Origin of the sequence: Rhodanobacter glycinis (genome assembly GCF_900114325.1) — a bacterium.
GTDB lineage: Bacteria > Pseudomonadota > Gammaproteobacteria > Xanthomonadales > Rhodanobacteraceae > Rhodanobacter_A > Rhodanobacter_A glycinis.
The window spans coordinates 1-109,719 of sequence record NZ_FOSR01000010.1 but is presented as its reverse complement, the minus strand read 5'-3'; the positions used below and the strand labels follow the sequence as shown (position 1 = coordinate 109,719).

Annotated in this window: 87 protein-coding genes, 1 rRNA gene, 1 other RNA gene, 1 pseudogene and 3 riboswitches; of the genes and pseudogenes, 40 read left to right on the top strand and 50 right to left on the bottom strand. The window is 65.9% G+C overall.

What is annotated here, in order from left to right:
* Both BMY90_RS17240 and BMY90_RS12025 read right to left on the bottom strand, forming a co-directional pair.
* On the bottom strand, positions 1-929 hold a 929-nt coding region (locus BMY90_RS17240; protein ID WP_217638573.1), incomplete at its 3' end, for an ESPR domain-containing protein.
* 515 nt (positions 930-1,444) lie between these two features.
* The gene (locus tag BMY90_RS12025; RefSeq protein ID WP_092704207.1) at positions 1,445-2,440 is read right to left on the bottom strand and encodes an AraC family transcriptional regulator; all 996 of its coding nucleotides are present in this window, start codon (positions 2,438-2,440) and stop codon (positions 1,445-1,447) included.
* A 624-nt stretch (positions 2,441-3,064) separates the two neighbouring features.
* On the opposite strand from BMY90_RS12025, the gene BMY90_RS12020 reads away from it, so the two are divergent.
* The 14 genes from BMY90_RS12020 to BMY90_RS11955 all read left to right on the top strand — a co-directional run bounded on the left by BMY90_RS12020 (position 3,065) and on the right by BMY90_RS11955 (position 16,994).
* On the top strand, positions 3,065-3,247 hold the full coding sequence (locus BMY90_RS12020; RefSeq protein ID WP_092704205.1) for a Flp family type IVb pilin: 183 nt from the start codon (positions 3,065-3,067) through the stop codon (positions 3,245-3,247).
* A 70-nt stretch (positions 3,248-3,317) separates the two neighbouring features.
* Positions 3,318-3,830 carry an A24 family peptidase gene (locus tag BMY90_RS12015; protein ID WP_281244054.1) on the top strand — a complete coding sequence of 171 codons (513 nt, stop codon included), beginning with the start codon at positions 3,318-3,320 and terminating at the stop codon, positions 3,828-3,830.
* Positions 3,831-3,835: 5 nt separating this feature from the next.
* Positions 3,836-4,396, top strand: coding sequence for a TadE/TadG family type IV pilus assembly protein (locus BMY90_RS12010; protein WP_175481561.1), 561 nt, complete (start codon positions 3,836-3,838; stop codon positions 4,394-4,396).
* Positions 4,397-4,427: 31 nt separating this feature from the next.
* Positions 4,428-5,417: a Flp pilus assembly protein CpaB gene (cpaB, locus tag BMY90_RS12005; protein ID WP_092704199.1), complete on the top strand. Its 990-nt coding sequence runs from the start codon at positions 4,428-4,430 to the stop codon at positions 5,415-5,417.
* A 17-nt stretch (positions 5,418-5,434) separates the two neighbouring features.
* Positions 5,435-6,784, top strand: coding sequence for a type II and III secretion system protein family protein (locus BMY90_RS12000; RefSeq protein WP_092704197.1), 1,350 nt, complete (start codon positions 5,435-5,437; stop codon positions 6,782-6,784).
* Between the two features lie 9 nt (positions 6,785-6,793).
* Positions 6,794-8,113 carry a CpaE/TadZ family protein gene (locus BMY90_RS11995; RefSeq protein ID WP_092704195.1) on the top strand — a complete coding sequence of 440 codons (1,320 nt, stop codon included), beginning with the start codon at positions 6,794-6,796 and terminating at the stop codon, positions 8,111-8,113.
* A complete protein-coding gene (locus BMY90_RS11990; RefSeq protein WP_425438660.1) occupies positions 8,110-9,465 on the top strand; it encodes a TadA family conjugal transfer-associated ATPase in 1,356 nt (451 codons plus the stop codon). Before BMY90_RS11995 ends, BMY90_RS11990 begins: the two co-directional genes overlap by 4 nt.
* Complete coding sequence (locus tag BMY90_RS11985; RefSeq protein WP_092704191.1) at positions 9,462-10,382, top strand: type II secretion system F family protein; 921 nt, start codon at positions 9,462-9,464, stop codon at positions 10,380-10,382. Before BMY90_RS11990 ends, BMY90_RS11985 begins: the two co-directional genes overlap by 4 nt.
* An 8-nt stretch (positions 10,383-10,390) precedes the next feature.
* Entirely contained in the window at positions 10,391-11,329 is a 939-nt protein-coding gene (locus BMY90_RS11980) for a type II secretion system F family protein (RefSeq protein WP_245735030.1), read from the top strand.
* Positions 11,330-11,672: 343 nt separating this feature from the next.
* The gene (locus BMY90_RS11975) at positions 11,673-12,431 is read left to right on the top strand and encodes a tetratricopeptide repeat protein (RefSeq protein WP_092704189.1); all 759 of its coding nucleotides are present in this window, start codon (positions 11,673-11,675) and stop codon (positions 12,429-12,431) included.
* Positions 12,428-12,904, top strand: a complete 477-nt coding sequence (locus tag BMY90_RS11970) for a DUF3613 domain-containing protein (protein WP_092704187.1) — start codon at positions 12,428-12,430, stop codon at positions 12,902-12,904. The genes BMY90_RS11975 and BMY90_RS11970 overlap by 4 nt, the downstream gene beginning before the upstream one ends.
* 3 nt (positions 12,905-12,907) lie before the next feature.
* Entirely contained in the window at positions 12,908-14,716 is a 1,809-nt protein-coding gene (locus BMY90_RS11965) for a pilus assembly protein TadG-related protein (protein ID WP_092704185.1), read from the top strand.
* 138 nt (positions 14,717-14,854) lie between these two features.
* Positions 14,855-15,649, top strand: a complete 795-nt coding sequence (locus tag BMY90_RS11960) for a DUF2968 domain-containing protein (protein WP_092704183.1) — start codon at positions 14,855-14,857, stop codon at positions 15,647-15,649.
* A gap of 478 nt (positions 15,650-16,127) precedes the next feature.
* Positions 16,128-16,994 carry an AraC family transcriptional regulator gene (locus tag BMY90_RS11955; protein ID WP_092704181.1) on the top strand — a complete coding sequence of 289 codons (867 nt, stop codon included), beginning with the start codon at positions 16,128-16,130 and terminating at the stop codon, positions 16,992-16,994.
* A gap of 83 nt (positions 16,995-17,077) precedes the next feature.
* Here BMY90_RS11955 and ssb read toward each other — a convergent pair whose 3' ends face one another.
* Together ssb and BMY90_RS11945 are read right to left on the bottom strand one after the other, a co-directional pair.
* Positions 17,078-17,581 (bottom strand): single-stranded DNA-binding protein, encoded by a 504-nt coding sequence (gene ssb, locus BMY90_RS11950; protein WP_092704179.1) that lies wholly within the window; start codon positions 17,579-17,581, stop codon positions 17,078-17,080.
* A 253-nt stretch (positions 17,582-17,834) separates the two neighbouring features.
* Positions 17,835-19,031, bottom strand: a complete 1,197-nt coding sequence (locus BMY90_RS11945) for an MFS transporter (protein WP_092704177.1) — start codon at positions 19,029-19,031, stop codon at positions 17,835-17,837.
* Between the two features lie 183 nt (positions 19,032-19,214).
* On the opposite strand from BMY90_RS11945, the gene BMY90_RS11940 reads away from it, so the two are divergent.
* Positions 19,215-20,219 carry a polyprenyl synthetase family protein gene (locus tag BMY90_RS11940; RefSeq protein ID WP_425438659.1) on the top strand — a complete coding sequence of 335 codons (1,005 nt, stop codon included), beginning with the start codon at positions 19,215-19,217 and terminating at the stop codon, positions 20,217-20,219.
* A gap of 216 nt (positions 20,220-20,435) precedes the next feature.
* On the opposite strand, the gene BMY90_RS11935 is transcribed toward BMY90_RS11940, so the two are convergent.
* From BMY90_RS11935 to ubiH, 3 genes are all read right to left on the bottom strand, one after another.
* A complete protein-coding gene (locus BMY90_RS11935) occupies positions 20,436-21,224 on the bottom strand; it encodes a dienelactone hydrolase family protein (protein WP_092704172.1) in 789 nt (262 codons plus the stop codon).
* A gap of 136 nt (positions 21,225-21,360) precedes the next feature.
* Positions 21,361-22,587 carry a UbiH/UbiF/VisC/COQ6 family ubiquinone biosynthesis hydroxylase gene (locus BMY90_RS11930; protein ID WP_092704170.1) on the bottom strand — a complete coding sequence of 409 codons (1,227 nt, stop codon included), beginning with the start codon at positions 22,585-22,587 and terminating at the stop codon, positions 21,361-21,363.
* Complete coding sequence (ubiH, locus tag BMY90_RS11925) at positions 22,584-23,810, bottom strand: 2-octaprenyl-6-methoxyphenyl hydroxylase (protein WP_092704284.1); 1,227 nt, start codon at positions 23,808-23,810, stop codon at positions 22,584-22,586. Before ubiH ends, BMY90_RS11930 begins: the two co-directional genes overlap by 4 nt.
* A gap of 103 nt (positions 23,811-23,913) precedes the next feature.
* Between ubiH and BMY90_RS11920 the strand changes: the two genes are divergently transcribed.
* From BMY90_RS11920 to BMY90_RS11910, 3 genes are read left to right on the top strand one after another with little or no spacing between them, the layout of a single operon-like run.
* Entirely contained in the window at positions 23,914-24,504 is a 591-nt protein-coding gene (locus BMY90_RS11920; protein ID WP_008216140.1) for a hypothetical protein, read from the top strand.
* 1 nt (position 24,505) lies between these two features.
* Complete coding sequence (locus BMY90_RS11915) at positions 24,506-25,072, top strand: cob(I)yrinic acid a,c-diamide adenosyltransferase (protein ID WP_008216138.1); 567 nt, start codon at positions 24,506-24,508, stop codon at positions 25,070-25,072.
* A gap of 11 nt (positions 25,073-25,083) precedes the next feature.
* A complete protein-coding gene (locus BMY90_RS11910; protein ID WP_092704282.1) occupies positions 25,084-26,004 on the top strand; it encodes a histone deacetylase family protein in 921 nt (306 codons plus the stop codon).
* A gap of 149 nt (positions 26,005-26,153) precedes the next feature.
* On the opposite strand, the gene msrB is transcribed toward BMY90_RS11910, so the two are convergent.
* Positions 26,154-26,576 (bottom strand): peptide-methionine (R)-S-oxide reductase MsrB, encoded by a 423-nt coding sequence (msrB, locus tag BMY90_RS11905; protein ID WP_008216134.1) that lies wholly within the window; start codon positions 26,574-26,576, stop codon positions 26,154-26,156.
* Positions 26,577-26,669: 93 nt separating this feature from the next.
* On the opposite strand from msrB, the gene BMY90_RS11900 reads away from it, so the two are divergent.
* The 7 genes from BMY90_RS11900 (at position 26,670) to BMY90_RS11870 (ending at position 34,746) form a co-directional block, all read left to right on the top strand.
* A complete protein-coding gene (locus tag BMY90_RS11900) occupies positions 26,670-29,090 on the top strand; it encodes an LPS-assembly protein LptD (protein ID WP_342741513.1) in 2,421 nt (806 codons plus the stop codon).
* Positions 29,091-29,127: 37 nt separating this feature from the next.
* A complete protein-coding gene (locus BMY90_RS11895; RefSeq protein ID WP_008216129.1) occupies positions 29,128-30,492 on the top strand; it encodes a peptidylprolyl isomerase in 1,365 nt (454 codons plus the stop codon).
* 25 nt (positions 30,493-30,517) lie between these two features.
* Positions 30,518-31,528, top strand: a complete 1,011-nt coding sequence (gene pdxA, locus BMY90_RS11890; RefSeq protein WP_175481560.1) for a 4-hydroxythreonine-4-phosphate dehydrogenase PdxA — start codon at positions 30,518-30,520, stop codon at positions 31,526-31,528.
* 58 nt (positions 31,529-31,586) lie between these two features.
* Complete coding sequence (gene rsmA, locus BMY90_RS11885) at positions 31,587-32,375, top strand: 16S rRNA (adenine(1518)-N(6)/adenine(1519)-N(6))-dimethyltransferase RsmA (RefSeq protein WP_092704166.1); 789 nt, start codon at positions 31,587-31,589, stop codon at positions 32,373-32,375.
* A gap of 65 nt (positions 32,376-32,440) precedes the next feature.
* A complete protein-coding gene (gene apaG, locus BMY90_RS11880) occupies positions 32,441-32,824 on the top strand; it encodes a Co2+/Mg2+ efflux protein ApaG (RefSeq protein ID WP_037098583.1) in 384 nt (127 codons plus the stop codon).
* Between the two features lie 15 nt (positions 32,825-32,839).
* Positions 32,840-33,691, top strand: coding sequence for a symmetrical bis(5'-nucleosyl)-tetraphosphatase (locus BMY90_RS11875; RefSeq protein WP_008208825.1), 852 nt, complete (start codon positions 32,840-32,842; stop codon positions 33,689-33,691).
* A gap of 275 nt (positions 33,692-33,966) precedes the next feature.
* Positions 33,967-34,746, top strand: coding sequence for a class I SAM-dependent methyltransferase (locus BMY90_RS11870; RefSeq protein WP_092704164.1), 780 nt, complete (start codon positions 33,967-33,969; stop codon positions 34,744-34,746).
* Positions 34,747-34,908: 162 nt separating this feature from the next.
* On the opposite strand, the gene secA is transcribed toward BMY90_RS11870, so the two are convergent.
* Together secA and BMY90_RS11860 are read right to left on the bottom strand one after the other, a co-directional pair.
* A complete protein-coding gene (gene secA, locus BMY90_RS11865) occupies positions 34,909-37,635 on the bottom strand; it encodes a preprotein translocase subunit SecA (protein WP_092704162.1) in 2,727 nt (908 codons plus the stop codon).
* A 349-nt stretch (positions 37,636-37,984) separates the two neighbouring features.
* Complete coding sequence (locus tag BMY90_RS11860; protein WP_008212087.1) at positions 37,985-38,917, bottom strand: peptidoglycan DD-metalloendopeptidase family protein; 933 nt, start codon at positions 38,915-38,917, stop codon at positions 37,985-37,987.
* Positions 38,918-38,945: 28 nt separating this feature from the next.
* Between BMY90_RS11860 and BMY90_RS11855 the strand changes: the two genes are divergently transcribed.
* Positions 38,946-39,404, top strand: a complete 459-nt coding sequence (locus tag BMY90_RS11855; protein WP_092704160.1) for a DciA family protein — start codon at positions 38,946-38,948, stop codon at positions 39,402-39,404.
* 228 nt (positions 39,405-39,632) lie between these two features.
* Here BMY90_RS11855 and lpxC read toward each other — a convergent pair whose 3' ends face one another.
* The 17 genes from lpxC to rsmI all read right to left on the bottom strand — a co-directional run bounded on the left by lpxC (position 39,633) and on the right by rsmI (position 58,094).
* Positions 39,633-40,547 (bottom strand): UDP-3-O-acyl-N-acetylglucosamine deacetylase, encoded by a 915-nt coding sequence (gene lpxC, locus BMY90_RS11850; RefSeq protein ID WP_008212083.1) that lies wholly within the window; start codon positions 40,545-40,547, stop codon positions 39,633-39,635.
* Between the two features lie 482 nt (positions 40,548-41,029).
* Positions 41,030-42,214, bottom strand: coding sequence for a cell division protein FtsZ (gene ftsZ, locus BMY90_RS11845; RefSeq protein ID WP_008212081.1), 1,185 nt, complete (start codon positions 42,212-42,214; stop codon positions 41,030-41,032).
* A 144-nt stretch (positions 42,215-42,358) separates the two neighbouring features.
* Complete coding sequence (gene ftsA, locus BMY90_RS11840) at positions 42,359-43,591, bottom strand: cell division protein FtsA (RefSeq protein WP_008212079.1); 1,233 nt, start codon at positions 43,589-43,591, stop codon at positions 42,359-42,361.
* 14 nt (positions 43,592-43,605) lie between these two features.
* Positions 43,606-44,337, bottom strand: coding sequence for a cell division protein FtsQ/DivIB (locus BMY90_RS11835; protein WP_092704158.1), 732 nt, complete (start codon positions 44,335-44,337; stop codon positions 43,606-43,608).
* Entirely contained in the window at positions 44,334-45,275 is a 942-nt protein-coding gene (locus BMY90_RS11830) for a D-alanine--D-alanine ligase (protein ID WP_008212074.1), read from the bottom strand. Before BMY90_RS11830 ends, BMY90_RS11835 begins: the two co-directional genes overlap by 4 nt.
* Positions 45,272-46,708, bottom strand: a complete 1,437-nt coding sequence (gene murC, locus BMY90_RS11825) for a UDP-N-acetylmuramate--L-alanine ligase (protein WP_092704156.1) — start codon at positions 46,706-46,708, stop codon at positions 45,272-45,274. The genes BMY90_RS11830 and murC overlap by 4 nt, the downstream gene beginning before the upstream one ends.
* Positions 46,705-47,817 carry an undecaprenyldiphospho-muramoylpentapeptide beta-N-acetylglucosaminyltransferase gene (murG, locus tag BMY90_RS11820; protein WP_245735029.1) on the bottom strand — a complete coding sequence of 371 codons (1,113 nt, stop codon included), beginning with the start codon at positions 47,815-47,817 and terminating at the stop codon, positions 46,705-46,707. The genes murC and murG overlap by 4 nt, the downstream gene beginning before the upstream one ends.
* Positions 47,817-49,061 carry a putative lipid II flippase FtsW gene (ftsW, locus tag BMY90_RS11815; RefSeq protein WP_092704152.1) on the bottom strand — a complete coding sequence of 415 codons (1,245 nt, stop codon included), beginning with the start codon at positions 49,059-49,061 and terminating at the stop codon, positions 47,817-47,819. The genes murG and ftsW overlap by 1 nt, the downstream gene beginning before the upstream one ends.
* Positions 49,061-50,143: a phospho-N-acetylmuramoyl-pentapeptide-transferase gene (gene mraY, locus BMY90_RS11810; RefSeq protein ID WP_092704150.1), complete on the bottom strand. Its 1,083-nt coding sequence runs from the start codon at positions 50,141-50,143 to the stop codon at positions 49,061-49,063. Before mraY ends, ftsW begins: the two co-directional genes overlap by 1 nt.
* The gene (locus BMY90_RS11805) at positions 50,133-51,503 is read right to left on the bottom strand and encodes a UDP-N-acetylmuramoyl-tripeptide--D-alanyl-D-alanine ligase (RefSeq protein ID WP_092704148.1); all 1,371 of its coding nucleotides are present in this window, start codon (positions 51,501-51,503) and stop codon (positions 50,133-50,135) included. The genes mraY and BMY90_RS11805 overlap by 11 nt, the downstream gene beginning before the upstream one ends.
* Complete coding sequence (locus tag BMY90_RS11800) at positions 51,500-52,990, bottom strand: UDP-N-acetylmuramoyl-L-alanyl-D-glutamate--2,6-diaminopimelate ligase (protein WP_092704146.1); 1,491 nt, start codon at positions 52,988-52,990, stop codon at positions 51,500-51,502. Before BMY90_RS11800 ends, BMY90_RS11805 begins: the two co-directional genes overlap by 4 nt.
* Positions 52,987-54,807 carry a peptidoglycan D,D-transpeptidase FtsI family protein gene (locus tag BMY90_RS11795; RefSeq protein WP_092704144.1) on the bottom strand — a complete coding sequence of 607 codons (1,821 nt, stop codon included), beginning with the start codon at positions 54,805-54,807 and terminating at the stop codon, positions 52,987-52,989. The genes BMY90_RS11800 and BMY90_RS11795 overlap by 4 nt, the downstream gene beginning before the upstream one ends.
* Complete coding sequence (gene ftsL, locus BMY90_RS11790) at positions 54,804-55,076, bottom strand: cell division protein FtsL (protein WP_008215947.1); 273 nt, start codon at positions 55,074-55,076, stop codon at positions 54,804-54,806. Before ftsL ends, BMY90_RS11795 begins: the two co-directional genes overlap by 4 nt.
* Positions 55,073-56,008, bottom strand: a complete 936-nt coding sequence (gene rsmH / locus BMY90_RS11785; protein ID WP_092704142.1) for a 16S rRNA (cytosine(1402)-N(4))-methyltransferase RsmH — start codon at positions 56,006-56,008, stop codon at positions 55,073-55,075. The genes ftsL and rsmH overlap by 4 nt, the downstream gene beginning before the upstream one ends.
* A 47-nt stretch (positions 56,009-56,055) precedes the next feature.
* A complete protein-coding gene (gene mraZ / locus BMY90_RS11780; protein WP_008212597.1) occupies positions 56,056-56,502 on the bottom strand; it encodes a division/cell wall cluster transcriptional repressor MraZ in 447 nt (148 codons plus the stop codon).
* Positions 56,503-56,802: 300 nt separating this feature from the next.
* An RNA gene (gene rnpB, locus BMY90_RS11775) (RNase P RNA component class A) lies at positions 56,803-57,167 on the bottom strand.
* A 96-nt stretch (positions 57,168-57,263) separates the two neighbouring features.
* Positions 57,264-58,094: a 16S rRNA (cytidine(1402)-2'-O)-methyltransferase gene (rsmI, locus tag BMY90_RS11770; protein ID WP_092704278.1), complete on the bottom strand. Its 831-nt coding sequence runs from the start codon at positions 58,092-58,094 to the stop codon at positions 57,264-57,266.
* Between the two features lie 88 nt (positions 58,095-58,182).
* Here rsmI and BMY90_RS11765 point away from each other — a divergent pair, with 88 nt between their 5' ends.
* From BMY90_RS11765 to BMY90_RS11750, 4 genes are all read left to right on the top strand, one after another.
* Entirely contained in the window at positions 58,183-60,135 is a 1,953-nt protein-coding gene (locus BMY90_RS11765) for a penicillin-binding protein activator (protein ID WP_092704276.1), read from the top strand.
* Entirely contained in the window at positions 60,135-60,491 is a 357-nt protein-coding gene (locus tag BMY90_RS11760) for a YraN family protein (RefSeq protein WP_092704141.1), read from the top strand. The genes BMY90_RS11765 and BMY90_RS11760 overlap by 1 nt, the downstream gene beginning before the upstream one ends.
* Positions 60,492-60,627: 136 nt before the next feature.
* Entirely contained in the window at positions 60,628-61,233 is a 606-nt protein-coding gene (locus BMY90_RS11755) for a uracil-DNA glycosylase family protein (RefSeq protein ID WP_092704139.1), read from the top strand.
* Between the two features lie 112 nt (positions 61,234-61,345).
* Positions 61,346-62,626, top strand: coding sequence for a nucleoside permease (locus BMY90_RS11750; RefSeq protein WP_092704138.1), 1,281 nt, complete (start codon positions 61,346-61,348; stop codon positions 62,624-62,626).
* A gap of 14 nt (positions 62,627-62,640) precedes the next feature.
* Here the strand turns inward: BMY90_RS11750 and BMY90_RS11745 are convergent, their stop codons facing one another.
* Positions 62,641-64,416 (bottom strand): GGDEF domain-containing protein, encoded by a 1,776-nt coding sequence (locus BMY90_RS11745; RefSeq protein WP_175481559.1) that lies wholly within the window; start codon positions 64,414-64,416, stop codon positions 62,641-62,643.
* Between the two features lie 107 nt (positions 64,417-64,523).
* Between BMY90_RS11745 and dusB the strand changes: the two genes are divergently transcribed.
* The gene (gene dusB / locus BMY90_RS11740) at positions 64,524-65,510 is read left to right on the top strand and encodes a tRNA dihydrouridine synthase DusB (RefSeq protein WP_092704134.1); all 987 of its coding nucleotides are present in this window, start codon (positions 64,524-64,526) and stop codon (positions 65,508-65,510) included.
* A gap of 16 nt (positions 65,511-65,526) precedes the next feature.
* On the opposite strand, the gene BMY90_RS11735 is transcribed toward dusB, so the two are convergent.
* The 3 genes and pseudogenes from BMY90_RS11735 to olsF all read right to left on the bottom strand — a co-directional run bounded on the left by BMY90_RS11735 (position 65,527) and on the right by olsF (position 68,834).
* Positions 65,527-66,240, bottom strand: a complete 714-nt coding sequence (locus BMY90_RS11735; protein WP_092704132.1) for an SGNH/GDSL hydrolase family protein — start codon at positions 66,238-66,240, stop codon at positions 65,527-65,529.
* A gap of 68 nt (positions 66,241-66,308) precedes the next feature.
* Positions 66,309-67,131 (bottom strand): annotated as a pseudogene (locus tag BMY90_RS11730) (UDP-2,3-diacylglucosamine diphosphatase).
* Complete coding sequence (gene olsF / locus BMY90_RS11725) at positions 67,128-68,834, bottom strand: bifunctional ornithine lipid synthase OlsF (protein ID WP_092704131.1); 1,707 nt, start codon at positions 68,832-68,834, stop codon at positions 67,128-67,130. Before olsF ends, BMY90_RS11730 begins: the two are co-directional and overlap by 4 nt.
* A 167-nt stretch (positions 68,835-69,001) precedes the next feature.
* Positions 69,002-69,227: riboswitch (cobalamin riboswitch) on the top strand.
* Positions 69,228-69,404: 177 nt separating this feature from the next.
* On the opposite strand from olsF, the gene metE reads away from it, so the two are divergent.
* Both metE and metK read left to right on the top strand, forming a co-directional pair.
* A complete protein-coding gene (gene metE, locus BMY90_RS11720; RefSeq protein ID WP_092704129.1) occupies positions 69,405-71,681 on the top strand; it encodes a 5-methyltetrahydropteroyltriglutamate--homocysteine S-methyltransferase in 2,277 nt (758 codons plus the stop codon).
* A gap of 179 nt (positions 71,682-71,860) precedes the next feature.
* Complete coding sequence (gene metK / locus BMY90_RS11715; protein WP_008212563.1) at positions 71,861-73,060, top strand: methionine adenosyltransferase; 1,200 nt, start codon at positions 71,861-71,863, stop codon at positions 73,058-73,060.
* A gap of 83 nt (positions 73,061-73,143) precedes the next feature.
* Here the strand turns inward: metK and BMY90_RS11710 are convergent, their stop codons facing one another.
* Positions 73,144-74,295 (bottom strand): D-alanyl-D-alanine carboxypeptidase family protein, encoded by a 1,152-nt coding sequence (locus BMY90_RS11710; RefSeq protein WP_245735028.1) that lies wholly within the window; start codon positions 74,293-74,295, stop codon positions 73,144-73,146.
* A 195-nt stretch (positions 74,296-74,490) separates the two neighbouring features.
* Between BMY90_RS11710 and BMY90_RS11705 the strand changes: the two genes are divergently transcribed.
* On the top strand, positions 74,491-76,359 hold the full coding sequence (locus BMY90_RS11705) for an ATP-binding cassette domain-containing protein (RefSeq protein ID WP_092704127.1): 1,869 nt from the start codon (positions 74,491-74,493) through the stop codon (positions 76,357-76,359).
* Between the two features lie 148 nt (positions 76,360-76,507).
* Here BMY90_RS11705 and BMY90_RS11700 read toward each other — a convergent pair whose 3' ends face one another.
* Positions 76,508-78,445, bottom strand: coding sequence for a M20/M25/M40 family metallo-hydrolase (locus BMY90_RS11700; protein WP_245735027.1), 1,938 nt, complete (start codon positions 78,443-78,445; stop codon positions 76,508-76,510).
* 308 nt (positions 78,446-78,753) lie between these two features.
* Between BMY90_RS11700 and BMY90_RS11695 the strand changes: the two genes are divergently transcribed.
* Positions 78,754-79,383: a glutathione S-transferase family protein gene (locus BMY90_RS11695; RefSeq protein WP_092704272.1), complete on the top strand. Its 630-nt coding sequence runs from the start codon at positions 78,754-78,756 to the stop codon at positions 79,381-79,383.
* Positions 79,384-79,393: 10 nt separating this feature from the next.
* The gene (locus tag BMY90_RS11690) at positions 79,394-79,681 is read left to right on the top strand and encodes a GIY-YIG nuclease family protein (protein WP_092704123.1); all 288 of its coding nucleotides are present in this window, start codon (positions 79,394-79,396) and stop codon (positions 79,679-79,681) included.
* Here the strand turns inward: BMY90_RS11690 and BMY90_RS11685 are convergent.
* The 8 genes from BMY90_RS11685 to BMY90_RS11650 form a co-directional block, all read right to left on the bottom strand.
* The gene (locus BMY90_RS11685; RefSeq protein WP_092704121.1) at positions 79,661-81,010 is read right to left on the bottom strand and encodes a sensor histidine kinase; all 1,350 of its coding nucleotides are present in this window, start codon (positions 81,008-81,010) and stop codon (positions 79,661-79,663) included. The genes BMY90_RS11690 and BMY90_RS11685 overlap by 21 nt on opposite strands.
* Positions 80,994-82,385 carry a sigma-54-dependent transcriptional regulator gene (locus BMY90_RS11680; RefSeq protein WP_092704119.1) on the bottom strand — a complete coding sequence of 464 codons (1,392 nt, stop codon included), beginning with the start codon at positions 82,383-82,385 and terminating at the stop codon, positions 80,994-80,996. The genes BMY90_RS11685 and BMY90_RS11680 overlap by 17 nt, the downstream gene beginning before the upstream one ends.
* 249 nt (positions 82,386-82,634) lie before the next feature.
* Entirely contained in the window at positions 82,635-83,369 is a 735-nt protein-coding gene (locus BMY90_RS11675; RefSeq protein ID WP_092704117.1) for a hypothetical protein, read from the bottom strand.
* A gap of 56 nt (positions 83,370-83,425) precedes the next feature.
* Complete coding sequence (locus BMY90_RS11670; protein ID WP_092704115.1) at positions 83,426-85,834, bottom strand: ADOP family duplicated permease; 2,409 nt, start codon at positions 85,832-85,834, stop codon at positions 83,426-83,428.
* Positions 85,834-88,284 (bottom strand): ADOP family duplicated permease, encoded by a 2,451-nt coding sequence (locus tag BMY90_RS11665; protein ID WP_092704113.1) that lies wholly within the window; start codon positions 88,282-88,284, stop codon positions 85,834-85,836. Before BMY90_RS11665 ends, BMY90_RS11670 begins: the two co-directional genes overlap by 1 nt.
* A 3-nt stretch (positions 88,285-88,287) precedes the next feature.
* A complete protein-coding gene (locus tag BMY90_RS11660) occupies positions 88,288-90,735 on the bottom strand; it encodes an ADOP family duplicated permease (RefSeq protein WP_092704111.1) in 2,448 nt (815 codons plus the stop codon).
* A complete protein-coding gene (locus BMY90_RS11655) occupies positions 90,732-91,496 on the bottom strand; it encodes an ABC transporter ATP-binding protein (RefSeq protein WP_037098027.1) in 765 nt (254 codons plus the stop codon). The genes BMY90_RS11660 and BMY90_RS11655 overlap by 4 nt, the downstream gene beginning before the upstream one ends.
* Positions 91,497-91,650: 154 nt before the next feature.
* Positions 91,651-92,931: an efflux RND transporter periplasmic adaptor subunit gene (locus BMY90_RS11650; RefSeq protein WP_245735026.1), complete on the bottom strand. Its 1,281-nt coding sequence runs from the start codon at positions 92,929-92,931 to the stop codon at positions 91,651-91,653.
* A gap of 202 nt (positions 92,932-93,133) precedes the next feature.
* Here BMY90_RS11650 and BMY90_RS11645 point away from each other — a divergent pair, with 202 nt between their 5' ends.
* Positions 93,134-93,961, top strand: coding sequence for an aldo/keto reductase (locus BMY90_RS11645; RefSeq protein ID WP_092704268.1), 828 nt, complete (start codon positions 93,134-93,136; stop codon positions 93,959-93,961).
* A 19-nt stretch (positions 93,962-93,980) separates the two neighbouring features.
* Here BMY90_RS11645 and ppc read toward each other — a convergent pair whose 3' ends face one another.
* Positions 93,981-96,716, bottom strand: coding sequence for a phosphoenolpyruvate carboxylase (gene ppc / locus BMY90_RS11640; protein WP_092704109.1), 2,736 nt, complete (start codon positions 96,714-96,716; stop codon positions 93,981-93,983).
* Positions 96,717-97,202: 486 nt separating this feature from the next.
* Positions 97,203-97,282: riboswitch (S-adenosyl-L-homocysteine riboswitch) on the top strand.
* 35 nt (positions 97,283-97,317) lie between these two features.
* Here ppc and ahcY point away from each other — a divergent pair.
* Entirely contained in the window at positions 97,318-98,751 is a 1,434-nt protein-coding gene (gene ahcY / locus BMY90_RS11635; protein WP_092704107.1) for an adenosylhomocysteinase, read from the top strand.
* 129 nt (positions 98,752-98,880) lie between these two features.
* Here ahcY and BMY90_RS11630 read toward each other — a convergent pair whose 3' ends face one another.
* From BMY90_RS11630 to metF, 4 genes are all read right to left on the bottom strand, one after another.
* The gene (locus tag BMY90_RS11630; RefSeq protein WP_092704105.1) at positions 98,881-99,666 is read right to left on the bottom strand and encodes a glutathione S-transferase family protein; all 786 of its coding nucleotides are present in this window, start codon (positions 99,664-99,666) and stop codon (positions 98,881-98,883) included.
* A gap of 340 nt (positions 99,667-100,006) precedes the next feature.
* A complete protein-coding gene (locus BMY90_RS11625; RefSeq protein ID WP_008213988.1) occupies positions 100,007-100,924 on the bottom strand; it encodes a branched-chain amino acid transaminase in 918 nt (305 codons plus the stop codon).
* Between the two features lie 52 nt (positions 100,925-100,976).
* Positions 100,977-101,561, bottom strand: a complete 585-nt coding sequence (locus tag BMY90_RS11620; RefSeq protein ID WP_092704103.1) for a DUF4124 domain-containing protein — start codon at positions 101,559-101,561, stop codon at positions 100,977-100,979.
* Positions 101,562-101,592: 31 nt separating this feature from the next.
* Complete coding sequence (gene metF / locus BMY90_RS11615; RefSeq protein WP_092704101.1) at positions 101,593-102,417, bottom strand: methylenetetrahydrofolate reductase [NAD(P)H]; 825 nt, start codon at positions 102,415-102,417, stop codon at positions 101,593-101,595.
* A gap of 232 nt (positions 102,418-102,649) precedes the next feature.
* Between metF and BMY90_RS11610 the strand changes: the two genes are divergently transcribed.
* Positions 102,650-104,314, top strand: coding sequence for an APC family permease (locus tag BMY90_RS11610; RefSeq protein ID WP_092704100.1), 1,665 nt, complete (start codon positions 102,650-102,652; stop codon positions 104,312-104,314).
* 81 nt (positions 104,315-104,395) lie between these two features.
* Here BMY90_RS11610 and BMY90_RS11605 read toward each other — a convergent pair whose 3' ends face one another.
* From BMY90_RS11605 to metX, 3 genes are read right to left on the bottom strand one after another with little or no spacing between them, the layout of a single operon-like run.
* Positions 104,396-105,502 carry a homoserine dehydrogenase family protein gene (locus BMY90_RS11605; protein ID WP_245735025.1) on the bottom strand — a complete coding sequence of 369 codons (1,107 nt, stop codon included), beginning with the start codon at positions 105,500-105,502 and terminating at the stop codon, positions 104,396-104,398.
* Positions 105,499-106,701: a cystathionine gamma-synthase gene (gene metB / locus BMY90_RS11600; RefSeq protein WP_092704098.1), complete on the bottom strand. Its 1,203-nt coding sequence runs from the start codon at positions 106,699-106,701 to the stop codon at positions 105,499-105,501. The genes BMY90_RS11605 and metB overlap by 4 nt, the downstream gene beginning before the upstream one ends.
* Positions 106,702-106,705: 4 nt before the next feature.
* Positions 106,706-107,749, bottom strand: coding sequence for a homoserine O-succinyltransferase MetX (metX, locus tag BMY90_RS11595; protein WP_092704096.1), 1,044 nt, complete (start codon positions 107,747-107,749; stop codon positions 106,706-106,708).
* An 83-nt stretch (positions 107,750-107,832) separates the two neighbouring features.
* A riboswitch (SAM riboswitch) is annotated at positions 107,833-107,947 on the bottom strand.
* A 205-nt stretch (positions 107,948-108,152) separates the two neighbouring features.
* Here metX and BMY90_RS11590 point away from each other — a divergent pair.
* The gene (locus BMY90_RS11590) at positions 108,153-109,169 is read left to right on the top strand and encodes a cysteine synthase A (protein ID WP_092704266.1); all 1,017 of its coding nucleotides are present in this window, start codon (positions 108,153-108,155) and stop codon (positions 109,167-109,169) included.
* 264 nt (positions 109,170-109,433) lie between these two features.
* Here the strand turns inward: BMY90_RS11590 and rrf are convergent.
* A 5S ribosomal RNA gene (gene rrf / locus BMY90_RS11585) occupies positions 109,434-109,547 on the bottom strand.
* Between the last annotated feature and the right edge of the window lie 172 nt (positions 109,548-109,719).

Below are 109,719 nucleotides of genomic sequence, written 5' to 3'. Positions count from 1 at the left end.
ACCGGAATCTGCGAGGTCGCACCCGTCACCGTGCCGACCACGTTACCCAGCGCACCCGCGGGATTGCCGGCGCCCGATGCCACGGACGTCAATGCACCGCCCACCTGACCCACGATCGGACCCACCACCGGGACTTTCGCCACGTTGGCGACCACGCCGTCGATGACCTGGGTCGGCAGGCCGCCGCCATTGCCATCGGCGATACCCAGCGCACGCGCCTGACTGGAAACATGGGAGTCATAGCGCTGGCGATCCGCCACCATCGGCTCCGTCGCCGAAGGCGCACCCACCGTCACGCCAACACCCAGATGCAACGGCGGAACCGCCGCTGCCACCGTGTTCACCACACCACCCACACCGGACAGCACTTTTCCGGCCACCGGCAAACCGGAAGCCTGGTTCGTTACGCTGGCAACTGCGCTGGCCAGCGAGCTGGTATGTACACCGGCCCCGATGGCCACGCCGTGATGATTGATCCTTACGCCCGCATGCACATGGGCAACAGGCGTCGACAGATGAGCACCGGCATGCACCGGCGGCACCGAAGCCAGCGTCGACTTCACCACCTGCCCAACCTGCCCGAGCGTGCTGCCCACAGGCAAACTGGAAAGCGTCTGCTTCACCACCGTCACCGGTGCGCCGACAACCGCCTGCACGGTGCCGCTGGAAGTCGCACCGACCAGCGGCGCGTCGTACTTGCTCACCAGCGACTGCAGGTCATCCAGCTTGGCGTTGCCCGTGGACTGCGCGAATGCGCCGGTTGCATAGATGAAGCCACCCATGCCCAACAGCGCGATCGACAGCAGCTTCGCGGTCTTGCCGCTGCGCGACGAGGCGGAAACGCCTCCATGTTGCCGCGACGACAGCTCCGAGGCGACCACCAGGGCATTGAGGGACTTGCACCAGACAAGGCGATAGATGTGGTTCATGGTTGTTACCCCCTTGGCCTGCTACCGGCATCTGCTGATGCCTCACTGCAGGTCAACACTCGAACGGACGTAAATGCATCTGCGCTCTATGCAGGTGCTCCGGGGATCATTAGACCCGGACGTCCATACGGCCAATACGCTGAACCGGCATGCCCCTATGCGAATACGGCAAGACATGGCGCGAATCCGGCAAGTACATGCACAAAAGCGGCAAATACGGGGAAATCAGGCTCATTCATGCCAACAGGCGCACAGACTGATACATATATAAGTGTCAGCCACCTCACTTTGTCGGTGCTGCGCGCCACAAGGGCATCTCAGGAAGCGGAAGCCTGCATGGACTCCATGCCCAGCGCACATCAACAGCCGAAACGGGCGCCCCGCTCTCGCAGGAGCCCGCTCGCGGACGATGCCTTATCGCCCTTCCGCGAAAAGCATCGCCCGCGAGCGGGCTCCTACCAAAACATCGACCACACGGGGGAAGGCATACTGCCGGGAGAGCCTTGCGCTGGCGCTCAGGAAGCGGTGGCCTGCGCGGATTCCATGCTCGGCGCACGCATCAGCGTGTCGCGCGGCAATTCGCCGAAGACGCGGCGATAGTGATCGGCAAAGCGCGACAGATCCCACAAGCCGCAACTCAACGCCACGGACTTCACCGAGCGCCGGCTGGCGTCGGACAGCGACAGGCTGCGGCAGGCCGTGCACAGCCGCAGCATCGATAGATAACGGTTCGGCGACAACCCCAGCAAGTCGTCGAACGCGTAACGCAATGCACGCTCGCTCACGCCGGCCGCATTGCACATCTCGGTGATGTAAATATCCTGGCGCATGTTCGCGCGCATGAATTGCTCGGCACGCTGCACGATCAGGTAATGCGTGCGCCGTCCGCGCGTGCATTGCGGGCGATCCTCCGCGCGTGCCGACAGGCCCGCCAGCAGGTGTCGTTCCACCAGCGCATCCAGGTCCTGGCCCTGCATGGCCTCACCGTCGGAAGCCTCGCGGCGACCGATCAACCGCTCGCGGATATGGGTGAACTGCTGACGCAATTCCGACGCCGCCAACGTATCGTTCAGATGAAACAGTGACAGCAGCCGCGAAGGAATCTCGCCCTGCAGCGGCTCCATTTCCGCGAACTTGCGTCGCAACTGCTCCAGTGGCACCAACACTACGCTGAGCTGGCTGCCCGCGCGCAACATGAATTCGCTGATGCCCTCGGGCATCACCGTGAACGACATGCCGGAACGCAGCTCGGTGCCGTGACACCAACTGCCCTCGGGCGTGTGATGGATATGCCCGAGCAGGCACCAGTCGACCGGCAGCACGAAGCGGCCACGGAAAGGGAAATCGGTTTCGCCGCTGCAATAGATCGCCTCGTTGGCCACCCGCGAATCCACGGTGGCATGCGGCCCTCGCGCATCCAGCAGCACCATCTCCATATCGCACACACGCAAGGCGCCGCTCAGGGAAACCAGATCGCACGATGGTGTGTCTTCCCCGCTTCCGACTGCCATGATCCGTGAAACTCCCCCTGTGACGACGACATGCCATGGGAAGTCCACCCATGACCGCGATCCTGCCGCTGCTTCCATTAGAGCCTGTATGCACGCATCACATATGCACGTTTTCGGCATCTAGCATACACAGACCGCCATGCGTACCCAACACCCGGGGTCAAAATGTGACGCAACGCGCGTTTTCCACATGGAAACCGTGCCGTTTTTGTGCAGCACGTCGCTATTCCGTAGGAGACACTGTGGTCGAGACCCACCGCGGCACTGAGTGGCCAAGGTGATCAGGGGGAAACACGATGGAAGCGACACACACCACGGCCTGCGCGCCGATCAAGGGACTTCCGGCATCGCGCGGCAACGCGACGATGCCTTCGGCTGGAAGTCATTCAGCCGTCCAGAACCTCCACACAAACACTGCTTCGCATGCGCTTGCATTTCGGCATGCGTTATGCATCACCCTGTTCGGATCTCACGTATCCGGTGGCGTCGTTCACGCGACACCATCCCGGCCCGGGCGGGCCATTCCGCGATAAGCCATCGCGGACAAACCGTGCAGTCATCCATGAAGGATGGCAACGGATATATCAACTGTGTGGAGTCACGGGGCTCCAAGGAGATACAAAAATGAACATGTCCATTCGCAAGTTCCTGACCGAGGAAGATGGGGTTACGGCGTTGGAGTACGGGGTTTTGGCGGCGATTGTTGCAGTGATTATCGTCGCAGTCTTTACAAACTCGTCAACAGGCTTGGGATCAATTCTGACAAGCCTGCTCAGCAAGGTATCCGCTGCAGTTACCCCCGCCTGACGCCGTCAACTTTCAACTCGGCAACACGGATGCAAACAGAGGCTCTCGATTGTCTAACCTTCTACCGGCAGTGGCTGTAGCCCTAAGCGTATTGGTTATCGTCAGTGACCTTTATGCTCGGCGCGTGCCAAACGTGGGGTTAATCGCAGCACTGATATTCGGGGCAGGGTTGATCGTCATGATCTGGATGCAGGGCAAGGGCGGACCTCCATGGCCCGCCCTGTTCGGATTGTTGATAGGCCTAGCAGTTCTTTTGCCTATTCATCTATTTGGGTGGATGGGAGCTGGCGACGTAAAATTTTTCGCCGTGCTGGGTTTTTTACTGGGCGCAAAAGCACTTCTACCAATCTGGATCATCGCTAGCGTTATTGCAGGAATTCACACCGTTGCCATCCTGCTATCGCGGCACCTGCTGAGTCGAACCGCTCCCGGCTGGAACATCGTACAAACATGGATTGCCGCGTCACCTGTGGGGCAACATCTCGGCAAAACTCGGCAAGGTCGCAAAGGATTGCCCTACGCCGCATGGCTCGGCGTAGGCGCACTCATCACCGTATTCAATCCGGAACTGATGCACTGGTGAACACCATGAACACCACAACCGTCATGTCTTCTCCGCTTCCGTTGCGCCATATGTCTTGCCGCAATCGACAGGGGCAGCGTGGCGTAGTGGCGATCGAGTTCGCGCTGGTGTTCCTGTTCGGCCTATTGCCACTGCTTCTGCTCACGTTTTCCGGCGTACTGGTTTTTGCCGCCAAACAATCGCTGACGTTGGCCGCCGCCGATGGCGCGCGCGCCGCCCTGCATTACAACTCGAGTGCAAGCAACGGCAACCTGACAGACGCTTGCAGCGCCGCACTGAACGACATGAATTGGATCTTCGAAGTGGCGAACTCCGGTGGTACACCTACGCCATCATCGTGTGCATCGAGCAGCATCAGCTCGAACAGCGCAACGGCAACAATCACCGCCGATAACTCCTCCTGCACTGTTGCTACTGGAGCCACCTCCTGCGTGATGGTGACAACCACGTACAACTACGAAAACAGTCCGTTGGTTCTTGGAACAGGAACTCTCTACGGATGGTTTACAAAAGGGAAACTTGAGAGCTCGGCCACCATCCAGATCTACAACAACCAGGGGAGCTGAAGGCCAACGCCTTTAGCAAAGGAGATTCACGATGCAGAAATTCACCCGCATCGCCGCACTGTTGCTGGTCGTGGTTGCCGTGGTGCTTGCCATCGCAGCGTTCACGCTCGGCCGCCACGCTTCGCGGTCGACCGTTGCGCAAGCCAATGGCAATGCTGCGGCCACGACTCACAGCGATGCCGCGCAAGTGGCCATGGCCTCGGTCGTGGCGGCGAATAGCGCACTGCCAGCCGGTCAGCCGATCGCGGCATCAGCCCTGCATCTGGTTTCCGTGCCGCAAACCCAGGTGCCGCCGGACAGTTACACCTCCGTCGATGCGGTGGCCGGTGACATCCCGCTGGTGGACATTCCCGCCAACATATCGATCACCGCCAACCTGCTCGCACATGGTGTGGCGATGGAACTGAAACCCGGCGAACGCGCGCTGGCCGTGCCGGTGGACGAGCTCACTGCTGCCGGCAATCGCGTGTTGCCAGGCGACTACGTGGACGTCTTCCTCAGCCTGAAGCCGAACGCCGCCGGCGGTTATGGCGAGAAGAAGGAAACCACGCAGACGCGCCTGCTGCTGTCGCGCCTGCGCGTGCTGGCCTACGGCAGCCACAACCTGCCGCAGCCGAAGACGGCCGCGGATACCGCCAGCGCCAGCGACAAGGCCAAGACCACCGGCAATCCGCCACCACCGCCGCACACCGCCGTATTGGCCGTGCCGGTGAATGAAGTGGACCAGCTGCTGCTGGGCACGCAGGACGGCAAGCTGTCGTTGGCACTGCGCCACCCCGAAGACACCGGCAAGCCGGACAGCTCGCTGTTCCCGCCGCCGCGTCGCGTACTGGCGGCGGCAGCCAGGCTTACGCCCGAGCAGCGCCATGCGCTGGACGACCCGGAAAACCAGGCCTACGCCGGCATCGATGGCGCCGGGCTCGCCGGCCGTGCCCATGCCACGCCGCCGCGCGAGGTACACGCCGTGCGGCGCGCCCCGCGCATTGAAATCATCCGCGGCACACAGGCCCATTCGCTATGACGCAACGGACACTCACCATGGCTTTCCTGGCACGGCGGCTTCCGCGCTTGCGCATTCTCGTTGGTGCGGCCGCACTGACGGCCCTGCTCGCACCCATCGCTGCCGCCGCACCTGCCGCAGACGTGATTCTGCAGACGCACGAACAGCGCCCATGGAATCTGCCGAGCAACCTGGAGCGCATTGCCATCGCCGATCCGTCGGTGGTGGACCTGGTGCGTATCAAGGGGCGACGCGAAGCCTTGCTGGTAGGCAAGCATGCCGGCGAAACCACGCTGCTGCTGTGGCGTCGTGGCGACAGCTCACCGCAACGCCTGACCATCCTCGTCCGCGGCGCACTGCAACAGCAATTGCAGGACGGCACCGGTACGCATATCGCCGCACAAGGCGGCAGCGCCCTGCTCAGTGGCAGCACGCCGACCCTGCTGGATCACGAACAGGCCCGCGTTGCCGCAGCGGATGCGGCCGGCGCCAAGGGCGCGGTAACCGACACCTCCACCGTGGCCAGCGGCGGTGTGGTGCAGGTGGACGTGAAGATCGTGGAACTCGACAAGACCGCGATGGATCAGGTTGGCCTGAACTTCTCCGCGACCAACAACGGCTTCAGCTACGGCTTCAGCGGACCCAGCTCGTCCAGTGGCAGCAGCTCGTCCAGCGGCAGCAGCAGCGATTCCGGCAGCGCGATTTCGTCGGCCTTCGGCCTGGTGCTGGGCCACAAGAGCGCCAACGGCCTGCACTCGTGGAGCAGCAAGATCAACCTGCTCAAGGGTGACGGCATGGCCCGCATATTGGCCGAACCGACGCTGACGGCCTTGTCCGGTCAAAGCGCCAGCTTCCTCGCCGGTGGCGAGCTGCCGATTCCCGAACCGCAAGGACTGGGCACTACCACCATTACCTACAAGCAGTTCGGCATCGGCCTGACCGTGACGCCTACGGTGCTTGGCCCCAACCGTATTGCGCTGAAGGTGGCGCCGGAAGCCAGCGATCTGGACTACACCAACGCGCTGCAACTCGACGGCGTGAGCGTGCCGGCCATTACCACCCGCCGCGCCGACACCACGGTGGAACTGGGCGACGGTGAAACCTTCGTCATCGGCGGACTGATCAGCCAGAACATCACCTCGCAGGTGAACAAGATTCCGCTGCTGGGCGACATTCCCATCATCGGTGCGTTCTTCCGTGACCTGCGCTACAGCCGCCAGGACAAGGAATTGGTGATCATGGTGACGCCGCACCTGGTGCAGCCGATCGCCCGCGGCACGAAGCTGCCGTTGCCGGGCGAACGCGAGACGGCGAACGATCCATCGGTATGGGGCAAGTGGCTGCTCGATCCGGACCATCCGGACGGGCTGCCCGGGTTCTCGCGCTGAGCCACCGACATGAATGCATTAGCCGCCATCCTTCCCATCAGCAAGCTGGAGCCCGGCGTGGACGTGCTGTTTTATTCACCGGACGAAAAGCGCGCGCAACGCCTGACGGCCCGTTTGCGCGATCTGGCCCATGTGCAGTGGGAAGACAGCCGCACGTTTTCGCCCGAGCGCTGGGAAAGCCGGCGCGGCACCCAGCACCTGATCCTGCTGGACTACAGCACTGACAGCGCCAACGCCTCTACCGCGCTGGCACGGCAACTGACCGCGCTGGCGCCCGGCCTGCCGCTGTTTGGCGTGGGCTCCACCGCCTCCGACCAGGCCGCCGGCGTACTGGCCGCGTTACGCGCCGGGGTGCTGGATTTCTTCGACATGGACGCCAGCGACCACGAAATCCGCACGTTGCTGGAGCATGCGCTGCATCTGCCCGCCACGCCGGCCGCACCAGCCGCACCAGCGCCGCGCAAGCGCGGCCAACTGGTGTTGCTGCTGGGCGTTCGCCCCGGTGTCGGCGCCAGCACGCTGGCTGCCCACCTGGGCGTGCTGGCCACGCCACAGCCCCCCGAGAAAAGCCCACGCCGACTCGACAGCGACAAGCAAGGCCCGGCCACTGACACCGCAACGCCCAAGACCTTGCTGCTGGACCTGGGGCAACCGGCCGGCGACGCCGAGCTTTACCTCGGCATCGGCAGCGATTTCCACTATGCCGATGCCTTGCGCAGCGCCAGCCGCATCGACGCCACCCTGATCCGCACCGCCCTGCCGCACCATGCCAGTCACCTGGCCGTGCTGGCGCAAGGCAGCGAAATGCCCTTGCCGCCACCCGATGCCCCCGAGGCAGCGATCCTGGTGGAGCGCTTGCTCGAACACGTGGAAATGCTGCTGTGCGATCTGGGCGGCCTGCCGACCCGGCTGGTGCCCGCCGCCCTGCTCCGCGCGGCCGACGAAATCTGGCTGGTCGCCGACCAGGGCATTGCCTCGGTGGTTTCGCTGGATGCCTGCCTGCGCGAACTGGAGCGGATCGGCGTGCGCGACCATCGGCTGTCGCTGGTGATCAACCGCCACGATGCCGATTGCGGCATCGGCGCCGAGCAGATCGCCAAACGTTTCAACCTGCCGCTGCTGGCCACCTTGCCCGACCGTTCGCGCGCCTTGCGCGCCAGCGCCAACCAGGGGCTGCTGCTGCACCAGGTCGCCCCGCGCGACATCTATGTGCGGGCACTTGCACCGCTGCTGGCGAAGTTGCACACCGGCGCATCGCAAGCCGCCGCTGCACCCCGCTGGAAGAAACTGTTCACGCGTGGGGGAGGCCCCCGATGGAAGACACCATGAACCCGCCTGGCGCTCGCCTTTCCGCCGCCTTGCGACAAGTCGAAGCCACACCCCGCGACGATGCCCCGAACACACCGTTCGAGCAGACCCGGCAATTCCAGGATGTGCTGTCGGCGGCCCACGAATTCCTGCTCAATCGCATCGAGGACCAGCGCCTCGACATCGCCTCGTGGGCACAGGACACCGTGGTCAAGTACATCGACGCGGAAACCGCCAACTTCGTGCAGGAGTGGCGCATCCCGGTCAACGAAGCGGAGATGCGCAAGGTTTCCGGCGCGTTGGTGAAGGAACTGACCGGCTTCGGTCCGCTGGACGATTTGCTCACCGATGCCGCGGTCGAGGACATCCTGATCAACGGCTGCGAGGACGTCTACGTCTCGCGCGGCGGCGTGCTGCAACGCGAGCCGGGCGTGCGCTTCAGCGACAACCGCCACCTGCTGCGCATCGTGCGCCGCATCCTGGCGCCGCTGGGCCGGCGACTGGATGAATCCAACCCGATGGTCGACGCGCGCCTGCCCAACGGCGGCCGCCTCAACGCGATCATCGAGCCGCTGTCGGTCACCGGGCCCAGCGTCTCCATCCGCAAGTTCCGCAAGGACCCGTTCACCCCCGACGAACTGCTCGAACGCGGCACCTTCGACAAGGCTGTGCATGCCCTGCTGCAGGCTTCCGTGCTGGGCCGCTGCAACATCATGATTTCGGGCGGCACCAGTTCGGGCAAGACCTCGCTGCTGAATGCGCTGGCCGCCTTCATCCCGGCCAACGAACGCGTCATCACCATCGAGGACACCGCCGAGCTGTCGCTCAACCATCCGCACGTGGTGCGCCTGGAAAGCCGCCTGGGCGGCTTCGACGGCAGCGGCGCGGTGAACATCCGCGAGCTGGTGCGCAACAGCCTGCGCATGCGCCCGGACCGCATCATCGTCGGCGAGGTGCGCGGTGCCGAGGTGCTGGAAATGCTGCAGGCGATGAACACCGGCCACGATGGCTCGATGTCCACCATCCATGCCAACTCGCCACGCGACGCGCTGTACCGGCTGGAGATGCTGTCCGGTTTCGCCGGCTTCCAGGGCAGCGAAACCAGCCTGCGCCGGCAGATTGCCAGCGCCATCGATTTCATCATCCAGATCGCGCGCCTAAGTAATGGCCGGCGCGTGATCTCGTCGATTACCGAAGTCACCGGCGTGGGTGACAACATCGTCACCACGCAGGAAATGTACCGCCACGAGACCTTCGTGGACATGGACGGCAAGGAACACGATCGCTGGCCCGGCCTGGGCTTCCACCCGCACACGCACAAGCTGGAAGCGTTCCGCCAGTTCCTGCGCGACGCCGGCGGGGCGTTGCCATGATCCAGGCGCTGGCCCTGCTGAGCCTGGTGCTGCTGGCGCTGGCCGCTGCCATCGAACTGTGGTGGGGCAGCGCGGCGCGCGAACAGCAGCGCAAGAGCCTGGCGCATGTCGAGCAAAGCCTGGTCGGCATGCCGCAAGCCGCTTCACCCATGCCCGCTGCAGGTCCTGCGCGCGTGCACGACATGCTGCCGACCGACGGCGTGTGCCTGCGCGCCGGCCTGCCTGCGGGCGTACGCGTGCCATTGCTGGTGGTCGTGACGGGCGTGGTGCTTTCCCTGCTGGGTTGGTGGCGAATTGGCAGTGCCTGGGCGCTGCCGCTGCTGTTGGGCTTGTACGCAGCCATCGTCTGGCTGTGGCTGCGCGCGCGCATCGAGAAGCAACAAAAGCAGATCCTGCGCCAGTTGCCCGATTTCCTCGACGGCATGGTGCGCCTGTCCAGCATCGGCAACAGCCTGCCGATGGCGTTCCAGGTCACCGCCGCCACCGTGCAAATGCCGCTGCGGGCGATTCTCGACCGCACCATGCAGTTGGTGCGCACCGGCAACGATCTGGACCGCGCCCTGCAAATCGCCTCGCGCCCGTACCGCCTGCAATCGCTGGAATTGCTGCACGTGGTGCTGGGCACCGGCATGCGCATGGGCGGCCGCGCCGACCAGATCCTGCAGCGCATGAGCGACTTCATGCGCGACCTCGACCACGCCCAGCAGGAACTGCGCGCGATCACCTCGGAAATACGCATGTCGGCGTGGGTACTGGGCCTGCTGCCGGTGATCGTGGCCACCTTCATGACGCTGGTGAATCCCGCGTTCTTTACCCCGATGTTCCACCAGGCACTGGGGCACAAGATCCTGCTGATCGCGCTGGCACTGGAACTGCTCGGTGGCTTCCTGCTGTATCGCCTGGCCAAGTCGCTATGAGCGCCGCCATGCTGCTCACCTTCGCCGTCATCGTGTTCGTGCTTGGCGTGCTGCTGTTCGCGTTCGCCGCCTTGATGCGCTACCGCAGCGAGCACCAGCAAGCGCGCGTGATCGAGCGCGCGCTGCAACATCAGCCACTGGCCAGTGGCAGCGACGAACGCGATTCGCGCAGCCTGTGGCGTCGTACGCTCGACGCCCTGCAAAGCCTCGGCCATCGCTTCGAGGGCGGCGGCCTGGGCAAGGCCTTGCTCGCGCCGGAAGATCGCCTGCTCCTTGACCAGGCCAATCGCAACACCTCTGCAGGGCGCGCAACCTATATCGGCCTGCGCATCGTGCTGGCCTTGCTGTTGCCGGTGATCGTGGCGCTATGGCTGCGTCCCACCGGCGTCAAGGGTCTGTTCGAACTGCTGGCCGCGCTGGCCTTCGGCGTGTTGCTGCCCAAGTTCGTGCTGCATTCCTGGGCCGAGCGCCTGCGCCGGCAAGCCATCGACGAACTGCCACTGCTGATCGACCTGCTGCGCCTGCTGCAAGGTGTGGGTTTCAGCATGGACCAGAGTCTGCAGACCATTGCCGAACGCTTTCCCACCGTGCTGCCGGTGCTGGGCCGCGAGTTGCGCGACGCCAACACCGCTTATATGCATGGCCGCCCACGCGCGCAATCACTGCGCCGGCTGGCCGAATCCTTCGACAACGACGACCTGAAAAGCCTGGTGCAGATCATCGTGCAGGTGCACGAGCACGGCGGCGCCGTGCAGGAACCGCTACGCCAGTTCGCCGAGCGCCTGCGCGAGCAACGCAAGATGGTGATGAAGGAAAAGACCGGCAAGCTGTCGGTGAAGATGACCGTGGTGATGATGCTCACCCTGCTGCCCGCGCTGATGCTGGTACTCGCCGGCCCGGCGGTGGTCTCGCTGATCGGCACCATGTCGAAACTCGGGGGGCACTGAGATGCGTACACGCCTGCCGCACACGTCCTTTCCCACTCTCCCTTTCGAGAGGAAAAGCCAACCCTACTTTCTCCCTCTCCCCTCCGGGGAGAGGGCTGGGGTGAGGGGCCAACCTCGCGAAAAGCCATCAACAAGGCAGTTATCGCTGCTGGTAACGCCTTCGCGAGCACCCACCCCTCACCTCAATCCTCTCCCCGGTGGGGAGAGGAAGCCAAGGCAAAAGCCGCCGGCGCGTGCAGCCACTGTTTTATCCTGGAGTCTCCCGCTGTTTGCAGCCGCCCTGCAGCTCACCGGCTGCGGCGTCCACAGCGGCTACCCCAACCATGCGCCCGCGCCCAGCCTGGTGGAACCGGGCACCTCGCCGCACGACAACCAGCAGGTCTACCTGCAGCTGATCCGCAAGATGCAGCAACAGGGCGCGTACTACGCTTCACTGGCGCACATCGACGCCTACCGGCTGCAATACGGCAACCCGCCGGAGCTACGCCGCCTGCAGGCCGATGCCTTGCGCGAAACCGGCCAGGGCAGCGCCGCCGTGCCGATTTATCGCGGCCTGCTGCGCGGCGACCAAAGCGCCGCCGCATGGCACGGACTAGGACTGATCGCCGCCAGCAGCGGGCAGAACGAAGAGGCCGTGCAGGATCTGCAGAAAGCCGTCGACATCGAGCCGATCAACGCCGCCTACCTCAGCGACCTGGGCTTCGCCCGCATGCGCGCCCATCAGATCGCCGCGGCGCGCGAACCGCTGGCCAAGGCAGCCCAACTTTCGCCCAGTGACGCCAAGGCCGTGTCCAACCTCGCGCTGTGGTCACTGCTGAACGGCAATGCCCAGCAGGCCGACGCCATCATGCAGCAGGCCAAGTTGCCGCAAGCCACGCGCGACGCAGTGCTCCACATGGCCGTGCAAATGCGCAAGGCACCCGCTCCGGCAGCGAAAACAACCACCACGAGCGCGTCGACCACTGCCGTTGCAACGACGACCAAACCCGTGTCGCCCGGCATGCCGCATCAGGTGCCCGTGCCGCCCGAATTTTCCGGCATTCCCGGCGGCGTGCTCGACCGCTTCGGCAACACCACCTCGACCCATGAGGCCAACCCATGAACACGCCCCTTCCCGCCGCGCGCCCTGTCGCCCTCGCCGCGCTGTGCCTCGCGCTGGCCAGCCCCGCCTTCGCCCAGCAACAACCGATCACCGGTCAGATGATGGATGGCCGCACCCAAGCCAGCGTGGCAGCGCCCGCACCATCGGCGCCCCCGGCAACGGCCCCCGTCGCGGCCCCGGCGCCACAGGCATTGCCGCCCCCTGCGCAAGCTCCCATGGCCATGTCTCGGGACGACATGACGCCCCCACCGCCGCCTGCCTATGAAAGAGGCATCGACAGCGCCGGCATCGGCTCCACCACCCGTGAACTGCTGCACATGCAAGTCAGCGGCAGCCACGCCGGCCCGCGCCTGCCCATGCTCGGCGATGAAGCCAGCGCCAGCTACAAGCGCTATATCCAGAGCTTCAACCACCCCATTCCCGAATTCTTCGAGAGCAAGGTCGGCAAGGACAGCAACAGCAGCGGGAGATAAGCCATGCAGGCCCCAACGCCCCATCCGGGTTCCATCCAGCCCGGAGCGACATCCATTCGCCGCCAGCACGGCTCCATGGCCATTGCCATGATGCTGATGCTGCTGGGCCTGATCAGCATCCTCGGCATCGTGGAAGTGGGGTATTTGTACTGGGCCCACCGCGACGCGCAGAAGGTGGCGGATCTGGCGGCGTTGTCGGGGGCGCAGCAGCTTTCGGGGCCTGCCTGCACGACGGACTCGGACGCATACAAGGCTGCACTGGGAAATGCAGCAGACAACGGTGCAACAGGCAAGGATGGCAAGCCTGCAAACGGCTACACCAGCATCGATATCACCTGCGGTCGGCAACCTGCCAACGGATCAAGCATCCTTGCACCAGCCTCCGCGAGCAGCGTCGCCGCCATCAAGGTGGTGGCCAGCCGCGGTGTAAACCCTCTCTTCGGCAAGGGTATGGCCTGGCAGTCGACATTTCCAATCAAGGCGGAGGCAGTGGCCATCAATAGCCAGCCGATTGCCTCGTTTTCAGTGGGATCGAGTCTGGCCAAGATCGACCCAACTTTACTGAACACCACATTGGGAACATCCTTAGGTTTGCAATTGCTCAGCCACAATGGCATCGCCAATACAAATATTTCATTGCTCGGGCTGGTCAAGGCTTCGCCAATCGATGTCGGTACCGTCAGCGGTGTCCTCAATGCACCGATCACCGTAGGTGATTTCCTCACCGCTTACGTGCAGGCACTTCAACAAAGCTCCAACGCAGCCAATATCGACATGAGCATCGTGAATGCTGGCGTCGCCAGCATCGAGGCACAGCTTGGCAATACCAGCATCGATCTCGGCAGCATCCTCAACGTCAACGCCAACACAGATGACCCCAACGTCGCACTGAACACCGATGTCAGCGCGCTCGACATCCTCAATGCCGTGGTGCTCGCCGCCGACAGCAAGAACGCCGTGGCATTGCCGGCAACCAGCATCGATGTACCCGGCGTGGCCACTGTCGATTTGTCCCTGTCCATCATCGAGCCTCCACAGATTGGCATAGGCGGTGTAGGCACAACAGCTCACACTGCCGAAATCCGCTTAAGTCTATCCGTGTCAGTGCTCAATAATCCAACAATGCCTGAAAATCAATCGCTTTTGTCCATACCGCTTTATTTGGAAATAGCACCGACTGACGCCTCAATCAAAAGCATTCAATGCCACGTGCCTATAGATAACGGAGGTATAGGCAATATCGTAACCATTGAGGCCGACCCAGGCTTGCTCAATGCCTTTCTTGGAAAACTTAATGCAAGTAGTGCATTTACAAACACCCAAAGCGATTGGGCCACCATTGTTGCAGATGGAGACTTTGCCTCGCTTGTCAACGTTAGCGCAAACGTTCTTGGCATTGTCATACCCGTTGCTGAACTACAGGCAAAATCCGATCTAAGTCTGAAAACATACACCCCTCCAGCACCAAGCCACCCTTTCACCGAAAGTCCAGCGCAACCGCTACCTCAAGAATGGTCAACCCCCGCTAACAATATAGACCTGGGTACCGTTATCGACGGATTGCTTACATCCAAGACCCTACACGTACAACCCAAGCTTCTTGGCATCTCATTATCTGGCTTGGACTCCTTGTTGAGCGGTCTACTTAACGGCTTGAGTACGCTCTTACGTCCAATCCTTGATCCTGTCTTTCGCTCGGTAGATGAGCTACTTATCCACCCTTTGTTGCAAACCTTGGGTATTAGTATCGACTCCGCCGACGTCAGGCTCATTTCAGTCAACTGCAACTCCGGCGCCCAACTTGTCTACTGATATGCCCCACCCATCACGACTTCGCCCCTTGACCCCGGGGCTGGTGCCTTTAGACTTCAGGGGGTTGCGTCGTGGCCAGGGAGGCGCCGCTGGACGCAGGGCAGTTCGGACCGCAGGCAAATCAAGGGGATGCAGGGGATGAATCGAACGACTCGCAGCGCGAGCCCACGGCGCCAGATGGCATCGATGATCGCGATGGCCCTGGTGTGCGTGACCCTGTCGGCATGCGCCTCCTTCCCGTTCAGCAGCAAGGCTTCGGCGCCCACGCCCGCGCCGGGCCCTGCCGCCGCGTCATCGAGCGAAGCTTCCGCCGCGCCGTCCTCGCCGATGCCGGCCTCGGACGACAGCGAGGCGCCGAGCAGCGCCACGGTGGCGAACTTGCAGCGCCTGATCGACAGCAACCAGCTGACCGAACTGCGCACTACCTACAACGCCACCTACGGCGCCAGCCTGCTGTTCCAGACCAGCAAGCTGAGCTATTACGTGGCGCTGTTCCACGGCAAGCAGTTCTGGCGCGTAATCCAGACCGATTCCTACGAGACGGCCGAAAGCATCTACCGCAGCTTTGCCGAGCAGACCCACCAACTGGCCCAGGTGGATATCGACACCACCCGCCTGCACGCTGGGAACGCCTACGCCGAGCACCTGATCGCGCTGAACAAGGAACACCTGCAAAATCTGCAGCAGGACGCCAGCTACCAGCAGCAACAGGCGCAACAGGTGGCGACCGCCCAGCAACAGGCGAAGCAGCAGGCGGTCACGCTCAGCGCCGACTTGAACAGCACCAGCAGCCAGCTGGATGCCATGAAGCAGCGCATCCGCGAACTGGAAAAGCAGCAGACCGACCCCGCCTTGATCTTGCCCGCGCCCAGCACCAATGCGACGCCGGCACCGACGAGCAGCACGCCAGCTTCAGGCACGCCGTCGCCCTAACGCTTTTCTCCCTCTCGCCGATGGGGAGAGGCTGGACGCTTTTCTCCCTCTCCCCCGCGGGGAGAGGGCTGGGGTGAGGGGCCGTTCTTGCAACGACCTTTCCCTCTTGCCGCGTTTTCGCGAGCACCCGCCCCTCACCTCGATCCTCTCCCCAGCGGGGAGAGGAAGCAGAGCCGCGCTTTAAGCCTTTTCTCCCTCTCATCCGCGGGGAGAGGGCTGGGGTGAGGGGCCGTTCTTGCGGCGACCTTTCCCTCTTGCCGCGTTTTCGCGAGCACCCGCCCCTCACCTCGATCCTCTCCCCAGCGGGGAGAGGAAGCAGAGCCGCGCCTCAAGCCGTCTCTCTCACCCGCAGGGAGAGCGCTGGATGCCTTTCTCCCTCTCCCCGCAGGGGAGAGGAAGCAGAGCTGCGCTCGTCGGTGTTTTTCGCGCCGCCCTTCGGTGACAATCGAGCCTTACCGCCGCAAGCCGGGCTTCCGTCATGGCGCTTCCCCATCTTGATCGTCCCATCTGCGAACCGGTGGAGTTGCAACCGGGGTCGCCGGTGCGCGTGGAGCGCATACGGCAAGGCCGCGAAGCGAATGCCAGTGATCCCTTTGTGCATTTCCACGACGTGCACGAGCTGGTGCTGTTCGGCCGGGTCGGCGGGCATTTCGATGCCGATGGCCGGCGCTATGCATTGACCCCGCATGCCATCGTCTTCGTGCCATCGATGCACCAGCACGATTTCGCGCTGGACGCCGGGCCACGCGACTGGACCTTGCTGCAAGTGGAGGCGGATGTGGGCGAGGTGCTGGCGCACAAACCGGGCATGGAACGCCTGCGCCATTCCTTCTGCGCACGACCCGACCGCGCCTTGCGCCAACGTCTGGAATCGCTCGCCGACTGGCTGCTGGCACTGGAGGCCACCGATCCGCTGGCGCTGCCGTTGGCCGAGCTGTTGCTGTGCGCCATCGTCCGCGCGCCGGACATCGAAGGCGAAAAGCTCGCCGCCGACGTCCATGGCCTGCAACGCCTGCGTCCGGCCATCGACCAGTTGCGCCGGCATCCCGCCGAGGCACCCGGCGCGGAGCAGGCCGCGGCGTTGTGTGCGTTGTCGCCCGCCTACTTCAGCCGCCGCTTCAAGCAGCAGGTCGGCATGAGCTGGAGCGACTACGTGCGCACCCACCGCCTGCACCTGGCCAGCCGCCGCCTGCTGGAAACCACGCAAAGCATCGCCACCATTGCCGACGCACTGGGTTTCGCCACGCCGTCGCACTTCGGCGAGCTGTTCCACCGCCGCTTCGGCATCACCCCGGGAGACTATCGCCAGGCCGGCCGCGCGCGCCCGACCTCCCGGCAGCAATGACTACGCCGAGCCCATGAAACAGAAAGCCCCGTAAAGACGGGGCTTCCTCTGACTTTTTCTCAACGGTATCTGTTAGGTGTGTCTCAGAACGGAATGTCGTCGTCCTCGAAGCCGCCGTTGTCGGCCGGAGACGGGGCTGACTGGCGCTGCGGGGCACCGCCGCCATAGTTGCCGCCACCGCTACCCTGGCGCGAAGCGCCGCCCTGCGGACGTTCACGCTGGAAACCGCCGCTACCACCGCCTTCGCCGCCGCCACCACCGAGCATCTGCATCTCGTTGGCCACGATGTCGGTGGAGTACTTTTCCACGCCGTCCTTGTCGGTGTACTTGTCGGTGCGCAGCGAGCCTTCGATATAGACCTGGCGGCCCTTCTTCAGGTATTCGCCGGCGATCTCGGCCAGCTTGCCGAACAGTTTCACCCGGTGCCACTCGGTGCGCTCCTGGCGCTCGCCGCTCTGCTTGTCCATCCACGACTCGGAGGTCGCGATGCGCAGGCTGGTGATAGCGGTGCCGCCGGCGCTGTAGCGGGTTTCGGGGTCGGCGCCGAGGTTGCCGACGAGGATGACCTTGTTGATGCCACGTGCCATGGAATCGCCCTTCGTGAAATGCCAGAAATACGGAGGTGGATGCTAGCACGGCCCCGGGTATCGGGGCGCACGGACCATGCCTTGGGGCGGTGTAGGCAAATGCCGACCGAAGAGGCCCGCGGAATTGTCCACCATCACCCGCAACCCGGCCTTTCCTCGGTAGGAGCGCACCCTGTGCGCGAGCGCTCTGGCGTTTGACCGAAGCCAAGAGCATTCGCGCACAGGGTGCGCTCCTGCCGGATGGACGGGTGTTTCAGGCGGCTACCGGGGTGCCGGCGGCGATGACGCGGCAGCGACCCCACCACAGTAGCGGCAGCCAGATCACCAGCAGCACGGCGGCCACGGCAAACACCGCGGACAGACCCAGGTGCTGCAGCACCACGCCGCCCATCACGCCGCCGATGCCGGCACCGAGGAACTGGCTGGTGGCATAGGCGCCCAACGCTGCGCCACGCATGTGCTGCGGTGCCAGTCGCGACACCAGGCTGGGCAGGCTGGCTTCGAGCAGATTGAAGGCACTGAAGAACACGATTGCCGCCACCCACAGCAGGACATGGCCGTGCCCGGCGGCGCTGAAGCCGACCAGGGCCAGCCCCAGGCCCAGTGCGCACAGCAGGATCAGGCGCATGCTGCCGGCCACCGAAGTCACCCGGCGCAGCACGCCGCCCATCACCACCGCGGAGATCAGCATCACCGGCAGGTACAACTCCCACTGGCGATCCAGCGTGATGCCGGTGTTGCGCGCCAGCATCAACGGCAACGCCACGAAAGCGGCGGTGAGCATGGTGTGCATCATGAATATCGAGGCGTTGAGCACCAGCAACTGCGGCTTCACCAGCATGCGCAGCACTTCCCCGCCGTGAGCCGCCGCCGGTGCGCGGCGCTGTTCGGGCCGCGGCACCACGATCCACAGCAACACGATGGCGCCCAGTGCCAGCACGGCGGTCAGCCCGAACAGACCCGGCAGTCCGGCGATGGCCGCCAACGGTGCGCTGAGGATGATCGCCAGGATGAAGGCCAGCCCGATGCTGACACCGATGATGCCCATCACCTTGCTGCGGTTGTCGTCGCGCGAATGGTCGGCCGCCAGCGCCTGGCTGGCACCGGACACCGCGCCCATGCCTTGCAGCACGCGTCCGACGATGATGCCGTTGATGCCATGCGCCATGGCCGCCACCACACTGCCGACGACGAAGACCAGCAGGCCCACGGTAATCGTCAGATGGCGACCGATGCGATCGGAGATCAGCCCCACCGGCACCTGCAGCAGCGCCTGCGCAAAACCGTAGATGCCGATCGCCAGGCCCACCAGCAGCGGGGTCGCCCCCGGTATGTGCAGCGCGTAAGCCGTGAACACCGGCATGATCAGGAACAACCCGAACATGCGCAGCCCGACGACGCTGGACAAGGCAAGGGAGGTGTTCAGTTCGCGCTTGCTGAGCTTGCTCACGTGGGCGGGTGTCCGGCGATGGCTTGGAAGTCCGATTATAGGCATGTGCCCCGATCGTCCCTATGTGACACAACGCCACGAGGCCCGCAGACCGCGACATTGTTCGCATCGTGGCTCCGTCAGGCCGCATACAGCCAAGGCTGAACCCCCTATAATCGCGCTTCAACTCCTTGCAGGCCGTCCATGAGCTCGTCCGCCGAACACGTTCCCGGATCAATGCGCGACTTCGCCGACGTACGCGAACTCGCCGCCGCCGACATGCGCGACGTCGATGCGCTGATTCGCCAGCGGCTGTCCTCCGATGTGGTGCTGATCAACCAGATCGCCGACCACATCATCGCCGGTGGCGGCAAGCGGCTGCGCCCGATGCTGCACGTGCTGGCGGCCGGCGCCGCGGGTTACACGGGCGAGCAGCACATCAAGCTGGCCGCGGTCATCGAGTTCATCCACACATCCACCCTGCTGCACGACGACGTGGTCGACGAATCGGACCTGCGCCGCGGCCGCAAGACCGCCAACGCACTGTGGGGCAACGCCGCCAGCGTGCTGGTCGGCGACTTCCTCTACTCGCGCTCGTTCCAGCTGATGGTGGAACTGAACGACATGCGCATCATGCGCATCCTCGCCGACACCACCAACACCATCGCCGAGGGCGAGGTGCTGCAGTTGCTCAACATCGGCAACGCCGACGTGAACGAGACCGCATACCTGGCGGTGATCGAGCGCAAGACTGCGGTGCTGTTCGCCGCTGCCACCGAACTGGGCGGTCTGCTCGGCGGCTTGCCGACGGACCAGGTGGCCGCCCTGCGCCGCTACGGCATGGAACTGGGCTACGCCTTCCAGATCGCCGACGACCTGCTGGATTACGTCAGCGACGCCGGCACCCTGGGCAAGAACATCGGCGACGACCTGGCCGAAGGCAAACCCACGCTGCCGCTGATCTACGCGCTGGAAACCGCCGACGCCAAGCAGGTGCAATCGCTGCGCCACGCGATCGAACACGGCGGCCTGGATTCACTGGATCACATCATCGCCGCCATCCGCGACTCCGGCGCGCTGGAACGCACCCGCGAACGCGCCGTGGCGCATGCCAAGGCTGCATGCGAGGCCCTGGCCAGCCTGCCCGCTTCCACGCATCGTGATGCTCTGGCTGCGCTGGCTGATTATTCGGTGCAGCGCACGTCCTGAGGTTCCTTGCTGGAGCTTTCAACGCTATCGCGAAGCTGCTCGCCTGCGGCGGGTTTTCGGGAACCTCGAAACCCCGCTCCCCCGATGAAGGTTTGGAGGGGTGCCCCGAAAGCCTTGTAGGAGCGCACCCTGTGCGCGAATGCTCTTGGCCTCGGTCAGACGCCCGAGCATTCGCGCACAGGGTGCGCTCCTACAAAAACGGTTATTCGAGGTGCCCTATGGACTGCCGGCAAACGCCGACTTCAGCCACTGGTGCATCAAGCGATAACTGCGCGCCGCGGCCTTGGCGTCGTACTTGCAGCCCGGTTCGTTCTCGCCCACTTCGGTAAAACAATGCACGGCGTGGCCGAGCACCACGAACTGCCAGTCGGCGGGACTTTGGCGCATCTCGTCGAGAAACTTGTCCGCGGCCGGCATCGTCCAGGTGTCGTCGGCGCCGTTCATCGCCAGCACGCGCGCCTTGATGTGTTTCGCCTGCGCCGGGTCACCGCCGGAGAGGTCACCGTGGAACGACACCACCGCGGCGACGTCCGCTCCGCTGCGTGCCAGATCCAGCACGGCTGCGCCGCCAAAGCAGAAGCCGATGGCGGCGAGTTTCGAGGTATCGATCGGCGCCGAAGCCGCCTGCGCCCGCAGCTGCGCCAGCGCCTCGTTGACCCGTTTGCGCATCAGCGAACGATCCGCATACAGCGGCTTCACCGCCGCCTGCGCCTGATCGGTATTCGTCGGGCGCACACCGGCACCGTACATGTCGGTGAGCAGGATCACGTAGCGCTTGCCGGCGATCATCTCGGCTTTCTTTACCGCCGCCGCATTCACGCCGAACCAGTTCGGCACCATCACCAGACCCGGACGTTTCGCGGCGATCGCGTCGTCATAGACCAGCACGCTGTGAAAATGCGTACTTCCCAGCGTCCAGTCCACGGTGCGATGAACCATCTTCGCCTGCGCGGCGAAGGCGAGCACGGAAAGCAACAGCACGCTGCAGCAACGGGCGAGACGCATGACGAATCCTCCGGCCAGGTTGGTTTGCTCCCTCCCCTGCGACGCAGGGGAGAGTTGGGGAGGGGGCTTCTCGGAGAACGCGAAAAGCTTTACCCCCTCCCAGCCTCCCCCTGCCTTGCAGGAGGAGGCGAAAAGCTCACAGCCCGGCGGCGTGCGCGGCGATACGACGCTTCAGCGGCGCCAGTCGATCGAGCAGGCGTACGCCCAGGCCACGCGCCGCAATCAACGGCGGCGACTGCCAGGCGTAGATGCGTGCCAGCGCGTCGAAACCGCGCGCATCGAGCGTATCGGCGCTACGGCGGCGACGTGCGTAGCGACGCAATACATGTTCGGCACCGATGTCACGCCCGGCATCGCGTGCGGCACGCAGCGTATCGCGCAATTCGGCGACATCGCGCAGCCCCAGGTTCACACCCTGCCCGGCCAGGGGATGGACCGCATGCGCGGCATCACCGAGCAGCACGAAGCGATCGGACTGGTAGGTTTCGGCCAACTGCAACTTGAGCGGGAACGCCGCGCGCCGCGTGGTGCCCAGCACACGACCCAAGCGGAAATCGCTGGCGATGCCGAGCGCATCCATGAAGGCCGCGTCGTCCAGCGCCAACACGCGTTGCGCTTCGTCCTCGGGCAGCGACCACACCACCGAGCTGCGACCGTCAGCCAGCGGCAGCAGCGCCAACGGCCCCGTGGGCAGGAAGCGCTGCCATGCGGTGGCTTCATGCGGCCGCTCGGTGACGACATGCGCCACCACTGCACGTTGCGCGTAGTCGCGACCACGGGTAGCGATGCCGGCCATGTCGCGCAATGGCGAAGCGGCGCCGTCAGCGGCCACCAGCAGACGCGCGGCCAGACTTTCGCCATCAGCCAGTTCCAGCACCACGCGATCCTCCCGCGCCTCGAAACCCCGCACCTCGGCCGGGCACAGGCGACGGACGCCGCCCGTGGCTGTGCCGGAGCGGCCGCCGGCCGCCTCCAGCGCCTGCCACAGCGTCCACTGCACCAGATTGTTCTCGACGATATGGCCGAGCAGGTCGCGCCCATCGTCCGCGGCAGAAAAGTCGATGGCGGCGCCGCTTTCGCTGTCCCATACATGCATGTGCGCATAAGGACTGGATCGCGCATCACGAATGGACGTCCAGACGCCCAAGCCATCCAGCAACTCGATGGACGACGGCGCGAGCCCGACCACGCGCAAATCGACTTCGTCGCCCGCGCGCCATGGTGTCGGCTCGCGCGCTTCCAGCAAGGCGGTGGAAAAGCCGGCCTTCGCCAACGCCAGCGCAGCAGCGGCGCCGACCATGCCGCCACCGACCACGGCGATATCCAGTGCCGGCGCGCGGCGACGTTCGGGAAGCGTGTTCATGGCAGGCGCTCCAGCACGGCGTGCGGCGGCTCGCCACGGAAGCCCATGCCGTGTCGTGCCAGCAGGTGTTGCAGCGGCGACACGCGGTCGTAGGCCAGCAGCGCCAGCGAGCGCAGCGGCGCCAGCAACGGCTGTTCCAGGCAGGCCAGCCGCACCAGTCCGTGGCTCATCGCCATGGTGCCTTCGCGGTCCGGTGCACGACGCGCGGCATAGCGTTGCAGCAGGTCAGCCGCGCCGGGATCTTCCGCCGCAGCAACCAGTTCCGACAAGGTCAGCGCATCGCGCAAGCCGAGGTTGAAACCTTGCGCACCGATCGGGTGGACGGTCTGCGCGGCGTTGCCGACCAGCACCGCGCGCGGGCCGATCAACTGCCGTGCGACCACGCGGCGGATCGCGTAGGGGTGTCGCTTGCCCGGGCGCGTCAGCCGGCCCAGCTTCCAGCCGAAACGTTGCTGCGCCAGCGCGATGAAGTCGTCATCGCCCAGCGCCGCCACCGCTTCCGCCTGCTCGCCCGGCACGGTAAGCACCAGTCCGCAGCGACGTTCGGCCAGCGGCAACAGCGCCACCGGGCCCGCGTCGGAGAAGCGCTCGAAGGCGCGGTTCGCGTGATCGTGCTCGGGAGTGACGGCGGCGACAAACAAGGTCTGCTCGTAATCGAGCCGCTCGGCGTCGATGCCGAGCTGGCTGCGCACGAAGGATTCGGTGCCGTCGGCGCCGACCAGCAGCGCCGCATCGACCGTGCGCTCGCCGTCGGCGGTGCGGATACGCGCGCGCCAGCCGGCCGGGTGCGATTCCAGCGCCTCCAGTGTCGCCGGCGCCAGCCGGGTCAGCCGGGTGCAGGCATCCAGCCGGCGCAACAAGGCTTCGCCCAGTTCACGCGCTGGCAGCGTCCAGCCCAGGGCATCGACGCCCTGCTTCGCCGCGTCGATGCGCGCGCTGCCGAATTCGCCCGCGCGGCTGACCCGGATATGCCGGATCGGCGTGGCATTCGCCGCGGCGTGCGTCCACACGCCGATGGCGTCCAGGCCATTGACCGTGGCGCGCGCCAGCGCCAGGTTGCGTTCGTCGTAGCTCGGCTGGGCACCGGCGCGCGGGGCGGCCGCCTCGACCAGGGTGGCGGCGATGCCGGCGGCATCCAGCGCAATGGCCAGACTGGCGCCAACCAGGCCGCCACCGACGATCAGCACACCGGTTCGGGAAGTGGAGGTTTGCTCGGGACTCATGCCGTCGATGATACGCGCGAGCGCACGGCGGCTGCATCGACGACGGCGCATTGGGCTAAACTGGGTGCCTGATTCCCCGCATGCATTCCCACGGAGCCCTGCCATGGACAAGCCGTACATCCAACGCGTGAGTATTTTCATCGCCCTGGCCCTGGCGATGGCGGTCACCCGCATCCATCACTTCGACGTGCTGCCCGATGCGTCGTGGGCCATATTCTTCCTCGCCGGTTTCTGGCTGCGCGGCTCGGCACGCTGGGCTTTCCCGCTGCTGATGGCCGAAGCCGTGCTGGTCGATTTCGTGGTGATCACGCAGCAAGGCATGAACTTCTGGAGCCAATACTGCGTGTCGCCGGCCTACTGGTTCCTGATTGCCGCCTACGGCGCGCTGTGGCTGGGCGGCAGCTGGCTGGCCCGGCACCAGCTTGGCCTGCGCATGCCCACGCTCGGCCTGGCCGTGCTGGCGCTGCTGGTCAGCGAGGCCGTGTGCTACCTGATTTCCAACGGCAGCTTCTACTGGATCAGCGCCAACGTGCCGGCGCCGCGCAGCTTCGGCGCATGGTTCGTCAACCTGGGCGACTGGTACCTGCCGTTCCTCGAAGTCACCGCGTTGTACGTGGGCCTGGGGGCCGTGCTGCACGTGCTGGTGACCCAGCTGTCGCGCACGCTGCAGCACACCGGCCACACGCAGCACTGACGTGGGCAACCGCCTTTCGAAAATCTACACGCGCACCGGCGACGACGGCAGCACCGGCCTCGGCGACGGCTCGCGGGTAGCCAAGGATTCGCTGCGCGTCAGCGCCTACGGCACCGTCGACGAGCTCAACAGCACGATCGGCATGGTGCTGGCCTGCAATGGCGTGGACGCTGCCGTGCGCGAAGCGCTGACCCAGATCCAGCACGAGCTGTTCGACCTCGGCGGCGAGCTGTGCATCCCGGGCATGGCGATGATCGACGACGCCGACATCACGCGCCTGGAAACCGTGCTGGACGGCTTCAACGAGCCACTGCCATCGCTGAAGGAATTCATCCTGCCCGGTGGCGGCATGGCCGCATCGTGCTGCCACCTGGCGCGCACCGTCTGTCGCCGCGCCGAGCGTGAAGTGACGGCGCTGGCGCGCGAGGAAGACGTGCGGCCGCAACCGCAGCGCTATCTCAACCGCCTGTCCGACCTGCTGTTCGTGTTGTGCCGCGTACTGGCCCGGGCCGATGGCCACGGCGAGGTGCTGTGGCAGCACGAGCGCCGGCGCAAGCCGACGGCCTGACCGGTAACCGCATGCTGCGGCTCTATACCCATCCATCCTGCCTGCAGCACGATACCGGCCCCGGCCATCCCGAATCGCCGGCACGGCTCGCGGCGGTGCTGCACGCACTGGATCACGACCGCTTCGCCGCGCTGGATCGCATCGAAGCCCCGCGCGCCACGCGCGAGCAGCTGTTGCGCGTGCATCGGGCCGGTCACGTCGAGCGCATCCTGGACGCGGCTCCTTCCGAGGGGCTGCTGCAGCTGGACGAGGACACCCTGATGTCGCCCGGCTCGGCCGAGGCGGCGCTGCGTGCGGCCGGTGCGATGGTGGCTGCGGTGGACGCGGTGATCGGCGGCGAATGTCGCCATGCGTTCTGCGCCGTTCGCCCCCCTGGCCACCACGCCACACCCGACCATGCGATGGGCTTCTGCCTGTTCAACAACGTGGCCGTGGCGGCGGCCCACGCGCTGGCGGCCCACGGCCTCAAGCGCGTGGCGATCGCCGATTTCGACGTGCACCACGGCAATGGCACGCAGGCCATCTTCGAACGCGAACCGCGCGTGCTGTTCGCTTCCAGCCACGAGTCGCCGCTGTACCCCAATACCGGCCGCGAAGACGAGCGTGGCGTCGGCAATATCGTCAATGGCTGCCTGTCGGCCGGCGACGGTTCGTGGGCCTTCCGCGAATTGTGGGACGGCCTGCTGCTGCCGCGATTGCACGCGTTCAAACCGCAGCTGGTGCTGGTTTCGGCCGGTTTCGACGCCCATCGCGACGATCCACTGGCCGGGCTGCAACTGGGCAGCGAAGACTACGCCTGGATCACCGCGAAGCTGGTCGAACTTGCCCGCGCGCATGCCGGCGGACGGCTCGTCTCGACGCTGGAAGGCGGCTACGCGCCGACGGCACTGGCGGCCAGCGCCGCCGCGCATGTCGAAGAGCTGATGGAATGATGCCGCCGGCCCGGGATCGGGTGGCAAGCCGATTCGGTCAAAGCCGGCTTTGACCTTCGCGACCTGAGGATGTTCTGATTTTGCCCGTCATCCCAGCGGCTCTCAACAGCCGAAGGAATGACGGGAAAAGCAGATTGATCAGGCCATCCCTAAAGCGGCAGGAAATCCAGCGCCACGGAATTGACGCAGTAGCGCAGGCCGGTCGGCCGCGGACCGTCGCTGAACATGTGCCCCAGGTGCGAATCACAATTGGCGCAGCGCAGCTCCACCCGATGCCGACCCTGGCTTTCATCCCGGCGCAGGCTCACTGCCGAGGGCGCCATCGGCCGGAAGAAACTCGGCCAGCCCGAGCCGGAATCGAATTTGGCCTCGGAGGCGAACAGCTTTGCCCGGCACGCCACGCAGACGTAGATACCCGCCTCGCGGTGGCGATACCAGCGCCCGCTGAACGGTGGTTCGGTAGCCGAACAGCGACACACGGCGTACTGTTCTGGCGTCAGATCGACCTGCCATTGCGAGTCGGTCTTGTGTACCGGAACGGGATTCGGAAGCGGATTGGAAGTCGTATTCATGCCTCGTCCCCACACGAAACAGATAGCGCGCGCCTGCCGCAGGCAGGCCCTTTCTGTTAGCTTACTGCGTCTTCCCGTCGACAGATTGCCATCGTGACGCGCACGCTACGCCAACTGCCTCCCCGTCGCCTGCTGGCGGTTGCCGCCGCCATGGCCCTGATCAGTGCCCAAGCCGATGCCAGTGGCGGAAAGGGCCTGAAACACCCCAAGTCCACGCTTGACGGCACCGAGACCGTCTGCCCGCTGGGCACCTTCATCTGCCCGCCGCGGCCGGACAACTTCGCGTTGTGCCGCCCCAATGCAATGCTGGAATTCTACGACCCCAGCCTGCCGCAGAACACCGACCTGCGCCCGACCGCGAAGACCTACGTCCAGGCCGAGCATGTGGACAGCTCGAACCAGACCGTCTACCACCTCTCCGGCCGGGTGAAGATGGATCGCGCCGACCAGCAGGTGCAGGCCGACCGCATCGACTACAACGACGAGACCACCGATTACGACGCCCGCGGCGACGTGCGCTACCAGGAAGCCGGCGAGCTGCTGTCCGCCGACCACATGCAGGGCAACACCAACGCCAACCGTGGCATCGCCGACGGCAACCTGCGCTTCCAGATGCTGCTGTCGCACGGCAACGGCACGGCGGATCAGGCGCACATGCTGGACGCCCAGCACAGCCGCTACCACCGGGTGGCCTATTCCACCTGCGACATCGGCCACCACCTGTGGGAAATCCGCGCCAAGAAACTCACCATCAACAAGGAAACCGGCCGTGGCGTGGCGCGCGACGCCACCATGCGACTGGGGCACGTGCCATTCCTGTATCTGCCCTACATGAGCTTTCCCGTCGACAACCGGCGCATGAGCGGTTTCCTGTATCCGACCTTCAGCCACACCACGCGTGGCGGCTACACGTTCAGCATTCCGTACTACCTGAACCTGGCGCCGAACTACGACGCCACGCTGGAGCCGCGCCTGTACTCGCTGCGCGGCCCGATGCTGGCCGGCCAGGCACGCTACCTGTTCCCGGGAACGAGTGGCCAGCTCGACTTCGAGTACCTGGCCAAGGACCGCTTCGACGACACCACGCTGTCGCCCACCGCCACGGACACCCTGGGCCGTGATCGCTGGCTGATGAAATACACCGACAGCACCGCGTTGTGGCCGGGCTGGTCGTTCGGCACCAGCATCAACCGCGCGTCGGACCGCAACTACCTGCGCGACTTCGGCAGCGACCTGTACACCATCTCCACCGGCACGCTGGCGTCCAATGCCTACATCAACGGTTCGGGCAACTGGTGGAGCGCCTCATTCGGCGCCGATTACTACCAGAACGTCGATCCGTCGCTGCCGGACAGCGTGGTGCAGTACAAGCGCTGGCCGCGTGCCACGTTCAACCTCGACATCCCGCTCAACCGCTGGCTCGAAGCCGGCCTGAGCAGCGAGGCGGTGGCGTTCCGCAAGCAGGACGTGGTCGAAGGCGATCGGTTGGACCTGTACCCGTTCATCGGCGCCGATTTCCAGGGCGCCGCGTGGTTCGTGCGCCCGAAGGTGGCCTGGCGCTATACCGCCTACCAGCTCAGCAACGGTTATCAGAATTACGGCTTCTACGGCCCGCTTGCCGCCGGCCAGGCTTCGCCGTTCACCGATCGCACACCCAGTCGTTCGCTGCCCATCGCCAGCCTCGACAGCGGACTGATCTTCGAGCGCGACACCTCGCTGTTCGGCAGCAACTACACGCAGACGCTGGAACCGCGCCTGTACTACCTGTACGCGCCGTACCGCGACCAGAGCAACCTGCCGCTGTTCGATACCACCTTGATGTCGTTCGACTACTGGCAGTTGTTCTCGCCCAGCCAGTACTCCGGCGCCGATCGCCAGATGAACGCCAACAACCTGACGGCAGCGGTGACCACCCGCCTGCTCGACGAGAGCGGCGTAGAGCGGTTGTCGCTCAGCTTCGGCCAGATCCGCTACTTCACCCCGCAAAAGGTGCCGCTCACCGGCACCACCGCCACCGACTTCGCCGGCTCGGACTACGTGGTGGAACTGGGCAGCCAGCTCAGCGACGACTGGCGCCTGAACGGCTCCTACCAGTGGAACCCGCACAGCCGCCAGACCGACATGGGCACGGTGGAACTGCAGCGCCGCATCGGCCTGGACGGCGTGCTGAACTTCTCCTACCGCTTCCGGCGCAGCCTGCTGGAACAATACGACGCTTCCGTGGTCTATCCCGTCTCGGATCGCTGGCGCCTGCTCGGTCACTGGACCTATTCGGTGATGGACAAGCGCACGGTGGAAGCCATGGCCGGCATCCAGTACGAAAGCTGCTGCGTGAAACTGAGCCTGCTGGGCCGTCACTACGTGAACGGCTACGACGGTCTGGTTCCCACCACGACCACCGCGAACCCGGGAACCAACAACGCGATCATGTTCGAGCTGGAATTCAAGGGCATGGGCGCATTCAACGGCCAGACCGAGACCTACCTGCGCCGTGGTATTCTTGGCTATCAATAAACTCCTGTCGCCACTGGCGATTGAAGGCCCCCGACTGATGAAGCAGACCTTCGCGTTACTCCTGCTGGCGATCGCCTTTGCGATCCCGCCACTCGCCCATGCCCAGTTGCTGCCGCAGGCCGCAGCCGGACAGGGCACCACCAGCCAGGAGCAACCGCTCGACCGCATCGTTGCGGTCGTCGAGGAAAACGTGATCCTGGAAAGCGAGTTGGACCAGGCCGTGCAAGCCGTGCAGCAGCAATATGCACAGCACCCCGAACAGTTGCCGCCCACCGACGTGTTGCGCCGGCAGGTGCTTGATCGCCTGATCCTGATGAAGCTGCAATTGCAGCGTGCCGACGAACAGGGCATCCAGGTCTCCGACCAGGAAGTCGACCAGGCCGTGGCCAACGTGGCCCAGCAGAACAAGATGACGACCGACCAGCTGCGCGCCGCCGTGCAGCAGACCGGGCAGAGCTACGCCGCGTTCCGCCAGCAATTGCACGACCAGCTGGTGGTGCAGCGCCTGCACCAGAGCGTGGTGCACGATTCCGTCTCGGTCACCGACAGCGAAGTCGACAACCTGCTCAACAGCCCGACCTACAAGGCCGGCGAAGTGCACCTGGCGCACATCGACATCAACATTCCCAGCGGTGCCAGCGCCACCGATATCCAGGTTGCCGCGGCCAAGGCCAAGGCCGCGCTGGACGCGATCAAGGGCGGCATGGACTTCAATGCCGCCGCCATCCGCTACTCCGACGCCTCCGACGCGCTCGACGGCGGCGACCTCGGCTGGCGCCGCATGGACGCCATCCCGCCGGCCTTCGTCGACACCATCACCAACATGAAGCCCGGCGACGTCAGCCCGGCCCTGCGCGGTCCCACCGGCTTCCACATCATCAAGCTGGTCGGCGAGCGCCAGCCGCCCAAGCAGATCGCCACCGAATTCCACGCCCTGCACATCCTGATCAAGCCCAGCGCCGTGGTGTCCATGCAGCAGGCCGAGCAGAAGGCCCAGTCGCTGTACAACCGCCTCGTCAACAAGCATGCCTCCTTCGCCACCCTGGCCAAGGAAGACTCCGACGACGACACCACCGCCAACAACGGCGGCGACATGGGCTGGTTCCAGCAGAACGCCTGGGGCTCGGCCATCGGCCAGCAGATCGCGCAGCTCAAGGACGGCGAGGTCTCCAAGCCGTTCCAGACCGCCGAAGGCTGGCATCTGGTGAAGCGCCTGGGCGAACGCCAGACCGACGTCACCGAGAAGGCCGCGCGCGAGCAGGCCCGCCAGGCCATCGGCAACCGCAAGGCCGAGCAGGCCTACGACGATTACCTGCGCCAGCTGCGTTCCAGCTCGTACGTGAAGATCCTGGTCCCCGCACTGGCCAAGCCCGACGAAGGCAACGCCAAGGCGTCCTCGTGACCCCGGCGGCAGCCGCACCGCGGTCGTGAGCACGCAGGCGCTGCCCCGGCTCGCCGTCACCGCGGGCGAGCCCGCGGGTGTCGGCCCCGAACTGCTGATCCGATTGGCCGCCAGCGAAGTGGCGGCCAATCTCGTTGCGGTCACCGACCGGGAGTTGCTCGAACGCGCCGCCTCGCGTTGCGGCGCGGCCATCGAGCTGCGCGACGACGACGGCAGCGATATCGCAGTGCGCCCGCCCGGCACATTGCGTGTCCATCACGTGCCATTGGGTGTTCCCGAAGTCCCGGGCCAACCCGACCCGCGCAACGCCCGGCACGTGCTCGCCACCCTCGCCGAGGCCGCCGACGGCTGCATGCAGGGACGCTACGCCGCCGTGGTTACCGCACCGTTGCAGAAGGCCTCGATCAACGAGGCCGGCATCCGCTTCAGCGGCCACACCGAATTCTTCGCCGAACGCGCCCACGCCGACGTGGTGATGATGCTGGCCAGTCCCGAGCTGCGCGTGGCACTGGCCACCACCCACCTGCCGCTGGCCGCGGTGCCGGCCGCGATCACCCGCGCCACGCTGGAACGCGTGCTGCGCATCGTGCACGGCGAACTGCGCACGAAATTCGGGCTGGCCGACCCGCGCATCGCCGTACTCGGCCTCAATCCGCATGCCGGCGAAGGCGGCCATCTCGGTCGCGAGGAACTGGACACCGTCATCCCGCTGCTGGACACGCTGCGTGCCGAAGGCATGCAGTTGCTTGGCCCGCTGCCTGCCGACACCGCCTTCGTTCCCGCCCAGCGAACACGCTACGACGCGGTACTGGCGATGTACCACGATCAGGCCTTGCCGGTACTGAAGAGCGAGGCCTTCGACCGCACCGTCAACCTCACCCTCGGCCTGCCCTTCATCCGCACCTCGGTCGATCACGGCACCGCGCTGGATCTGGCCGGCAGTGGTACGGCCGATCCGGCCAGCCTGATTGCCGCCGCCAAGCTCGCCTTGACCCTGGCCAAGAGCGAGAAGAGAGTGAAGAGGAGTGAGAAGTGAGTAGAAGCCACCCACTCGCCACTCTCACTCCACACTCCTCTCCACTCACTCTTGCCCCATGAACGCCCGCCCCAAGAAAAGCTTCGGCCAACACTTCCTGCACGAACGGCGTTACATCGAACGCATCGTCAGCTCGATCTCGCCACGCGCCGACGACTTCGTGGTCGAGATCGGTCCAGGCGAAGGCGCGCTCACCCTGCCCCTGCTGGCTGCCGCCGGCAAACTCACCGCGATCGAGCTGGACACCGACCTGATCCCGGGGCTGCAGGAGCGCGCCGCAGCCGTCGGCGAACTGGCCATCATCCATGCCGACGTGCTGAAGGTGGATTTCACTGCGCTGGCGCATCGCCATGGGGTGCCGCGCCTGCGCATCGCCGGCAACCTGCCCTATTACATTTCCAGTCCGATCCTGTTCCATTGCGTCGAGCACGCGGCCGCGATCCAGGACATGCACTTCATGCTGCAGAAGGAAGTGGTCGATCGCATGGCCGCCGAACCGGGCAGCAAGGTCTACGGCCGCCTGTCGGTGATGCTGCAACTGGCCTGCCGGGTCGAACCGCTGTTCAACGTGCCGCCCGGCGCGTTCCGGCCGCCGCCGAAGGTGGATTCGGCGGTGGTGCGGCTGATCCCGCTCACGCCCGAGCAGCGCCATGATGCGGACCCGGAACGGCTGTACGCCGTGGTCAGGGCCGCCTTTGCACAGCGACGCAAGACGCTGGGCAACGCCTTGCGCCAGCTGCTGGATGCCGACGCCATCCGCCGCGCCGACGTCGACCCCAAGGCGCGTGCCGAAACCCTGTCGCCAGCCGACTTCGTTCGACTGGCCAAGGTGGACACCTCCATCTGAACGCCATGCGCGCCGGCGGCTTCCATTCGCTGCCCATGCACATCGGCAACCCGTACAATCCAGCCATGACCGAGAAATCTTCCTACACGATCGACGTGCAGGTCGTAAGCCGCTTCGTGCCCGACCAGTCGCGCCCCGGCGACAACCGCTACGTGTTCGCCTACACCATCACCCTGCGCAACGCCGGCAACGTGCCCGCGCAGTTGCTCACGCGGCATTGGCTGATCACCGACGCCAACGGCAAGGTGGAAGAAGTGCGTGGCGACGGCGTGGTCGGCGAACAGCCGTGGATGCGTCCCGGCGACGATTTCGAATACACCTCCGGCGCGGTGCTGGAAACCCCGGTCGGCATCATGGGCGGCAGCTACCAGATGCTGGCCGACGACGGCACCCGCTTCGAGGCACCGATTCCGGAATTCACCTTGTCCATCCCGCGCACGCTGCACTGACGGAAGCGGACTGACATGGCCACCTACGCGATCGGAGACGTCCAGGGCTGCTACCCGGAACTGCAGCGCCTGCTGGAAAAGCTGCGCTTCGACCCCGCAGCCGATCGCCTGTGGTTCTGCGGCGACCTGATCAATCGTGGCGGCCGCTCGCTGGATACTTTGCGACTGATCCACGAGCTGCGCGAATCCAGCGTGGTGACTCTGGGCAACCACGACCTCAGCCTGCTCGCCATCGCCGAACGCAAGCCCGACGCACAAGCCCGGGTGAACCCGGAGCTGCGCGAAGTGCTGTTCGCCGAGGACGCGCCAGTGCTGTTCGACTGGCTGCGCAGCCAGAAGCTGCTGCACCACGACGAGACGCTGGGCTGGACGATGATCCACGCCGGCCTCGCGCCCATCTGGACGCTCAAGCAGGCGCAACGCTGCGCGCTGGAAGTGGAGCGCGAGCTGTCCAGCCCGCGCCGGGGCCGTCTGCTGAAAAACCTGTTCGGCAACCGCCCCGCCGCGTGGAACAACCGCCTGCAGGGCATCGAGCGCCTGCGCGCCACCATCAACACGCTCACCCGCATGCGCTACTGCGACGTCAACGGCCGCATCGACTTCGAGGGCAAGGGCACACCGGGCACGCAAAAGCCCGGCATGTATCCGTGGTTCGAGGTGCCCGGCATGCGTCGACGCGACACCCGCATCGTCTGCGGCCACTGGTCGGCACTGGGCCGCTTCGCCGGTCTGGGCGTGCATGCGATCGACACCGGTTGCGTCTGGGGCGGCAAGCTGACGGCACTGCGCCTGGACGGCGAGGAACCGCAATACATCACCGTCGACGCCGAGCCCCACCGCAAGCGTCCGCCGGGTGGCGGTGACTGAGCGGGCTTTTCCGGCACGCCCCGATCGCGGCGTGGCAACGGCGGCGGCGGCGGCGGCGTAGGAGCGCACCCTGTGCGCGAATGCTCTGGCGCTTGACCGGAGCGAAAAGCATTCGCGCACAGGGTGCGCTCCTACACGGCTTCGGCGAAGCTGCGGGTAGGTGCGCTCGCTACGGAAGAACCTCGGCCAGGCTCTTATGACATTTCTTCCGGCGTTGAGGCGTGCCGCCACCGCCATGCTAGGTTGATCGCTCCCCACCCGAGGAGCCTCCCACGATGGAACACCAAGGCACGGTCGCGCAGCAGTTTGGCGCGCAGGCACAGGCTTACCTGACCAGCACGGTCCATGCGCAAGGCAAGGACCTGCAGCAGCTCGGCGACATGGCCGAACGGTTTGCCGCCGGCGCGACCGTCCTCGATCTCGGCTGCGGTGCCGGTCACGCCAGCTTCGCCATGGCGCCGTATGTCACCGAACTGGTGGCCTACGACCTGTCCACGGACATGCTCGACGTGGTCGCCGCGGCGGCCGCCACGCGAGGGCTGGGCTCGATCCGCACCCGCCAGGGACCGGCCGAACGGTTGCCGTTCGCCGATGCCAGCTTCGCGTTGGTCGCCAGCCGCTACAGCGCCCACCACTGGACCGATCCGGCGACAGCCCTGCGAGAAATTGCACGCGTACTCAAGCCGGGCGGCCAGCTTTGCATGATCGATGTCGTGGGTCCGCAAGGCGTGGGATCGGCATTGCTCGACACCCACCTGCAATCACTGGAAGTGTTGCGCGACGTCTCGCACGTACGCGACTACAGCCGGGCCGAGTGGCGCGACATGCTGACCACCGCCGGTTTCGAGCTCACCGACGAGCAGGATTGGCGACTGGACATCGACGTCAACAGCTGGCTGGCGCGCATGCGCACGCCGCCGGTACTGGAAGCCGCGGCGCGACATCTACTCGCGAATGCCCCGGATGAAGTGAAGCAGTACTACGCCGTCGATCCGGCCACGCTGGACTTCAAACTGGAGTCAGCGATGTTCACCGCACGCAAGAGCGGGGAGTGAAGATTGAGGAGCGAGAAGTGAGAGAAAGCGCCGCTTCGCTCTCACTCTTCATGATCGGAGCGAGTGGGCGGGATTGAGGAAAACGCCTGCACGTTCGTGCTCTCTCTCACTCCTCACTTCTCTCCACTCACTCCTGCTTTATCGCTCTACTCACGCTTGACGTCAGGCCAACTGGCCGTGGCAGTGCTTGTACTTCTTGCCGGAGCCGCACGGGCACGGATCGTTGCGCCCCACCTTGGGGCCGCTGGCAACGGCCGGTGGCGCCATCGATGACGCAGCCTGCATCCCGGCATCGGCACCCAGCGCACCGACCGGTGCACCGCCGCCACTGGCTTGCATCTGGCGCTGCAGGCGTTCGGCCATGCGCTGCTGCTCGGCTTCCATCGCGGCGACTTCTTCCTCGCTGCGAATGCGGATGCGCGCCAGCATCTGGATCAGCTCATGCTTGATGCGGTCGAGCATCTGCGCGAACAGTTCGAACGACTCGCTCTTGAACGCCTGCTTCGGGTCCACCTGGGCGTAACCGCGCAGGTAGATGCCCTGGCGCAGGTAATCCATGCTCGCCAGGTGTTCCTTCCAGGCGTTGTCGACCACGCTCAGCATGATGTGCTTCTCGAGCTGGCGCATGCTTTCGGCGCCGATCTGCTCTTCCTTGGCGCGGAACAAGTCGTCCATCAGACCGCGCACGTGCTCGAGGATGCCGTCCGCATCGATCTCGGAGTGCTGCTCGATCCAGTGCTTCAGATCGGCGGTGATGCCGTACTCGCTCTCCAGTTCGCGGTCCAGCCCGGCAATGTCCCACTGGTCGTCAATGCTGTCGGCGGGCACATGGCCACGCACCAGCTGGGTCACCACGTCCTCGCGGATATCCGCGACGGTGGCCGAGACGTCGTCCTCTTCCAGCAGTTCATCGCGCTGGTTGTAGATGACCTTGCGCTGGTCGTTGGCAACGTCGTCGTATTCGAGCAGGTTCTTGCGGATGTCGAAGTTGTGCTGTTCGACCTTGCGCTGCGCCTTCTCGATCTGACGGCTGATCATCTTGTCTTCCAGCGCGTCGTCTTCCTTCATGCCGAAGCGCTTCATCCAGCGCACCAGCCCTTCGCCGCCGAAGATGCGCAGCAGGTTGTCCTGCAGCGACAGGTAGAAGCGCGAGGAGCCCGGATCGCCCTGGCGACCGGAACGTCCGCGCAACTGATTGTCGATACGCCGCGACTCGTGCCGCTCGGTGCCCACGATATGCAGGCCGCCGGCAGCCAGCACCTGTTCGTGCAGCTTCTTCCATTCGGCCTTGACGCGGGCGCGGTCGACGTCGCTGGCATCTTCCGGCAGCGCCGCCAACGCCGCTTCCAGGCTGCCGCCGAGCACGATGTCGGTACCGCGACCGGCCATGTTGGTGGCGATGGTGACCGCGCCGGGCGCGCCGGCCTGGGCCACGATCTGCGCCTCGCGCTCATGCTGCTTGGCGTTCAGCACCTCGTGCGGCACCTTTGCCTTGGTCAGCAGCTCGGCCAGCAATTCGGAGACGTCGATCGAGGCGGTACCCACCAGCACCGGCTGGCCGCGCTTGTGGCAATCCTGGATGTCGGCGATCACCGCCTTGTACTTCTGCTCCTGGCCGAGGAACACCATGTCCGGGTTGTCCTTGCGGATCATCGGCTTGTGGGTGGGAATCACCACCACTTCCAGGCCGTAGATGCTCTGGAACTCGAACGCCTCGGTGTCGGCCGTGCCGGTCATGCCGGACAGCTTCTTGTACATGCGGAACAGGTTCTGGAACGTCACCGTGGCCAGGGTCTGGTTCTCGCGCTGGATCGATACGCCTTCCTTCGCCTCGACCGCCTGGTGCAGGCCATCGGACCAGCGTCGACCCGCCAGCGTGCGGCCGGTGAATTCGTCGACGATGATGACCTCGCCGTCGCGCACGATGTAGTCCACGTCGCGCTGGTAGATCGCGTTGGCACGCAGCGCGGCATTCAGGTGGTGGACGATGGCAAGGTTCTTCGAGTCGTACAGGCCGCTGTCGACGTCGATCACCTTCGCTTCGCGCAACAGCTCATCAGCATGCTGCATGCCCTCTTCGGACAGATGCACCTGCTTCTGCTTTTCGTCGACCCAGTAGTCGCCGGCGCCGTCCTCTTCCTGCTGACGCACCAGGCGGGGCACCACCTTGTTCACCGCCAGGTAAAGCTGCGGCGAATCCTCGGCCGGCCCGGAGATGATCAGCGGCGTGCGCGCCTCGTCGATCAGGATCGAGTCCACCTCGTCGACGATGGCGTAGTGCAGCCCGCGCTGGTAGCGCTGGTCCTTGGAGAGCGCCATGTTGTCGCGCAGGTAATCGAAGCCGAATTCGTTGTTGGTGCCGTAGGTGATGTCGGCGGCGTAGGCAGCATGCTTGTCGGCGTGATCCATGCCCGGCCACACCACGTCCACGGTCAGGCCGAGGAAGTTGTACAGCTTGCCCATCTGCGCCGAGTCGCGGCGGGCCAGGTAGTCGTTCACGGTGACCACGTGCACGCCCTTGCCTTCCAGCGCATTCAGGTACACCGGCAGCGTACCGACCAGGGTCTTGCCCTCGCCGGTGCGCATCTCGGCGATCTTGCCCTGGTGCAGCACCATGCCGCCGATCATCTGCACGTCGTAGTGGCGCATGCCCAGCACGCGCTTGGCGCCCTCGCGCACCACCGCAAACGCTTCCGGCAGGACCTTGTTCAACGACTCGCCACCGGCGATGCGCTGCTTGAATTCCTCGGTCTTGCCGCGTAGCTCGTCGTCGCTGAGTTTCTCGAACTCGGGTTCGAGCGCATTGATGCGCGCGACAGTCTTGGAGAGCTGGCGCAGCACACGTTCGTTGCGGCTACCAAAAACGCTCGTCAGGGCACGATTGAACATCGATCTTCCGGATCAGGAGACAGGAGTGACCCGCCGGGAAAATCCCGACTGGACAAAGGGGTGATGATACTAGGGTCGGTCGGCTATCCCAAACGAGGGATCCGCGACGACGCCCCCACACCATCGCCCGACCTGACTTGGAGTGGCGACGCACCGGCGAAGTTTCAAGGCCGGGAGCGAGGATGGTCGAACCATTCGAGGCGAAAAGCCTGCCATGCGCGGGCGAATTATCGACGGTTCGCCGCCCCATGGCAGTTCCACGGGGCAGGCAGCGGCGGAAACATGTGTTGCGCGGCAGGCTTCGCAGACCGGATGAGTGCTACCGCCCGCGTTCCAAGGCGGCATCTGCTCAGCGATGGCTGCGCACATAGGCCAGCGGATTGACCACGCGACCCTTGTACCAGACCTCGAAATGCACGTGCGGACCGGTCGAGCGCCCGGTGGAGCCAGCCCTGGAGATCGCCTGCCCCACCCGCACCCGCTCGCCCGGATGCACCAGCAGCTTGCTGTTGTGAGCGTAACGGGTCATGTAGCCATTGCCGTGGTCGATTTCCACCACGTTGCCGTAGCCGCGACGCACCCCGGCAAAGGTCACCATGCCTTCGGCCACCGCATGCACCGGCGTGCCGTAGGGCACCGCGATGTCCAGCCCGGAATGCAGCGAGACGCGGCCATTGAACGGGTCCGGCCGCATGCCGAAATAGGATGAAATGTAGCCGCCGGAGACCGGCATGCCGGTGGGTTTCAGATCGGAATCGATGCGCGCGTTGAGCAGCAGGCTCTGCAGCGCGGAAAGCTGCGCCTGCTGGGTATCGAACTGGGTGGCCAGCTGGTCGATGCTCGATCCCAGCGCCTGCGGCAGCATGTAGCCGCCTCCCGTCACGTCCTCGACACCGCCGACCGGCGGCGCCTGGTCGAAATTGAACTCGCCGTTGTCGAGCTTGCCGACCTGGGCCAGTCGCTCGCCCAGCGCATTGAGCCGGGTCGATTGCGCCTGCAGCTGGCCCAGTTTCACGGCCAGCGCATCAAGTTGACGCTGGGCGTCCTTGCGCATGTCGCCCAGTTGGCTGTCCTGCTGTTTCACCTGCTGGCGCAGGTGCTTGATCTGCGCCAGCGCCTGGCCACGCGGACTGGCCACGGCCAGCGCCACGCCAGCGCCCAGGCTGGCACAGCCCAGCACCGCTGCCGCCGCCATGCCCAACAGCCGCCAACGCAGCCGTCGATCGGCCAGATCCAGTGTTTTCGGCACCTTCCTGGCACGTGAGACGAGTATGATTTGCATATCTTTCCACATCGATTTGTCTGCCCCCATGCAGCGCAACGAACCCAATGCTTCCCGCCGCACCGGCGATGGGCTCAAGCCCATCACCGAGTGTGGTCCGTTCGCTGCACTGGCCCGAAAAGCCGGTGAGCTGGATGCATTGGACCGCGCCCTGCGCCAGACGTTGCCGTCACCTTTGCGCGAACAGGTCAGATTCGCGCAAAGGCGTGACGACCGCCTTGTTTTCCTGGCGACCTCGCCGGCCTGGGCGTCGCGTCTGCGCCTGCAACAGACGCAAATCCTCGCCACGGCCCACGCCATTGGCGTGCATGCCGGCTCGATCGTCGTGAAAGTGGCCCCCCTTCCTCCGGCTGCCATTGAACCGGAACAATCAAAACCGCTTTCGGCCGCAGCCGGACTTCACTTGAAGGCCGCCGCGGCATCGATCCCAGACCCCGAACTGCGGGCACTGTTCCTGGAACTGGCGTCCGTCGCCGAAACCGCTTAGATCCTGGCCCGATACGCCGTCCTGACCGCGGAAGGTGCGTCGGGGTGACTGTTTCGAGGGCACCTGCCGTCGAAACCGACCCCGGGTTTATACCATGGACCTGTCGGAGCGCCCGCCCTGGCCGTGTTCACAGCGTGAACACCCATGCAGACCAAATGTGACGCCCATCACAAAACGAAAGAGCCGCACCCTGCGGCGCGGCTCTTTGTCATAACCCGGGCGGAAGATTCAGATCGCTTGGGCCGGATGGGCATAGGAGATCGGCGCGGTGGCCGGATCGTCCTGGTAGCTGACTTCTTCCCACGCCGTGGCATCGGCCATCAGCGTGCGCAGCAGCTTGTTGTTGAGCTCGTGGCCGGACTTGTGCGCGTTGTAGGCGCCGATCAGGCTGTGGCCCAGCAGGTAGAGATCGCCGATCGCATCGAGGATCTTGTGCTTGACGAACTCGTCCTCGTAACGCAGGCCGTCCTCGTTGAGCACGCGGTAGTCGTCCAGCACCACGGCGTTGTCCATTGAGCCGCCCAGCGCCAGGTTGTGTTCGCGCAGCATCTCGATGTCACGCATGAAACCGAAGGTACGCGCGCGACTCACTTCCTTGACGAAGGAGGTGGTGGAGAAATCGATCTCGGCACGCGAGGTGCGCTTGGAGATGATCGGGTGGTTGAACTCGATCGAGAAGCCGACCTTGAAGCCCTCGAACGGCTCGAAGCTGGCCCACTTGTCGCCTTCCTGCACTTTCACCGGCTTCTTGATGCGGATGAAGCGCTTGGCCACCGGCTGTTCCTCGATGCCGGCGGACTGAAGCAGGAACACGAAGGGGCCCGCGCTGCCATCCATGATCGGCACTTCCGGCGCCGACAGGTCGACGTAGGCATTGTCGATGCCCAGACCCGCCATCGCCGAGAGCAGATGCTCGACCGTGGAGACGCGCACATCGCCGTTGCTCAACGTGGTGGACAAACGCGTATCGCCCACGTTGTCCGGACGCGCGTAGATGTCGACCGGCGGGTTGAGGTCCGTGCGTCGAAACACGATGCCCGTGTTCGGTGCGGCCGGACGCAGGGTCATGTAAACCTTGTCGCCGGTATGCAGACCGACGCCGGTGGCCCGGATGATGTTCTTGAGCGTACGCTGCTTGATCATTGTTGTTGGTACCTATTAGAGAGGCAGCAGCCAATCAGGGGACGGATGCTAACACAGTCTTAACCTGTGAGAAAGCAAACCGTACCGTACAGTCTGTTGAAGCCTTCATCTTCCTTTCATCGAATAACGCGATTCATTCGCATTTCGATCCGGGCAAGTACGTCAGTCCGACCAAGCACTTGCGAATCGACGCGAGGACTCCGGGCCAGGACGGGATGCCGGCCGCGGAGTCCTCGGACGGATCGGAGACCACATCCCTGGCCCGATCCCCCTGTCTTGCGCCATCCCGGCGCACCGTCTACTCGCATTCACACAAATTTCGCGGGCTCGCCCGCAAAGCCATCCGCCGGTCAGGGTCGTACATGCCACGCCACCGGTACACGATGGCGTCGAATCCATCCCGGGCTCATCGCCCCGGAGTCATCGCACTGGGTTGTAGAGACCGACCACTCCGGCTTTCGTTCAATAAATGTGTTCTCCGTTCAGTCAGCCTGACGACGCAGGAACGCCGGAATGTCCAGGTAGTCGAAGCCCGGGTCGGCGCTCTTGGCCGGTGCCTCGGTCCGCGGACTGCTGGCCACCACTTCGGGCTGCGCGTAATCCACGACCTCGTTGCCGGTACCCGTACGCAGCACCATCGGGCGCGGACGCGCACGCATGGTGACTTCCTGTGCCTGCGTGCTCACCGGACGCACCGGCTGACGCACCGCGGCCCGGTTGAGGCCCGTGGCCACCACGGTGACGCGCACATCGTCCTTCAGTTCCGGATCCAGCGAGGTGCCGATCACCACGGTGGCGTCTTCGCTGGCGAAGTCGTGGATGACCCGGCCGATCTCGTCGAACTCGCGCATGGTGAGGTTCGGACCGGCAGTGACGTTGACCAGGATGCCGCACGCGCCATTCAGGTTGACGTCTTCCAGCAGCGGGTTGTTGATCGCCGCCTCGGCCGCGGCCTGGGCACGGTCGTCACCGCGGGCGGTGCCGGAACCCATCATCGACAGGCCCATCTCGCTCATGACCGTGCGCACGTCGGCGAAGTCGACGTTGATCAGGCCCGGGGCCGTGATCAGGTCGGCGATGCCCTGCACCGCGCCTTGCAGCACATCGTTGGCGGCCTTGAAGGCGTTCAGCAGGGTGACTTCGCGGCCGAGCACGCTCAGCAGCTTCTCGTTTGGCACGGTGATCAGCGAATCGACGTGCTGGGACAGGTCCTCGATGCCCTTCAGTGCCACCTGCATGCGCCGGCGACCCTCGAACGGGAACGGCTTGGTGACCACGGCCACGGTGAGGATGCCCTTTTCCTTGGCCAGCTGGGCCACCACCGGCGCCGCGCCGGTACCGGTACCACCACCCATGCCGCAGGTGATGAACACCATGTCGGCGCCTTCCAGCATTTCCTCGATGCGCTCGCGATCTTCCAGCGCGGCCTGGCGGCCGACCTCCGGGTTGGCGCCGGCACCGAGACCCTTGGTGACATTCGCACCCAGTTGCAGGTGCATGCGGTTGCCGCAGCCTTTCATGGCCTGCGCGTCGGTGTTGGCGACGATGAATTCGACGCCTTCGATATTGGCATTCAGCATGTGCGCCACGGCGTTGCCGCCGCCACCACCCACGCCGATGACCTTGATGTTTGCATTGGGTGCCATTGACTCGATCAGTTCAAACATTTCCCGTCCTCCGTAGAGCTTTCGTTGTCGTTTTATCCGCGGAACGACTCCTGTCGACCCGCAGTGGTGGGTGAACTCCCTTCACCCGTGGCGATGCGTCCTGCACCGCCAGATGCAACAACCGGTGGGGCGTCGCCCCCTCGGTCAGAAATTCCGCGTGATCCAGTCGCGCCAGCGGCCGACCAGGCCGCCCATGCTGCCGACCATCGGCACGCTGGTACGCATGCCGCCGGAACGCGCGCCATGCAGCAGCAGGCCCACGCCGGTGGAATGCAGCGGACTGCTCACCACCTCGCCCAGCCCGCTCACGTGTTGCGGCACGCCCAGGCGCACCATCTTGTGGAAGATTTCCTCGGCCAGTTCCAGCGCGCCTTCCATGCGGGCGGCGCCGCCGGTAAGCACGATGCCGGCGGCGATCAGGCTGTCGTAACCGGAACGGCGCAGTTCGTCCTGCACCATCTCGAAGATTTCCTCGTAGCGCGCCTGCACGCTCTGCGCCAGCGACTGCCGCGCCAGCCGGCGCGGCGGGCGATCGCCCACGCTGGGCACCTGGATGGTTTCCTCGGCGTGCGCGAGTTGGGCCAGCGCGCAGGCGTACTTGATCTTGATCTCCTCGGCGTGCGCGGTCGGCGTGTGCACGCCATAGGCGATGTCATTGGTGACCTGATCGCCGCCGACCGGCAAGGTCTTGGTGTGGCGGATCGATCCCTGCGTGTAGATCGCGATGTCGGTGGTGCCAGCGCCGATGTCGACCAGGCACACGCCCAGCTCGCGCTCGTCGTCGGTCAATACCGACTTGCTGCTGGCAATCGCCGAGGGCACCAGTTCGTCCACCGACAGGCCGCAGCGCTGGATGCACTTGCTGATGTTCTGCACTGCCGCCGCCGCGCCGGTGACCAGGTGCACGGTGGCCTCCAGGCGCACGCCGCTCATGCCCACCGGCGAACGGATGCCGTCCTGGCCATCGATGCGGTATTCCTGCGATTCCTTGTAGAGCACCTTGCGATCGGCCGGGATGGCCACGGCGCTGGCCGCCTCCAGCACCTGCTCCAGGTCGCCGGGGGTCACTTCGCGGTCGCGGATGGCCGCGGTGCCGTGCGAGTTGCGGGTTTCCAGATGGCTGCCGGAGATCGAGGCATAAACCGAACGGATGTCGCAGCCGGCCATCAGCTCGGCTTCCTCCACCGCGCGCTGGATCGAGTGCACGGTCGATTCGATGTCCACCACCGAACCGCGCTTGAGGCCGCGCGAAATGTGCGTGCCGATGCCGATCACCTCGATCGGTTCGCCCGGCTCGTACTCGCCCACGATCGCCACCACCTTCGAGGTGCCGATGTCGAGGCCTACCACCAGTTGTTTGTCGTTGCGCGATTTCATAGGTCTTCAGGTCCTCACGTGCGCGCGGCGGTCTTGGCGGCTGCGGCCGGCTCTGGCCAGCGCACGGCGAAGCCGTTGGTGTAGCGAAGGTCGGCGTAGATGAAGTGATCGGTGTGACCGGCCACCACCTGCGGATAGGCGTCGATGAAGCGGCGCAGGCGCGCACCGGCCAGAGCGCGGTCGCCAAGCACGATCTGCGCGCCGTCGGCGGTGGCAAGCGTCCAGCTGCCCCGGTCCGTGAGGGTGACTCCGGCGATCTTCAGCCCGGTGCCGGCGAACGCCTTCAACGCATCGGCGTAGAAACCCACCACGTCGGACATCTGGTCGTCCGGGCCGCGCAAGTCCGGCAGCGCGGTATAGGACGCCGCCTCCGGCACGCTGAACACCACGCCCTGGCGACTGATCAACTGTTTCTCGTTCCAGCGCGCGAACGGTTTGCGTTCGTACACCCGCAACAGCAAGGTATCGGGCCAGCGTTTGCTGGCCTCCGCCGAGGCGACCCACGGCAACGCTGCCACGGCCTTCTGCACTTCGCCCAGGTCCAGCGCGAAGAAGCCCTTGCCGAGGTGTGGCAGTATCGCCGCGCGAATCTGCTGCGCGTCGACATGCTTGAACGAGGCCTGCATGGTCAGCTTGGTCACCGGCCAGCGGCTGGCGGCGAACCAGCCATTGAGCACACCGACGATCGGCAGCGCCACCAGCGCGACGACCACGCACCAGACGGCAAGGCGGACATGGCCCTTCATGCGCCCTCCCGGAAACTGGTTTCCAGCACGCGCCAGCACAGCGCCTGGTAATCGACGCCGGCGACCGCGGCCGCCTTCGGCACCAGCGAGTGTGAGGTCATGCCCGGCGCGGTGTTCACTTCCAGCAGCCAGTTGCGACCGGCGCGATCACGCATCACGTCGACGCGGCCCCAGCCGGAGCAGCCCAGCGCATCGAACGCACGCAGCGCCAGGCCACGCAGCTCCGCCTCGGCCTCGCCTTCCTGGCCGGGGCACAGATACAACGTGTCCTCGGCCACGTACTTGGCGTTGTAATCGTAGAACGCGCCCTTGGGCACGATATGGATGGACGGCAGCACCTCGCGACCCAGGATGCCGACGGTCAGCTCGTCGCCCTCGATCAGCGTTTCCATCAGCAGGTCGCCGGGGTAGCGGGCCGCCAGTTCGACGGCGGCATCCAGATCCTTCTCGGCGAACACGCGGGTTACGCCCACGCTGGAGCCTTCGCAGGCCGGCTTCACGATCAGCGGAAAACCCACCTGGGCTGCAGCCGCGTGCACGTCGGCGCCGCGCGGCAAGGCCACGAACTTCGGCGTCGGCAGGCCCAGCGATTGCCACACGCGCTTGGAACGCGTCTTGTCCATCGACAGTGCCGAGCCGAGCACGCCCGAACCGGTATACGGCACGTGGAGCGACTCCAGCGCGCCTTGCAGCACGCCATCCTCGCCACCGCCGTGCTGGCCGTGCAGGATGTTGAACACGCGCGCGAAATGCCCCGCACGCAGCGCGTCGAGCAAGGCGGGAATGCCGTCGATGGCATGCGCATCCACGCCGCGCGCCTTGAGCGCCGCCAGCACGTTGCGGCCGGAATCCAGCGACACCTCGCGCTCGGTCGAGCTGCCGCCCATGACCACGGCGACACGGCCAAACTGTGCGGGATCGGTGATCGTCCGGTTCATGGCTTGCTCGTCCTCAGTTCGCCGGCCTTGGCCAGCTCCACGGCGGCGGCGCCGATGTCGCCGGCGCCCAGCAACAACAGCAGATCGCCGTCGCGCAACAGCGCCGGCAAGGTGTCTTTCAGGTCGCGCGGATGCTCTACCAGCACCGGGTCGACCTTGCCGCGCGCGCGCACGGCGCGCGCCAGCGCGCGGCCGTCGGCACCGGCGATCGGCGCTTCGCCGGCCGGATAAACGTCGGTGAGCACCAGCACGTCGGCCTCGGCCAGCACGTTGGCGAAGTCGTCCATCAGGTCGCGGGTGCGGCTATAGCGATGCGGCTGGAAGCCCACCACCATGCGCCGGCCCGGCCAACCGCCACGCACCGCGGCGAAGACGGCCGCCAGCTCGCTGGGATGGTGGCCGTAATCGTCCACCAGCAGCACGTGGCCCTGGTCCAGCGCCAGCTCGCCGCGACGATGGAAACGGCGGCCCACGCCCTCGAAACTTGCCAGCGCATGCGCGATCGCCTCGGGCTGCACGCCGAGCTGCCAGCCGATGCTGGCGGCGGCCAGCGCGTTCAGCACGTTATGGCGGCCGGGCAGGTTCAGCGTCACCGGCAAGGTTTCCTCGCGACCGGGCAATTGCAGGTCGAAATGCATCTCGAAGCCGGACTGGCGCAGGTTCAGCGCGCGCACGTCGGCATCGGTCGATTCGATGCCGTAGGTCATCACCCGGCGCGTGGTGTCCCGCGCCAGCCGGGCCACTTCCGCGTCGTCGATGCACAGCACGGCCAGGCCGTAGAACGGCAGCCGGTGCAGGAAATCGGCGAAGGCTTTCTTCACCTCGGCGAAGTCGCCGTGGTAGTTCTCCAGGTGATCCGCGTCGATGTTGGTGATCGCGGCGATCACCGGCGACAGCAGCAGGAACGAGCCATCGGACTCGTCCGCCTCGGCCACCAGGTACTGCCCGGTGCCCAGCCGTGCATTGGCGCCGGCCGCGTTGAGCTGGCCGCCGATGACAAACGTGGGATCGTAATTCGCCTCGGCCAGCACGCTGGCGACCAGGCTGGTCGTGGTGGTCTTGCCGTGGGTGCCGGCGATGGCGATGCCGCGACGGAAGCGCATCAGCTCGCCGAGCATTTCCGCGCGCGGAATCACCGGGATGCGCGCGTCGCGCGCCGCCATCAACTCGGGGTTGTCGGCCTTGATCGCGCTGGACGTGACGACCACCTCGGCGCCTGCCACGTGCGCCGCTTCATGGCCGATGCGAACGTCGATGCCCAGGCCCGCCAGTCGCTGCGCGGTCGGCGAATTCGCCTTGTCCGAACCGGACACGGCATAACCCAGGTTGTGCAGCACTTCGGCGATGCCGCTCATGCCCACGCCACCGATGCCGATGAAATGCACCCGACTGAAGGTGGTCATCAGGTCTTCGTGCGCCAGCAACCTCTTCATGCGGCGGCCTCCAGGCAGGCGTCGGCGATGGTCGCCGCCGCGTGGGGCTTGGCCAGCGTGCGCGCCGCTTTCGCCATGGCGCGCAGCTGCGCGCGATCGTGCAGCAACGCAGCAAGGCGCTGCGCCAGTTGTTCGATGTTCAAATCACGTTCCTGGATCAATTCGGCCGCACCGGCAGCCACCAGTGCCTCGGCATTGCGGGTCTGGTGGTCGTCCACCGCATGCGGAAACGGCACCAGCACGGCGCCGAGGCCGGCCGCAGCCAGCTCCGCGATGGTCAATGCGCCGGCGCGGCACACGGCCAGGTCCGCCCAGCCGTAGGTGGCCGCCATGTCCTCGACAAACGGCACCACCTGCGCCACGACGCCGGCCTTCGCATAGGCCTCGCGCGCCTCGTCGAGGCCGCGGTTGCCGCACTGGTGCAGGACTTCCGGGCGAGCTGCCAGTGGAAGTTTTGCCAGCGCCGCCGGCACGGCGAGATTCAGCGCGCGCGCGCCGAGACTGCCGCCGAGCACCAGCAGGCGCGGGGCTCCGTGCCGATCGGCCATGCGCTCGTCCGGCGGCGGCAATGCGGCGATGGTCTCGCGCACCGGATTGCCCACCCACTCGGCCTGCGGCAACGCCTCGGCAAAACCGGCCAACACGCGCTTCGCATGCGCGGCCAGCTTGCGATTGGTATAGCCGGCCACGCAATTCTGTTCGTGCACCAGCAACGGGCGACCGAGCAGGCGCGCCGCCACGCCACCGGGACCGGCCACATAGCCGCCCATCGACAGCACGCTGCGCGGCTTCACCTTGCGCAGCACGGCCAGCGAGGCCAGCAGCGCACGCGCCAGCATCAGCGGCGCCAGCAAACGGGTTTTCCAGCCTTTGCCCCGCAAGCCGCCTACCACGACGGTGTGCAAGGCGATGCCGTGCGCCGGCACCACGTTCGTTTCCATGCCACCGGCTGCACCCAGCCACGCCACCGGCACGCCACGCGCGCGCAAGGTGTCGGCCACGGCCAGGCCGGGGAAGATGTGGCCACCGGTGCCGCCGGCCATGATCAGCACGGGGCGACCGTCCGCCATGCGGGGCGTGGTCGTATCAGCCATGCGTTCGGCCGTCATCACGCGGCCTCCGCTTCGTGTTCGGGCAGCGCGGCGGCAGCCACATCATCCGTGGCCGTGGTGGCCACGGCCACGCGATGCGAACCCTGCCGCGCGTCCAGCGCGCGATTGATCTCGTAGGTGGCGCGCAACAGCACGCCGGCCATCGCACACGTCAGCACCATCGAGGAACCGCCGTAGCTGATCAGCGGCAAGGTCAGGCCCTTGGTCGGCAGTGCGCCCAGGTTCACACCAATCGACACGATCGCCTGCAGGCCAATCATCAACGAGATACCGAAGGCCACGTAGCCCGCAAAGCGCTGGCCCACGTCCACGCCTTTCAGTCCGAGATACAGACCACGCCCGACCACCAGCGCAAACAGGGCCATCACGGCAAGAACTCCGGCCAGGCCCAACTCTTCGCCGATCACCGCGAAGATGAAATCGGTGTGCGCCTCGGGCAGGTAGGACAACTTCAACACGCTGGAACCCAGGCCCACGCCGGTCCACTCGCCGCGACCGATCGCCATCAGCGACTGGGTCAGCTGGAAGCCGTCGTTGAACGGGTCTTTCCACGGATCGAGGAACGAGGTGAGCCGCTTCATGCGATAGCTTTCGCTGGTCGCCGCGATCACCAGCGCCGGCATCAGCGGCAGCCCCATCAGGAACAGGAAGATCGGTCGCGCGCCGCCCAGCCACACCATGGCAATGGTCACCGCGATCACCAGCATGGCCGAGCCGAAGTCCGGCTGCAGCAGCAGCAGGCCGACGATGCCACCGGCCACGATCAGCGGCTTGATCAGGCCCAGGAAGCGGGTCTCCACGCTCTCGCGATGGCGCACCAGGTAGCTGCCCATGTAGATCACCAGCACCAGCTTCACCGCCTCCACCGGCTGGAAGCTGGTGATGCCCATGTTCAACCAGCGACTGGCGCCATTGATGCGCATGCCCAGGTGCGGAATGAACACCAGCAACAGCAGCGCGAAGGCCAGCGCCAGCAGCGGGAAGGCAAACTTCTCCAGCAGCTTGAGCTCGGTCTTCATCGCCACGCCGGCGGCCACCAGCCCCAGCGTGAGGAACAGCAGGTGCTTCTTCAGGAAGTAGAACTCGCCGATGTGCTGGCTGTCGGCCACCGCGATCGAACTGGACGCCACCATCACCACGCCGACACACGCCAGCCCGATCAGCGCGACCAGCAACAGCAAGTCGTACTGCCCGCGCGGACCTTGCCGGCGTTTTGCCTGGGTGGTGTCGAAGATCGCCATCAGCGCACCTTCAGCGTCGCAAGGCCGATAAGCACTAGCACCACGCTGATGATCCAGAAGCGCACGATCACCCGGGGTTCGGGCCAGCCCTTCAATTCGAAGTGATGGTGGATCGGTGCCATGCGGAACACGCGCTTGCCGGTGAGCTTGAAGCTGCCTACCTGCAGCATCACCGAGACGGTTTCCAGCACGAACACGCCGCCCATCACGATCAGCACGATTTCCTGCCGCACGATCACCGCGATGGCGGCCAGCGCCGCACCGATCGCCAGCGCGCCCACGTCGCCCATGAACACCTGCGCCGGATACGTGTTGAACCACAGGAAACCCAGCCCCGCGCCGCTCAACGCGCCACACACGATCGACAACTCGCCCGCGCCGGGAATCGACGGGATGCCGAGGTATTCGGAAAACACCTTGTTGCCGGCCAGGTAGGCGAACACCCCCAGCGCACCGGACACCAGCACCGTCGGCATGATCGCCAGGCCGTCGAGGCCGTCGGTGAGGTTCACCGCGTTGGAGAAGCCCACAATCATGAAGTAGGCGATCACCACGAAGAACAGCCCGAGCGGGATCGCCACATGCTTGAACAGCGGCACGTACAGCGCGGTTTCCGCCGGCAGTATCGCGGCGTGGTAAAGGAACACCGCCGCCACCACGCCGAACACGGACTGCCAGAAATATTTCCAGCGCGAGGCCAGCCCGCGGCTGTCCTTCAACACCAGCTTCTTGTAGTCGTCGTAGAAACCGATCGCGCCGAACGCCAGCAGCACCGCCAGCACCGTCCATACATAGCGATTGTGCAAATCGCCCCACAACAGCGTGGAGACCACCACCGCCAGCAGGATCATCACGCCACCCATGGTCGGCGTGCCCGCCTTGACCAGGTGCGTCTGCGGACCATCGCTGCGCACCACCTGGCCCGCCTTCAGCGCGGCCAGTTTGCGGATCAGCGTGGGGCCCAGCAGCAGCGACATCGCCAGCGCGGTCAGCGCGGCCATGATCGTGCGGAAGGTGATGTACTGGAACAGGTGCAGCGCGGTGAAGTGCCGTGCCATCCAGTCCGCCAGTTCAAGCAGCATCGGTGGCGCCCTCCCCGTTTGTGCGCTGGCCCAGTTCGGCCACCACCTGTTCCATGCCCGCCGAGTGCGAGCCCTTGACCAGACAGGTCACGCCTGCATGCAGGCGTGACCGCAATGCAGCGATCAGCGACGGCTTGTCGGCGAAGTGTTCGCCGTTCGCCCCGAATGCCTCGACCGCCGCCGCGCTCAAGGCGCCCACTGCGAACAGGTGCTGGATGCCGTGTTCGCGCGCCTGCGTACCCACGCCGGCATGCAAGGCACGCGCGTCGGCACCCAGTTCGGCCATGTCGCCCAGCACCAGCCAGCGTTCGCCCGCGGCCAGGGCCAGCGTGTCGATCGCCGCGGCCATCGAGCTGGGGTTGGCGTTGTAGCTGTCGTCGATCAGGACCCAGCCACCGGGCATGTCGATCCGGCGCAACCGCCCCACCACCGGCGCGGCCTGCTCCAGCCCCGCCACGATGGTGTCCAGTGGCACATCCAGCGCCAGCGCGATCGAAGCCGCCGCCAGCGCATTGGCCACGTTGTGCCGACCCGGCAGCGACAGGTTCACTTCAGCGTCGCCGTGCGGCGTACTCAACACGAACAGCGAACCATCCGCGCGCTGCTCGACGATGTCGGCGCCCACGTCGGCCTTGTGCTCCAGGCCGAAGCGCAGCGTCCGGCGCGAACCGGCCAGCCCGGCAAAGAAGCCGGCAAACGCGTCGTCTGCATTGATGATCGCCACGCCGTCCGCAGGCAACGCCTGGTACAGCGCGCCCTTGGTTTCGGCCACGCCTTCCACGCTGCCCATGCGCTCAAGATGCGCCGGCGCGATGAGATTCACGAGGCCGATATCGGGCCGTGCGATGGCAGCGAGATAAGCGATGTCGCCCGGCTTGCCCGCGCCCATCTCCAGCACCGCGTACTCGGCGTCCACCGGCATCGACAACAGGGTCAGCGGCAGGCCGATCTCGTTGTTGAAGCTGCCGCTGTTGACGTGGGTGCGACCATGCCGCGACAGGATCGCCGCCGTCAGCGTCTTTACCGTGGTCTTGCCGTTGGAACCGGTAATGCCGATCACCCGCGCACTGCGCTGCGCGCGCACTGCACTGGCCAGATCGCCCAATGCCGCCTCCATGTCGCCCACCAATACCTGCGGCAACGAGTTGTCGACCTTGCGCGTGACCAGCGCCGCCGATGCGCCGCGGCGTGCCGCTTCGTCCAGGTAATCGTGGCCATCCACGTGCTCGCCCTTGAACGCGGCGAACAGGTCGCCGGGTTGGAGCTTGCGCGTGTCGATGGCAACCACGCCGTCGACGTCGGCATCGGCGCCAAGCAGCTGGCCGTGCGTCCACAGGGCGATGGCGCTCAGGCGCATCATGCGTGCCGCTCCATGTTGAAATGTTCCAGCGCCTCGCGGGCCACTGCGAGATCGTCGAACGGCCGCTTGCCGGCCGCGCCTTCCTGGTAGGTCTCGTGGCCCTTGCCGGCGATCAGCACCACGTCGCCGCGGCGCGCCATGCCCAGCGCCGCATGGATCGCCACAGCGCGATCGCGCTCGACGCGCACCTGCTGCGGGTGCGCCAGCCCGGCCACGATCTGCGCCACGATGACGTCGCCATCTTCGCCGCGCGGGTTGTCGTCGGTGACGATCGCCACGTCGGCCAGGCGTTCGGCGATCGCCCCCATCTGCGGCCGCTTGCCCGCGTCGCGCTCGCCACCGCAACCGAACACGCAGATCAATCGTCCGTCGCAATGCGCGCGCAAGGCGGTCAGCGCCTGCTCCAGCGCATCCGGGGTGTGTGCGTAATCGACCACCGCCAACGGCAGCCCATCATGCCCGCCGAGGCGATTCATCCGGCCGTTGATCGGCTGCAGCGATTCCAGCGCTGCCACGACCCGTGCAAACGGTTCGCCCAGCGCACCGAGGCAGGCCGCCACGGCGAGCAGGTTGTCCACGTTGAAGCGACCGAGCAGCGAGCTGCGAACCGCCTGCGCACCCCATGGCGTGCGCAGCGCGAAGGCGATGCCTTCGGCCGAGGTGACCACCTGCTCGGCGACCACGTCGGCCGTCGCATCACCAGCCGCGCTCAGGCGCAGTGCACGCACGCCTTCAGGCAAGTGCGCCGCCAGTTGGCGACCGAACGCGTCGTCGATATTGATCGCCGCCGCCTGCAGCCCCGGCCACGCGAACAGCTTCGCCTTGGCCGCGCCGTAGGCTTCCATGCTGCCGTGGTAATCGAGATGGTCGCGGGTGAGGTTGGTGAAGGCTGCCACCTCGAAACCCACGCCCGCCACGCGGCCCTGGTCCAGCGCGTGCGAGGACACCTCCATCGCCACGTGGCTGGCGCCGGCATCGCGGAAGTCGGCCAGCAGGCCCTGCACGCTGATCGCGTCCGGCGTGGTGCGCTCGCCCTCGCGCAACTGGCCGTGCAGGCCGGCGCCAAGCGTGCCGATGGTGGCTGCGCGATGACCCAGGAAAGCCAGTGCCTGCGCCAGCAATTGCACGGTGGACGTCTTGCCGTTGGTGCCGGTGACGCCGATCACGCGCAGCTTCGACGAGGGATGATCGTAGAAACGCGCGGCGATCTCGCCAACCCACACATGCAGGTTTTCGATCCACAACACCGGCACGCCCGCGACCGCGTGATCGCGTGCCGGCGCTTCGGCCAGCACGACGCGCGCGCCGCGCGCCACCGCGCCGGCGGCAAATGCGATGCCGTGTTCGCGCGTGCCATGCAAGGCGAAGAACGCATCACCTTCGCGCACGCGGCGTGAATCCAGGTTCAGGCCGGTCACGGCGAGATCGCCATGCTTGCCCACATCGGCGATGCCGTGCAGCAACTGGTCGATGCGCTGCGCGTTCACAGCGCAACCCCTTCGCGCATGGCCGCGGCATCGCCGGCCGGATCACGCGGCGGCGCATTGCCGACCAGGCTGCCGTTGCTCATCTTCGGGCCGCCGACATACCAGCGGCCGATGTTGTCCGGCGGCACGTCGAGCAGGCGCAGCGCGCCGCTCATCACCTTCTGGAACACCGGCGCGGAGACCAGGCCACCGAAGTAACCGCCAACGCGCGGATTCTTGATCACCACCACGCCGACCAGGCGCGGATGGGTGGCCGGCACGATGCCGGCGAACAACGCGTTGTAGGCGTTCTTCGCATAGCCGCCGGCGGTCGCCTGGTGCGCGGTACCTGTCTTGCCGGCCACGCTGTAGTTGGCGATCTGCGCGCGCGTGGCCGTGCCGCCGGGCTCGGTGACGGTCTCCAGCATCTTCACGATTTCGTCGGCCACCTGCGGCGCCACGATCTGCCGGGCCGGGTTGTCGTCGCCCTTGATGAAGGTGGGCGAGTGCATCACGCCGTGATCGGCCAGCGTGGCATAGCCATTGGCCAGTTGCAGCGGGGTCAGGTTGAGGCCGTAACCGAAGGCCATCGTCGCCTGCTCGAACGGGCGCCAGTCGCGCCCGATCTTCAGGTAGCCGGACGATTCACCGGGAAAGCCGCTCTCGGTGCTGTTGCCGAAACCGAAGGCCCGATAAGTCTCGTAGACGAACTTGGTATCCAGCGACAGCGAGATCTTGGCCGCGCCGATGTTGCTGGACTTGGTCAGCACGCCGGTCGGCGTGAGCATGCCGTTGGCAGTGTCGTCGCGAATCTTGTGGCCCTGGAAGTACCAGACGCCCTTGCCGGTGTCGATCAAGGGCGTGGTCGGGGTGTACTTGCCGCTGGACAGGCCCGCCGCCATGGTGAACGGCTTCATCGTCGAACCCGGCTCGACCACGTCGGTGACGGCGCGGTTGCGGCGCTCGGCGGGCGTGCTGTCGTTCACCGCGTTCGGATTGAAGGTGGGCAGGCTGACCATGGCCAGGATCTCGCCGGTGGCCACGTCGAGGATCACCATCGAGCCGGAATCGGCCTGGCTTTTCTCGATTTGGCTCTTCAGCTCGCTGTAGGCGAGGAACTGGATGCGGCGGTCGATGCTGAGCGTGAGGCTCTTGCCCGGCTGCGGTGCGCGCACCTGTTCCACGTCTTCCACGGTGTGACCCATGCGGTCGCGGATCACCCGCTTGGCGCCCGGCTTGCCGGCTAGCCAGCCGTCGAACGCCAGCTCCAGCCCTTCCTGGCCGTGGTCGTCGATATTGGTGAAACCGAGCACGTGCGCAGTAACGTCGCCCGACGGGTAGTAGCGCTTGTATTCGCGCTGGCCGTTGATGCCCGGGATATCCAGCGCCAGCACGGCCTTGGCCGCCTCCGGGCTCATCTGCCGGCGCAGGTAGGCGAACTCGCGGGTGGAGCGGCGTTCGAGATACTGCTTGAGCTGGTCCGGGTCGATGCCCAGGGTTTGCGCCAGCGCCGGGATGCGGTCGGCGTTGTCCAGCACCTCGCCGGGCACGGCGGTGATCGACACCATTGGCGTGGACACCGCCAGCGGCTCGCCATTGCGATCGAAAATGGTGCCGCGCGAGACCGGGATCTTCACTTCACGCAGGAAGCGTGCATCGGCCTGGTTCTGATAGAACTGCTTCTGCACCACCTGCAGGTCGAACGCGCGCGCCACCAGCCCCGTCGAGGCCAGCACCAGCAAACCCACGACCAGCGGCATGCGACGACGCGCGCTGGGGCCCGTGCTGTGGCGACGGCCACCAGCGGACTTGGCGGGAGTGCGCTCGCGCCGCTTCATTGGCTCACCAGTCGGATGTCCTGCGGGCGTGGCGCCAGCATGCCCAGCCGACTGCGCGCCTCGCTGTCGATGCGGCGCGGTTCGGCCCAGGTGGCCTGCTCCAGTTCGAGCCGGCCATATTCGATATTCAATGCGTCGCGCTGGTTTTGCAGTTGGGTCAGCTGCACGAACTGCGCGCGGCTCTGGTGCCGCGTCCACACCACGCCAATCGCGCTGAACAGCACGGCGCCGAGCAGGAGCAGCAGCAAAGCCGTGCCGACCAGCCTCATGCGACACCGCCTGCGGACAACCGCTCCGCCACCCGCAACACCGCCGACCGGGCGCGCGGGTTCACCGCCAGCTCGGCATCGGAAGGAAACTGCGCCTTGCCCACTGCCGCCAGCTCGGCCGGCTTCGCCGCCACCGGCGGCGCGCGCCGGCTGCCCTGCACGCGGCCGGAATGGTCGCGGATGAACAGCTTCACCGCGCGATCTTCCAGCGAGTGGAAACTGATGACCGACAGACGGCCACCAGGCTTGAGCCGCTCCAGGGCGGCGTCGAGGCCGATGCGCAACGCATCCAGCTCGCCATTCACGCGGATACGCAAAGCCTGGAAGCTGCGCGTGGCCGGGTGCTTGCCCGGCTCGCGCCGCCCGACCACGCGCTCGATCAGCGCGGCCAGCTCGCCGGTGCGGGTAATCGGCGCCTCGGCACGCTGTTCGACGATGGCGTGGGCGATCTTGCGGCTGAAGCGCTCGTCGCCGAAGGCCCACAACACGTCGGCGATCTCGCGCTCGTCGGCGTGGGCCAGGAAATCCGCCGCGCTTTCGCCCTGGGTGGTGTCCATGCGCATGTCCAGCGGCGCATCGGCCATGAAGCTGAAGCCGCGCGCGGCCTCGTCCAACTGCGGCGAGGACACGCCCAGGTCCAGCAGCACGCCATCGAGCCCGGCGGCGGTTTCGTCCCACTCGGCCAGGCTGGAGAAATTGGCATGGCGGATCGACACGCGCGGATCGTCCGCAAAGGTTTCGCGCGCCCAGGCAATCGCCTGCGGGTCGCGGTCCATCAACAACAGGCGGCCGTCGGGGCCCAGACGCGACAACACCGCGCGAGCGTGACCGCCGCGACCAAACGTGCCATCGAGATAACGCCCGCCTGCCTTCACGGCGAGGCCCTCCACCGCTTCATCCAGCATCACCGGGATGTGCCGCAACTCGGCCATGCCGCACCTCCCGTCCCGTCTCGTGTGTTCTTCGTCAACCGCGTCCGTTACAGGCGCAGGTCGGCCATGTCGTCACTGATTTCGTCTTCGCCGATGGTCTGGCGGATCTTGGCCAGGTGGGCCTGTTCGCTCCACAACTCGAACTTGCTGCCCATGCCCAGCAGTACCGCCTTCTTCTCGATGCCTGTCGTGGCACGCTGGCTGGCCGGCAGCAGGATGCGAGCCGCCCCGTCCGGCTCGACCATGGCCGCCGCACCCACCAACTTCATCTGCAAGGCGCGATGCACGGCCTTGACGCTGGGCAATGCATTCACTTGGTCACGCACCTTTTCCCACTCGTCGTGGGGAAACAGCCACAGGCAACCCGTCTCGAACGGGTTGTAGGTGAGCACCAGACGATTCGCGCACGCGCCGGCGACCAACTCGCGATACGCGGTCGGAATGGCCAGACGGCCCTTGTCGTCGACGGTAATGGCGGTTTCGCCCTGGAACACGATCCTATGACTCCACTTATTCCCACGATTTCACACTGGAACCCACGATAGTCTCGCCCCATGAGACTGTCAAGGGATTTTCTTTTGTGAATCAAGGAGAAAGGCGAAGTTGTGGCCGAAATTCCAGCCATTTCGAGGAAGCTGCCAAAGGTGCTTGAATGGTGGGGATTTTTTACGGAACGACACGGCTTGTCGCAGGCTTTCGCGTCATCGGTCCAGGCCATTTGGCTGAACCCGCGTTCATGCGCTCGCTCACGCGCATCCCCGGCCGTCGATGACGGCCGGGGATGCGGCTGGAAAAGGTGGAGTCGGCCTGTAAGCCGGGTTCTGTACGTCTTGCGACGCGACAGTCATTCCTCTCGGCCAGGCGTCGCCGCCTGGCTCCAGCAACCTACCCGGGAACAACGCGGGCCGCGTTATCGTCCCCCTATTTGGTCTTGCTCCGAGTGGGGTTTACCGTGCCGTACGACGTTGACCCCGTACGCGGTGCGCTCTTACCGCACCCTTTCACCCTTACCTGATCCCCTTGCGGGGCCATCGGCGGTCTGCTCTCTGTTGCACTGGCCGTCGGCTCACGCCGCCCAGGAGTTACCTGGCACTCTGCCCTGTGGAGCCCGGACTTTCCTCGATGCACTTGCGTGCGACGCGACTGTCCGGCCGACTCCGCCGGGGAGTATAGAGGAGTGAGTGAAGAGAAGTGAGGAGTGAGAGGGAGCAAAAGCGCCGATCCTTGCGGGCTTTCTCTCACTCCTCACTCCTCTTCACTCACTTCCATAAAGCTCCTTGCGCGGCGCGCCGCTGATCGCGGCGGCCAGCTTGGCAGCCTTCGCCGGCGGCAGCTCTTCGCGCAGGATGGCGAACACGCGCCGGCCCTCGACCAGTTTCGCGTCCGCCTCCTCGCCCCGCCCGGCCACCACGATCACATGCTCGCCGCGCTGCTGGTCGGGATCGGCCACCACGCGCGCGGCCAGCTCGATCAGCGGCTCGCCGAGCACGGTCTCGAACAGCTTGGTCAGCTCGCGCGCGAGCACCGCCTCGCGCTCGCCGCCGAACACGTCGCGCATGTCGGCCAGGCTTTCGGCCACGCGATGTGATGATTCGTAGAAAATCAGCGTGCGCGGCTCACCGGCCAATTCCTGCAGACGACTGCGCCGGGCGGCGGATTTGGGCGGCAGAAAACCCTCGAATACGAAACGGTCGCTGGGCAAGCCGGCCACCGACAACGCCGCAATCGCCGCGCACGCACCGGGCACCGGCACGCAGCGGATGCCGGCCGCGCGTGCGGCGCGCACCAGCCGAAAACCCGGGTCGGAGATCAACGGCGTACCCGCATCGGAGATCAACGCCACCGAGTCGCCATTCAGCAAGCGACGCACTACGGCATCCACGGCATCGCGTTCATTGTGCTCGTGCAGCGCAATCAGCGGCGTGGCGATGTTGTGGTGCTGCAGCAACGGCCGACTGTGGCGGGTGTCTTCCGCCGCGATCACCGAAACACTGCGCAGCGTCTCGATGGCACGCACCGAAAAATCGTCGCGATGCCCGATCGGCGTGGCGACCACCCACAGGCAGCCGGGCGTGGTGGATGACATCGTGCGCTCCAGTTCGCCGCGAAGCGGCAATGTGATCGGCTATGATCGCGCAATCGCCGATCCTGTCGATACCGACCGAGGAATGTACATGCGTTCGTACCGCGCCGCGGCCATTACCGTGCTGTTCTCGCTGGCGCTGAGCGCCTGCGTACCGGGCATCAAGCCGCCCTCGCCCGCCGAAACCGCCGCCGCGCAACAGGCCGCCGCACTGGCCAGCCAGGGTCAGTTTGACCAGGCTGCACAGGCCTATCTGGCACTGGCCGCGCAGAATCCGGGCCGCGCCAGCCACTATCGCCTGCTTGCGGCCGAGGACTATCGCCAGGAAGACGCGCTGGATCGCGCCGCACCGATCATCGCCGGTATCGACCGCACGCAGTTGCAGGGCGACGAACCGGTGCGATTGGACCTGCTGCGCGCCGAAATCGCGCTGCGCCAGCACGATCCGGCCACCGCGCTGCGACTGACCAGCCAGCCCGGCGTCAGCGTACCGCCCGCGCTGCAGCCCCGACAGCTGGAACTGCGCGCACAGGCGATGGCCGCCAGCCATGATTACTGGGGCGCCGGCCGCACCCGCGTGCAGATGGATGGCCTGCTGCACGGTCTCGACCGCACGCAGAACCGTACGCAGGCGATCGACCTGCTGACCAAGGTGGGCGTCGACGAACTCAAGCAGCGCGCCGCCGCGATGCATCCCGGCGATCGCATGCTGCCGTGGATCAACGAGGCGCTGACCCGGCTCGGCGTGGTGGTAGCCCAAGCCCAGCCCAACCTGGGCCAGCCTGTCGGCACCCTGTTGCCGGGCGCCGGCGCCAATGTGCGCCAGGGTTACAAGGTGCCGGCGAAGCTGGCCCTGTTGCTGCCGGAAGGGAACGACTTCGCTGGCGTCAGCCAGGCCATTCGCGAAGGCTTCTTCGCCGCCTACTTCAACGCCGCCAGCAATCACGCCCCGCGGCCGAGCGTGCGCGTATACGACAGCGTCGGCACCCCGGATGGCGCGGTCAAGGCCTACCAACTGGCCGTTGCCGACGGCGCCCAGCTGATCGTCGGCCCGCTCACCCGCGGCGCGGTCGGCGCCGTGCTGGCACAGTCCTCGCTGCCGGTGCCGGTGCTGGCGCTGAACCATCCCGACAACGACACCCTGCCCGCTTCCGGCGCCACCGAGTTCGCACTGCGCCCGGAAACCGAGGGCGCCCAGGTGGCGGATCACATGATCGAGCGCGGCATCACCCGCGCCTACGTGATCATTTCCGACGACGACTTCGCCAAACGCGCCGCCGGCGCCTTCAAGGCCGAACTGGTCGCCCGTGGCGGCCAGGTCGTCGGCCAGGCGCAGATCACCAGCGGCAGCGTGAACTATCACAGTGCGATTGCCGGCCTGAGCATGACCGACAGCAGCACCACGCCCGCGCCTGCGCCGGCTGTCGCCGGCACGGCCAGTGCACCTGCCGCCGCAAGCCTCGGCGGTAGCGGCATCTTCATCAGCATGCGCCCGGAACAGGCCCGCCTGTTGCTGCCGCAATTGCGCGTGGCGCGCGTCACCCTGCCGGTGTTCGCCACCTCGCATATCTACGGAGGCAGCGACGATCCGGGCGACGACAACGACCTCAATGGCGTGGAGTTCTGCGATGCGCCGTGGCTGTTCGACGCGCAGACCGGCCTGCCCCGCCACGGCGACATCGCCGCCCTGCTGCCCGCCGCCCGCGGCGGTTCCGCACGACTGTTCGCCTTCGGCATGGATGCATGGAACCTGGTGCCGTACATCGGCTGGATGCGCGAGCACCCGGGCAGCTACCTGCCGGGCGCCAGCGGCCAGCTCGCAGCCGATGCATTCGGGCGCGTGCGGCGCGTGCTGATCTGGGCGAAATTCCAGGATGGCGTGGCCCGTCCGATCGGCGGCGACCTGCAGATGGATGCCGTTCCCGCCCCGGCGGGCAGCGCACCGATGCCAGCCGCCGGGATGCCGATTCCGCCGGCGAACATGCCGGCCCCGGCCAGCAGCGCTGCCGCCACACCGGTTGCCGCGCCCGCGACTGGCGGCTGATGCGCGCTGCCGGCGCCGCCTTCGAACAGCGCGCCGGCGCGGAACTCGAGCGCGCCGGCCTGAAGCTGCTGGCGCGCAACTACACCACGCGCCACGGCGAGCTCGACCTGGTGATGCGCGACGGCGACACCGTAGTGTTCGTCGAAGTGCGTTACCGGGTGAGCGCCGGCCACGGCGATGCCGCCGCCTCGGTCACCCGCGGCAAGCGCGACAAGCTGATCCGCACCGCGCAACTGTGGCTGGCCGCACACCCACGCGATGCACAACGCCCCTGCCGCTTCGACGTGGTCAGCTATGACGGCCCGGCCGCCGACGCGCGCATGCACTGGCTGCGTGGCGCGTTCGAAGTGGAATGAAACGGCATCGGTGGAATAATGGACGCATGAATGGTCCTGTTGCCGTGCTTGCCACTTTGCATACCGCCTGCCTCGGCGCCGAACTGTTCGCCATCGCCCGCCCTCCCGCACTCCACGCGCAGGATGATGGCATCGCATGACTGCATCGCTCGATCGCCTGCTCGCCGAGATCCGCGCCTGCCGGATCTGCGCGGCACACCTGCCGCTGGGACCGCGTCCGGTAGTGCAGGCGTCGGCAACATCGCGATTGTTGATCGTGAGCCAGGCGCCGGGACGCAAGGTGCACGAGACCGGGATTCCGTTCAATGACCCCAGCGGCGACCGCCTGCGCGACTGGCTCGGCATCGACCGGGATACGTTCTACGACGCCGGCAAAATCGCCATCGCACCGATGGGCTTCTGTTTTCCCGGCACCGGCAAGGGCGGCGACCTGCCGCCGCGCCCGGAATGCGCACCGGCCTGGCATCCTCGCCTGTTCCCGTTGTTGACGGGAGTGCGGCTGACGCTTGCGATTGGCCAATACGCGCAAGCCGGCCTGCTCGGCGAGCATCGCGGACGCACGCTGACCGACACGGTGCTGGCCTGGCGCGAACACCTGGCGCGCGGCGTGCTGCCGCTGCCGCACCCCAGCCCACGCAACCGCTTGTGGCTGACCCGCAACCCATGGTTCGAAACGGAGCTGCTGCCGATCCTGCGCGAGCGCGTGGCAAACGCGCTGGCCGACTCCGATCGAGCCGGCTGATCGAACCTGCCGCATTGCACCTTGCCGCCTGACGCCAGCGTCGTCTAACCTCATCTGATAGAACATCATGGCCACGGGATCGACCCCGGCCTTACAGGGGAATCCGCATCTCATGAGCCTTAAGCTCCGCCTGATCGTCCTGAATTTCTTCCAGTACTACATCTGGGGCGCGTGGCTCTTGACCATCGGCACGTGGTGGTTCCAGACCCAGCATTGGTCGGGCACCAGCTTCGGCGCGATCTTCTCCACCATGGGCATCGCCTCGCTGTTCATGCCTTCGCTGGTCGGCATCGTGGCCGACAAGTGGATCAACGCCGAGCGTCTTTACGGCTTGCTGCAGATCGCCGGCGCGGTGGTGCTGTTTGCGATACCGCATGTGACCGACCCGGAGCAGATGTTCTGGGTGATGTTGCTGAACATGTGCTTCTACATGCCGACCATTTCGCTGGCGATCACGGTGGCCTACAACGCGCTCAAGCAGAACGGCGAGGACGTGGTCAGCACCTATCCTCCAATCCGTGTGTGGGGCACGGTCGGATTCATCGCCGCCACCTGGACGACCAGCCTGCTCGGCTTCAAGGCCTCGCCCGCGCAATTCCACGTGGCTGCGGCCGCCTCGCTGCTGCTTGGCCTGTATGCCTTCACCTTGCCCAAGTGCCCGCCCAAGCTGAATGCCGCCTCGGGCCACAGCCTGGTCGACCGGCTGGGCCTGACCTCGTTCGTGCTGTTCAAGAACCGCAACATGGCCGTGTTCTTCATCTTCGCCATGTTGCTTGGCGCGGCACTGCAGCTCACCAACGCCTACGGCGACGCCTTCCTCAGCGATTTCGTCAAGGTGCCGGCCTACGCCAACCTGCTGGCAGTGAAGTACTCGACCATCATCATCTCGATCTCGCAGTTCTCCGAAACCGCATTCATCCTCACCATCCCGTTCTTCCTGAAGCGCTTCGGCATCAAGGCGGTGATGACGATGAGCATGCTGGCGTGGGTGCTGCGCTTCGGCCTGTTCGGCTTCGGCAACCCGGCCGGAGGCCTGTGGATGATCGTGCTGTCGTGCATCATCTACGGCATGGCGTTCGACTTCTTCAACATCTCCGGCTCGCTGTTCGTGGAAAGCCAGGCCGACCCGAAGATCCGCGCCAGCGCGCAGGGCCTGTTCATGCTGATGACCAACGGCGTGGGCGCGGTGCTGGGCAGCCTGATCGCCGGCTTCGTGATCGATCACTTCTTCACCAACCACAGCTGCAACGACATGCTGGCCATCTGCAAGGACTGGCGCGGCATCTGGCTGTCATTCGCCGGTTATGCGCTGGTGATGGCGCTGCTGTTCGTGCCGATGTTCAGGCACCGGCACGATCCGGCCGCGGCGCGCAAGGTCGTGCCGACGCACTGACTTCGGCGCACTGATCAGGTGGCCAGCGCGCTGGCCACCACGCGGTTGCGACCGTGCGACTTGGCCTCGTACATGGCCATGTCGGCGGCGCGCATCCAGCTCGACAGATCATGGCAACGGGCGCCGTCGAACACGGCCACGCCGATGCTGATGGTCACCGTCGACACCTTGGCTTCCGGCGGCAGTGCCAATGTGGCCACTTCCGCACGCAAGGTCTCGGCCAGGCGCATGCCGGCCATGGCGCCGCAACCCGGGCACAGCACCGCGAATTCCTCACCGCCGATGCGGGCAACGTGGCCGACATCGCCCGCCGCCCGGCGCAGGCCGTCGGTGATGATCCGCAGCACTTCGTCGCCCTGCGGGTGGCCGGCGCCATCGTTGATGCGCTTGAAGTGGTCGACGTCGATCAGCATCAGCACGTGGGCCGACGTCGACGCCGGAAATCCGCGCGATTCGGCCAGCAGGTCCATCGCGCGCTGCTGGAAAGCACGTCGGTTTTCGACACCGGTGAGCGGATCACGCAGCGCCTGCGCACGCAATTCGACGGCGTGCCGGTGCTGCGAACGCAGCAGCAGGTAAAGCAGCAAGGCCATCAACGACAAGGCCACCACCACCCCGCGCCCGAACATGATGCGCAGCGATTGGCGCTGCTGCTCCTCGCCTCGACGCGCCGCCTCCGCCTGGGCCGCCTTCAGTTGCAGGTCCTTCACCTGGTTCTGCCGCTGCAGCGCGAGAATCTGCAACTCCTTCTCGCGCGTGGCATAGCGCGCTGCCAGCCGGGCTTCCTCCGAGCGCAACACGGCGGCATTGCGCTGGTTGAGTGCGGTGATCACCTCGCGCGCGTCGGCCAGTGCCGGACGCAACTTCCCCTGCTGCTGCTCTATTTCGCTGCGCGTGCGCACGAAGTCCGGCAACAGGCCTTGCAGATGGGCATCGCGCGCATCAGCCACCACGGCGTCCATCAGTGCCAGCGCCTTGCCAGGCTGGCCCAGCGCGGCGTAATCCAGCGCAATGTCGGCGCGCGAGCTGAGCGCATCGCTGACCCGGCCGGCCGCCTGCTCCTGTGCCAGCGAGGCATGCGACAACGCCAATGCCTCGCGTACCCGCCCGGTTTTCCGGTACGCCTGCGAAAGGTTGTCGCCCACCAGCACCACCATCTGCCCTGCGCCGATGCTGGCGAATTGCCTGCGCGCTTCCAGGTAGGCAGGAATCGCCTCGTCGTAACGGTGCAAGTGGGTGTAGACGATGCCGAGGTCGTTTCCGGCATTGCCCATGCCCCATGCATCGGCTTGCGTGCGATAGGTGGCGATGGCCCGGCGACAGAGCGGGATCGCCTTGGTGAACTCCTCGCTCATCGCGTAGGCGTCGCACAAGGTGTAGTGCAGCCGCCCCAGCATCACCGGATCGGTGGTGCCCTGCACCAGCGCGGCGGCCTGCAATTCCTCGCTGATGCCGTCGCCCTGGCTGGCGGCGATCAACTGGCGCGAGCGCAGGAAGCCGGCATCCGCGGCGGCGGCCGGGTCATGCGTGCGACCGGCCAGCTCGTCCAGTCTCGTGGTGGCCTCGTGCAACGCCGCGACGTCATTGACGTTCACCGCGGCGGTACCGAGCAGCCACAGCTTTTCGCGCAGGACGGCGCCGGCCAGGCCCTGGCCGCTCTGGTCGAGCTGCGACTGCAGCTCGGTGATCAGGCCATGCGGATCGGTTTCGGTGCGGTAGCGCTGCGCGTCGCGCACGGACATGCCGCCGCCATGCACCAGCGCGACTGCCAGCATCCATCCTGCGATCATGCTCCCCTGCATCGAAACGCCCATCCCATGGCTTCCCCCGTCCGGATATTGTGGCCCGCACCACGCTAGGTGCAAGTGCTGGACCACGGGCCGGCTACAATGGCCGCATGCAGATCGGCCCCTATCTGATCGACCCGCCCGTGGTGCTGGCCCCGATGGCCGGCGTCACCGACAAGCCGTTTCGCCTGCTGTGCAAGCGGCTGGGCGCGGGCCTGGCCGTGTCGGAAATGACCACGGCCGATCCCAAGCTGTGGCATACGCGCAAGTCGCTGCACCGAATGGACCACTCGGGCGAACCGGAACCGGTGAGCGTGCAGATCGCCGGCGCCGATCCGGTGGTGCTGGCCGAAGCCGCGCGCTTCAACGTGGCCAACGGCGCGCAGATCATCGACATCAACATGGGATGCCCGGCCAAGAAGGTATGCAACGTGTGGTCCGGCTCGGCCCTGCTGCAGGACGAACCGCTGGTGGCGCGAATCTGCAAGGCGGTGGTCGATGCCGTCGAGGTGCCGGTGACGCTGAAGATCCGCACCGGCTGGAACCGCGACAACAGGAATGCGCTGCGCATCGCCCGCATCGCCGAGGACTGCGGCATCGCCGCGCTGGCCGTGCATGGCCGCACCCGCGCCGACAAGTACGAAGGCGAAGCCGAGTACGACACCATCGCCGCAGTGAAGGCCGCCATCGGCATCCCGGTATTCGCCAACGGTGACGTGACCACGCCGGAGCGCGCCCGCCACGTGCTCGCCGCCACCGGCGCCGATGCACTGATGATCGGTCGCGGCGCGCAGGGCCGGCCCTGGATCTTCCGCGAGATCGCCCACTTCCTGGCCACCGGCGAAAAGCTGCCCGAACCCGCGCCGGACGAAGTGGCGACGATCCTGCTCGGCCATCTGGAACACCTCTACGCGTTCTACGGCGAACACGCCGGTGTGCGCATCGCGCGCAAGCACCTGGGTTGGTATGCCAAGGACCGCCCCGAGAACACCGCCTTCCGCGAAGTGGCCAATCGCGCCGAATCAGCGCAGGAGCAGCTTCGCCTCACCCGCGATTACTTCGCTGCGCTGGCGGCCGGCGTGGCGATGGCGGCCTGAGCGGCGCAAGCCGCTCTCAGTGTTCCGTGGCGTGAAATCCGTAGTCGGCCAGCACCGGCTTGAGTGCCGCGATCCAGATCGCGTAGCCGGCCGGCTTCATGTGCAAGCCATCATCGCGCAACAGCTCCGGTCGCGGTTGGCCGTGCGCATCCAGCATCTTCGATGCGGTGTCGACATAGCGCACGTTCTTCTGCGTGGCGGCCCAGCGCCGGATGCCCTGGTTGGCCTCGCGCATGGCCGGCCACATCGTCCATCGCGCCACGCTGGGCTTGATCGAGATGAAAGCCACCGGCACGCCCGGCAGGTCACGGCGCACGCGTGCCACGAAGGCCTTGAATTCGCCGATCACCTGCTGCGGTGAATCGCCGCCGGCGATGTCGTTGTCGCCCGCGTACATCACGATCAGGCGCGGGTGATAAGGCGTCACGATGCGATCGGCGTAATAGGTGGCATCGGCGATGGCCGAGCCGCCGAAGCCACGGTCGATCACCGGCACGCCGGGAAAGTCATGAGCCAGCGTGGGCGCCCAGAAGCGGATCGACGAACTGCCGATGAACAGCACGCCGTGCTGGGGCGGCGGGTCGACGCGATCATGCGCGACGAAGGCGGCGATGTCGGTCGTCCAGTGCGCAGGCGGCGGCACCTGCGCCACCGCCCAGGCTGACATGGCGAGCAATGCAAAAGCGGCAACCAGCCGCGGGACGATGCCGCGAGTGCGCAGAAGATTCATCGAAGATCACCGTGCAGCCGGATACACGGCCTGATTATGCACCGCCGCGCAAATTGCCCGCGCCGTGATCAGGCCGCCAGTTCCTCGCAGGTAGCCGAGGTCAGGCGCAGGCGCGGGAGAACTTCGGCCAGCAGCTCGCCGTGATGGCTGAGCAGGCGCAGCACGCCATCCGCGTCTTCGGTCAATGCGGTCAGGCTCTCCACCCAGTCGCCATCGTTGGCATATACCAGTTCGTCGCGCTGCATCAGCCCGGCGCGATGAATGTGCCCGCAAACGATGCCGTCGAGCTGGCGCCGCGCGGCATCCTCCAGCCCGGCCTGCACAAAGCGCGCGATACCGTTCGGCGGCACCGCTCTGTCGCTTCACGAATGACAACAGCGACCAGTGCCGCTGGCCGAGCCGTCGCCGTGCCAGGTTCAGCAAGCGGTCGCAACTGAGGATGCGGTAATAGATCCAGTCGCCCAGGCGTTCCTGCAAGCCGCCGAACTGGGTGACGTTGTCGTAGTCGTCGCCGTGGGTCACCAGCAGGCGCCGTCCGTCGGCGGTCTCATGGATCGCGCGCCGCCGCACGCGCATGCCCGGCACCATCAGTCCACAGAGGCGACGCACCGGCCGGTCGTGATTGCCGGGCACGTAGATCAGCACCGTGCCGCGCTGATGCAAGGCATGCAGGGCTTCGATCACGCGCGCATGGGCGCCGTTCCAGCGTGTACGTCGCCGGGCAATCCACCAGAGATCGACAATGTCGCCCACCAGATAGAGCCGTTCGCAGCGCAAGCCGTCGAGAAAATCCGCCAGCTCGGCCGCATGGCAGTGTTTGGTGCCCAGATGCACATCGAAGATGAAGACAGCCCGCAAGCGCCGCTCGCCTGGGGTTGTCACGCGCTTCATGCCGCCGCGCCTTGCCGATTTTCGAGATAACGCTGGCGTTTGCGTGGTCGCAGCCGCTCCAGATCCACCTCGATCAGGCCATCGATGGAACCGCTGAAATCCGGATCCACGCCGAAGGCGAGGAAGCGCGCACCGCCGGGTTCGCACAGCTCGGTGTATTGCTTGTACAGCGTCGGCACCGAGGTACCAAGCCGGTCCAGCGCGACCTTCAGCGCACCGAAGGCCGTAGCGCTGTCGAGTCCGTCAAACGCCGGTGCTGCATGCTTGAAGGCGAACGGACGACGCGCGCTGGCCAGCGCCTCCCCGCTGCCGTAGAAGCATCGGTAATAGGCCACCACCTGTTCGCTGGCGCGACGTGGCAACGCGGCGCTGATCGACACCGCACCATAGAGATAGCGCACGCCCGGATAGCGACGCAGGTAGGCACCGATGCCCTGCCACAGATAATCGAGGCTGCGGCTACCCCAGTAGTCCGGCACCACGAAGCTGCGCCCCAGTTCCAGGCCAGCGGCAAGCCGCGGCACCGCCGCGTCCGCATAACGGAACAGCGAGGCCGTGTACAAGCCGGCCAGACCGGCGCTTGCCATCGCTGCGGCACCGCGCATCACGCGATAGGCGCCGGCGATGCGCGCGGCGCTCGCGTCCCAGACCAGGATGTGGTCGTAATACGCGTCGTAGGCATCGAGATCGCAGCTGCGCCCGGTGCCTTCGCCGACTTCGCGGAAGGTCAACTCGCGCAGCCGGCCGATTTCCTGCAGCAACGGCGAACCGCCGGCATCACGCGCCATGCGAATCTGCTTGCCGTCACTGGTGCTGCCGAGCAGTTCGGTGGCCGCCACGGCCGCCGCCAGCACGCGGGCATCGATGGGCGCCGCCAGTGGCGCGGGGCCGGCCACGGTGACAGCCTCGCCGCGACCGGTCGCATACAGCGCCTGGCGAATGCTGCCGATTGCCGCCCGTTCGTCCATGTCCGCCGCGATCGACAGCGGCATGCCGACGTGCAGGCGCACCGGCTGACGCCGCCGCGCGAATATTTCCCGTGGCAGCAGGGCGGTCGATGCCGGACGACAGAGTGCCGAGACGCCGTAGAACAAGGCGGAGTTGCGCGCCTCGATGCGCACCGGCAACACCGGCACCCCGGCGCTTCGCGCAAATCGCAGGAAGCCGGGTTGCCAGCGCGTGTCGCGCACGCCACGCGGCCCCAGTCGCGACACTTCGCCGGCGGGAAACACCACCACGCATTGTCCGTCGCGCAGCGCGCGCCGCACCCGGCGCAGATCGGCCACGCCGGCGCCGCCGCCGAACACGCGCACCGGCAGCAGCAGTTCCGACAGGGGGTCGATCAGGGTCAGCACGTCGTTGGCGACGATCCGCACGTCCTGGCGGACCTGGCCCAGCATGTCCAGCAAGGCCATCGCGTCGAGGCCGCCGCAGGGATGGTTGGCGACCACCAGCAATCCTCCGCGTGACGGAATGCGCGCCAGGCTCGCCGCGGTGACGGCGTGGTCCGTGACCAGTCGCCGCACCGCGGCATGGACAAAGTCGAAGCCGCGCAGATGGCCATGCTCGGCCATGAAGGCGTCGACATGGTCGAATCGCGACCAGCGCGCCACGGTACGCAACAGTGGCGCGGCAAGGTGGCCGCGACGTCCGCGAAACCAGTCTGGATAACGTTGCTGCAGACGCTGTTCGATGGCTTGCATGTCGGTACCCGTCGGCTTGGCCCGTCGCAAGATTGCGCGATTTCCCGGACGCTGGCGTTGCGCCCATGCGTCAGCGGCGTGACAGCGCCTCATGCTCCAGGCCAGCGATCAAGGGAGGGCTTGCAGCGCAGCCATCACGGCGTTTGACAGATGGACGTCCATACGTCTAATCTTCGTCACGCCAAGGTTTTCATCCCTTTATCCGAATAGAGAGATGAAATGAAAAGGGAAGCCGGTGCGAATCCGGCGCTGCCCCGCAGCGGTATGTGGAAACGACCCCCGCCATCGCACTGGGCCAGGAAATCTGGTTCGGGAAGCGGCGGGCATTAGGCGGCTCAGGTGTCCTGAGCCATATCCACGAGCCCGAAGACCTGCCTTGGCCGAAGCGCGCCCCGCAAGGCCGCGCCTCGTCCGGCCTGGGTTTCGTGGCGGGAAGGCGGTCGCCTGGCGACGCAGTCCTGCCATGTGGCCCGGTTCGCCCGCGGGGGCGAAGGTCGACGCTTGCGCCCGCCTCACGGCACGCAATCGCCCTTCGTTCCTCTTTGCACCATTACGCAAGAGGAATTCCACATGACACGCACCACCTGCCTCGGCTTTCCGCGCATGGGTCGCCGACGCGAACTCAAGCGCGCCCTCGAAACCTACTGGCGCGATGGCAACGCCACCGCCCTGCTCGACACCGCCCGCGACCTGCGCGCACGCCACTGGAATCTGGCCCGCGACGCCGGCGCCGACAGCGTGCCGGTGAACGACTTCTCGCTGTACGACCACGTGCTCGACACCGCCGTGCTGTTCGATGCCGTGCCCGAACGCTACCGCGCCCTCCTCGCCGCCGATCCGCTGGCCGGCTACTTCGCCATGGCGCGCGGCGGCGATGGTTTGCACGCGCTGGAAATGACCAAGTGGTTCGACACCAACTACCACTACCTCGTGCCCGAACTGCACGCCGGCCAGCGCTTCCGCCTCGCCGGCGACAAGCCGCTGGCCGAATGCCGCGAGGCGCAGGCGCTGGGCCTGGACGCGCGGCCGGTGCTGCTCGGACCGGTATCGTTCCTGAAACTGGCCAAGACCACCGACGGCAGCGATCCGCTGGCCCTGCTCGATGCATTGCTGCCCGCCTACATCGCGCTGCTGGAAAAACTGCACGAAGCCGGCGTGGCCTGGGTGCAACTGGACGAGCCCTGCCTCACGCTGGACCTGGACGCGCCCACGCGCCACGCCTACGCCACCGCCTACGCGGCGCTGGCACTCGGTGCGTCGCCGAAGCGCCTGCTTGCCACCTACTTCGGCGCGCTGGACGACAACCTCGCGCTGGCCACCGAATTGCCAGTGGACGGTCTGCACATCGATCTGGCCCGCGCACCGGAGCAGCTCGACGCGGTGCTCGCCGCACTGCCTGCCGAGCGCGTGCTCAGCGTCGGTGTCGTCGATGGCCGCAACATCTGGCGCAGCTCGCCGCGCAAGGTGCTGCCGTTGCTGCACAAGGCGCTGGACAAGCTTGGTCGCGATCGCCTGTGGCTGGCGCCATCGTGCTCGCTACTGCATGTGCCGCTGGATGCCGGACAGGAAACCGGCCTGCCCGACGAGCTGCGCGGCTGGCTCGCCTTCGGCGTGCAGAAGCTGGAGGAACAACAGCTCTACGCCCGCGCGCTGGACGGTCAGGACGAGGCCGCGCAAGCGCTGCAGGCACAGGCCGCTCGCCTCGCCGACCGCGCCAGCACCGCCGGCGTGCAGCGCAACGACGTCCGCGCCCGCCTGCATGGCCTCAGCGCGCAGGCGGCGCAACGCCGTTCCGCCTACCTGCACCGGCGTGCCGTGCAGGCCGAAGTGCGCCCGCTGCCGCTGCTGCCCACCACCACCATCGGCTCGTTTCCGCAAACCGAAACGCTGCGTCGCGCCCGCGCCGATCATCGCGCCGGCCGCCTCGACGACAAGGCCTACGAACAGGTGCTGGCCGACGAGATCCGCCAAGTGTTGCAGCAGCAGGAAGCGGCTGGCCTCGACGTGCTGGTACACGGCGAGCCCGAGCGCAACGACATGGTGGAGTACTTCGGCGAGCAGCTCGACGGCTTCGCCTTCACCCGCCACGGCTGGGTGCAGAGCTACGGCTCGCGCTGCGTGAAACCGCCGATCATCTGGGGCGACGTGGCGCGTCCCGCACCGATGACCGTCCGCTGGTCGAGCTACGCGCAGTCGCTGACCGAGAAGCCGGTCAAGGGCATGCTTACCGGTCCGGTGACGGTGCTGCAATGGTCGTTCGTGCGCGACGACCTGCCGCGCGAAACCGTCTGCCGCCAGCTGGCCCTGGCCCTGCGCGACGAGGTGCACGATCTGGAAGCTGCCGGCATCGGCATCATCCAGATCGACGAACCGGCCCTGCGCGAAGGCCTGCCGCTGCGCCATGCCGAGCAGGCGCATTACCTGGACTGGGCCGTCACCTGCTTCCGCATCACCGCCGGCGGCGTGGCCGACGCCACCCAGATCCACACCCACATGTGCTACAGCGAATTCAACGCGATCATCGATGCGGTAGCCGCGCTGGATGCCGACGTCATCTCGATCGAAAGCAGCCGCTCGCGTATGGAACTGCTCGACGCCTTCGAGCGCTACCGCTACCCCGGCGGCATCGGGCCCGGCGTGTACGACATCCACTCGCCGCGCGTGCCCGGCCGCGAGGAAATGGCCGACTTGCTGCGGCTGGCGCTACGCGTGCTCGATCCGGCGCAATTGTGGGTGAATCCCGATTGCGGACTGAAAACCCGCGGCTGGGCCGAGGTGACCCCGGCGCTCAATGCGATGGTCGCTGCCGCGCGCGAGGTTCGCAGCGAACTGGAGGTCGCCGCCTGAATCACCCTCTCCACTGATGCACCTTGGGGCGGCCAGGGATGGCTGCCCTCGGAGACTCGCGGGAGTAACATGAACGAAATCAACCCGGCCGATGCTTCCCGATGAAATTCCCGGCCACAGGCTGTATCATGTCCAACCCCTTTCCATCTCTTTATCCGTAAAGAAGGATAAATGCCGCGATGAGCAACTTCCTCTTCACCTCCGAATCGGTCTCCGAAGGCCATCCGGACAAGGTCGCCGACCAGATTTCCGACGCCGTCCTCGACGCGATCATCGCGCAGGACCCGCGCGCCCGCGTGGCCTGCGAAACCATGGTGAAGACCGGCGTCGCGATCGTCGCCGGCGAGATCACCACCAGCGCCTGGATCGACCTGGAAAGCCTGACCCGCAAGGTCATCCTGGACATCGGCTACAACTCCAGCGAAGTCGGCTTCGACGGCGCCACCTGCGGCGTGCTCAACCTGATCGGCAAGCAGTCGCCCGACATCAACCAGGGCGTGGATCGCAAGAAGCCCGAGGAACAGGGTGCCGGCGACCAGGGCCTGATGTTCGGCTACGCCACCAACGAAACCAGCGAGTACATGCCCGCGGCGATCCACTACGCGCATCGCCTGGTGGAGCAGCAGACCAAGATCCGCAAGAAGAAGAACTCGCCGCTGCCGTGGCTGCGCCCGGACACCAAGAGCCAGGTCACCTTGCGCTACGAGGATGACAAGGCGGTCGCCATCGACGCCGTGGTGCTATCCACCCAGCACGATCCCAGCGTGAAGCAGAAGGACCTGATCGAGGCTGTGCGCGAGTACATCCTGAAGCCGGTGCTGCCGGCCAAGCTGCTGCACAAGGGCACCAAGTTCCACATCAATCCGACCGGCAAGTTCGTGATCGGTGGACCGGTGGGCGACTGCGGCCTGACCGGCCGCAAGATCATCGTCGACACCTACGGCGGCTGGGCCCGTCACGGTGGTGGCGCGTTCTCCGGCAAGGACCCGTCGAAGGTGGACCGTTCGGCCGCCTACGCCGCACGCTACGTGGCCAAGAACATCGTGGCCGCCGGCATTGCCGACCGCTGCGAGGTGCAGGTGAGCTACGCCATCGGCGTGGCCGAGCCGACCTCGATCTCGGTCACCACCTTCGGCACCGGCAAGATTCCGGACGAGAAGATCGAAAAGCTGATCCGCAAGCACTTCGACCTGCGCCCGTACGGCATCATCAAGATGCTCGACCTGATCCACCCGATCTACCAGCAAACCGCCAGCAACGGCCATTTCGGCCGCAAGCCGGTGGAGATCAAGGGCGCCAACGGCGAAAGCTACACGGCGTTCTCGTGGGAGAAGACCGACAAGGCCGAGGCGCTGCGCGCCGATGCCAAGCTGAAGTAAGCAGCTCGCCGCTGCTGCACGAAAAAGCCCGCGGCTTGCCGCGGGCTTTTTCTTTGTATCGAAGGCAGAACCGGCGCGGCGGCTCAGCCGTCCGTATCGCGACGCGAGGCCACTTCAACCGGCCGGTGCGAGCGATGCCGCGAGGCAAGGCGAACGGAATGCTTCTTCGCATGCCGCGCAGCGATGCGGCGACACTCGGCAACCGAATGGTGCCTCTTGCACGCGCGACTGACGGCCGCCACCTGCACATGATGCGCATGTGCGCGACGCCGGCGATGCATCGGCATTCCCGGCACCGGATGCGCCTCGGCCGCCGGAATCGGCGACAGTTCTTCCAGGATGTGCAATGCACGGCTGGTGCCGCGTTCGCCTGCCGCCGCAGCGACCAGCTCGGGCGAGGTCGAGCGCCCCTCGAAGCCGTCATCCAGCAGCTTGGCCATCAGGTCGTCACGGATCGCCGCCGTGCGGCTGCCCAGCACCACGCCGAACAGGCGATGGCCATTGCGCACCGCCGTGGACGCCAGGTTGAAACCCGAGGCGTCGGTGAAACCGGTCTTCAGGCCGTCCATGCCCGGGTAGCGGTACATCAGGCGGTTGTGGCCGCGCACGATGTGCCCGCGGAAAGTGAACTCGCGCGTGGCGAAGAAATGCGCGTACTGCGGAAAGTCGCGATACAGCGCCATCGACAACCGGACCAGATCGTGCGCGGTGGACACGTTACGCGGGTCCGGCAGGCCCGAAGCGTTGTCGAAGTGGGTGCCGTCCATGCCCAGCAAGGCCGCCTGCGCATTCATCATTTCGGCGAAATGCGGCTCGCTGCCACCGATGGCTTCGGCCACTACCGTGGCTGCATCGTTCGCCGACTTGGTGACGATACCCAGGATGCAGTCGCGCAAGCTGATGGTCTCGCCACGACGCAGGCCCAGCTTGGTGGGCGCACGACTGGCCGCCCACGCGGACACCGGCAGTTGCTGGTCGAGCTTCAGGCGCCCGCTCTTCAAGCCCTGGAAGGCGAAGTAGAGAGTCATCATCTTGGTCAGCGAGGCGGGATAGTTGCGCTGGTCGGCGTTGACCTGTTCCAGCACCTTGCCTGTCGATGCGTCGACCACGATCGCCGCATAGCCGGCATGCGCCTGGCCGGCGAACGCGCCCAGGCCCAGCATGCACAACAGCGACAGCAACGCACCGCGCATGCCGCCGGTGGCCCGCAGCCACACTCTGGATCCGATGCTCACCCGACGCCCTCGCAGCCGAACCGCGGCAACCTCCGCGTGAGCGCAAGATAGCGCGCGGCGGCGACGATAGCCAGAGATCGGACATCAATTAGTTTCGTTAAGTTGATGTTCTTTCAAGTATTACTCAAGCCGCCACCTCAACTTCCGCCGATCGTGGCACGCAGTTATCCCGTGCAGACCCGCTAGAATGGGCGGATGTCCCTGATCCAACTTCAACACGTCGATTTCAGCATCGGCGGCCCCCTCCTGCTCGAAAACGTCGATCTCTCGATCGAGGCGAACGAGCGCGTATGCATCGTCGGTCGCAACGGCGAAGGCAAGTCCACCCTGATGAAGCTGATCGCCGGCGAGCTGCATGCCGACGACGGCGAGATCCGGGTCCAGAACGGTGTGGTGATCGCCCGCATGGCGCAGGAGGTGCCGCAGGATACGTCCGGTACCGTATTCGACGTGGTCTCCGAAGGCCTCGGCGATCTTGGCCGTCTGCTGGCGCGCTATCACCACCTGATCACCGAAGGCGACTTCGATGCGCTCGGCGACGTGCAACAGCAGATCGAGGCGCAGCACGGCTGGGATCTGGACCGCCGGGTCGGCGAGGTCATCACCAAGCTGGAATTGCCGGCCGAAACCGATTTCGCCGCACTGTCCGGCGGCATGAAGCGCCGCGTGCTGCTGGCCCAGGCGCTGGTGCGCAAACCGGACGTGCTGCTGCTGGACGAACCGACCAACCACCTCGACATCGAGGCGATCGGCTGGCTGGAAAACTTCCTCAAGCAGTTCGGCGGATCGATCCTCTTCGTCACCCATGACCGCAGCTTCCTGCAGGCGCTCGCCACGCGCATCGTGGAGATCGATCGCGGCCAGCTCACCGACTGGCCCGGCGACTACGCCAATTACCTGCGCCGCCGCGAAGAACGCCTGCACGCCGAATCCCAGGCCAACGCGTTGTTCGACAAGAAGCTGGCGCAGGAAGAAGTGTGGATCCGCCAGGGCATCAAGGCCCGCCGCACCCGCAACGAAGGTCGCGTGCGCGCACTGAAAGCGCTGCGCGTGGAGCGCGCCGAGCGACGCAACCTGGGCGGCAACGTCAAGATGAATGCGGCCAATGCCCAGGCCTCGGGCAAGAAGGTGATCGATCTCGAACATATCACCCAGGCCTACGACGGCCGCGTGCTCATCGATGACCTGTCCACCACCATCATGCGCGGCGACCGCATCGGCATCGTCGGCCCCAACGGCGCCGGCAAGAGCACCCTGCTCAAGATCATGCTGGGCGAACTCAAACCGCAACGTGGCGAAGTCACCCTGGGCACCAGCCTGGAGATCGCCTACTTCGACCAGCACCGCGCCCAGCTCGACGATCGCTTGAACGCGCTGGACAACGTGGCCGAAGGCCGCGAGTTCATCGAGCTCAACGGCCAGCGCAAACACATCATCGGCTACCTGCAGGATTTCCTGTTCTCGCCCGAGCGTGCACGCGCGCCGATCACCCGCCTGTCCGGCGGCGAGCGCAACCGCCTGCTGCTGGCCAAGCTGTTCGCACAGCCGTCGAACCTGCTGATCATGGACGAACCGACCAACGACCTCGACATCGAGACGCTGGAACTGCTGGAAGAACTACTCACCGACTACCAGGGCACCCTGCTGCTGGTCTCGCACGATCGCGCCTTCCTCGACAACGTGGTGTCCAGCACCCTGGTGCTGGAAGGCGAAGGTCGCGTCGGCGAATACGTCGGCGGTTACACCGACTGGCTGCGCCAGCGTCCCGCCGCCGCGGCCGCCGTCGCGGCGGCCACCGCGAAACCGGGCCTCGCGCGCGAACAGCCTGCCGTGGTCGCGGCACCGAAGCGCAAGCTCAGCTTCAAGGATCAGCGCGAACTGGAACAGTTGCCGAAGCGGATCGAAGAACTGGAAAACGCGATCGCCGCGCACGGCGAGGCGATGAATGATCCCGCCTTCTTCAAGCAGGACAGCGCCACCATCACCCGCGCCAACGAGGCGGTCGCGGCATTGCAGGCGGAGCTGGATGCCGCCTATGCGCGCTGGAGCGAACTGGACGGCTGAACCTCGCGGATGGCCTGACCACTCTGGTTTCCATGTGGTGACTTAACGCACAAAGGCCCGATCATCCTGATCGGGCCTTTGTCGTTTCTTGCCGGGGAAACAAGGAAGCGCTCAGCACTTCATCGCTTGCCCGTTGTCTGGCTTGGCGTTAGCCGCCGTTCCAACTGGCCTTCAGCGAGACGCCGCTGTACGCCTGATAGCCTTTCAGCATGACGTAATACGTCCCCGCCCGGACTTGCCCGAACGTGCAGCTCTCGTTGTTGCCATTGCGATACGGGCGACAGTCGTAACTGCTGCTGGTGGGCGTGGCACCGAAGCGTACATAAAGGTCCACGTCGCCGCTGCCGCCATTGCTGGCGATGGCCAGGTTGCTCGCGCCGGGCGGCACGATCACCTTGTACACGGCGGCACTGCCACTGGCGCCACTCAACCCGGTTTTGGCCACGCCATTGGCCAGTTCGTCGTCGGCCGGCGGCGGCGGTTCGCTGCCGGTGGTCCAACTGGCCTTCAGCGTGACGCCGCTGTACGCCTGATACGCGCGCAACTGCACGTAGTACGTGCCGGCCTGCGGATTGGCGACCGTGCAACTTTCGCTGTTGCCCGAGCGATACGGTCTGCAGTCATAGTTGCTGCTGGTGGGCGCAGCGCCGTAGCGCGTGTACAGATCCACGTCGCCACTGCCGCCACTGGTCGAAATCACCAGGTTGCGTGCGCCGGCCGGCACCTCGACCTTGTACAGCACGGTGCTGCCGCTGCCACCGGACAGGCCGGTTTTCGGCACGCCATTGGCAAGCACATCATCGCCGGAGGGCGGGGGCGGCGTGTCGTCACCGCTGCCGTTGCCACCGAGTTCCACCGCAAAGGCCAATGCCAGCCGCGTGAACTTCAGCGCGTGCTGCGCCTGGTTGCCGGAGTTGGCATAGGTGTCCTTGCTGGAATGGATGTACGGGTTGTCATCGCCCAGACGCGACTCGAACGGCATCGAGGTGGCGTAGCCCTGGTTGTGCCAGGAGGCGTGGTCGGAACAGCCGTAGCCGCACTTGTCGTGCATCACGCTGAGTTGCGGCAGATAGGTGTTGGCCAGCGACTCGACGAACTGGTTCTGCTGCGCGTCGGTGTAGTCGTCCTCCAGATAGATGTCGCCGGCCGAGCCCTTGTAGTTGGTCATGTCCAGCTGCAGCATGCCGACCACGTCGATGTTGCGATTGGCGTAGTCACTGGCGATGTAGTTGGAGCCGTACAGGCCGAACTCTTCGCCCGCATAGGCCATCAGCTGGATCGTCCGCGCCGGCTTGTAGCCATTGGCCAGCAGCACGCGCAGGGTCTCGGTAAGACCGGCCACGCCGGACGCATCGTCATCGGCACCGGGGGCGCGCGAGGTTTCATGCGGCTGTCCACCGGCATCGTTCCAGTTGACCGTGTCCAGGTGTGCACCCAGCACCACGATCTGGTCGGGCTTTTGCGTGCCGGTGATGGTCAGCACCACCGAGGCCTGCCTGTCGCTGCCACGGAAGACCTGCTTCACCGAGATGTCGGATCGGCCGGCCGCCATGCTCTGCCATTTGTCCTTCAGCCAGCTCGATGCCTGCGCACCGGTGCTGCCGTTGTAGTAGCGGTTGTTGAAGTCGGCCAGCGACTGGATCGTGTCGGTGATGTTGGCCGCCGTCTGTTGCGCGATCCACGGCTTCACCAGCGTCTGCTGCGTGATCGTGTAGTCGGGGCGGGTCAGGCCGGCCAGTGGCTGGCGCGGTTGCAAGGCGGCGCGGGCCGCGTCGAGCGAGTCGTAGGTGATGTATCCCGCGCAATGGTGCAGTTGGCGATGCACCTGTGCCGAGAGGCCGCCCAGCACGCGTTCATCCACCGGCACGATGTGGATCCTGTCCACATTGACCAGGCCTTTGTTGGTGGTGCCGTTGGCCACGTAACGGCTTTCCAGGCTGCGCGCGGCCGGGTCCACCTGCTGCAGCACGTTGTAGGTGTTCTGGTCGACCGTCAACCAGACGGTCTTCGGCGTGGCTGCGCTGGCGATGCCCCCACACAACGCCAACGGCAACAATCCCCATGCAATCCCATGTCTGAGTTTCATATTCCATCCCTAAAGAAATGACAGACGCCATGCGCCCCCTGCGCATGGCAGATACCGCGCCTCCTCCCCCGCGACCGCGGCCGGTAAACCTAAACATGCACGCCGAGGAATACATCGCCCCTGCGCAGGCGAATGCTCGCGAAGGCGAACTGCATCGCAATTTCTTGCACATCAATTCGCAAAACCGTGCGCTGGCGCAGCAGCACGAAACGAGGGCAGGAACGGCTCGCCGCAGGCCTCGCTCGGGCCGGTTCGTCACGTCGATCCGCAGGCGTATCATCGAAGGGTTATCCCTGTGGACGATCGCCATGTACACGCTCTACTACGCTCCCGGCTCGGCCAATCTGGTCGTGCATCTGGCCCTGCTCGAAATCGGCGCGCCGCATACCCTGGAGCGAATCGATTTCGCTACCGACCAGCAACACAGCGCGGCCTATCTGGCGATCAACCCGCATGGCGTGGTGCCCACCCTGGTGATCGACGGCGTGCCCCATGGCGAGGCACCGGCGCTGGCCATGCTGGTGGTCGAGCGGCACCCCGAAGCCGCACTGGCGCCCGCTCCGGGCAGTGCGCAACGCGCCGATTACCTGCAGTGGATGTTCTATCTGGCCAACAACCTGCAACCGCTGTTCCGCCAGATGTTCTTCCCCAACGACCACCTGCCCGAAGCGGCCGACTCGCTCAAGCAGGCATCGCGCATCGGCATCGAGAAATGCTGGTCGTACATCGACGCCCACCTCGCGGCGCACAGCCCGTACGTGCTGGGCGAGACGTTCAGCGTGGTCGACTTGTACGTGCTGATGCTGATGCGCTGGTCGCGCAACATGCCGAAACCGGCGACGGAATGGCCGCACCTGGCTGCGTTCGCCACCCAACTCAAGGCGCGCCCATCGTGGAAGCAGGTCTGCGTTGCCGAGGGCCTGACCGAGTGGGCTTGAGACTCGTTGCGTGAGCGCCGCCCCAAACCCCGATGCATGGGCCGTCTACCTCCTCGAATGCATCGATGGTCGCGTCTACACCGGCATCGCCCGCGATCCCGAACAACGCTACGCCAAACACCTGGCCGGCAAGGGCGCACGCTTCACCCGCTCCAACCCGCCACGGCAGTTGCTGGGCTGGGTGTGGGTCGCCAGCCACGGCGATGCACTGCGCCTGGAAATCGTCTGGAAGCGACTCCCTCGCGAGGAGCGCATTGCCGCACTCCACGCCCACGCCCTACACCGGCGGCAGGGGTAACCACAGACTGGCGACGGCGCCGGGGGCATCGTCGCGTGCAAGCAGGCTGACGCCGCCTTCGTGCGCCTCGGCAATCTGTTGCGCCAGCGCCAGGCCGATGCCGGAGCCGCCGGGCTTGGTGGTGAAGAACGGCACGAACAGGTTCTCGCTGGACGGTGGACCGGGACCATCGTCCTCGACTGCCACAATCGCGCGTCCGGCTTCGCGATGCCAACGCACGCGTACCTCACCGCCGGTGGTCAAGGCCGCTTCCACCGCGTTGTGCAGCAGGTTGATCAGCGCCTGTTCGAGCTGGTCCGCATCGGCCTGCACGGCCAGCGATTCGCCGGGTTCAACCCGCACCGGCAGGCGCTGCTCCAGCTTCGCCAGCTTGCCGACCAGTGCCGCCAGATCCAGTGGGCGTGGTTGCGGGGGCGGCAGTCGCGCCAGTCGGCTGTAACTGGACAGGAAGCGTCCCAGCGCCTCGGCGCGATGACCGATCAATTCCAGGCCGCCCTGAAAATCCTCGCGCCAATCGTCGGGCAGCGGCTCGCGTGCCACCAGCGTGGCCAGCGTGCCGGCCATCGACTGGATCGGCGCCAGCGAGTTGTTCACCTCGTGGCCGAGCACGCGCAACAGACGCTGCCAGGCCTGGCGCTCCTCCTCGCGCAGTACACGGCCGACGTCGTTGATCACCAGCAGTCGGCCGCCACGACCGCCACTGCGCAACGCCGCCTGGCGCACTTCGAAACGACCGTTGCGCCCCGGGAACGTTCGCGCGAGCAATTGCGTGTCCGGTCCATCAAGCAATGATTCCAGGCCCAACTCGGCGGCAGTCCGACCGAATACGCGATCACGCGACGCATCCAGCAACTGCTGCGCTGCTGGGTTGGCCAGGCGCAGGCGTCGCTCGCTGTCGAACACGAATACCGCGCTGTCCAGCGCGGCCAGCGTCTTGCCCAGCAGATACGAGGATTCCTCGAACTCCAGTCGCTCGTGCTGCAGTCGTTCCGCCAGGGCATTGATGTCGTAGATCACGTCGCCTAGCACGCTATTCGAGGCGCCGCGCAAGCTGTAGTCGCCCTGGCGCAACGCTTCCAGCAGGCTGGACAAGGTGTACAGCGGATAGCTGACGCGACGGTGATGCCAGCGTGCCAGCCACAGCGTGACCACCGCAGCGACAATCAGCAGTGCCCAGCGCAATGTGACGTTCCACGGCCCGGACAGCAGCAACGCGCCCACCAGCAACCACGCTGGCGCGGCGACCAACAGGCCGCCCAGCAACACGCGCCGTTCGAAGCGCGGCATGCGTCCGGCGCGTTGCGCGTGGGATTCAGTCGGTGGCGTCATCGTTGTCGGCGTCGCGCAGGTCATGCTTTTCCAGCCGACGATACAGCGACTGGCGAGTGATGCCCAACGCGTCGGCGGCGTGCTGCAGGTTGCCATCGTGGCGCTCCAGCGCGTGCTTCACCAGCCACGCTTCGGCCTGCTCCAGCGTCATGCCGTCGATATCCTGCGCCGGTTCCGGCGGCGCACCGAAAGACAGCGCGCCGGCGCTGACCTGATCGTGTTCGGCCAGCAGCGCGGCGCGCTCCATCAGATGTTGCAGCTCGCGCACATTGCCGGGCCAGCGCCATGCCATCAGCGCGCGCTCGGCCGATGCGGCCAACTGCAAACCGTCGCGGCCATAGCGCGCCGCACTGCGCGCAAGGAACGCGCGCGCCAGCGGCAGGATGTCCTCGACGCGTTCGCGCAGCGGCGGCAGGCGCACTTCCAGCGTATTCAGGCGATACATCAGGTCGCGGCGAAAACGCCCTTCCGCCACCTCGGCCGCCAGATCGGCATTGGTCGCCGAAACCAGTCGCACATCCACCCGTTGCGTGCGCGAGGAACCCAACCGCTCGAACTCGCCGTCCTCCAGCACGCGCAGCAGTTTCGGCTGCTGCGCGGCGGGCACGTTGCCGATCTCGTCAAGAAACAGCGTGCCGCCATCGGCCAGTTCGAAGCGGCCGATGCGCTCGCCCTTGGCGTCGGTGTAGGCACCGCGCACATGACCGAACATTTCCGACTCGAACACACTTTCGGCAATGCCGCCCATGTTGACCTTGACCAGCGAACGCGCGGCACGTGGCGACAGCGCGTGGATGCGCTCGGCGATCACGCCCTTGCCGGTGCCGTTCTCGCCCAACACCAACACGTTGGCATCACTGGAGGCAATGCGATCCACCATCGCCAGCACGCGCCGCATCACCGGGGATTCGGCGATGAAGGCGTCGCCCGAGCCGCCGCGCAGCAGCGCGTTCTCCGCTTCCAGCCGGCGTTGCTTGCGCACGCCCTCGCCCAACGCGATCTGCGCGCGCAGCACGCTGAGCAGGCGCGCGTTGTTCCACGGCTTCTCGATAAAGTCGGCGGCGCCGCGCCGCATCGCCTCCACCGTCAGTGGCACATTGCCCCACGCCGTCATCGCCACCACCGGCAGCTCGGGCGCAAGCTGGCGCAGGCGTTCGAGCAAGTCGAGCCCCTCTTCGCCGGACGTGGTGTCGCGGCTGTAATTGCAATCGATCAGCGCGCAGGCGAACTCCCGCTTGCGCACCGCCTCCAGCGCCGCCGCCGGATCGGCCACGCCCACGCTGGCGATGCCCTCGGACTTCAGCAGCAGGCGCAACGCCTCGCGCACATCGGCCTGATCATCAGCCAGCAGAACGGTGGGTTTCGAATCGGACATCACGTACACAACTCCGTGGGATCAAGCCCGCAACCGCACACAGCGTACCGGGCCGGCGACGCAAAAGCAGTGCCCGAGGAGCCCGGACGGGTGAAACGCAAGGGACGCGCTACCGCCACCCGGAAGGCTCGCGCTCCACCCACAATGCAGGGGAGTGGCGCGGTCTTTCAACGCCGCGCCAAGCCTGCCGCAAGATGGCCGCTGCCATGCCTGTCCGGTTTCGATGACCCAGGCCCCTCCCTAGCCCTCCTAGCCCTTTGCCGCCTTCTCCACACCGTCCGCTGCCAACGTGCGCTGCACCTTGCCCTGCGCGTCGAGGAACTGGATCGAGGCCTTGCCGTCTGGCGTAACCAACAACATCAAGCGAGGCTTGCCATGGGCATCGTTGAGCATCACCACCGAGCTGTCACTCATGGTCTTGCCGGCATAGTAACGTGGAGCGCCGTAGTAGCTCTTGCTCTCGCGCTCGGCCAGCAGTGCGTCACGCGCCTTGGCGGGCATCGCGTCGAGCTTCGGCTTTTCCTGGATGTCCTGCACCATCGGCCGACTTGGCACATCATTCACCTGCATGCCGGCGTAAGTGCGGCCGTCCTGGTCCAGGCCGATCAACTGCAACTGCTGGTCCTGCTCGTAACGGTCGAAGCTGAGACTGAGGCCGCTGGACACGTTGCCATCCGCCCCCTTCTTGCCGGCGAAGATCAAGCCACCCTGTTCGGTGCCTTCGTTGTTGTAGAACAGCATGCCGGCACGGGACCGCGGATGCGGGTACTCCTTGCCATGCAGGATCAAGCCGGGAAAGCGGGTCTGGTCGGAGATCACCATGCGCAGCGTGCCGTCCGGCTCGCGTACGTTGATGCGCTGCACTTCGATGCTGTCGAACTTCGCGTTCATCGGCGAACGCGCACCGGTGAGGATCAATACCGCGAAGGCAGCGGTAAGCACGGTGGCGTAAACGCCCAGATAGGTTTTCGGCAACTTTGGCACAGCGAACTCCTTGCGGTGGGAAGACAGAAATGGAATCGACGGCTTGTTCGTGCGGCTTATTCGTAACGCAGCGCCACCGCAGGATCGACCCGCAACGCGCGCAGCAGCGGCACCAGCGCCGCAGTCGCGGAGACTCCGATCACCAGCAACAACACCGGCACGAACACCATGGGGTCGTGTGCCTGTGTGCGCAGGTTCGGGTCGGACAGCAGGTTCGACCACGGCACCGCCAGCGCAAAACCGATGGTCAGCCCGAGACCAAGTTGCCACGCCAGTTGTCGCGCTACCGAACGCACGATGGCCGCATGACCTGCACCGATCGCACGACGAATGCCGATCTCGCGCGTGCGTTGTGCCACCGAAAACGCCAGTACGCCATATAGCCCGGCCGCCGCCAGCAGCAACGCCACCAGGCCAAGCCCGCTGAATACGCCGGTCAGCACGACCAACCCCACGCGCGCCAGCGCCATGTCCTTGGCCTGGCTGTATACCGCATAGGTGGCCGCTTGCGGATCGACACCATGCACCGCCTCGGTCAGCTGTGATGCAAAAATCGCCGCATCGGCGCGAGTACGCACGGCCAGCCCGACGGCATGCAAGGGTGACATGGTGGCCGCCTGATCGAGCGGCATCAGCAAGCCGGGTCGCGATCTCTCCACCATGCTGTCGAGCTGCAAGGCCTCGATCACGCCCACCACGGTCACCGTCTTCGCCCATGGATTGCCGGGATACAGCACCAGCCTGCGATTGAGTGCATCCTCGTGCGGCCACAGGGTGGCGGCCATCTTCGCGTCGATGACAATCACCGGCGCACTGCCGGCCGTATCGCGCGCATCGATAAAGCGGCCTTCGAGCAAGCGCACGCCGTAGGTGTCGAGAAAATGCGGATCAACGATACCCATCTGCGGTCGCAGCCAACCGTCCGCAGGCTGCGGCTGGCCTGGCAGCGAAACGTCTTCGTGGCTGCCGAGGATGGCGCTGGGCACGGTGTCCGAAGCAGTGGCGTCGACCACGTCCGGATTCTGCCGCAAGCGCTCGACCACGCTGTCGAAAAAGCGGATGCGCTGCGCGTCGTCCCGATACAGTTGCGGCGGCAGCGCCACCTTGGCCGTCAGTACTTGCGCGGCATGCGACGTACCCACCGCCGGCTGCGCCAGCAAGGTATCCAGCGCACGCACGAAGGTACCCGCCCCCACCAACAGCACGACGGTAAGCGCGACTTCGGCCACCACCATGATCTTCGCCACGCGTGCGAAGCCGCCGACGGAACCCTTGCTGCCATCGCGCAAGGCATCCTGCAGATCCGGCCGCGACGCGCGCCAGGCGAGAATACCCCCTGCCAACGAAGTACTGAGCATGGCCACCGCGGCACCGAACACCAGCACCCAGCCATCGATGCCGTGCGCGAAAGGCACCGAGTCCGGGTGACTGGCCATCCAGGTCACACGCATCCAGAAACTACATCCATGCGTAATCGGCAGGGCCACCGCCAACGCCCCCGCACCCAGCAAAACGCTCTCGGCCAGGGCACCGAACACCAGCCGCGCACGACTGCCGCCCAGCGCGCTGCGCAGGGCCAATTCGTGTCGCCGCTGCAGCGTCTGAACCAATTGCAGATTGGCCACATTGATGCACGCCAACAGCATCACCACCGCGCCGGCACCGAACATCAGCCATAGCCACCGGCGCAAATCCAGCGGCGCAAAACTCACCGACAAGGGGTAGACCGTCAACCGTTCCGCGTGCTGCCCCGGTGGTAACGTGCGTTGTAGTCGGCCAGCCCACGCATTCAGCTCCGCCCGCGCCTGATCCAGTTGTACCGAAGGGGCCAGGCGGGCGACCACGGCGATGTATTCGTGCTCGCCTGGCTGAAGGCGCAACGGCATCCAGGCTTCCGTATCACCACTCGGAAATATGAAGCCCGAAGGCAATACGCCGACCACCGTGGCCCACTTGCCATTCACCCGCACCGCCCGGCCAATGATGTGCGGGTCCGCCGCGAACGCATGTCGCCACAAAGCTTCATCCAGCAGCAGCACACGGGGTGCATCGGGCGCGTCGTCGGCAGGCGTGAAACCGCGACCCAACAGCGGCTTGACCCCCAGCAGCTTCATCATCGAGGCAGTCAGCGTGCTACCCACGTAGTGCGTCGCACCAGCACCACCATCGAGGTTGATGCTGGCGTTCCCATACGCACCCATCAGATCCATGCTGCGCAGCTTGCCGCGCAATTGCAGATACTGGTCACTGTCCATCTCACTGATGCCGTTGGGGGTGGGCTCGCCCACCGCCACCACTCTGCTGGCCTGCGGAAACGGCAACGGCTGCAGGATCACGTCGTTGATCATCTCGAACAGGAACAGCAGTACGCCCAGTCCCACTCCCAGCACGCCCACCGACAGCAACGCATACCCCGGCCGCCTGAGCAACCGCCGCCATGCCTGGCGAAATTCGCGCACGATCATCATCCTTCCCCTCGAAGTGCATCCATCGGTTGCACGCGGCCGGCACGCGTCGCCGGTATCAGGCACGCCAGCAAGCCGGCCAAAACAAGCACGACACCCACGCCAAGCGCCACGGCCGGATCGAACGCATTTGCGCGGCCGAGCAATCCCATCAGCACAGCGGACAAGGCATGTGACACGCCCAGGGTCGCCGCCACGCCGATCGCCAAACCCAGTGCGACTTGCAGCAAGCCACCGCGCAGCACCAGTCGCAGCAAGCGCGCCGGCGCCGCACCCAGCGCCAGTCGCACCCCGAACTCGCGCTCGCGCGCTGCCACCGCTACCGCCATCACCGCGTACAGACCGGCGGCGGCCAGCATCAGCGCGAGTGCCGCGAAAATGCCGATCAATCGCAGGTTCAAACGCACGTCAGCGGTGGTGCTTTCGACGATGCTGCGCATCGTGCGCAGCTCGGCAATCGGCTGATTCGGCGCCACCTCGGCAACGGCCTTGCGCACGTCGGCACGCCAATCGCTTGGGTTGCCATGGCCACGCACGACAAAGCGCAACGCTTCGAATTCGCGAAGAATGGCCAACACCGACTCCGGCATCTGCGCCAGCGGCAGGTAAACCACCGGTTGCTTCGGATGCAGTGGCCCGCGTTGCCAAGTGTCGCCCACCACCCCGACGATGCGTGCCAGTACGTCCGGATGATTGTCCATCCCCACCCGTACCGTCCGCCCCAGCGCCTGTCCGCCATAATACTTGTCGGCCAGCCCCTGGCTGACGATGGCCACCGGCGTACCGCCACGCACGTCGTCGCGGGTGAAATTTCGCCCCGCATGCACCGGCATGTCGAACAGGGTGAAGAAGTCCGGCCCGATGCCATCCAACTGCGCCACGAAGTGGCTGCCATCCGGCAGGTACATGCCGTTGTTGTAGGACCCATACATGCCGTCGCTGGTGGGCAAGGCGGTCGTGACCGCCGACGTGGCCACGCCCGGAATGACACGCAATCGCCGCACCAGTCGGCGTGACAGTGACAGCACGGATGCGGGGTCCGGATAGTCGGTCTGCACTGGCGTCAGCTCGAAAGTCAGTACGTTGCTGTCGGCGTAACCCAATGGCTGTTGCGAAGCCGCATAGAGCGCATGCGCAAACACACCTGCGGCGCACAGCACCAGCGTAGCCATCGCCACCTGCACCACCACCAGTGCCCGACTGAAGCGCCCGCTGCGCACGCCCATGCCGCTGCGACCGCCTTCGCGCAGCTCACTCACCGCGTGGATGCTGCGGCTGCGCCACAAGGCGGACACCGCGGCCAGCAAGGCACTCAGCAAGCCCACGACGAAAGCCAGCAACCAGGCCATCATGCCAACGTGCAATTGGCCACCCCACAACCACACGGAGGGAATGAAACCCTGCAACAAGGCCAGCCCGACCGTTGCCAGCACCATCCCCAACAACGCGCCACCCACCCCCACCAGCAAGCCTTCGCCAAGGGCCGGCAACATCAATCGCAGCCACGGCGCACCAAGCGCACTGCGTACCGCCGCATCGTGATTGCGCGCCAGCGCGCGCAACAGCATCAAGTTGACCAGGTTGACCAGTGCAACCAGCAACACCAGCACGGCACAAGCCAGAAACAGCAGCAACACCGGCCGCGCATCCTGCTGAAATGCCGCGGCGAGAGATTCCGCGCCGAAGCGCGGTTTCTTCCAGTTGCCGCCCATGCCCATGTCGCGATACATGGTGCGCTCATGCGCGTCGGCCTGTGCCGACACCGAGGCGATGCTGACACCTGGCGCCAACCGCGCGATTGCGATGGTGCCGCTGTGGCCGTAGTTGCGACTATGCACCGGAAGGGCCATCGGCAGCACCACGTCGCCCGGGCCCAGTACGGTGTTGAAGGCTTTCGGAAGCACACCGACGATGGTGTGCGGCACGCCCTCGATGCGCACACTGCGGCCGATCACATGCACATCACCGCCGTACGCTCGCTGCCACAGTCCGTAACCGATGATGGCCACCTTCGGGCCGTTCGGCGCATCTTCCGCTGCAGAAAAATTGCGCCCCAACACCGGCCGCAAGCCCAGCGCGGACAGCGAGCCGCGATCCATATGGATCGCCGGGGCCTGCGTCGGCACACCGTCCCCGGCAATGTTCGCCTTCAGGCCAAAATGCACCAGCCCCAATGCAGCCACGCCATCAAGCTTGCCCAGATACTGGTACTCGTGCAGCGAGATACCACCCGCGCTCAGCTTGCCACTGTCGCCCAGCTGACCGATGACCGCCACACGCGATGCCTGCGGCAGCGGCAGCGGCCGCCACAAGGTGTTCTGGATCAACGCAAACACCGCCACGCTCGCGCCGATACCCAGCGCCAATACGCCGCTGGCCAGCAGCAGGAAGCCGGGGCGGCGCAGACTCGCACGCCAGGCGCGCCAGATTTCGGTAAGCCAGATGGTCATCGTCTACTCCCCGCGCAAGGCGCGCATCGGCGCCACCCGCGCTGCGCGCAGTGCTGGCAGCAGGCAGGCCAATACGCCGGCCACGAGCAACAAGACCGCCACGGCCAGCAGCGTCCAGGGGTCGAATGCACTGTCAGTACCCAGGGTGTCGAACATCAGCTTGCGCAGTGAACGTGCGGCGACCAGAGTCAGCACCACGCCGATGACCAGCCCGATGCCGATCTGGATCACGCCACCACGCAGCACCCAGGCCAGCAACCTCGATGCCGAGGAACCGAGCGCCATGCGCACGCCGATTTCGCGCTCGCGCGCGGCCACCGACACCGCCATCACCGCGTACAGGCCGGCACTGGCCAGTACCAGCGCCAGCACGGCGAACACACCGATCAAGAGCAGGTCCAGCCGCGCGTCAGCCGTGGTGCTTTCGACAATCGAGGCCAATGTACGCATGTTGGCGATCGGCTGCGTTGGCGCCACGCGCGCCACGGCCTCGCGCATGACATCGCGATACGCCAGCGGATCGCCATGCACGCGGATCGCGAAACGCATCGGCTCGAACGAACGAACCACTTGAATCAGCTTGTCCGGCGTCTGCGCCAGCGGCAGATACACGATGGGTGGCTGCGGCCCGAGTGGTCCGTACTGACTGGTGTTTGCCACCACGCCCACGATGCGCGCCTCGACACCCTCGGGGCCTTGATAGACGTCGATGATCTTGCCCAAGGCGTGCCCGCCATAGACGTGATCGGCAAGCTCACGGTTGATGATGGCCACCGCCTCACCGCCGCGCACGTCGCCCTGATCAAAGGGGCGGCCCTCGCGCAGTGCAATGCCAAATGCCGGGAAGAAACCCGGGCTGATGGCGCGAAATTGCGCGTTGAACGGTTCACCGCCCGGAACATGCATGGGGAGATTCAATTGTTGCCCCACCGGCAGGTTGGTGCTGGCCACTGCAGCCTCCACACCCGACTGCCCACGCAGTTGATCCAACACCTGTTGCGCCAGTTGCTGCACGCTGGCGGCATCCGGGTAGCTGGACTTCACCGGTGCCAGTTCCATGGTCAGGATGCGCTGGTCGGAGAACCCGAGTTGGGCATGCGCGGCGTCATACAGTGCATGCAGAAACAGGCCCGCAACGACCAGCAACGCGGTCGCCAACGCGACCTGGGTGACCACCAGCACACGCCCCAGTCGTTGGTCCGTACGCCCGAAGCCGCTACGTCCGCCCTCCCGCAGATGATCCATGTCGCCCATCCTGCGACTGCGCCATACACCCAGTCCGGCGGCGACCAGTGCGGCCGTCACGCCAACCATCAGCGCCAGCAACATGGTGCGTCCGTCCAGCACCGCTGCGTTCAAATCGACCAATTCGGCGGAAACGGCATGGCGCAACACGTCCAGCGACGCCCAAGCCAGCAGCACCCCGACAAGGGAGGCGCACACACCAATCAGCAGGGCATCCGCCAACGCCGGTAACACTTGCCGCCACAGCGAAGCACCCAAGGCTCTGCGCACGGCACCATCATGCCCGCGAGCCAGCGAACGCAGCAGCATCAGGTTGCCCAGATTGACCAACGCGATCAGCAGTACCAGCAAGGCACTGGCCTGGAACAGCAGCAGGATGCCGCGCGCTACGACATGCATCTGGCTTTGCAGGCTGATCGCCGTGAAATGCTGCTGCGCCAGCCAATTTTTCTGCGACGTGGGCATGGATTGGGAGGCATACAACGCCCGCGCACGCGCATTGACCTGCGCCGATACCGCGGCGATGCCGACGCCAGGCGCCAGGCGCGCCACGCTCATGTAGTTGGTGCCGTCGTCGTGGCTGTTCGCTGGCAGTGCGGCAGGCAGCACTACGTCTATCTGGCCCGTCAGATCGAATATCCGGCCCAGCAGGCCGAAGCCCGCCGGCAACACGCCAATGATGGTGTGTGGCTTGCCTTCGATTACAAGGCTCTGACCCAGTATCTGGGGGTTGCCGCCGTAATGGTTTTTCCAGAACGCGTAGCCAAGCATGACCACCGGCGGCCCGTTGGGCTGATCCTCGGCCGCACTGAAATTGCGCCCGAATGCCAGGTGGACACCAAGCGTAGGCAGCAAGTCGTGATCGACCAACATGGTCGGGACCTGCATCGGGCGCCCGCCGATCATCACGTTGGACGGCGCCAGCGACGTCACGATGCCGATGGACTCGACGCCCTGCATGCCGACCAGGTGCTGATGCAGCTCAGGGGATGTCCCGGCACCATCGTCAGTCATCATGCCCACGGCCACCAATTGCTGCGCGTGCGGATATGGCAACGGCTTCAGCAAGGTTCCTTCGATCAACGCGAACACCGCCACGCTGGCACCGATGCCGAGCGCCAATACCCCGGTCGCCAACAGCAGAAAGCCGGGCCGGCGCAGGCTGGCGCGCCAGGCCCGCCAGATCTCGGCGAGCCAGATATTCATGCGTCGACTTCCACGTGCTGGCCGATCAGCGCATCGAGCCGCTGCTCGTCTTCGCGGCGCAGGCGGTCGAAGGTGTCTTCGTCGACTACGCGGCCATCGAACAGGCGGATCTTGCGCTGGGCCAGTTCGGCGTAACGCGCATCGTGGGTGACCATGCAAATGGTGGCGCCGCCCTGGTGCAGTTCGGCGAGCAGGGCCATCACCGCTTCGCCGTTGCGTGAGTCGAGGTTGCCGGTGGGCTCGTCGGCAAGCAGGATCGCCGGCTTGCCGACCAGCGCGCGCGCCACCGCCACGCGCTGTTGCTGGCCACCGGAAAGCTGCGCCGGGTAATGCCGCATGCGGTGCGCCATGCCCACGCGCTCCAGCGCTTCCTGCACGCGTGCACGGCGCTCGCCGGCGTCGATGCCGCCACGATAGGTGAGCGGCAGCTCCACGTTTTCCTGCACGCTCAAGTCACCGATCAGGTTGAACGCCTGGAAGATGAAACCGATCTCGGCGTTGCGGATGCGTGCGCGCTGTGCCGCGTTGAGCCCGGCGACATCGTGGCCGTTCAGCGTGTAACTGCCGCTGCTGGCGGTGTCGAGCAGGCCGAGGATCGACAGCAAGGTGGTCTTGCCGCAACCGGACGGACCGGAGATGGAAACGTACTCGCCACGACGCACGTCCAGATGCACGTCGCTGAGCGCATGGGTTTCCACTTCGTCGGTCTGGAAGACTTTGCGGATGTCGTGAAGGGCGATGACGGAAGCGGTGTCGGTCATGAGATGGTCCACTCGTTGTTCGTCGGTTTCCTTCTCCCTCCGGGAGAAGGTGGCCCGGAGGGCCGGATGAGGGTTCGGGTACCGCGGCGCGTTTCGCTTCGCCCGTACCCTCACCCCTGCCCCTCTCCCAAAGAGAGAGGGGTTCAGGCAGGTGTCATTTCACTCGTATGCGGTCGTATTTGTCCCACTGGCTGGTGTCGGACAGGATCACCTGATCGCCGGCTTTCAATCCATGCAGGATCTGCACGCGGTCGACCGAGGCGGCGCCGATGCGCACCGGCACGCGGGTGGCGGTATCGCTGCCGGCATCGAGGCGGAACAGGCTGAGGTCGCTGTCGGCCTTGGCCAACGCCGGGCGCCCCACCGACAGCACGTCGTGCAGCAGGGCGATGCGGATGCGGCCATCGACGGAAAGATCCGGGCGTGCACCGGGCGGCAGTTTGCCGGTGAGCGTGACATCCACCTGCACGCTGCCGTTGCGCACGGCGGGGTCGATGCGCTCGACCTTGCCGTCGACCAGGCCGTTGTGGGTATCCACGCTTACCGGCATGCCCATCACCACGTCCTTGGCCTGCACCTCGGGCACCTGCAGGCGCGCGATCAGCACGTCCGGACGCGCCACCCGCGCGAGGTTGGTGCCGGCCGCGACCTGTGCGCCTTCCTGCACTGCCACTTCCTCCAGCACGCCGGCGATGCCGGCCTTCACCTGCAAGGCGTCGGCCTGGCGCTGGCGCAGTTGCAAGTTGCTGCGTTGCTGCTGCAATGCGGCCTGCACCGCTGCCATCTGCGCCCGCATGTTGCCGCCGAACGCGGCCACGCGCTGCTGTTCGATCTGTTCGCGCTGCTGCAACTGCTTCAAGGCGATCTGGCCCTGCTCGAACTGCACGCGCGGGATCAACTGCATCTTTTCCGCCTTGGCGTCGGCGTCGGCCTTGACCTTGGCCGAGGCGTAATCCGATTGCGCCTGCGCCAGCGCCGAGCGCTGGTCGAGGTATTGCGACTGCATCTGGGCCCGCTTGGCGGCCACGTCGGCCTCGGCCGCAGCCACCTGCGCCTGGGCGTTGCTCAACGCGTCTTCCACGGTGGGGTCGGACAGGCGCATCAGCACGGTATCGGGCTGCACCGGCGTGCCCGGCCAGACCAGGATCTTCTCCACCGTGGCCGGCGTGGCCGCCGCCAGCCAGCGAATTTCGCGCGGCACCAGGGTGCCGGTGGCGCGCACTTCGCGCAGCATGTCGCCCTGTTGCACCGTGTCGACCCACAGGCTGCCGCGATCAGCGGTGGGCAACGCAGGGCCAAGCCGCAACACCAGCACAACCAGCGCGGCGAGCGCGAGCGCACCGCCGGCCACGCTCCACTGCAGGCGGCGGCGTTTGCGGATTTTCAGCATGGGGTTGGCAATATCCATGCCCTGCTTCAGCAATACCCGTGCCATGCGGGCAAAGCCTTGCTGCACAGGGATTCTCCCCGGCATTTCGCGGCATCGGCAGGCCATTTCGTCCGTTTGCGGATGCTACTGTCCGCCAGCGGACGGCTCGCCGCGCCCTCGCAAACACATCGCGCATGCCCGGTCTGCGCATCGCGATGACATGGCATCGGCCATGATGCTGCGTGCGACCCACCCGCAGGAGTTCTTGATGCCCGCCAACGTGCCTTCCATCCCGATGTCCGACGGCCACCCCATTCCGCAATTCGGCCTGGGCGTGTTCCAGACACCGGTCGAGCAGACCGCCGAGAGCGTACTGACCGCGTTCGACGCCGGTTACCGCCACATCGACACGGCCGCGATCTACCGAAACGAGGAGGGCGTGGGCCACGCCATCGCCGAATCGGGGCTTGATCGCGAAGAGCTGTTCATCACCACCAAGCTGTGGAACGAGGACCAGGGCCGCGACGGCACCTTGCGCGCCTTCGACCAGAGCCGCAGCCTGCTCGGGCTGGAGGTCATCGACCTGTACCTGATCCACTGGCCGTGCCCGGCCAATAACCGCTTCGTGGAAAGCTGGAAGGCGATGATCGAGTTGCGGCAACAGGGGCGGATCCGCTCCATCGGCGTCTCCAACTTCCGCGTCGAGGATTTGAAGCGCCTGGTCGGCGAGACCGGCGTGGTGCCGGCGGTGAACCAGATCGAGCTGCATCCACTGCTGCAACAGAACGAGCTGCGCGCCTGGCATGCCGAGCACGGCATCGTCACCGAATCGTGGAGTCCGCTGGCGCGCGGCGACCTGCTGCAGAACGCCGTGTTGGCGAAGATCGCGAAGAAGCACCACAAGAGCGTGGCGCAGGTGATCCTGCGCTGGCACGTTCAACTGGGCCTGGTGGTGTTTCCCAAGTCGGTCACGCCGTCGCGAATCCGCGAGAACATCGCGGTCTTCGACTTCCGCCTGGACGGCGAGGACATGGCTGCCATCCAGACGCTCGATGCGGGCACGCGGATCGGCCCGGATCCCGCCACGCTCAACTGAGCCGACCGGACACCGGCGCTCAGCCGGTGTTCTGCAGACCCTGCGAGACGCCGTTGACGCAGGCCACCAGCGCCCGCAGCAGCCCTTCGTCCTCGCCGCCGCTGGCGCGCCAGCGGCGCAGCAGGTCCACCTGCAACAGGCTCATCGGATCGACGTAGGGATTGCGCAGGCGGATCGACACCGCCAGCCGCGGATCGTCGCGCAACAGCGACTTGGCGCCCTTGAGCCGCAACAGCCAGTGGCGGGTGCGCTCGAATTCGTCACGGATCAGGCCGAAGAAGCCCTCGTGCAACGGGCCGGACAGTTTCGAGAAGGCCTCGGCGATGTCGAGGTCGCACTTGGCCAGCAGCATCTCCACGTCGTCCAGCGCATTGGCCAGGAACGGCCAGTCACGCGCCATCTCCACCAGCGCGGCCTCGCCCATCACTTCGGCACCGTGTTCCAGCGCACTGCCCAGGCCATACCAGCCGGTGATGATGGAGCGACACTGCGTCCACGAAAACACCCACGGAATGGCGCGCAGATCCTCCACGCCGCGCATGCTGCGTCGGCGCGCGGGGCGCGAGCCCATCGCCATCTGTTCGATCACGTCGATCGGCGTGGCGGTGCGGAAATAGTCGATGAAACCGGGGCGATCGATGAAGGCCCGGTACGCTTCGCGGCTGCGCGCGGCGAGCACGTTCATGTGTTCGCGCCACTGCTCTTCGCGCGGGTCGTCCTCGCGTGGACGCAGACTGGCGCGCAATACCGCGCCCACGGTCTGTTCGAGATTGCGCAGCGCCAGCGCGCGGATGCCGTACTTGCGGTGGATCACCTCGCCCTGCTCGGTGACGCGCAACACGCCCGCCACCGCGCCACGCGGCGAGGACATCAGCGCCGGCGTCATGCGCGCGCCGCCGCGACTGGCCGAGCCGCCACGACCGTGGAAGAACGACAGCCGGATGTCGGCCGCGCGGGCCACGTCCAGCAACTCCACCTGCGCGCGCTGCAAGCCCCAGCGCGAGGCCAGGGTGCCGCCATCCTTGCAGCTGTCGGAATAGCCGAGCATCACCCACTGCATGTCGCCGCGGGTGCGCAGGTGACTGCGATACACCGGATCGTCGAGCAAGGCCCGTAAGGTGGCCGGCGCGTTCTTCAGATCGTCCACCGTTTCGAACAGGGGCGCGATATCCAGCGGCACGATGCGCCCGCCCTCTCCTGCCTTTTCGGCGGAGGGAGCAATGGCAAAGCCGCCATGCCGCGCCAGCGCCAGCACCGCAAGCACATCCGCGGCGGTGCGCGCCATGCTGATGATGTACAGGCCGGTGGCGTCCACGCCGTAACGCTGGCGCGTGTCGGCAAGCGTGCGGAAGACCGCCTGCAGGCGCGCGACGGTTTCGTCGGCGCTGGCCTTGAACGCCTGCTCGCCGCTGGCATAAGGGCGCAAACGGTCGGCACGCTGGCCGGCATCGAGCGTGTTCCACTGTGCATCACCGAACAATGCCGCCAGTGCATCGTCATGCACGCGTGAATCCTGCCGCACGTCGAGCCGGGCAAGGTGGAAGCCAAAGCTGCGCACACGGCAGATCAATCGCCGCACCGCGTAGGCGCCGGCATGCAGGCCGTGATGTTCGACCAGGCTCGCATCGATCAGCTGCAGGTCGTCGAGCAATTCATCCACGGACGCATAGCCTTCCGCATGATCGTCCTCGTGCGTGGCCTGCAGCCGGGCGGCGATCAGGGTGAGCAGGCTGCGGTACGGCATGTCGGCATGGCGCGGGCGAATCTGCGCCGCGGCCTGCGGAAAGCGCTTGCGATAGTCGGCCAGCCGTTCCGCCAGCCGTGGGTCGACGCCCACGCGACCTTCGGTCTGGCTCAACAACCGCGCCAGCGCAGTCACGTCATCCGCGTAGCGTTCCAGCACATGCGCGCGCTGGGTGGCGAGGCTGGCGGCAATGGTGTCGGCGCCCACATTGGGATTGCCATCCATGTCGCCGCCGACCCAGGTGGCGAAGCTGAGCAGGCGCGGCAGCGGCACGGCCACGCCATAAACCTGTTGCAGCGCATCGGCCAGCGCCTCGTACAGCGCCGGCACCACCCGGTACAGCGGGTTGGCGAGGTAGAAGCCCACGTGGTGGTGTTCGTCCTGCACGGTGGGCCGGATCGGCGAGGCCTCGGCCGTCTGCCAGCCGGAGGACAACGCCATGTAGATGCGGTCCTCGTCGCCGGCACGTTCCTGTGGCGTGCGGGTGGGATCGAAATCGTCGACCAGCGCGCGCACCACCGCCTGTTCCTTTTCCAGCAGCGAGCGGCGCACCGCCTCGGTGGGATGCGCGGTGAACACCGGCTCGACCTGCAGTTTCGGCAGCCATTCCAGCAACTCGTCCGCTTGCACGCCCTGCGCCTTCAGCCGCGCAAGCACGTCAAGCAGCGATTCGGGTTGCGCCGCGCCGCCGGCACGCTGGTAGTCGCGGCGACGGCGGATGCGATGGACCCGCTCGGCCGTATTCACGGCATGGAAATAAGTGGCGAAGGCGCGAGCCAGCGCTTCGGCAGCGTCCGCTTCGAGACCGGCCAGCGAGCTCGCCAGCCCATCCACCGCCTCGCCTTCGCGGCGTCGGCGGATCGCCGCGGTGCGCACCTGCTCCACCCGATGGAAGAATTTCTCGCCGCCCTGTTCGGCCAGCATGCGGCCCACCAGGGCGCCGAGCTGATGGACGTCTTCACGCAAGGGGCCGTCGTGCGGCAGGAAATCGGGGGTGCTGCTGGCTTCCATCAATGGCTCCGGTAACTGAAGGGGATGAACCGGGCAAGCCATCGGTCGATCATTCCAGTGAACGCTGGAATCCAGCGCCAGCGAAGTGGCACGAAAACCCTGGACCCCGGCCTGTACCGGGATGCGGCCATGATGGCTTGAATACGAACTGCTTTGACGAGTATGTCGAACCCGGCGTGGTCGTTGCGAGAATTCGGCGGAAGCCGTGCGGCGGCGCCGAATGTCGCGGATCGGCCAAGCGCTGAACCGACAGACCCTCCAGGAGCGTGGGCGGTAGAAACTTTCGAGGCGAAAAAGTGGCTGCGTGAGGACAGATTTTCGACGATTCGCCGGCCCATAGTGGTTCTATGGGCCAAGAAGCGACGGAAATATGGACCACGCAGCTACTTCTGCAGCCCGGAAGATTTCTACCGCCCACGCTCCTAGCCTACCGAATTTCTGCGGCGCCGCTCCTTCCATCTTGTCATAACGGTACAATGGTCCCTTCCCATCGAGGGGCGCTGCGACCGTGCACAGAGACGGCCAGGCTCGATGGACGCTTCCCGTTCCAACGGCGCCCGGATGGCCAGCACTTGCTCGCTGGCAAACCCGGAGATATTCAATGAACGCTGTTACCCAAGACACCGCCGCGAACGATTACAAGGTTCGCGACATTGCCCTGGCCGAGCTGGGCCGTCGCCGCATCCGCATGGCGGAAGAGGAAATGCCCGGCCTGATGCAGATCCGTGCCCGCTACGCGCCGCAGCAGCCGCTGAAGGGCGTGCGCCTGTCCGGTTCCTTGCACATGACCAAGGAAACCGCGGTACTGATCGAGACGCTGAGCGCGCTGGGCGCCTCGGTGCGCTGGGCCTCGTGCAACATTTTCTCGACCCAGGATGACTGCGCCGCCGCCATCGCCGCCAGCGGCGTCCCGGTGTTCGCCTGGAAGGGCGAGACGCTGGAGGAATACTGGGCATGCACGCTGGACATGCTCACCCATCCCGGCATGCAAGGTCCCGAACTGATCGTCGACGACGGCGGCGACGCCACGCTGCTGATCCACAAGGGCGTGGAAATGGAAGACGGTTCGGACTGGGTCGACCAGCCCGGCGCCAACCACGAGGAACAGGTGATCAAGGACCTGCTCAAGCTGACCCGCAAGGAACGCCCCGGTTTCTGGAAGACCGTGGCCGCCAGCTGGAAGGGCGTCTCCGAGGAAACCACCACCGGCGTGCACCGCCTCTACCAGATGATGGAAGCGGGCAAGCTGCTGGTGCCGGCGATCAACGTCAACGACTCGGTGACCAAGAGCAAGTTCGACAACCTGTACGGCTGCCGCGAATCGCTGGCCGACGGCATCAAGCGCGCCACCGACCTGATGGTCGCCGGCAAGGTGGCCGTGGTGTGCGGTTATGGTGACGTGGGCAAGGGTTGCGCCCATTCGCTGAAGGGCTTCGGCGCCCGCGTGATCGTCACCGAGATCGACCCAATCAACGCCTTGCAGGCGGCGATGGAAGGCTTCCAGGTCACCACCGTGGAAGAGACCCTCGGCATCGGCGACATCTACGTCACCACCACCGGCAACAAGGACATCATCACGCTGGAGCACATGGCGGCGATGAAGAACAACGCGCTGGTCTGCAACATCGGCCACTTCGACAACGAGATCCAGATCGACCGGCTCAACACCGCCGACGGCGTCAGCCGCGAGACGATCAAGCCGCAGGTGGACCGCTACACCTTCGCCAAGTCGAAGCACAGCATCTACATGCTGGCCGAAGGCCGCCTGGTGAACCTGGGCTGCGCCCACGGCCATCCCAGCTTCGTGATGTCCAACAGCTTCAGCAACCAGACGCTGGCGCAGATCGACCTGTGGAAGAACAAGGACGTCTACGAGAAAACCGTCTACCGCCTGCCCAAGCAGCTCGACGAGGAAGTCGCCCGCCTGCACCTGGAGCAGATCGGCGTGAAGCTCACCAAGCTCACGCCCGACCAGGCCGCCTACCTCGGCGTGCCGGTGGAAGGTCCGTACAAGCCGGATCATTACCGCTACTGAGTAGCCGTTACCCCCCTCTCTCCCCTTCGGGAGAGAGGGTTGGGGTGAGAGGTCAACCTCGCGACACCACCAAAGGGCGCAGCAATGCGCCCTTTCCTATGTCGGCCAAAGCCACCATCGAACGATCGCTCAGCCCACGACTGACGCCACCGACATATAACGTTCACGTACCACGCCACTGAACCAGCGCAACTTCAGATAGGCTGGCAACCCGAACAGCAGCATCCAGCGACTGTTCGGATGAATGTCGTTCTGCGCCACCTGTCGATCCGCCGCCCCGTCAGCCGCGCTGGCCACCCCACGATCCGCATGCATCCAGCTGGCCCGAGCGCGCCAGCGACGGCTGCGTTCACGCTTTGCGCGGACCATCGCCTCGTACGGAAAAGCCGCTTCCCGACCATGCTCGCGGAACAACCGTTCTTGCCAGGCAAACAACGACTGCAGCCGCGGGTGTTGCACGAAATGCGGCACGATGCGCAGCGGCCGCAGCAGCGACGCCAGGGTGATATCTGCCGCACTGAAGCGTCCGCCCACCAAAAAGCCATTCCGCTCCAGCTGTGCGGCGATCGGCAACAACTGCGCCTCCAGCGCTTCGTACACGCCATCCTCGCGGTTGCGGTGGAAGCGGAAGCGCAGCGTCAACAAGGTGCCCAGTACCGGCGCGGCCAAGGCACGCCAGCCGCGGCGGGCGAACAGGCCGCCGCATACGTTCGGCATGAACAACTGCGCCAGGATCGTCGGGCATTCCATGATGATCTGCGTGTAGCCGAGACGCCGCGCATGCAATCCGAGCGTCGAATCCAGTCGCAGCATCCATTGCCATGCGGCTTCCCGTTCGACCGGATCCGCCGGCAGCAAGGCATGCCGCGGATAGGTTTCGGCGAGATAGCGGATGATCGGCGAGGAATCGCTCATCGTCACGCCCGTACGGGTATCGCGGATCAGCGGGAAGGTTTGCGCGCAGTCGAAATGCCGGATTTCCTTCTTGGTGAACGCGACGACGTCGATGCCGCGCCAATCCAGTTTCTTGAAATCCAGCGCTCAGCGCACCTTTTCCACGTAATGCGACCACTGCAGCTTGTACAGCTCGATCATCGCCCATCCTCCTTGTGCGGACACACAACCATGGAGGCCGGCGAAGCGGGTTCAAGTGCTCCTGATGCGAAATGCCTTCTTTTTGCCAACAAGAGCTCAACATGAAGAAGGGCGCATCGCTGCGCCCTTCTTTACTTTGTCATTGGCTGAACACAACCGCTCAGACCGACTCCAGCCAACCCCACTGGTCGTTGGTCTTGCCGTTGAACAGGCCGAAGAACAGCTCCTGCAGGCGGCGGGTAACGCGGCCGGCGCTGCCGTTGCCGATCTGCTTGCCATCGATCTCGCGGATCGGCGTGATCTCGGCGGCGGTGCCGCACATCAGCACCTCGTCGGCGAGATACAGGTATTCGCGCGGCAGGTCGCGCTCGATCACCTCGATGCCGTTTTCGCGCGCCAGCGTGATCAGCGAATGACGGGTGATGCCGGTGAGGATGGAGGCGCTGGCCGGGGTGGTGTGCAGCACGCCGTCGAAGACCAGAAACAGGTTCTCGCCCGCGCCTTCGCTGAGCAGGCCGGTGGAGGCCAACGCAATGCCTTCGCCGAAGCCGAGGCGACGTGCCTCGCGCGCGATCAGCTGGCCGGAAAGGTAATTGCCGCCGGCCTTGGCGCCGGCCGGGATGGTATTCGGCGCAAACCGCTGCCAGCTCGACACGCAGGCGGTGATGCCATGTTCCAGCGCCTCTGGCCCGAGGTACGGACCCATCGGCCACGCGGCCACGGCCACGTCGATCGGCGTTTCGGCGGACAGGCCGAAACCGCCCAGGCCGCGATAGGCCACCGGGCGCAGATAGGCGGCGGTCAGGCCATTCTTCTTCACCACGTCGCGGCAGGCCGCGGCCAGCTCGTCCTGGTTGTAGGGCAGCTGCATGTCGTAGATCTTGGCCGACTGGTACAGCCGTTTCAGGTGATCGGTGAGGCGAAAGATCGCCGCACCATCGGGCGTGGCATAGCTGCGGATGCCCTCGAACACCGAGGAACCGTAGTGCAGCGCATGCGCCATCACGTGGGTAGTCGCTTCGGCCCACGGCTTGATCACGCCGTTCTGCCAGATCCAGTCGGGATATTGCTGCGCCATGTCGGTTCTCCGTGGGGGACCGCCCATGATACCGCGACCGCAGGCTTGGCGATCAGCCGGGCGGACGCAGCCACAGGCACCCGGCGCGAGCCACCACCGGGAACGTGGACTGCTGCGGCGGGCCACCGCCGACATCGGAAGTGCTCAATATCAAGGCCGGCGCCACCGGCGCGGCAGCCGACGGCTCGCCGGTGATCCCGTCCGCCGATGCCGTCGTGTCGTCGGCGTCCCCGTCGTCACCCCCGACCACACGGATGCCAAGCAACGGTTGCCGCATCAGTTGCCCCAGTGAGCGGATATCCGCTACCACCGCATGATGGCCATAGCCGCCCCACAGCATCAGGCCGGCCAGCCGATTCGGGTCGCGGCCGGCAAAGGCATCGATCACCGCCTGTTTCAAGGCAGGCAGCGAGGCGGCACAGAGCGTGGCGGGCGGCATCGGCGCTTGCGTGCCGGTTGCCGTAGCAGCGCTCGGTGCTACCGGCGTGGCCTGCTGCGACGCGCAGGTGCGGTCGGTGAACACCGGGTTGCCGTTGGCATCCACGCAGCGATGGATGGCGTTCTGTGCCAGTGCCGTGCCCGTCGGCAAAAGAAGCAGGGGCAGGAGAAGCAGCAACAGGAGGGCAAGCGTGCGCATCAGGCAAGCATAGCCCGTGCGCCGGCGCGGATCAGTGCAGCCGTTCCAGCACCGCGAGCGTCGCCCTGGCGCGATTGAGCGTGTAGAAGTGCAGCCCCGGCGCTCCGCCATCGAGCAGGCGCAGGCACATCTGCGCCACCACCTCCGCACCCAGCGCGCGGATCGAGGCCGCATCGTCGCCATGCGCCTGCATGCGCTTGGCGATCCAGCGCGGGATCTCCGCGCCACAGGCGTCGGAAAAGCGTTTGAGCTGGCTGTAGTTGGTGATCGGCATGATGCCCGGCACGATCGGCACCTTCACGCCCAGGCGCTGCGCATCATCGACGAAGTGGAAATAGGCATCGGGGTTGAAGAAGTATTGCGTGATCGCGCCATTCGCGCCGGCGTCGATCTTGGCCTTGAAGTGGCGCAAGTCCACCAGCGCGTCTTCCGCCTGCGGGTGGGTCTCCGGATAGGCCGCCACCTCGACGTGAAAATGATCACCCGAGTGCTCGCGGATGAAACGAACCAGCTCGGCGGCATAGCGGAAATCGCCGGCCGAGGCCATGCCCGAGGGCAAGTCGCCACGCAGCGCCACGATGCGCCGGTAACCGGCGGCACGGTACTCGTCCAGCAGCGCGGCAATCTCCGCGCGACTGCCACCCATGCACGACAAATGCGGCGCGACGTGGAAACCGTGCTGCTGGTGCAGTCCGCGCACGGTGTCGGAGGTATAGCTGAGCGTGGAACCACCCGCGCCGAAGGTCACCGACACGTATTCGGGCGCCGCGGGCTGCAGTGCGGCGGCCACGCGATCGAGCTGGGCGCGTTGTTCATCGGTCTTGGGCGGGAAGAATTCGAAGCTGATCGACGGCATCGCGGCGCGTTCCGGGTGGGGTCACGGGAAGTATATCTCTTGTTCGCGATGAAGCGATATTAAAGCTTATGACGATTCGCCATGCCTTGCGGGCCAGTGCCCGACGCGCCGCCCCCCCATCCACCAGGCCATGACTTCCGGCACCCTCGGGCTGACATCACCGCAAAGGGTCTGTCATCATCGGGCGTTTGTACGTCACCTGAATCTGGCCACGCGCCTCACGGGAGCCCTCATGTCTCATACCAGTTCGATCCGACGCGACGTCGGCCCGTTCGCCCTGATGCTCACCGGCCTCGGCTCCATCATCGGCTCCGGCTGGCTGTTCGGTGCATGGCGCGCAGCGCAGATCGCCGGCCCCGGCGCGATCTGGGCGTGGGTCATCGGCGCGGCGATCATCATGACCATCGCCCTGACCTATGCCGAACTGGGCGCGATGTTCCCCGAGTCGGGCGGCATGGTGCGCTACGGCCACTACTCGCATGGCTCGCTGGTGGGCTTCATCGCCGCCTGGGCGAACTGGATCGCGATCGTCTCGGTGATCTCGGTCGAGGCCGAGGCGTCGGCGCAGTACATGTCGTCGTGGAAGTGGCAGTGGGCCAAGGATCTGTACCACCAGGTGCCGGGCAGCCACGGCGAGTTGAGCACCAACGGCCTGCTGATCGCCGCAGCGCTGGTGGTGATGTATTTCCTGTTCAACTTCTGGAGCGTGAAGCTGTTCGCACGCTCGAACACCGCGATCACGATGTTCAAGCTGATCATCCCTGCGATCACCGCGGTGCTGTTGATCATGAGCGGCTTCCATCCGGAGAATTTCAGCGTCGGCATCCACGGCGAACTGCACAAGACCGACTTCCCCTCGATCCTCACCGCCGTTGCCATCGCCGGCATCGTGTTCAGCTTCAACGGCTTCCAGAGCCCGGTGAACCTGGCCGGCGAGGCACGCAATCCGGGCAAGAGCATCCCGTTTGCGATTGTCTGCTCAATTGCGCTGGCCACCGTCATCTACGTGTTGCTGCAGGTGGCTTATATCGGCGCGGTGCCGCGTGAAATGCTGGCCAACGTGGGCTGGCACGGCGTGGATTTCAGCTCGCCGTTCGCCGACCTGGCGATCATCCTCGGGCTGCAATGGCTGGCCACGCTGCTGTTCATCGATGCGGTGATCAGCCCCAGCGGCACCGGCATGACCTACACCGCCACCACCGCGCGCATGTTGTACGGCATGGAGCGCAACGGCACGCTGCCGAAGATCCTCGGCCGCGTGCACCCGAAGTGGGGCGTACCGCGCCCGGCGATGTGGGTGAACCTGGCGGTGTCGTTCCTGTTCCTGTTCTTCTTCCGCGGCTGGGGTTCGCTGGCGGCGGTGATCTCGGTGGCCACGATCATCTCCTACCTGACCGGTCCGGTCAGTGTGATGACGCTGCGCCGCACCGCCCCGGAACTCGGCCGCCCGTTCCGCCTGGCCGGCCTGCCAATCGTGGCCGGCATCGCCTTCATCATGTCCACCGAGCTGCTGTACTGGGCCAAGTGGCCACTGACCGGCGAGATCATCCTGCTGATGGTCGTGGCGCTGCCAATCTATTTTTATTACCAGGCCAAGAGTGGCTGGCACGACTTCGGCCGGCAGATGAAGGGCGCCTGGTGGCTGATCTTCTATCTGCCAGTACTGGCCTTCGTCTCGTGGATCGGCAGCACCACGTTCGGCGGCAAGGGCTACCTGCCCTATGGTTGGGATCTGGCCGTGGTCGCCGTGGTCGGCCTGCTGTTCTACCTGTGGGGCGTGAAGTCGGGCTGGCGCACGCCGTCGATCGATGCCGCGCGACTGGAAGCCGCTCTCGAACCCGATGCACCGCTGGTGCCGCCGGACGAGGAAGAAGCGGAAAAAATCACCGGGCACTGAACAAGGCCGCGGCTCCACACACGAAGGGCGCGATCATCCCGATGATCGCGCCCTTCGTTTTTGTTGCGGTCTGCCAGGCTCCTAGCCCAACGCCAGCACGTCGCCGAGTAGTGCCTGTGCCGTCACTTCCGGTCCTGCGCCCGGTCCCTGGATCACCAGCGGCTGGGTGTGGTACCGGGTCGTGGTGAGCGCGAACTGGTTGTCGGTTCCGTACAAGCGCGCCGCCGGATGGGTGGGCGACACTTCGACCAGGCCAACGCGTGCGTGCCCGCGCTGGTTGAGCCGCGCCAGATAGCGCAGCACGTTGCCGCGCGTCGCGGCTTCGGCATGCCGTGCGGCCAGTGGTGCATCAAGCTCATCGGCACGCGCCAGGAAAGCCTGCGTATCCAGCCCGCGCAAGGACTCCGGCACCAGGCTTTCCACTTCCACCTCATCCGTGCCCAGCGCAAAGCCGGCGTTGCGGGCGAGGATCAGCAGCTTGCGCGCCACGTCTTCGCCGGACAGGTCGCTGCGTGGATCGGGCTCGGTATAGCCTTGCTGGCGCGCTTCTTCCAGCAGTGCCGAAAACGGTCGACTGCCGTCGTACTGGTTGAACAGATAAGACAGGGAGCCCGAGAAAACACCTTCCAATGTCAGCAGCCCGTCGCCGCAAGCGCGCAGGCGGCGCAGCGTGGACAACACCGGCAGGCCGGCGCCGACGGTGGCGGCATCGCCATAGTGCGCGCCCTTGGCCAACGCCTCCTGCAGGGTACGCCAGCCGGAAAGCTCGCCACCGCCCAGCGACTTGTTCGCGGTGACCACGTGATAGCCGCGTGCCAGCCATTCCGCATGGCGCGCCGCCAGTTCGGCGCTGGCAGTGGCATCGACGATGACTTTTACGGCTGCGTCGCTGGCATCCAGTGCATTGAGCAATTTCACGTCGTCGCGCGCATCACCCTGCCGCTTCAACTGCTCGCGCAAGCCACGGTCGGCGAGTGCCTCTACGGCCGTCTGCTGACGCCGCGAATTGGCCACGCCGACCAGTCGCAGGGCGGCAGCCACGGGCGTGTTCAAGAGCTTGAGAAACGCCCCGCCCACGACGCCGGTACCCAGCAGGACCAGGGCGATACCAGCGGGAGCGCGGGCCGCGATGGCCACGCCCGCCTTCGACCCATCGCGAACCTTTTCCGGAGTCAGCACCGCATTCATGCACTCACCCGGCGTTTGGATTCCCCGGCGGCCTGGGCGCGCAACAGCGCGGCATCGAGGTCACGCAGCAGATCGGCACCATCCTCGATGCCTACCGACAGACGCAGCAGCGAATCGGCGATGCCCGCCTGGCGGCGCGCGTCCGGCGTCATCGCCGCATGCGTCATCGTGGCCGGATGGGCCACCAGGCTTTCCACTCCGCCAAGCGACTCGGCCAGCGAGAAGAACTGCAGGCCATCGACGAACGCCTCGATCTGCGTCTCGTCGCCCTCCAGCTCGAAACTCAGCATGGCGCCAAAACCCTGCTGCTGGCGTGCCGCCAACGCATGCCCGGGGTGATACTCAAGCCCGGGGTAATAGACCTTTCGAACGGCCGCATGGCCGTCCAGACGGCTGGCGATACGCACGGCATTTTCCTGATGCTGGCGCAGGCGTACGTTCAGCGTCCGCAGGCCACGCAGGGTGAGGAAACTGTCGAAGGGCGCGCCGGTGAGGCCGTTGCAATTACCCCACCATTTCAGTTGCTCGGCCACCGCCGCATCGCGCGCCACCACGGCACCGCCGACCACATCGCTGTGGCCATTGATGTACTTGGTGGTGGAGTGCACCACCACATCGGCGCCCAGCGTCAACGGCTGCTGCAGCGCAGGCGACAGGAAGGTGTTGTCCACCACCACCAGCGCGCCCACGGCATGGGCCGCCTGTGCGACGTGGCGAACGTCGGTGATGCGCAACAGCGGGTTGGAGGGCGTCTCCACCCATACCAGTGCCGGCTTGCTGGCCAGCCCTTCAGCCAGCGCCACGCTGTCGGTGAGATCGGCGAACTGCACGCGGAAGCGGCCCTTCTTCGCCCACGCATCCAGCAGGCGCCACGTGCCGCCGTAGCAATCATGCGCAGCCAACACCAGGCCACCGGCCGGCACCAGTTCCAGAGCCAGCGCGACGGCCGCCATGCCGCTGGCCGTGATCACGGCACCGACGCCCTGTTCCAGCTCGGCCAGGGCATTGGCCAACAGGTCACGGGTGGGATTGCCGCTGCGCGAATAGTCGTACGCGCGCTTGCGGCCAAAGCCCTCGAAACTGTAGTTGGTGGACAGATGCAACGGCGGCACCACGGCACCGTGCTGGGTATCGGATTCGATGCCGGCGCGCACGGCGCGGGTGGCGGAAGCGATGTCGGCGGGGATATCGGCGCTCATGGGGTCACACTCCACAACAACAGGGGATGGCCTGGCGCAGCAGCGGCGCCAGTTTGCCGGTTTCTTTCAGGAAGGCATCGTGGCCGTACGGTGAGTCGACCACTTCCAGCGTGGCCGGGCCATGCAGCCGGCGCTGCAGATCACAGAGATCGGCCAGCGGGATCAGGCGATCGGTGGGAAAGCCGATCAACGTCGTCTGTGCATGCACGTCTTCGGGGGCCACGTCGTGCAGGTCGATCGACTCGGACAAGGCCAGGAAGCGCTGCACATCGAAGCGCTCGACGAAGCGACGACCGGCATTTTCCAGGTAATCCTCGACCGGGAAGTGGAAACGACCCTCGCGATACTCCGGCTCACCGTTGAAGCGACGCGAGAATTCTTCCCCGCCGCGATAGGTGGTCATGGCCAATTGCCGCGCCAGAGCCAAGGCCTCTTCGGTCTGACCGGAGGCCAGGCCGAGGCGCACGATCTGGCGCTGGATCGAACGCTGTGCAGTCGACAACGGATGCGAACGATGGGCGCCGGCCAGCAGGATCAGCCGCCCGATCTTGCCCGCGTGACGCGCAGCGAATGCAAGGCCCGCCATGGCGCCATACGACGAACCGACGAAGGCTTCTACCTGATCGATGCCCAGTGCCTGGACGAGCGCGGCCAACGCGTCCGCCTGGTCCTCGCTGGACACGGAAGCCACGTCGTCACCAAGGTCCGCGGGAGCAAGCCAGTCGATGCTCAGCACGCGGCAGGCCGTCAGGTCGATCGCACGATCCTCGCCCACCAGTTCGGCCCACCAGCCGGGGCGGCCGTCCGGTGTCACCGTCACGTCGCGATCGGCAGAGATGCCACCTTGCACGATCACCGTGGGTGCATCCGGCGCGCCGCTCCAGCGGTAGCGCACTTCCACTTCGCGCATTCCGTTTCCATAACGCGGCGTCAACGACAGCGTGCGACTGCTGCGCTGGTCGGTCAAAGTGGCTCGCGGGAAAAGGGCAACGACCACGGCAGAGTGGCGCTCGTCGGTGTCGGAAGCATGGGCGCGTGAAGCTGGCATCGGTGGTTCTCCTGTGGCATCGCCCCTGCGGAGAACCTGCAACGAGTTGCCGTCAAAGACCACGACATGGCCGTGCTGACGACATCCCATCTACCGGTTGACGCCGAAGCGCCCCGCAGGAGTTGGCACCGTTGCAGGAATCACCTGCAGGTTGCCCCGGCTTCAAAGGGCCTGTCCCTCAGCCGGTCTCGATGAGTGGACCCGACTCTAGCTTTTGCAAATTCGCTTGTCAATGGACGTATAGACGTCCATACGTCCAAAAGTCCGCATAGAACCTTGCATTGCGGGCTTATGTTGATTGGCCATATCCGCCAAACCGCCCATCCAGGCCAGCTGGTGGCACTCTCTTGGAATGCCGACCCGTGCCGTGGCCGGCCCCGTTTCCAGCACAGATTTCCGCATCATGACCATCCGTTCCAACCTGTCCTCCGCCGTCGGCAACACCCCACTGTTGCGCCTCAATCACGCCTCCAGCCTTACCGGATGCGAGGTGCTCGCCAAGGCGGAGTTTCTCAACCCCGGCGGCTCGATCAAGGACAGGACCGCGCTCGGCCTGCTGCTCGATGCCGAGCAACGGGGACTGATCCGGCCCGGGGGCACCATCGTTGAGGGCACGGCCGGCAACACCGGCATCGGACTGGCGCTGATCGGGGCCAGTCGCGGCTATCGCACGGTCATCTTCATGCCGGACACGCAAAGCCGCGAGAAAATCGACGCGTTGCGCATCGCCGGCGCCGACGTGCGACTGATTCCCGCTGTGCCATTCAGCAACCCGCAGCACTATGTCCACGTTGCGCGCGCCCACGCCGGGCAGCTGAATGAAGCCAAGCCGGGGAGTGCCTGGTTCGCCAACCAGTTCGACAATACCGCCAACCGTGATTGGCACGAGAACACCACGGGGCCCGAGATCTGGGATCAAACCCATGGCAAGATCGATGGATTCGTTTGCTCCGCGGGTACGGGCGGCACCCTGGCCGGGATCGGGCGGGCACTCAAGGCGCGAAATCCTCACGTGAAGATCGCCCTTTCGGACCCCACGGGTTCGGCCCTGGCTCATTTCATCACCCATGGCGAATTGCTCGCCGAGGGCAATTCGATCAGCGAGGGGATCGGCTCCAGCCGCATCACCGAAAACTTCAAGGACGCGCCGATCGACCTTGCCTGGTCCATCCCCGATCAGGAGTCCGTGCCACTGCTGCACCAGCTGCTGCGCGACGAAGGCTGGTGCGTGGGTGGTTCCAGCGGCGTGAATATCGCCGGGGCCATTCGCCTCGCAAGGGAGCTCGGCCCCGGGCATACCGTGGTCACCGTGCTCGCCGATGCCGGCACCCGTTATCAGGCCAAACTGTTCAACCCGGCACTCTTGCACGAGAAAGCCATCCCGGTACCGGATTGGCTGGAACACGCGTTCCCGGGCTGAGTGGCTCCACGGGCTTGCTCGTATCTGCTCTCGCGCACTGCCGCGCCAGTCACAAAGCCTTAGCGGGGCCGTTTCCTGCACTGCATGCGGAGTTTGCGGAAGCGCCTGATGCAGCCCAAAAGGTAGATCGTACGTGCGCAGAGTCGGCCAGCGCAGGCTGCGCCGACATCCTGCCACGCGATCACGGCGGGGGCGTTTTCGTCAGTTCAGTCGGCAGCAAAGCAGAAGGCCTCCCCGGATGGGGAGGCCTTCTAAGGATAAAGCCCCTGGCGGTGACCTACTCTCGCATGCAAGAAGCACACTACCATCGGCGCGGCTGCGTTTCACTTCCGAGTTCGGGATGGGATCGGGTGGTGCCACAGCGCTATGGCCGCCAGGGAAGGGGTAGAAGCAGCGCAACTGCGCCCGCTTCAAAAGGTGTAAACGAGTGACAAGCGATTTGGAACAAGTTGTACCGACATGCGTCATCAAGGCGAATCCTGCTCTTTTGAGAAGCCCGGCCAAGGATGGTCGGGTTCGTCTCAGAGGGATCTGCACATGCGAAGCGTCT

Coding starts and splice junctions, on each gene's coding strand:
- BMY90_RS12025 (WP_092704207.1), bottom strand. CDS start 2,440: ATGGCAGTCGGAAGCGGGGAAGACACACCATCGTGCGATCTGGTTTCC.
- BMY90_RS12020 (WP_092704205.1), top strand. CDS start 3,065: ATGAACATGTCCATTCGCAAGTTCCTGACCGAGGAAGATGGGGTTACG.
- BMY90_RS12010 (WP_175481561.1), top strand. CDS start 3,836: ATGAACACCACAACCGTCATGTCTTCTCCGCTTCCGTTGCGCCATATG.
- cpaB (WP_092704199.1), top strand. CDS start 4,428: ATGCAGAAATTCACCCGCATCGCCGCACTGTTGCTGGTCGTGGTTGCC.
- BMY90_RS12000 (WP_092704197.1), top strand. CDS start 5,435: ATGGCTTTCCTGGCACGGCGGCTTCCGCGCTTGCGCATTCTCGTTGGT.
- BMY90_RS11995 (WP_092704195.1), top strand. CDS start 6,794: ATGAATGCATTAGCCGCCATCCTTCCCATCAGCAAGCTGGAGCCCGGC.
- BMY90_RS11990 (WP_425438660.1), top strand. CDS start 8,110: ATGAACCCGCCTGGCGCTCGCCTTTCCGCCGCCTTGCGACAAGTCGAA.
- BMY90_RS11985 (WP_092704191.1), top strand. CDS start 9,462: ATGATCCAGGCGCTGGCCCTGCTGAGCCTGGTGCTGCTGGCGCTGGCC.
- BMY90_RS11980 (WP_245735030.1), top strand. CDS start 10,391: ATGCTGCTCACCTTCGCCGTCATCGTGTTCGTGCTTGGCGTGCTGCTG.
- BMY90_RS11970 (WP_092704187.1), top strand. CDS start 12,428: ATGAACACGCCCCTTCCCGCCGCGCGCCCTGTCGCCCTCGCCGCGCTG.
- BMY90_RS11965 (WP_092704185.1), top strand. CDS start 12,908: ATGCAGGCCCCAACGCCCCATCCGGGTTCCATCCAGCCCGGAGCGACA.
- BMY90_RS11960 (WP_092704183.1), top strand. CDS start 14,855: ATGAATCGAACGACTCGCAGCGCGAGCCCACGGCGCCAGATGGCATCG.
- BMY90_RS11955 (WP_092704181.1), top strand. CDS start 16,128: ATGGCGCTTCCCCATCTTGATCGTCCCATCTGCGAACCGGTGGAGTTG.
- ssb (WP_092704179.1), bottom strand. CDS start 17,581: ATGGCACGTGGCATCAACAAGGTCATCCTCGTCGGCAACCTCGGCGCC.
- BMY90_RS11940 (WP_425438659.1), top strand. CDS start 19,215: ATGAGCTCGTCCGCCGAACACGTTCCCGGATCAATGCGCGACTTCGCC.
- BMY90_RS11935 (WP_092704172.1), bottom strand. CDS start 21,224: ATGCGTCTCGCCCGTTGCTGCAGCGTGCTGTTGCTTTCCGTGCTCGCC.
- BMY90_RS11930 (WP_092704170.1), bottom strand. CDS start 22,587: ATGAACACGCTTCCCGAACGTCGCCGCGCGCCGGCACTGGATATCGCC.
- ubiH (WP_092704284.1), bottom strand. CDS start 23,810: ATGAGTCCCGAGCAAACCTCCACTTCCCGAACCGGTGTGCTGATCGTC.
- BMY90_RS11920 (WP_008216140.1), top strand. CDS start 23,914: ATGGACAAGCCGTACATCCAACGCGTGAGTATTTTCATCGCCCTGGCC.
- BMY90_RS11910 (WP_092704282.1), top strand. CDS start 25,084: ATGCTGCGGCTCTATACCCATCCATCCTGCCTGCAGCACGATACCGGC.
- msrB (WP_008216134.1), bottom strand. CDS start 26,576: ATGAATACGACTTCCAATCCGCTTCCGAATCCCGTTCCGGTACACAAG.
- BMY90_RS11895 (WP_008216129.1), top strand. CDS start 29,128: ATGAAGCAGACCTTCGCGTTACTCCTGCTGGCGATCGCCTTTGCGATC.
- rsmA (WP_092704166.1), top strand. CDS start 31,587: ATGAACGCCCGCCCCAAGAAAAGCTTCGGCCAACACTTCCTGCACGAA.
- apaG (WP_037098583.1), top strand. CDS start 32,441: ATGACCGAGAAATCTTCCTACACGATCGACGTGCAGGTCGTAAGCCGC.
- BMY90_RS11875 (WP_008208825.1), top strand. CDS start 32,840: ATGGCCACCTACGCGATCGGAGACGTCCAGGGCTGCTACCCGGAACTG.
- BMY90_RS11870 (WP_092704164.1), top strand. CDS start 33,967: ATGGAACACCAAGGCACGGTCGCGCAGCAGTTTGGCGCGCAGGCACAG.
- secA (WP_092704162.1), bottom strand. CDS start 37,635: ATGTTCAATCGTGCCCTGACGAGCGTTTTTGGTAGCCGCAACGAACGT.
- BMY90_RS11860 (WP_008212087.1), bottom strand. CDS start 38,917: ATGCAAATCATACTCGTCTCACGTGCCAGGAAGGTGCCGAAAACACTG.
- BMY90_RS11855 (WP_092704160.1), top strand. CDS start 38,946: ATGCAGCGCAACGAACCCAATGCTTCCCGCCGCACCGGCGATGGGCTC.
- lpxC (WP_008212083.1), bottom strand. CDS start 40,547: ATGATCAAGCAGCGTACGCTCAAGAACATCATCCGGGCCACCGGCGTC.
- ftsZ (WP_008212081.1), bottom strand. CDS start 42,214: ATGTTTGAACTGATCGAGTCAATGGCACCCAATGCAAACATCAAGGTC.
- ftsA (WP_008212079.1), bottom strand. CDS start 43,591: ATGAAATCGCGCAACGACAAACAACTGGTGGTAGGCCTCGACATCGGC.
- BMY90_RS11835 (WP_092704158.1), bottom strand. CDS start 44,337: ATGAAGGGCCATGTCCGCCTTGCCGTCTGGTGCGTGGTCGTCGCGCTG.
- BMY90_RS11830 (WP_008212074.1), bottom strand. CDS start 45,275: ATGAACCGGACGATCACCGATCCCGCACAGTTTGGCCGTGTCGCCGTG.
- murC (WP_092704156.1), bottom strand. CDS start 46,708: ATGAAGAGGTTGCTGGCGCACGAAGACCTGATGACCACCTTCAGTCGG.
- murG (WP_245735029.1), bottom strand. CDS start 47,817: ATGACGGCCGAACGCATGGCTGATACGACCACGCCCCGCATGGCGGAC.
- ftsW (WP_092704152.1), bottom strand. CDS start 49,061: ATGGCGATCTTCGACACCACCCAGGCAAAACGCCGGCAAGGTCCGCGC.
- mraY (WP_092704150.1), bottom strand. CDS start 50,143: ATGCTGCTTGAACTGGCGGACTGGATGGCACGGCACTTCACCGCGCTG.
- BMY90_RS11805 (WP_092704148.1), bottom strand. CDS start 51,503: ATGATGCGCCTGAGCGCCATCGCCCTGTGGACGCACGGCCAGCTGCTT.
- BMY90_RS11795 (WP_092704144.1), bottom strand. CDS start 54,807: ATGAAGCGGCGCGAGCGCACTCCCGCCAAGTCCGCTGGTGGCCGTCGC.
- ftsL (WP_008215947.1), bottom strand. CDS start 55,076: ATGAGGCTGGTCGGCACGGCTTTGCTGCTGCTCCTGCTCGGCGCCGTG.
- rsmH (WP_092704142.1), bottom strand. CDS start 56,008: ATGGCCGAGTTGCGGCACATCCCGGTGATGCTGGATGAAGCGGTGGAG.
- rsmI (WP_092704278.1), bottom strand. CDS start 58,094: ATGTCATCCACCACGCCCGGCTGCCTGTGGGTGGTCGCCACGCCGATC.
- BMY90_RS11765 (WP_092704276.1), top strand. CDS start 58,183: ATGCGTTCGTACCGCGCCGCGGCCATTACCGTGCTGTTCTCGCTGGCG.
- BMY90_RS11760 (WP_092704141.1), top strand. CDS start 60,135: ATGCGCGCTGCCGGCGCCGCCTTCGAACAGCGCGCCGGCGCGGAACTC.
- BMY90_RS11755 (WP_092704139.1), top strand. CDS start 60,628: ATGACTGCATCGCTCGATCGCCTGCTCGCCGAGATCCGCGCCTGCCGG.
- BMY90_RS11750 (WP_092704138.1), top strand. CDS start 61,346: ATGAGCCTTAAGCTCCGCCTGATCGTCCTGAATTTCTTCCAGTACTAC.
- BMY90_RS11745 (WP_175481559.1), bottom strand. CDS start 64,416: ATGATCGCAGGATGGATGCTGGCAGTCGCGCTGGTGCATGGCGGCGGC.
- dusB (WP_092704134.1), top strand. CDS start 64,524: ATGCAGATCGGCCCCTATCTGATCGACCCGCCCGTGGTGCTGGCCCCG.
- BMY90_RS11735 (WP_092704132.1), bottom strand. CDS start 66,240: ATGAATCTTCTGCGCACTCGCGGCATCGTCCCGCGGCTGGTTGCCGCT.
- olsF (WP_092704131.1), bottom strand. CDS start 68,834: ATGCAAGCCATCGAACAGCGTCTGCAGCAACGTTATCCAGACTGGTTT.
- metE (WP_092704129.1), top strand. CDS start 69,405: ATGACACGCACCACCTGCCTCGGCTTTCCGCGCATGGGTCGCCGACGC.
- metK (WP_008212563.1), top strand. CDS start 71,861: ATGAGCAACTTCCTCTTCACCTCCGAATCGGTCTCCGAAGGCCATCCG.
- BMY90_RS11705 (WP_092704127.1), top strand. CDS start 74,491: ATGTCCCTGATCCAACTTCAACACGTCGATTTCAGCATCGGCGGCCCC.
- BMY90_RS11700 (WP_245735027.1), bottom strand. CDS start 78,445: ATGAAACTCAGACATGGGATTGCATGGGGATTGTTGCCGTTGGCGTTG.
- BMY90_RS11695 (WP_092704272.1), top strand. CDS start 78,754: ATGTACACGCTCTACTACGCTCCCGGCTCGGCCAATCTGGTCGTGCAT.
- BMY90_RS11685 (WP_092704121.1), bottom strand. CDS start 81,010: ATGACGCCACCGACTGAATCCCACGCGCAACGCGCCGGACGCATGCCG.
- BMY90_RS11680 (WP_092704119.1), bottom strand. CDS start 82,385: ATGTCCGATTCGAAACCCACCGTTCTGCTGGCTGATGATCAGGCCGAT.
- BMY90_RS11670 (WP_092704115.1), bottom strand. CDS start 85,834: ATGATCGTGCGCGAATTTCGCCAGGCATGGCGGCGGTTGCTCAGGCGG.
- BMY90_RS11665 (WP_092704113.1), bottom strand. CDS start 88,284: ATGACCATCTGGCTTACCGAAATCTGGCGCGCCTGGCGTGCGAGTCTG.
- BMY90_RS11660 (WP_092704111.1), bottom strand. CDS start 90,735: ATGAATATCTGGCTCGCCGAGATCTGGCGGGCCTGGCGCGCCAGCCTG.
- BMY90_RS11655 (WP_037098027.1), bottom strand. CDS start 91,496: ATGACCGACACCGCTTCCGTCATCGCCCTTCACGACATCCGCAAAGTC.
- BMY90_RS11650 (WP_245735026.1), bottom strand. CDS start 92,931: ATGGCACGGGTATTGCTGAAGCAGGGCATGGATATTGCCAACCCCATG.
- BMY90_RS11645 (WP_092704268.1), top strand. CDS start 93,134: ATGCCCGCCAACGTGCCTTCCATCCCGATGTCCGACGGCCACCCCATT.
- ppc (WP_092704109.1), bottom strand. CDS start 96,716: ATGGAAGCCAGCAGCACCCCCGATTTCCTGCCGCACGACGGCCCCTTG.
- ahcY (WP_092704107.1), top strand. CDS start 97,318: ATGAACGCTGTTACCCAAGACACCGCCGCGAACGATTACAAGGTTCGC.
- BMY90_RS11630 (WP_092704105.1), bottom strand. CDS start 99,666: ATGAGCGATTCCTCGCCGATCATCCGCTATCTCGCCGAAACCTATCCG.
- BMY90_RS11625 (WP_008213988.1), bottom strand. CDS start 100,924: ATGGCGCAGCAATATCCCGACTGGATCTGGCAGAACGGCGTGATCAAG.
- BMY90_RS11620 (WP_092704103.1), bottom strand. CDS start 101,561: ATGCGCACGCTTGCCCTCCTGTTGCTGCTTCTCCTGCCCCTGCTTCTT.
- metF (WP_092704101.1), bottom strand. CDS start 102,417: ATGCCGTCGATCAGCTTCGAATTCTTCCCGCCCAAGACCGATGAACAA.
- BMY90_RS11610 (WP_092704100.1), top strand. CDS start 102,650: ATGTCTCATACCAGTTCGATCCGACGCGACGTCGGCCCGTTCGCCCTG.
- BMY90_RS11605 (WP_245735025.1), bottom strand. CDS start 105,502: ATGAATGCGGTGCTGACTCCGGAAAAGGTTCGCGATGGGTCGAAGGCG.
- metB (WP_092704098.1), bottom strand. CDS start 106,701: ATGAGCGCCGATATCCCCGCCGACATCGCTTCCGCCACCCGCGCCGTG.
- metX (WP_092704096.1), bottom strand. CDS start 107,749: ATGCCAGCTTCACGCGCCCATGCTTCCGACACCGACGAGCGCCACTCT.
- BMY90_RS11590 (WP_092704266.1), top strand. CDS start 108,153: ATGACCATCCGTTCCAACCTGTCCTCCGCCGTCGGCAACACCCCACTG.